Annotated in this window: 113 protein-coding genes and 2 riboswitches (2 of these 115 only partly in view); of the genes, 43 read left to right on the forward strand and 70 right to left on the reverse strand. The window is 66.7% G+C overall.

Annotated elements, in window-relative coordinates; genetic code table 11:
- Positions 1-200 carry the final stretch of an NAD(P)/FAD-dependent oxidoreductase gene (locus ACWW36_RS25145; protein WP_456138658.1) on the forward strand. 1,174 nt of this gene lie to the left of the window's left edge, so the window shows 200 of its 1,374 coding nt (coding positions 1,175-1,374); its start codon lies off the left edge, out of view; the stop codon is at positions 198-200.
- On the opposite strand, the gene ACWW36_RS25150 is transcribed toward ACWW36_RS25145, so the two are convergent.
- The 8 genes from ACWW36_RS25150 to ACWW36_RS25185 all read right to left on the reverse strand — a co-directional run bounded on the left by ACWW36_RS25150 (position 197) and on the right by ACWW36_RS25185 (position 5,866).
- Complete coding sequence (locus ACWW36_RS25150) at positions 197-823, reverse strand: urease accessory protein UreD (protein WP_456138659.1); 627 nt, start codon at positions 821-823, stop codon at positions 197-199. The genes ACWW36_RS25145 and ACWW36_RS25150 overlap by 4 nt on opposite strands.
- The gene (ureG, locus tag ACWW36_RS25155) at positions 805-1,482 is read right to left on the reverse strand and encodes an urease accessory protein UreG (RefSeq protein WP_456138660.1); all 678 of its coding nucleotides are present in this window, start codon (positions 1,480-1,482) and stop codon (positions 805-807) included. Before ureG ends, ACWW36_RS25150 begins: the two co-directional genes overlap by 19 nt.
- Positions 1,483-1,492: 10 nt before the next feature.
- A complete protein-coding gene (locus tag ACWW36_RS25160; protein ID WP_456138661.1) occupies positions 1,493-2,128 on the reverse strand; it encodes an urease accessory protein UreF in 636 nt (211 codons plus the stop codon).
- Entirely contained in the window at positions 2,128-3,849 is a 1,722-nt protein-coding gene (locus ACWW36_RS25165; RefSeq protein ID WP_456138662.1) for an urease subunit alpha, read from the reverse strand. The genes ACWW36_RS25160 and ACWW36_RS25165 overlap by 1 nt, the downstream gene beginning before the upstream one ends.
- On the reverse strand, positions 3,846-4,157 hold the full coding sequence (locus tag ACWW36_RS25170) for an urease subunit beta (RefSeq protein WP_456142617.1): 312 nt from the start codon (positions 4,155-4,157) through the stop codon (positions 3,846-3,848). Before ACWW36_RS25170 ends, ACWW36_RS25165 begins: the two co-directional genes overlap by 4 nt.
- Entirely contained in the window at positions 4,157-4,459 is a 303-nt protein-coding gene (locus ACWW36_RS25175) for an urease subunit gamma (protein ID WP_456138663.1), read from the reverse strand. The genes ACWW36_RS25170 and ACWW36_RS25175 overlap by 1 nt, the downstream gene beginning before the upstream one ends.
- 55 nt (positions 4,460-4,514) lie before the next feature.
- On the reverse strand, positions 4,515-4,907 hold the full coding sequence (locus tag ACWW36_RS25180) for a PaaI family thioesterase (protein WP_456142618.1): 393 nt from the start codon (positions 4,905-4,907) through the stop codon (positions 4,515-4,517).
- Positions 4,908-5,104: 197 nt separating this feature from the next.
- On the reverse strand, positions 5,105-5,866 hold the full coding sequence (locus tag ACWW36_RS25185; protein WP_456138664.1) for an iron reductase: 762 nt from the start codon (positions 5,864-5,866) through the stop codon (positions 5,105-5,107).
- 218 nt (positions 5,867-6,084) lie between these two features.
- Between ACWW36_RS25185 and ACWW36_RS25190 the strand changes: the two genes are divergently transcribed.
- The 9 genes from ACWW36_RS25190 (at position 6,085) to ACWW36_RS25230 (ending at position 18,317) form a co-directional block, all read left to right on the forward strand.
- Entirely contained in the window at positions 6,085-6,501 is a 417-nt protein-coding gene (locus ACWW36_RS25190) for a BlaI/MecI/CopY family transcriptional regulator (RefSeq protein WP_456138665.1), read from the forward strand.
- Positions 6,502-6,515: 14 nt separating this feature from the next.
- Positions 6,516-7,436: a M56 family metallopeptidase gene (locus ACWW36_RS25195; RefSeq protein ID WP_456138666.1), complete on the forward strand. Its 921-nt coding sequence runs from the start codon at positions 6,516-6,518 to the stop codon at positions 7,434-7,436.
- Between the two features lie 55 nt (positions 7,437-7,491).
- Positions 7,492-8,955, forward strand: coding sequence for an NADP-dependent phosphogluconate dehydrogenase (gene gndA / locus ACWW36_RS25200; protein ID WP_456138667.1), 1,464 nt, complete (start codon positions 7,492-7,494; stop codon positions 8,953-8,955).
- 9 nt (positions 8,956-8,964) lie between these two features.
- Positions 8,965-10,401 (forward strand): GuaB1 family IMP dehydrogenase-related protein, encoded by a 1,437-nt coding sequence (locus tag ACWW36_RS25205; RefSeq protein WP_456138668.1) that lies wholly within the window; start codon positions 8,965-8,967, stop codon positions 10,399-10,401.
- Positions 10,402-10,626: 225 nt separating this feature from the next.
- Entirely contained in the window at positions 10,627-11,988 is a 1,362-nt protein-coding gene (locus tag ACWW36_RS25210) for a hemolysin family protein (protein WP_456138669.1), read from the forward strand.
- Entirely contained in the window at positions 11,988-13,034 is a 1,047-nt protein-coding gene (locus ACWW36_RS25215) for a hemolysin family protein (RefSeq protein WP_456138670.1), read from the forward strand. The genes ACWW36_RS25210 and ACWW36_RS25215 overlap by 1 nt, the downstream gene beginning before the upstream one ends.
- Entirely contained in the window at positions 13,031-13,906 is an 876-nt protein-coding gene (locus ACWW36_RS25220; protein WP_456138671.1) for a 3-methyladenine DNA glycosylase, read from the forward strand. Before ACWW36_RS25215 ends, ACWW36_RS25220 begins: the two co-directional genes overlap by 4 nt.
- Before the next feature lie 50 nt (positions 13,907-13,956).
- A complete protein-coding gene (locus ACWW36_RS25225; RefSeq protein ID WP_456138672.1) occupies positions 13,957-16,167 on the forward strand; it encodes a malate synthase G in 2,211 nt (736 codons plus the stop codon).
- 32 nt (positions 16,168-16,199) lie between these two features.
- Positions 16,200-18,317, forward strand: coding sequence for a substrate-binding domain-containing protein (locus ACWW36_RS25230; RefSeq protein ID WP_456138673.1), 2,118 nt, complete (start codon positions 16,200-16,202; stop codon positions 18,315-18,317).
- Between the two features lie 76 nt (positions 18,318-18,393).
- Here the strand turns inward: ACWW36_RS25230 and ACWW36_RS25235 are convergent, their stop codons facing one another.
- The 14 genes from ACWW36_RS25235 to ACWW36_RS25300 all read right to left on the reverse strand — a co-directional run bounded on the left by ACWW36_RS25235 (position 18,394) and on the right by ACWW36_RS25300 (position 33,278).
- Positions 18,394-19,266 (reverse strand): alpha/beta fold hydrolase, encoded by an 873-nt coding sequence (locus tag ACWW36_RS25235; protein ID WP_456138674.1) that lies wholly within the window; start codon positions 19,264-19,266, stop codon positions 18,394-18,396.
- Between the two features lie 9 nt (positions 19,267-19,275).
- Positions 19,276-22,107: an aminomethyl-transferring glycine dehydrogenase gene (gene gcvP / locus ACWW36_RS25240; protein ID WP_456138675.1), complete on the reverse strand. Its 2,832-nt coding sequence runs from the start codon at positions 22,105-22,107 to the stop codon at positions 19,276-19,278.
- 41 nt (positions 22,108-22,148) lie between these two features.
- Positions 22,149-22,271, reverse strand: a riboswitch (glycine riboswitch).
- A riboswitch (glycine riboswitch) is annotated at positions 22,272-22,370 on the reverse strand. It abuts the riboswitch before it with no gap.
- Between the two features lie 42 nt (positions 22,371-22,412).
- Positions 22,413-23,036, reverse strand: coding sequence for a MerR family transcriptional regulator (locus tag ACWW36_RS25245; RefSeq protein ID WP_456138676.1), 624 nt, complete (start codon positions 23,034-23,036; stop codon positions 22,413-22,415).
- A gap of 215 nt (positions 23,037-23,251) precedes the next feature.
- Positions 23,252-23,746 (reverse strand): bifunctional nuclease family protein, encoded by a 495-nt coding sequence (locus ACWW36_RS25250; protein ID WP_456138677.1) that lies wholly within the window; start codon positions 23,744-23,746, stop codon positions 23,252-23,254.
- 48 nt (positions 23,747-23,794) lie between these two features.
- The gene (ftsR, locus tag ACWW36_RS25255; protein WP_456138678.1) at positions 23,795-24,529 is read right to left on the reverse strand and encodes a transcriptional regulator FtsR; all 735 of its coding nucleotides are present in this window, start codon (positions 24,527-24,529) and stop codon (positions 23,795-23,797) included.
- A gap of 2 nt (positions 24,530-24,531) precedes the next feature.
- Positions 24,532-25,002: a glycogen accumulation regulator GarA gene (gene garA / locus ACWW36_RS25260; protein ID WP_456138679.1), complete on the reverse strand. Its 471-nt coding sequence runs from the start codon at positions 25,000-25,002 to the stop codon at positions 24,532-24,534.
- A 159-nt stretch (positions 25,003-25,161) separates the two neighbouring features.
- Positions 25,162-25,557: a glycine cleavage system protein GcvH gene (gcvH, locus tag ACWW36_RS25265; RefSeq protein WP_456138680.1), complete on the reverse strand. Its 396-nt coding sequence runs from the start codon at positions 25,555-25,557 to the stop codon at positions 25,162-25,164.
- Positions 25,558-25,593: 36 nt separating this feature from the next.
- On the reverse strand, positions 25,594-26,412 hold the full coding sequence (locus tag ACWW36_RS25270) for a DUF881 domain-containing protein (RefSeq protein ID WP_456138681.1): 819 nt from the start codon (positions 26,410-26,412) through the stop codon (positions 25,594-25,596).
- A 3-nt stretch (positions 26,413-26,415) separates the two neighbouring features.
- Positions 26,416-26,748, reverse strand: coding sequence for a small basic family protein (locus ACWW36_RS25275; RefSeq protein ID WP_067800834.1), 333 nt, complete (start codon positions 26,746-26,748; stop codon positions 26,416-26,418).
- A gap of 13 nt (positions 26,749-26,761) precedes the next feature.
- Positions 26,762-27,655 (reverse strand): DUF881 domain-containing protein, encoded by an 894-nt coding sequence (locus ACWW36_RS25280; protein ID WP_456142619.1) that lies wholly within the window; start codon positions 27,653-27,655, stop codon positions 26,762-26,764.
- 32 nt (positions 27,656-27,687) lie between these two features.
- Positions 27,688-28,311, reverse strand: a complete 624-nt coding sequence (locus tag ACWW36_RS25285) for a CDP-alcohol phosphatidyltransferase family protein (protein ID WP_456138682.1) — start codon at positions 28,309-28,311, stop codon at positions 27,688-27,690.
- 9 nt (positions 28,312-28,320) lie between these two features.
- A complete protein-coding gene (gene secA2, locus ACWW36_RS25290; protein WP_456138683.1) occupies positions 28,321-30,645 on the reverse strand; it encodes an accessory Sec system translocase SecA2 in 2,325 nt (774 codons plus the stop codon).
- A gap of 90 nt (positions 30,646-30,735) precedes the next feature.
- On the reverse strand, positions 30,736-31,575 hold the full coding sequence (locus ACWW36_RS25295; RefSeq protein ID WP_456138684.1) for a GNAT family N-acetyltransferase: 840 nt from the start codon (positions 31,573-31,575) through the stop codon (positions 30,736-30,738).
- 65 nt (positions 31,576-31,640) lie between these two features.
- Positions 31,641-33,278 (reverse strand): acetolactate synthase, encoded by a 1,638-nt coding sequence (locus ACWW36_RS25300; protein WP_456138685.1) that lies wholly within the window; start codon positions 33,276-33,278, stop codon positions 31,641-31,643.
- Positions 33,279-33,298: 20 nt separating this feature from the next.
- On the opposite strand from ACWW36_RS25300, the gene ACWW36_RS25305 reads away from it, so the two are divergent.
- The 3 genes from ACWW36_RS25305 to ACWW36_RS25315 are packed head-to-tail and all read left to right on the forward strand — an operon-like array spanning position 33,299 to position 38,701.
- On the forward strand, positions 33,299-34,861 hold the full coding sequence (locus ACWW36_RS25305) for an FAD-dependent monooxygenase (RefSeq protein WP_456138686.1): 1,563 nt from the start codon (positions 33,299-33,301) through the stop codon (positions 34,859-34,861).
- Positions 34,858-36,747, forward strand: a complete 1,890-nt coding sequence (locus ACWW36_RS25310) for an ABC transporter ATP-binding protein/permease (RefSeq protein WP_456138687.1) — start codon at positions 34,858-34,860, stop codon at positions 36,745-36,747. The genes ACWW36_RS25305 and ACWW36_RS25310 overlap by 4 nt, the downstream gene beginning before the upstream one ends.
- A 46-nt stretch (positions 36,748-36,793) precedes the next feature.
- Positions 36,794-38,701, forward strand: coding sequence for an ABC transporter ATP-binding protein/permease (locus ACWW36_RS25315; protein WP_456138688.1), 1,908 nt, complete (start codon positions 36,794-36,796; stop codon positions 38,699-38,701).
- Here the strand turns inward: ACWW36_RS25315 and ACWW36_RS25320 are convergent.
- Genes ACWW36_RS25320 through ACWW36_RS25340 form a run of 5 tightly spaced genes read right to left on the reverse strand, consistent with a single transcriptional unit; the run spans position 38,698 to position 42,409 of the window.
- Positions 38,698-40,149 carry an FAD-binding protein gene (locus ACWW36_RS25320; RefSeq protein ID WP_456138689.1) on the reverse strand — a complete coding sequence of 484 codons (1,452 nt, stop codon included), beginning with the start codon at positions 40,147-40,149 and terminating at the stop codon, positions 38,698-38,700. The genes ACWW36_RS25315 and ACWW36_RS25320 overlap by 4 nt on opposite strands.
- Positions 40,150-40,180: 31 nt before the next feature.
- Complete coding sequence (locus ACWW36_RS25325) at positions 40,181-40,657, reverse strand: VOC family protein (RefSeq protein ID WP_456138690.1); 477 nt, start codon at positions 40,655-40,657, stop codon at positions 40,181-40,183.
- A gap of 45 nt (positions 40,658-40,702) precedes the next feature.
- The gene (locus tag ACWW36_RS25330) at positions 40,703-41,350 is read right to left on the reverse strand and encodes an SRPBCC family protein (protein WP_456138691.1); all 648 of its coding nucleotides are present in this window, start codon (positions 41,348-41,350) and stop codon (positions 40,703-40,705) included.
- Positions 41,343-41,690: an ArsR/SmtB family transcription factor gene (locus ACWW36_RS25335; RefSeq protein WP_456138692.1), complete on the reverse strand. Its 348-nt coding sequence runs from the start codon at positions 41,688-41,690 to the stop codon at positions 41,343-41,345. The genes ACWW36_RS25330 and ACWW36_RS25335 overlap by 8 nt, the downstream gene beginning before the upstream one ends.
- 38 nt (positions 41,691-41,728) lie before the next feature.
- Positions 41,729-42,409, reverse strand: coding sequence for a TetR/AcrR family transcriptional regulator (locus ACWW36_RS25340; protein WP_456138693.1), 681 nt, complete (start codon positions 42,407-42,409; stop codon positions 41,729-41,731).
- 112 nt (positions 42,410-42,521) lie between these two features.
- Here ACWW36_RS25340 and ACWW36_RS25345 point away from each other — a divergent pair, with 112 nt between their 5' ends.
- The gene (locus ACWW36_RS25345; RefSeq protein ID WP_456138694.1) at positions 42,522-42,962 is read left to right on the forward strand and encodes a nitroreductase/quinone reductase family protein; all 441 of its coding nucleotides are present in this window, start codon (positions 42,522-42,524) and stop codon (positions 42,960-42,962) included.
- Here ACWW36_RS25345 and ACWW36_RS25350 read toward each other — a convergent pair.
- From ACWW36_RS25350 to ACWW36_RS25375, 6 genes are all read right to left on the reverse strand, one after another.
- Positions 42,959-43,657 carry an Rv1815 family serine proteinase gene (locus ACWW36_RS25350; protein WP_456138695.1) on the reverse strand — a complete coding sequence of 233 codons (699 nt, stop codon included), beginning with the start codon at positions 43,655-43,657 and terminating at the stop codon, positions 42,959-42,961. The genes ACWW36_RS25345 and ACWW36_RS25350 overlap by 4 nt on opposite strands.
- 188 nt (positions 43,658-43,845) lie before the next feature.
- Entirely contained in the window at positions 43,846-45,252 is a 1,407-nt protein-coding gene (locus ACWW36_RS25355; protein WP_456138696.1) for an NAD(P)/FAD-dependent oxidoreductase, read from the reverse strand.
- Between the two features lie 23 nt (positions 45,253-45,275).
- Positions 45,276-46,421, reverse strand: a complete 1,146-nt coding sequence (locus tag ACWW36_RS25360) for a cation:proton antiporter (protein WP_456138697.1) — start codon at positions 46,419-46,421, stop codon at positions 45,276-45,278.
- Between the two features lie 3 nt (positions 46,422-46,424).
- Positions 46,425-46,907: a cation:proton antiporter regulatory subunit gene (locus ACWW36_RS25365; protein WP_456138698.1), complete on the reverse strand. Its 483-nt coding sequence runs from the start codon at positions 46,905-46,907 to the stop codon at positions 46,425-46,427.
- 30 nt (positions 46,908-46,937) lie between these two features.
- On the reverse strand, positions 46,938-47,840 hold the full coding sequence (locus ACWW36_RS25370; RefSeq protein ID WP_456142620.1) for a sterol desaturase family protein: 903 nt from the start codon (positions 47,838-47,840) through the stop codon (positions 46,938-46,940).
- A gap of 82 nt (positions 47,841-47,922) precedes the next feature.
- Positions 47,923-49,470 carry a carboxylesterase/lipase family protein gene (locus ACWW36_RS25375; RefSeq protein WP_456138699.1) on the reverse strand — a complete coding sequence of 516 codons (1,548 nt, stop codon included), beginning with the start codon at positions 49,468-49,470 and terminating at the stop codon, positions 47,923-47,925.
- 98 nt (positions 49,471-49,568) lie between these two features.
- Here ACWW36_RS25375 and ACWW36_RS25380 point away from each other — a divergent pair, with 98 nt between their 5' ends.
- Positions 49,569-49,907 carry a DMT family transporter gene (locus ACWW36_RS25380; protein WP_456138700.1) on the forward strand — a complete coding sequence of 113 codons (339 nt, stop codon included), beginning with the start codon at positions 49,569-49,571 and terminating at the stop codon, positions 49,905-49,907.
- On the forward strand, positions 49,907-50,230 hold the full coding sequence (locus ACWW36_RS25385) for a DMT family transporter (protein WP_456138701.1): 324 nt from the start codon (positions 49,907-49,909) through the stop codon (positions 50,228-50,230). The genes ACWW36_RS25380 and ACWW36_RS25385 overlap by 1 nt, the downstream gene beginning before the upstream one ends.
- Here the strand turns inward: ACWW36_RS25385 and ACWW36_RS25390 are convergent.
- From ACWW36_RS25390 to ACWW36_RS25400, 3 genes are read right to left on the reverse strand one after another with little or no spacing between them, the layout of a single operon-like run.
- On the reverse strand, positions 50,199-51,368 hold the full coding sequence (locus ACWW36_RS25390; RefSeq protein ID WP_456138702.1) for an MFS transporter: 1,170 nt from the start codon (positions 51,366-51,368) through the stop codon (positions 50,199-50,201). The genes ACWW36_RS25385 and ACWW36_RS25390 overlap by 32 nt on opposite strands.
- A 10-nt stretch (positions 51,369-51,378) precedes the next feature.
- Complete coding sequence (locus ACWW36_RS25395; protein ID WP_456138703.1) at positions 51,379-52,281, reverse strand: SDR family NAD(P)-dependent oxidoreductase; 903 nt, start codon at positions 52,279-52,281, stop codon at positions 51,379-51,381.
- A complete protein-coding gene (locus ACWW36_RS25400; RefSeq protein WP_456138704.1) occupies positions 52,278-52,895 on the reverse strand; it encodes a TetR/AcrR family transcriptional regulator in 618 nt (205 codons plus the stop codon). The genes ACWW36_RS25395 and ACWW36_RS25400 overlap by 4 nt, the downstream gene beginning before the upstream one ends.
- Before the next feature lie 53 nt (positions 52,896-52,948).
- On the opposite strand from ACWW36_RS25400, the gene lysA reads away from it, so the two are divergent.
- The 3 genes from lysA to ACWW36_RS25415 all read left to right on the forward strand — a co-directional run bounded on the left by lysA (position 52,949) and on the right by ACWW36_RS25415 (position 56,877).
- Positions 52,949-54,226, forward strand: coding sequence for a diaminopimelate decarboxylase (gene lysA, locus ACWW36_RS25405; protein ID WP_456138705.1), 1,278 nt, complete (start codon positions 52,949-52,951; stop codon positions 54,224-54,226).
- Positions 54,227-54,246: 20 nt separating this feature from the next.
- Positions 54,247-56,391 carry a 4-alpha-glucanotransferase gene (gene malQ / locus ACWW36_RS25410; RefSeq protein WP_456138706.1) on the forward strand — a complete coding sequence of 715 codons (2,145 nt, stop codon included), beginning with the start codon at positions 54,247-54,249 and terminating at the stop codon, positions 56,389-56,391.
- A gap of 78 nt (positions 56,392-56,469) precedes the next feature.
- On the forward strand, positions 56,470-56,877 hold the full coding sequence (locus ACWW36_RS25415) for a hypothetical protein (protein ID WP_456138707.1): 408 nt from the start codon (positions 56,470-56,472) through the stop codon (positions 56,875-56,877).
- Here the strand turns inward: ACWW36_RS25415 and ACWW36_RS25420 are convergent.
- Positions 56,874-57,308 (reverse strand): SRPBCC family protein, encoded by a 435-nt coding sequence (locus ACWW36_RS25420; RefSeq protein WP_456138708.1) that lies wholly within the window; start codon positions 57,306-57,308, stop codon positions 56,874-56,876. The genes ACWW36_RS25415 and ACWW36_RS25420 overlap by 4 nt on opposite strands.
- The gene (locus tag ACWW36_RS25425; protein ID WP_456138709.1) at positions 57,308-58,141 is read right to left on the reverse strand and encodes a lysophospholipid acyltransferase family protein; all 834 of its coding nucleotides are present in this window, start codon (positions 58,139-58,141) and stop codon (positions 57,308-57,310) included. Before ACWW36_RS25425 ends, ACWW36_RS25420 begins: the two co-directional genes overlap by 1 nt.
- Positions 58,142-58,211: 70 nt before the next feature.
- Here ACWW36_RS25425 and ACWW36_RS25430 point away from each other — a divergent pair, with 70 nt between their 5' ends.
- From ACWW36_RS25430 to ACWW36_RS25450, 5 genes are read left to right on the forward strand one after another with little or no spacing between them, the layout of a single operon-like run.
- Complete coding sequence (locus tag ACWW36_RS25430) at positions 58,212-59,111, forward strand: metal-dependent hydrolase (RefSeq protein WP_456138710.1); 900 nt, start codon at positions 58,212-58,214, stop codon at positions 59,109-59,111.
- Complete coding sequence (locus ACWW36_RS25435; protein ID WP_456138711.1) at positions 59,111-60,214, forward strand: PDR/VanB family oxidoreductase; 1,104 nt, start codon at positions 59,111-59,113, stop codon at positions 60,212-60,214. The genes ACWW36_RS25430 and ACWW36_RS25435 overlap by 1 nt, the downstream gene beginning before the upstream one ends.
- A gap of 22 nt (positions 60,215-60,236) precedes the next feature.
- On the forward strand, positions 60,237-61,619 hold the full coding sequence (locus ACWW36_RS25440; RefSeq protein WP_456138712.1) for a serine/threonine-protein kinase: 1,383 nt from the start codon (positions 60,237-60,239) through the stop codon (positions 61,617-61,619).
- Positions 61,616-62,491, forward strand: a complete 876-nt coding sequence (locus tag ACWW36_RS25445) for an LLM class F420-dependent oxidoreductase (protein ID WP_456138713.1) — start codon at positions 61,616-61,618, stop codon at positions 62,489-62,491. The genes ACWW36_RS25440 and ACWW36_RS25445 overlap by 4 nt, the downstream gene beginning before the upstream one ends.
- Positions 62,488-62,952, forward strand: a complete 465-nt coding sequence (locus tag ACWW36_RS25450; protein ID WP_456138714.1) for a nuclear transport factor 2 family protein — start codon at positions 62,488-62,490, stop codon at positions 62,950-62,952. The genes ACWW36_RS25445 and ACWW36_RS25450 overlap by 4 nt, the downstream gene beginning before the upstream one ends.
- Here the strand turns inward: ACWW36_RS25450 and ACWW36_RS25455 are convergent.
- The 5 genes from ACWW36_RS25455 to ACWW36_RS25475 form a co-directional block, all read right to left on the reverse strand.
- The gene (locus tag ACWW36_RS25455; RefSeq protein WP_456138715.1) at positions 62,909-63,394 is read right to left on the reverse strand and encodes an NUDIX domain-containing protein; all 486 of its coding nucleotides are present in this window, start codon (positions 63,392-63,394) and stop codon (positions 62,909-62,911) included. The two genes, ACWW36_RS25450 and ACWW36_RS25455, sit on opposite strands and share 44 nt — an antisense overlap.
- A gap of 82 nt (positions 63,395-63,476) precedes the next feature.
- Positions 63,477-64,766 (reverse strand): HNH endonuclease signature motif containing protein, encoded by a 1,290-nt coding sequence (locus tag ACWW36_RS25460; protein WP_456138716.1) that lies wholly within the window; start codon positions 64,764-64,766, stop codon positions 63,477-63,479.
- 198 nt (positions 64,767-64,964) lie between these two features.
- The gene (locus ACWW36_RS25465; RefSeq protein WP_456138717.1) at positions 64,965-65,156 is read right to left on the reverse strand and encodes a hypothetical protein; all 192 of its coding nucleotides are present in this window, start codon (positions 65,154-65,156) and stop codon (positions 64,965-64,967) included.
- Between the two features lie 32 nt (positions 65,157-65,188).
- On the reverse strand, positions 65,189-66,532 hold the full coding sequence (locus tag ACWW36_RS25470; protein WP_456138718.1) for an NAD(P)/FAD-dependent oxidoreductase: 1,344 nt from the start codon (positions 66,530-66,532) through the stop codon (positions 65,189-65,191).
- Positions 66,533-66,550: 18 nt separating this feature from the next.
- Positions 66,551-67,408 (reverse strand): hypothetical protein, encoded by an 858-nt coding sequence (locus ACWW36_RS25475; RefSeq protein ID WP_456138719.1) that lies wholly within the window; start codon positions 67,406-67,408, stop codon positions 66,551-66,553.
- 70 nt (positions 67,409-67,478) lie between these two features.
- Between ACWW36_RS25475 and ACWW36_RS25480 the strand changes: the two genes are divergently transcribed.
- Positions 67,479-68,099 carry a TetR/AcrR family transcriptional regulator gene (locus ACWW36_RS25480; RefSeq protein WP_456138720.1) on the forward strand — a complete coding sequence of 207 codons (621 nt, stop codon included), beginning with the start codon at positions 67,479-67,481 and terminating at the stop codon, positions 68,097-68,099.
- Between the two features lie 15 nt (positions 68,100-68,114).
- Complete coding sequence (locus ACWW36_RS25485; protein WP_456138721.1) at positions 68,115-68,927, forward strand: hypothetical protein; 813 nt, start codon at positions 68,115-68,117, stop codon at positions 68,925-68,927.
- A gap of 58 nt (positions 68,928-68,985) precedes the next feature.
- Here the strand turns inward: ACWW36_RS25485 and ACWW36_RS25490 are convergent, their stop codons facing one another.
- The 3 genes from ACWW36_RS25490 to cobN are packed head-to-tail and all read right to left on the reverse strand — an operon-like array spanning position 68,986 to position 73,315.
- Positions 68,986-69,366 carry a PPOX class F420-dependent oxidoreductase gene (locus tag ACWW36_RS25490; RefSeq protein ID WP_456138722.1) on the reverse strand — a complete coding sequence of 127 codons (381 nt, stop codon included), beginning with the start codon at positions 69,364-69,366 and terminating at the stop codon, positions 68,986-68,988.
- A gap of 1 nt (position 69,367) precedes the next feature.
- Positions 69,368-69,748, reverse strand: a complete 381-nt coding sequence (locus tag ACWW36_RS25495) for a PPOX class F420-dependent oxidoreductase (protein WP_456138723.1) — start codon at positions 69,746-69,748, stop codon at positions 69,368-69,370.
- A gap of 9 nt (positions 69,749-69,757) precedes the next feature.
- On the reverse strand, positions 69,758-73,315 hold the full coding sequence (gene cobN / locus ACWW36_RS25500; RefSeq protein WP_456138724.1) for a cobaltochelatase subunit CobN: 3,558 nt from the start codon (positions 73,313-73,315) through the stop codon (positions 69,758-69,760).
- 350 nt (positions 73,316-73,665) lie between these two features.
- Between cobN and ACWW36_RS25505 the strand changes: the two genes are divergently transcribed.
- A complete protein-coding gene (locus tag ACWW36_RS25505; RefSeq protein ID WP_456142621.1) occupies positions 73,666-74,568 on the forward strand; it encodes a TauD/TfdA dioxygenase family protein in 903 nt (300 codons plus the stop codon).
- Between the two features lies 1 nt (position 74,569).
- Here ACWW36_RS25505 and ACWW36_RS25510 read toward each other — a convergent pair whose 3' ends face one another.
- A complete protein-coding gene (locus ACWW36_RS25510; protein WP_456138725.1) occupies positions 74,570-74,893 on the reverse strand; it encodes a hypothetical protein in 324 nt (107 codons plus the stop codon).
- A 331-nt stretch (positions 74,894-75,224) separates the two neighbouring features.
- On the opposite strand from ACWW36_RS25510, the gene cobG reads away from it, so the two are divergent.
- On the forward strand, positions 75,225-76,334 hold the full coding sequence (cobG, locus tag ACWW36_RS25515; RefSeq protein ID WP_456138726.1) for a precorrin-3B synthase: 1,110 nt from the start codon (positions 75,225-75,227) through the stop codon (positions 76,332-76,334).
- Here the strand turns inward: cobG and ACWW36_RS25520 are convergent.
- On the reverse strand, positions 76,313-76,888 hold the full coding sequence (locus ACWW36_RS25520; protein ID WP_456138727.1) for a CGNR zinc finger domain-containing protein: 576 nt from the start codon (positions 76,886-76,888) through the stop codon (positions 76,313-76,315). The genes cobG and ACWW36_RS25520 overlap by 22 nt on opposite strands.
- Positions 76,889-76,952: 64 nt before the next feature.
- On the opposite strand from ACWW36_RS25520, the gene ACWW36_RS25525 reads away from it, so the two are divergent.
- The 4 genes from ACWW36_RS25525 (at position 76,953) to ACWW36_RS25540 (ending at position 81,128) form a co-directional block, all read left to right on the forward strand.
- A complete protein-coding gene (locus ACWW36_RS25525; RefSeq protein WP_456138728.1) occupies positions 76,953-77,831 on the forward strand; it encodes a DMT family transporter in 879 nt (292 codons plus the stop codon).
- Between the two features lie 9 nt (positions 77,832-77,840).
- Positions 77,841-78,467 carry a precorrin-8X methylmutase gene (locus ACWW36_RS25530; RefSeq protein WP_456138729.1) on the forward strand — a complete coding sequence of 209 codons (627 nt, stop codon included), beginning with the start codon at positions 77,841-77,843 and terminating at the stop codon, positions 78,465-78,467.
- The gene (locus ACWW36_RS25535) at positions 78,464-79,921 is read left to right on the forward strand and encodes a precorrin-2 C(20)-methyltransferase (RefSeq protein ID WP_456138730.1); all 1,458 of its coding nucleotides are present in this window, start codon (positions 78,464-78,466) and stop codon (positions 79,919-79,921) included. The genes ACWW36_RS25530 and ACWW36_RS25535 overlap by 4 nt, the downstream gene beginning before the upstream one ends.
- 130 nt (positions 79,922-80,051) lie before the next feature.
- Positions 80,052-81,128 carry a phosphotransferase family protein gene (locus tag ACWW36_RS25540; protein WP_456138731.1) on the forward strand — a complete coding sequence of 359 codons (1,077 nt, stop codon included), beginning with the start codon at positions 80,052-80,054 and terminating at the stop codon, positions 81,126-81,128.
- Here the strand turns inward: ACWW36_RS25540 and ACWW36_RS25545 are convergent.
- Genes ACWW36_RS25545 through ACWW36_RS25560 form a run of 4 tightly spaced genes read right to left on the reverse strand, consistent with a single transcriptional unit; the run spans position 81,106 to position 84,513 of the window.
- Complete coding sequence (locus tag ACWW36_RS25545) at positions 81,106-81,837, reverse strand: cobalt-precorrin-6A reductase (protein WP_456138732.1); 732 nt, start codon at positions 81,835-81,837, stop codon at positions 81,106-81,108. The genes ACWW36_RS25540 and ACWW36_RS25545 overlap by 23 nt on opposite strands.
- Complete coding sequence (gene cobM / locus ACWW36_RS25550) at positions 81,837-82,592, reverse strand: precorrin-4 C(11)-methyltransferase (RefSeq protein ID WP_456138733.1); 756 nt, start codon at positions 82,590-82,592, stop codon at positions 81,837-81,839. Before cobM ends, ACWW36_RS25545 begins: the two co-directional genes overlap by 1 nt.
- A complete protein-coding gene (gene cbiE / locus ACWW36_RS25555) occupies positions 82,589-83,767 on the reverse strand; it encodes a precorrin-6y C5,15-methyltransferase (decarboxylating) subunit CbiE (protein ID WP_456138734.1) in 1,179 nt (392 codons plus the stop codon). Before cbiE ends, cobM begins: the two co-directional genes overlap by 4 nt.
- Positions 83,764-84,513 (reverse strand): SDR family NAD(P)-dependent oxidoreductase, encoded by a 750-nt coding sequence (locus ACWW36_RS25560; RefSeq protein ID WP_456138735.1) that lies wholly within the window; start codon positions 84,511-84,513, stop codon positions 83,764-83,766. Before ACWW36_RS25560 ends, cbiE begins: the two co-directional genes overlap by 4 nt.
- Before the next feature lie 35 nt (positions 84,514-84,548).
- Between ACWW36_RS25560 and ACWW36_RS25565 the strand changes: the two genes are divergently transcribed.
- Positions 84,549-84,962, forward strand: a complete 414-nt coding sequence (locus ACWW36_RS25565; RefSeq protein WP_456138736.1) for a F420-dependent biliverdin reductase — start codon at positions 84,549-84,551, stop codon at positions 84,960-84,962.
- Here ACWW36_RS25565 and ACWW36_RS25570 read toward each other — a convergent pair.
- Genes ACWW36_RS25570 through ACWW36_RS25580 form a run of 3 tightly spaced genes read right to left on the reverse strand, consistent with a single transcriptional unit; the run spans position 84,959 to position 86,982 of the window.
- Complete coding sequence (locus ACWW36_RS25570; protein WP_456138737.1) at positions 84,959-86,086, reverse strand: M24 family metallopeptidase; 1,128 nt, start codon at positions 86,084-86,086, stop codon at positions 84,959-84,961. The two genes, ACWW36_RS25565 and ACWW36_RS25570, sit on opposite strands and share 4 nt — an antisense overlap.
- A gap of 10 nt (positions 86,087-86,096) precedes the next feature.
- Positions 86,097-86,492 (reverse strand): VOC family protein, encoded by a 396-nt coding sequence (locus ACWW36_RS25575; RefSeq protein WP_456138738.1) that lies wholly within the window; start codon positions 86,490-86,492, stop codon positions 86,097-86,099.
- A gap of 25 nt (positions 86,493-86,517) precedes the next feature.
- Positions 86,518-86,982 carry an SRPBCC family protein gene (locus tag ACWW36_RS25580; protein ID WP_456138739.1) on the reverse strand — a complete coding sequence of 155 codons (465 nt, stop codon included), beginning with the start codon at positions 86,980-86,982 and terminating at the stop codon, positions 86,518-86,520.
- A gap of 177 nt (positions 86,983-87,159) precedes the next feature.
- Here ACWW36_RS25580 and ACWW36_RS25585 point away from each other — a divergent pair, with 177 nt between their 5' ends.
- Positions 87,160-88,809 (forward strand): GAF domain-containing protein, encoded by a 1,650-nt coding sequence (locus tag ACWW36_RS25585; protein ID WP_456142622.1) that lies wholly within the window; start codon positions 87,160-87,162, stop codon positions 88,807-88,809.
- A 55-nt stretch (positions 88,810-88,864) separates the two neighbouring features.
- Here ACWW36_RS25585 and ACWW36_RS25590 read toward each other — a convergent pair whose 3' ends face one another.
- On the reverse strand, positions 88,865-89,233 hold the full coding sequence (locus tag ACWW36_RS25590) for an STAS/SEC14 domain-containing protein (RefSeq protein WP_456138740.1): 369 nt from the start codon (positions 89,231-89,233) through the stop codon (positions 88,865-88,867).
- A gap of 86 nt (positions 89,234-89,319) precedes the next feature.
- On the opposite strand from ACWW36_RS25590, the gene ACWW36_RS25595 reads away from it, so the two are divergent.
- Positions 89,320-90,276, forward strand: coding sequence for a 5'-3' exonuclease (locus ACWW36_RS25595; protein ID WP_456138741.1), 957 nt, complete (start codon positions 89,320-89,322; stop codon positions 90,274-90,276).
- On the opposite strand, the gene ACWW36_RS25600 is transcribed toward ACWW36_RS25595, so the two are convergent.
- The 8 genes from ACWW36_RS25600 to pafA form a co-directional block, all read right to left on the reverse strand.
- The gene (locus ACWW36_RS25600) at positions 90,269-91,066 is read right to left on the reverse strand and encodes a DUF4333 domain-containing protein (protein ID WP_456138742.1); all 798 of its coding nucleotides are present in this window, start codon (positions 91,064-91,066) and stop codon (positions 90,269-90,271) included. The genes ACWW36_RS25595 and ACWW36_RS25600 overlap by 8 nt on opposite strands.
- 39 nt (positions 91,067-91,105) lie before the next feature.
- On the reverse strand, positions 91,106-93,853 hold the full coding sequence (locus tag ACWW36_RS25605) for a DEAD/DEAH box helicase (RefSeq protein WP_456138743.1): 2,748 nt from the start codon (positions 93,851-93,853) through the stop codon (positions 91,106-91,108).
- A complete protein-coding gene (tatC, locus tag ACWW36_RS25610; protein WP_456138744.1) occupies positions 93,837-94,787 on the reverse strand; it encodes a twin-arginine translocase subunit TatC in 951 nt (316 codons plus the stop codon). The genes ACWW36_RS25605 and tatC overlap by 17 nt, the downstream gene beginning before the upstream one ends.
- A 46-nt stretch (positions 94,788-94,833) precedes the next feature.
- The gene (tatA, locus tag ACWW36_RS25615; protein ID WP_456142623.1) at positions 94,834-95,112 is read right to left on the reverse strand and encodes a Sec-independent protein translocase subunit TatA; all 279 of its coding nucleotides are present in this window, start codon (positions 95,110-95,112) and stop codon (positions 94,834-94,836) included.
- 38 nt (positions 95,113-95,150) lie between these two features.
- The gene (locus ACWW36_RS25620; protein ID WP_456138745.1) at positions 95,151-96,119 is read right to left on the reverse strand and encodes a helix-turn-helix transcriptional regulator; all 969 of its coding nucleotides are present in this window, start codon (positions 96,117-96,119) and stop codon (positions 95,151-95,153) included.
- On the reverse strand, positions 96,116-97,120 hold the full coding sequence (locus ACWW36_RS25625; RefSeq protein ID WP_456138746.1) for a helix-turn-helix transcriptional regulator: 1,005 nt from the start codon (positions 97,118-97,120) through the stop codon (positions 96,116-96,118). The genes ACWW36_RS25620 and ACWW36_RS25625 overlap by 4 nt, the downstream gene beginning before the upstream one ends.
- Before the next feature lie 84 nt (positions 97,121-97,204).
- Complete coding sequence (locus tag ACWW36_RS25630) at positions 97,205-98,092, reverse strand: DUF559 domain-containing protein (RefSeq protein ID WP_456138747.1); 888 nt, start codon at positions 98,090-98,092, stop codon at positions 97,205-97,207.
- Positions 98,093-98,217: 125 nt separating this feature from the next.
- Positions 98,218-99,576: a Pup--protein ligase gene (pafA, locus tag ACWW36_RS25635; protein WP_456138748.1), complete on the reverse strand. Its 1,359-nt coding sequence runs from the start codon at positions 99,574-99,576 to the stop codon at positions 98,218-98,220.
- A 125-nt stretch (positions 99,577-99,701) separates the two neighbouring features.
- Between pafA and ACWW36_RS25640 the strand changes: the two genes are divergently transcribed.
- Genes ACWW36_RS25640 through ACWW36_RS25655 form a run of 4 tightly spaced genes read left to right on the forward strand, consistent with a single transcriptional unit; the run spans position 99,702 to position 103,500 of the window.
- Positions 99,702-100,694, forward strand: a complete 993-nt coding sequence (locus ACWW36_RS25640; RefSeq protein ID WP_456138749.1) for a cupin domain-containing protein — start codon at positions 99,702-99,704, stop codon at positions 100,692-100,694.
- Between the two features lie 51 nt (positions 100,695-100,745).
- Entirely contained in the window at positions 100,746-101,021 is a 276-nt protein-coding gene (locus ACWW36_RS25645) for a DUF7162 family protein (RefSeq protein WP_456138750.1), read from the forward strand.
- Positions 101,018-102,595 carry an alpha/beta hydrolase gene (locus ACWW36_RS25650; protein ID WP_456138751.1) on the forward strand — a complete coding sequence of 526 codons (1,578 nt, stop codon included), beginning with the start codon at positions 101,018-101,020 and terminating at the stop codon, positions 102,593-102,595. The genes ACWW36_RS25645 and ACWW36_RS25650 overlap by 4 nt, the downstream gene beginning before the upstream one ends.
- Before the next feature lie 20 nt (positions 102,596-102,615).
- The gene (locus tag ACWW36_RS25655) at positions 102,616-103,500 is read left to right on the forward strand and encodes an alpha/beta fold hydrolase (RefSeq protein WP_456138752.1); all 885 of its coding nucleotides are present in this window, start codon (positions 102,616-102,618) and stop codon (positions 103,498-103,500) included.
- Between the two features lie 61 nt (positions 103,501-103,561).
- On the opposite strand, the gene ACWW36_RS25660 is transcribed toward ACWW36_RS25655, so the two are convergent.
- The 4 genes from ACWW36_RS25660 to ACWW36_RS25675 are packed head-to-tail and all read right to left on the reverse strand — an operon-like array spanning position 103,562 to position 106,139.
- Positions 103,562-104,290, reverse strand: coding sequence for a YqjF family protein (locus tag ACWW36_RS25660; protein ID WP_456138753.1), 729 nt, complete (start codon positions 104,288-104,290; stop codon positions 103,562-103,564).
- Positions 104,291-104,299: 9 nt separating this feature from the next.
- Complete coding sequence (gene prcA, locus ACWW36_RS25665; protein ID WP_456138754.1) at positions 104,300-105,046, reverse strand: proteasome subunit alpha; 747 nt, start codon at positions 105,044-105,046, stop codon at positions 104,300-104,302.
- Positions 105,043-105,924, reverse strand: a complete 882-nt coding sequence (prcB, locus tag ACWW36_RS25670) for a proteasome subunit beta (protein WP_456142624.1) — start codon at positions 105,922-105,924, stop codon at positions 105,043-105,045. The genes prcA and prcB overlap by 4 nt, the downstream gene beginning before the upstream one ends.
- A gap of 20 nt (positions 105,925-105,944) precedes the next feature.
- Positions 105,945-106,139, reverse strand: coding sequence for a ubiquitin-like protein Pup (locus ACWW36_RS25675; protein ID WP_003887572.1), 195 nt, complete (start codon positions 106,137-106,139; stop codon positions 105,945-105,947).
- 275 nt (positions 106,140-106,414) lie between these two features.
- Here ACWW36_RS25675 and ACWW36_RS25680 point away from each other — a divergent pair, with 275 nt between their 5' ends.
- On the forward strand, positions 106,415-106,570 hold the full coding sequence (locus tag ACWW36_RS25680; protein WP_456138755.1) for a hypothetical protein: 156 nt from the start codon (positions 106,415-106,417) through the stop codon (positions 106,568-106,570).
- 54 nt (positions 106,571-106,624) lie between these two features.
- Here ACWW36_RS25680 and dop read toward each other — a convergent pair whose 3' ends face one another.
- A complete protein-coding gene (dop, locus tag ACWW36_RS25685; protein ID WP_456138756.1) occupies positions 106,625-108,121 on the reverse strand; it encodes a pup deamidase/depupylase in 1,497 nt (498 codons plus the stop codon).
- A 72-nt stretch (positions 108,122-108,193) separates the two neighbouring features.
- Between dop and ACWW36_RS25690 the strand changes: the two genes are divergently transcribed.
- The 3 genes from ACWW36_RS25690 to ACWW36_RS25700 all read left to right on the forward strand — a co-directional run bounded on the left by ACWW36_RS25690 (position 108,194) and on the right by ACWW36_RS25700 (position 111,267).
- Positions 108,194-109,336 (forward strand): hypothetical protein, encoded by a 1,143-nt coding sequence (locus ACWW36_RS25690; RefSeq protein ID WP_456138757.1) that lies wholly within the window; start codon positions 108,194-108,196, stop codon positions 109,334-109,336.
- Positions 109,337-109,364: 28 nt separating this feature from the next.
- A complete protein-coding gene (locus ACWW36_RS25695; RefSeq protein WP_456138758.1) occupies positions 109,365-110,528 on the forward strand; it encodes a hypothetical protein in 1,164 nt (387 codons plus the stop codon).
- A gap of 112 nt (positions 110,529-110,640) precedes the next feature.
- A complete protein-coding gene (locus ACWW36_RS25700; RefSeq protein WP_456138759.1) occupies positions 110,641-111,267 on the forward strand; it encodes a hypothetical protein in 627 nt (208 codons plus the stop codon).
- 6 nt (positions 111,268-111,273) lie between these two features.
- Here the strand turns inward: ACWW36_RS25700 and arc are convergent, their stop codons facing one another.
- Positions 111,274-112,745: the 3' portion of a proteasome ATPase gene (gene arc, locus ACWW36_RS25705; protein WP_456138760.1), read on the reverse strand. Its footprint extends 361 nt past the window's final position; only the last 1,472 of its 1,833 coding nucleotides appear in the window; its start codon lies beyond the right edge, outside the window; the stop codon is at positions 111,274-111,276.

Here is a 112,745-nt window from a genome sequence, read left to right on the forward strand (position 1 = left end):
CCTGGCTGGTGCTGCACTTGGTGTATCTCGTCGGCTTCAAGACGAAGGTCACCACGTTGCTGTCCTGGACGGTGACGTTCCTGTCGAGGGCGCGCGGAAATCTGACGATCACCGAGCAGCAGGCGTACGCGAGAACCCGCATCGAAGAACTGCAGGAAATCGCTGCGTCCGTGCAGGACACGGAGAAGGCGGCGAGTTAGAGCCTCTCGCCCTGCCAGGTCGCCAGGCAGCCGCCGCCCGCCAATGTCAATGGGAGGCCGGCAGTCTTGACGTCGCTTTCGGGATAGTGCAATTCGCTGATGCACGCCATCGGCACGCCGAGTTCGTCGTCGGTCACCGATCCGTTGCCGAGTTCGATGCGATGACGCAGCAGCGGCGACCCGTCCACGTCGGCATACAGAGATCCAGACCAAAACCCTTGCCGCTCACCGGATCTGCCGATCTGAATTCGCTCCCGTAACCGGATACGGCCGGATTCGGTCAGGTTGAGCCGGGTCGAGCTGAAATGTCGCGAGGTCGCGGCGACCACGGTCGGTTGGGGGTCGACGTCCAGATCACCGGCGACCTCGAGCGTCCAGAACGCGTGCGATTCGGTGGTGGTCGCCCCAGGCAGCGTCACACTCGCCGCGGCGGTGCGTACCCGCAGCCTCGCACCCGGTTCGACGACGACCCGCACATGGATCGCGTCGCCGCCGAGCGGGATGGCCGCCGACGACACCAGATGCACCGTGTCGGTTTCGGTGCGCCGCGCGGCCAGCCCGCCCGTGCATTCGATGCGGGGCGGCCGGCCGGGGCACGCGACGATCAGGACGTCAGAACGCACAGTTGCTCTCGTACCCAGGCAAGCACCGGCGTCGCGGCAGGGTCGTCGGTCAGTGAGATCAGCACCGCAGGTGTGCCGTCCCGTACCTTGGCCGCGTCGCGGCGCATCACGTCGAGGTCGGCCCCGACGAGCGGCGCCAGGTCGGTCTTGTTGATTACCAACAGATCCGAGTACGCCACCCCGGGCCCGCCCTTGCGGGGCACCTTGTCGCCGCCTGCCACATCGATCACGAAGATCTGGACGTCGACCAGGCCCGACGAGAACGTGGCCGTCAGGTTGTCACCACCGGACTCGACCAGGATCAGGTCCAGTCGATCGTTGGAGGCGACGAGGTCGTCGATCGCATCGAGGTTGGCCGTGATGTCGTCGCGTATCGCGGTGTGCGGACATCCTCCGGTCTGCACCGCGGCAATCCGCTCGTCGGGCAACACGGCGTGGCGGCGCAGGAAGTCGGCGTCTTCGGTCGTGTAGATGTCGTTCGTCAGCACTGCCAGCGAGATGTCGTCGCGCAGTTGTCGGCACAACGCCGCCACCAGCGCGGTCTTGCCTGAGCCGACGGGTCCACCGATGCCGATTCGCAGCGGCTCCCCCGGTTCGCGCTGACGCCTTGGCCGCTCGGAGTGACTATGCGGCTCGCCGTCAAGGAAATGTGGTGGCATGCTTGGCCTTTCAGGAGACGAACAGCGGTCGCTCGCGTTGGCTGTGCCGCTGGGCAAGCACGTCGAGCAGCGGATCGGACAGGTCGGCAAGCTCTTTGCCCGCGTCGGCGGCGGTCGCCTCGCACAGCGGCGCAAGTGCGATGGTGAGTGCGGCGACGTCACCGGGGTCGAGCGCCAGAAGTCGCTGAGCGGCGGTCGCGGATCCGGTCATGGTGGTGTAAACGACCGACAGCGCGGTCTGTTCTGGCGTGAGGCCACTGGCCCTGCCCACCGCGCCCGCCGCAACGGCCAGATGCGGCGTCGGGCCCAGCGCTTGCCAGTCGTTGTCTGGCCACACCCGCTTGGCGAGCCGAAGCAGACCACGCCCCTGGGCACGGGATGACTGGCGCGCTGCGGGTGCCGGTGTGCGGGCGTCGGTTTCGCGGTCGGCGTCCGTCACCGACAGGGTTCCGGCGTGTACGGCGAACGCCAGTGATGCCGTCACCAGCCCCTGCGTGCGGATCCGGCGGCGCAGGTACGCACGCAGTGTCGCGAGGTCGACGACACGTCCACTGGTCACCGCCTCTTCGACACCGCCGGAGTGGACATGTCCCCCTGTCGGCAGTCGCGAGTCGGCCAGCGCCAGCAGCGTCGCGAGGTTCGTCATCAGAACAGGAAATATCTTTGCGCCATGGGCAATTCGGCGGCGGGCTGTTCCTGCCACACGTCGCCGTCGATGCGGACGGTGAACGTGTCCGGATCGACCACGATCCGCGGCAGTGCGTCGTTCAGCGGCATGTCGGCCTTGCCGACCTTGCGGACGTCCTTGACGGCGACCAGCTTCCGGTTCACCGCCAGCCGTTCTGCAAGGCCATCGTCGACAGCCTGCGGCGACACGAAGTGCACCGACGTGGCGGCGGCAGCGGCCGGCGCGGCGCCGAACATCGGGCGGGGCAGCACGGGCTGCGGTGTCGGTATCGACGCGTTCGCGTCTCCCATTGCGGCCCAGGCGATCATGCCGCCCTTGAGCACCGCGTGGGGGCGCACCCCGAAGAACGCCGGCTCCCACAGCACCAGGTCGGCGAGCTTGCCGACTTCGACCGATCCGATCTCAGCATCGAGTCCGTGCGCAATGGCCGGGCAGATGGTGTATTTCGCGACGTAGCGGCGCACGCGGTTGTTGTCGGCCTTGTCGTCGCCGGGCAGCGCGCCGCGGCGGCGTTTCATGACGTGCGCGGTCTGCCATGTCCGGATGACCACCTCGCCGATGCGGCCCATCGCCTGGGCGTCGCTGCCGATCATCGAGATCGCGCCGATGTCGTGCAGCAGGTCCTCGGCCGCGATCGTCGACGGCCGGATCCGGCTCTCGGCGAACGCGAGATCCTCTGGGACGCTCGGGTTCAGGTGATGACACACCATCAGCATGTCCAGATGCTCGTCGAGGGTGTTGACGGTGTGCGGGCGGGTCGGATTGGTGGAGCTCGGCAGCACGTACGGCTCGGCGGCGATGGTGATGATGTCGGGGGCGTGGCCGCCGCCGGCGCCTTCGGTGTGATACGCGTGGATGGATCGCCCCGCGATGGCGCCGACGGTGTCCTCGACGAAACCGGCCTCGTTGAGTGTGTCGGAGTGAAGCGCGACCTGCACACCGGATGCGTCGGCCACGCGCAGGCAGGCGTCGATCGCCGCAGGCGTCGAACCCCAGTCCTCGTGCAGCTTGAATCCGGAAGCGCCACCGCGCAATTGCTCCCACATCGAGTCGGTGCTGACGGTGTTACCCTTGCCCAGCAGCGCGACATTCATCGGCCAGGAATCCAGCGACTCGAGCATCCGGGCCAGATGCCAGGCGCCCGGCGTCACCGTGGTGGCCTTGCTGCCCTCGGCGGGTCCGGTGCCGCCGGCGATGATCGTGGTGATACCGCCGCCAAGCGCCTCGTCCATGATCTGCGGGCAGATCAGATGCACGTGGCAGTCGATGCCTCCTGCGGTGACGATGCGGCCGTTGCCCGCGATGATCTCCGTCGACGGGCCGACCACCAGATCGGGGTGAACCCCGCTCATGATGTCGGGGTTGCCCGCCTTGCCGATCGCGGCGATTCGACCGTCACGAATACCGATGTCGGCCTTGATGATTCCCCAGTGGTCGATGATGACCACGCCGGTGATGACCGTGTCGGGCGCGCCGTCGGCGCGCGTCGCTCGTCCCTGGCCCATCGACTCCCGCAACACCTTGCCGCCACCGAACACCGCCTCGTCGCCTGCCAGGCCGGGGCCGCCGCTGCGGTCTTCGGTGATCTCGACGAACAGATCTGTGTCGGCCAGCCTGATCCGGTCACCGGTGGTCGGCCCGAACAGCGCGGCGTACCGCGCCCGCGACAGCTCGGTCATGCGTCGAGCCTCCCTGGCGCATTCAGGCTCAGCCCGTAGACCTCACGCGACCCGCTCAACGGCACCAACGAAACCTGCTGGGCTACACCGGGTTCGAAGCGCACCGCCGTTCCCGCCGGGATGTCGAGCCGGTGGCCGTATGCGGCAGAGCGATCGAAGTCCAGCGCGGCGTTGGCCTGAGGCAGGTGCACATGGCTGCCGACTTGAACCGGACGGTCACCGGTGTTGACCACATCGAGCGTCAGACGGGCCGCGCCTGCGTTGATTTCGATGTCGCCGTCGCCGTAGACGATCTCGCCTGGGATCATCACGGAATCGGATGGTGGACGGTAACGAGCTTGGTGCCGTCGGGGAAGGTGGCCTCCACCTGGACGTCGTAGAGCATCTCCGGAACACCCTCCATGACATCGTCGCGGGACAGCACGTCGCGGCCGCTGACCATCAGCTCCGCGACCGTGCGGCCGTCGCGGGCGCCTTCGAGCAAGTGGTCGGTGATCACCGCGACGGCCTCGGGGTGATTGAGTTTGAGGCCGCGGGCCTGCCGGCGCCTGGCGAGTTCGGCAGCATACGAAATGAGCAGCCGGTCCTGTTCATGCGGGGTCAAGCGCATAGTGCGCGATATTGCCACGGCGCGCCGCAGTCAGCAGCGCAGGCGAAGCCGGCGGCTATTCGGCCGGCATGTTCTGCAAGCGCACCTGGCCGCGGGCAACGACACGGTCGTTCTCGTCGGTGATGGTGATCAACCACAGCTGCTGGCGGCGGCCCCGGTGGATCGGCGTCGACACCGCGGTGACGATGCCCGAGGAGATCGACCGCAGGAAGTCGGTGTTGTTGTTGACGCCGACGACGTGTCCACCGCCGTTCTGCATCAGCCACACCTGTGCACTGATGCTGGCCAGGCTTTCGACGATCGAGCAGTACACGCCGCCGTGCACGATGCCCCACGGTTGAAGCAGCTTGTCGCTGATCTTCAAGCGCGCCCGTCCACCGTCGGGCGTCATCTCGAGATATTCGAGTCCGAGCTCCTGGTCGAATCCCTTGCCGACCTCTGCGGGCATCTCCGTCGTCACGCGATTGTGTCTACACGGCGGCGCCCACGGAGTTCGCCGCGGGTCGGGCCGAAATCGGGACGGACCCCGCGCCATAGGCGCGAGGTCCGTCCCTCGAATGGACCGGGAGTCTCTGCAGCCCTCAGGACTCCGGCGCGGTCCGGTGGTTCACGTGTGATCGTGTAACTAGAATAGGCAAGGCTGCCCTAATTGAACAAGACCTTCCCTGCACCCGCGCGGGTGGTGCCACGCACGGGGAGCCCGAATCCGACGAGCGCGTCGAGCACCGCTTGTCCGCGGCGCATGCTCGTCGCTTCGCTCGAATGGGCCAGCAGCGGGACCTGTGTCGCCGCGCTCACCACCGCTGAGCCGACGAGATGCCACATCGATGCGACCGACATCGCCCCGCCCGATACCTCGGCCAGCCTTACAAAGAGCGGCGCCAAAGCGCGATGGCTGCGGTGCGCGACCCACGTCGTCAAGGCCGCCTCGCTGGGCAGCGCAACGATGCCGTCGCCCGTCGAACGACCGATATGCAACGACGGGTCGCCCGGCAGCGCACGCAGCGTCGGATCGACGACGCCGACCCAGTCGATTACGCCCTCGGAGTCGACGTGCACCCACAGGTTCTCCAAGCCGGTATCCCAGGCCCGCCCCTCGAGCGCCAGCAGCGGAACGACGCGGCCCACGACGACATGCGCCAGCGTGGCGGCGAGCTGCTGCGCCACCGCGCCGCCGCTGTCGGTCTCCTCTGCGGCGAGCGCGAACATCGATTGCAGGCGGTCGGTCGTGAGCGCCTCGGCCAGCGGCCACCACCGCCGGCGCGACAAATCACCCATCACCGCGACGCCGTAGACACGCGGACATTCGGGATAGAGCGCGCGTAGCCGGCCGCTCGACTCGTGAAGCGGCAGCATCCGCGTGATCGCCATGCCCGCGATGAGCGGGTCGTCGACTGCAACCGTCATGGGAACCTCCCGAACGTGATTTAGGTTAGCCTTACTATAGTCACGTGCATCGAGCAGGCCAGGCCCTGTGACTGGGTTCACAAGGGAGAACGACCTGCGGGTAACCACTGCCGGAACATTGGGAGCCCGGCCGAAAGTTGTTCGGAAGTGTTAGATACGACGCACGGTAGTAACCGCGTAGTACCCTTGATCTACAGGCTGATGGAGATGAACGGAACATGGCCAAGTTGACGCGTCTCGGGGATCTGGAACGCGCCGTGATGGACCACCTCTGGTCCTCCGGTGAGCCCCAAACCGTGCGCCAGGTCCATGAGGCGCTCGCGGCCGAACGGGACCTCGCCTACACCACGATCATGACCGTGTTGCAGCGGTTGGCGAAGAAGAACCTCGTCGTGCAGCATCGCGACGACCGGGCGCACCGATATGCGCCCATGCACGGACGCGACGAGCTGGTGGCCGGCTTGATGGTCGACGCGCTCGACCAGGTCTCCGACACCGGGAGTCGGCAGGCCGCGCTGGTGCATTTCGTCGAGCGAGTCGGTGCAGACGAAGCCGCCGCACTGCGCCGCGCGCTGGCCGAGTTGGAAGGCAAGCACCAGCACGACCCGCCCGCTGGCGGTCCGGGCACCGGCTGAGAGAGACTTACAGCGTGTCCGCGCTGGCCTTCACACTCGTCGCCCTGCTGCTGTCGGGGCCGGTGCCGGCCATGCTCGCGCGGGCGACGTGGCCGATGCGTGCACCGCGGGCATCAATAGTGCTGTGGCAGGCGATCGCACTGGCCGCCGTCCTCTCGGCGTTTTCGGCAGGCATCGCGATCGCCAGCCGGTTGTTCGCACCCGGCCTGGATGGCCGCCCCACCGCGACCATCACGAGCGAGGTCGAAGTGCTTGGCTGGCCGCTATGGCTGGCGTACGTCGTGGTCTTCGCGCTCACGCTGGTAATCGGCGCACGGCTGACCTACGCCGTCGTACAGGTGGCCGTCGCCACGCGGCGTCGGCGCGCCCATCACCGCATGGTCGTCGACCTGGTCGGCAAGTCGCAGGGAAGTCACCTGCGAATCCTTGACGTGGCCCAACCCCTCGCCTACTGCCTGCCGGGCGTCCGCAGCCGCGTGGTTGTCAGCGAGGGCGCGCTGAATACGTTGGCCGACAACGAGATGGCCGCGATCCTCACCCACGAACGCGCCCACCTGCGGGCGCGCCATGACCTGGTGCTCGAGATGTTCACCGCGGTGCACGCCGCCTTCCCCCGATTCGTCCGCAGCGCCAACGCCCTGGACGCGGTGCGCCTGCTCATCGAACTGCTCGCCGACGACGCCGCGGTCCGCACTGCGGGCCCGAAACCCCTTGCGCGGGCTTTGGTCGCGTGCGCGTCGGGACGCGCGCCGTTGGGCGCCTTGGCCGCGGGCGGGCCGACAACGGTGCTGCGGGTGCGCCGCCTCGGCGGCCGACCGAACAGTCTGGCGCTCGCGGGGACGGCCTATCTGGCCGCCGCCGCCGTGCTCGTCGTGCCGACGGTCGCGCTCGCGGTGCCGTGGCTGACGGAATTACATCGGCTCTTCATGGCGTAGTCACTCATAGCCGATAAACACAACCGCGACAACAAAAAAATGAAAGGCCCCCCGTATGAGCGACTCTGTTAACTCCGACACCACCGGCACCGCTCAGATCGGGGTTACCGGCCTGGCCGTGATGGGTTCGAATATCGCGCGCAATTTCGCCAGGCACGGATACACCGTCGCCCTGCACAACCGCTCGATCGCCAAGACCGATGCGCTGCTTTCCGAGCACGGCTCGGAAGGCAAGTTCGTCCGCAGCGAGACCATCGCTGAATTCCTTGCCGCCCTTGAGAAACCGCGCCGGGTGCTGATCATGGTCAAGGCCGGTGATCCGACCGATGCCGTCATCAACGAGCTCGCCGACGCGATGGAGGAAGGCGACATCATCATCGACGGCGGCAACGCGCTCTACACCGACACCATCCGCCGTGAAAAGGCGATGCGCGAACGCGGTCTGCACTTCGTCGGCGCCGGCATCTCCGGCGGCGAGGAGGGCGCGCTGAACGGGCCGTCGATCATGCCAGGAGGGCCGGCAGAGTCGTACAAGTCTCTGGGCCCGCTGCTGGAAGAGATTTCCGCACACGTCGACGGGGTTCCGTGCTGCACGCACATAGGTCCCGACGGCGCAGGGCATTTCGTCAAGATGGTGCACAACGGCATCGAATACTCCGACATGCAGCTGATCGGCGAGGCGTACCAGCTGCTGCGCGACGGGCTCGGCAAGACGGCACCCGAGATCGCCGACGTGTTCGACGAGTGGAACAAGGGCGACCTGGACAGCTTCCTGGTGGAGATCACCGCACAGGTACTGCGGCAGACCGATGCGAAAACCGGTAAGCCGCTGGTCGACGTCATCGTCGACGAAGCCGAGCAAAAGGGCACCGGCCGGTGGACGGTGAAGTCGGCGCTCGACCTTGGCGTGCCCGTCACCGGTATCGCCGAGGCGGTGTTCGCCCGCGCATTGTCGGGTTCGGTCGCCCAGCGCAAGGCCACCACTGGCCTCGCATCCGGAGATCTCGGCGAAAAGCCAAGTGACGCAGACAAGTTCATCGAAGACGTGCGCCAGGCGCTTTACGCGTCGAAGATCATCGCCTACGCGCAGGGCTTCAACCAGATCCAGGCGGGCAGCGAGGAATACGACTGGGGTATCACGCCCGGCGACCTGGCCACGATCTGGCGCGGCGGCTGCATCATCCGCGCGAAGTTCCTCAACAGGATCAAGGAAGCCTTCGACGAGGACCCGAACCTGCCGACGTTGATCAGCGCGCCGTACTTCCGCAGTGCGGTGGAGAACGCGATCGACAGCTGGCGCCGCGTCGTCACCACGGCCACCACACTCGGTATCCCGATTCCCGGCTTCGCGTCGGCGTTGTCCTACTACGACGCGCTGCGCACCGAGCGGCTGCCCGCGGCGTTGATTCAGGGCCTGCGCGACTTCTTCGGCGCGCACACCTACGCCCGCATCGACTCCGATCGCGAGCAGAAGTTCCACACGCTGTGGAGCGGCGACCACAGCGAGGTCGAAGCCTAGGCTGGTCGTATGCGGTTCCTGGAAGGCCACCCGCCGCCCTACGACCTGACCTACAACGACGTCTTCATCGTCCCGGGACGCTCGGACGTGCAGTCGCGGTTCGATGTCGACCTGTCGACGTCGGACGGGTCGGGCACCACTATCCCCGTGGTGGTGGCCAACATGACGGCGGTGGCCGGCCGCAGGATGGCCGAGACCGTGGCCCGCCGCGGCGGCATTGTCGTTCTGCCGCAGGACCTTCCGATCTCGGTGGTCAAGGGCACGGTCGACTTCGTCAAGAGCCGCGACCACGTCGTCGACACCCCGGTCGTGCTCTCCCCCGACGACTCCGTGTCCGACGCCATGGCGCTGATCCACAAGCGGGCGCACGGCGCGGCGGTCGTCGTGTTCGAGGGCCGCCCGATCGGCCTCGTCACCGAGGCCAACTGCGTCGGGGTGGACCGGTTCACGCGGGTGCGCGACGTCGCACTGTCCGATTTCGTCACCGCACCCGTCGGCACTGATCCGCGCCAAGTGTTCGACCTTCTCGAACACGCGCCCATCGACATCGCCGTGCTCACCGAGCCCGACGGCACGCTGGCCGGCGTGCTCACCCGGACCGGCGCCATCCGCGCCGGCATCTACACCCCGAACGTCGACGCCATGGGACGACTGCGCATCGCCGCCGCGGTCGGCATCAACGGGGACGTCGGCGCCAAGGCCCGCAGCCTCGCCGAGGCCGGCGTCGACCTTCTGGTCGTCGACACCGCGCACGGCCACCAGCTCAAGATGCTCGACGCGATCAAGTCGGTGTCCTCGCTCGACCTCGGTGTACCGATCGCCGCGGGCAACGTCGTCTCCGCGGAAGGCACCCGTGACCTGATCAGCGCGGGCGCGACGATCGTCAAGGTCGGCGTGGGCCCTGGCGCGATGTGCACCACCAGGATGATGACCGGCGTCGGCAGGCCCCAATTCTCGGCCGTGGTCGAATGTGCCTCGGCGGCAAGACAACTCGGCGGCCACGTGTGGGCCGACGGCGGCGTCCGCCATCCCCGCGACGTGGCGCTGGCGCTGGCGGCCGGGGCGTCCAACGTGATGATCGGCTCGTGGTTCGCCGGCACCTACGAATCGCCGGGCGACCTGATGCGCGACCGCGAGGATCAGCCGTACAAAGAGAGCTACGGGATGGCGTCCAAGCGCGCGGTGGCCGCGCGGACAGCGGCCGACAGCCAGTTCGACCGGGCCCGCAAGGCGTTGTTCGAGGAGGGCATCTCCACCTCGCGGATGGGCCTTGACCCGTCCCGCGGCGGCGTGGAGGACCTGCTCGACCACATCACGTCCGGCCTGCGCAGCACATGCACGTACGTGGGCGCCGCCAACATCGCCGAACTCCACGAGAAGGTCGTGCTCGGCGTTCAGTCGGGAGCCGGCTTCGCCGAAGGCCACCCGTTGCCCACCGGTTGGTAGGGCCGGCGACGAGCACCGACCGCTAACATGGGGCATTCATAGCCGACCAAGCGAAAGGGATGCCGTGCCGCAGGCACCCGTCGAGGCCCCGGATTCGGGTCGGGCCTTCCGGGCCGAGCAGCCGTCCCACGAGCCGACCGCCGCGACCGGCGAAGAATCCGCAGACGCAGAGCCCTCCTCTAGTCGGCCGGGCACACGGCCCGGCGCAGTTTCGCTGAGGTCGCGATGAACATCGTCATCAGCCTGCTCGCGGTGCTGGGCTTCCTGGTGCTCACCGCCGGCACCGCGGTGTTCGTCTCCGCAGAATTCTCGCTGACGGCGTTGGAGCGCAGCACCGTCGACGCCAACGCCCGCACCGGCGGCCGTCGCGACAAGATGGTGCAGCGGGCACATCGCACGCTGTCGTTTCAGCTGTCCGGCGCCCAGGTGGGCATCTCGATCACCACGCTGATCACCGGATACCTCGCCGAACCGCTGGTCGCTCGGCTCCTTCGGCCCGCGTTTCTCGCGATGTCGCTGCCCCCGCACGTGGCCGACGGCGTCGCGCTGGCGCTGTCCTTGTTGATCGCCACGTCGGTGTCGATGGTGTTCGGCGAATTGGTGGCGCAGTACCTCGCGGTCGCCAAACCGCTGCCCACCGCCCGGGTGGTCGCCGGGCCCCAGGTGCTGTTCTCGACGTTGTTCACGCCGCTCATCCACCTGACGAACGGCAGCGCGAACTGGATACTGCGCCGGCTGGGCATCGAACCCGCCGAAGAACTGCGCTCGGCCCGGTCCCCGCAGGAGCTGGGCTCGCTGGTCCGCAATTCCGCTCGCCGCGGCTCACTGGATCCGGTGACCGCAACACTCGTCGACCGCTCGCTACAGTTCGGCGCGCGCACCGCCGAAGAGCTGATGACGCCGCGGTCGAAGATCGAGGTCCTGCAGGCCGACGACACCGTCGCGGAGCTGGTGGTCAAGGCCATGGAGACCGGCTACTCCCGCTTCCCGATCGTCGAGGGCGACCTTGACGAGACCATCGGCCTCGTCCACGTCAAACAAGTCTTCGAGATCCCGCACGGCGAGCGGGCCCGAACGCGGTTGGCAGGCTTGGCCCAGCGTGTTTCCGTCGTGCCGTCGACTCTCGACGGGGACGCGGTGATGGCCCAGATCCGCGGCGACGACATGCAGACCGCGCTGGTCGCCGACGAGTACGGCGGCACGGCGGGCATGGTCACCGTCGAGGATCTGATCGAGGAGATCGTTGGCGACGTCCGCGACGAGCACGACGAGAAGACCCCCGATGTGATGCCCGCCGGCCGCGGCTGGCACGTGTCCGGTCTGCTGCGCATCGACGAAGTGGCGGCCGAAACGGGCTTCCGGGCACCCGAGGGCGAATACGAAACCATCGGCGGTCTGGTGCTGCAGCACCTCGGCCACATCCCCGAGCCCGGTGAGACCGTCGAGCTGACGGCGTTCGACCCCGACGGTCCGATCGAAGACCCGGTCCGCTGGCTGGCGACGGTCGTCCAGATGGACGGCCGCCGCATCGATCTGCTCGAACTCACCGAGCTCGGCCGTCACGGCGATTCCGGCGAGGGGCGCTGATGGGCGACGTTCTCGGCGTGGTGCTCACCATGCTGCTGCTCGCGGCCAACGCGTTCTTCGTCGGCGCGGAGTTCGCGTTGATCTCGGCCCGCCGCGACCGGCTCGAAGCGCTCGCAGAACAGGGCAAGCGCAGCGCCGTGACGGTCATCCGGGCCGGCGAGAACCTGTCGGTGATGCTGGCCGGCGCGCAACTCGGGATCACGGTGTGCTCGATCCTGTTGGGCCGCATCGGTGAACCGGCGGTGGCCCACCTGCTGGAAAAGCCGTTCGACTTGTTCGGTGTGCCCGACGCGGTGCTGCACACGGTGTCGTTCGTCGTCGCGATCACGATCGTCGTGGTGCTGCACGTGCTGCTCGGAGAGATGGTGCCGAAGAACATCGCGATCGCCGGACCGGAGTCGGCGGCGATGCTTCTGGTGCCGCCCTATCTGTTGTGGGTGCGAGCGGCCCGCCCCGTCATCGCGTTCTACGACTGGTGCGCGATCAAGTCGCTTCGGCTGGTGGGTGTGGAGGCCAAGACCGAGCTCGAGAACACCGTCTCCCTTGTCGAGCTGTCGGAGATGATCGCCGAATCACGCTCGGAAGGCCTGCTCGACCCCGAAGAGCACAACCGGCTGTCACGGGCCCTGCAGATCCGCAACCGCGTCGTTTCCGACGTGGCGGTGCCGCTGCGCGATATTCACGCCGTCTCGGTGGCGGCCGAGGGTGAGGGCCCGACGGTGCGGGCCATCGAGCGGGCCCTGGCCGAGACCGGCTACTCCCGCTTCCCGGTGGTCGACGGTGCGGACCGGTTCGTCGGCTATGTCCACATCAAGGACGTGCTGTCGCTTGTCGACGATCCCGACGCCGTCGTCGACCCGGCGATGGTGCGCCGGCTGCCGGAGGTGCCGGAGTCGTTGCCGCTGCCCGATGCGTTGAGCCGCCTGCGCCGCAACAACAGCCACCTGGCTCTCGTCACGGCGGCCGATGGCAGCGTCGCCGCGATGGTGGCGCTGGAAGACCTGGTGGAGGACCTCGTCGGCACCATGCGACGGGATACGGCGTGACCGAGCACGTGCTCGACGAGGCCGACTGGATCGAACGGGCGCACGACTACCGGCAGCGGGCAGACGCGGTCGTCGAGCCGCACCTGCGGCGTATGCGGACGGGCGAGACGCATCCCGTGTGGGACTTCCTGTTCACGTATTACAGCCTTCGGCCGCGCCAGCTACGGATCTGGCACCCGGGGTTCGGTGTGGTGCTCGGCGGCGACTCCGCGCGCCGATACCTCGGCCGCGGCGGCTACGGTCCGCACCACGCAGGCGTCACCGTCACCCGTTCGCACCTGGTCGCCCGCGCCGAAACTGTGCGGTACATCGCCGGGCTGTTCCGCGCCACGGCCGCGCGCCCTGGCCGGCTGAACTGCTTCGGTCTGCATGAATGGGCCATGGTGTACCGGGCGCCCGCAGTGCGGCATGCGCGCGTCCCGTTGCGGCTCGGCGCGGCGGGTACCGACACGGTGGTCGAGTCAATGCCGTTGCGCTGCAGCCACTTTGACGCCTACCGCTTCTTCACCGAACCCGCGGCGCGCCGCAACGCAGGACAGCCGACGCGTGCCGATCAGATCGCCTTCGAGCAGCCGGCCTGCCTGCACGCAAATATGGATCTGTACAAGTTCGCGTACAAGCTGGGGCCGCTGGTGGAATCGGAACTGGTCCTGGACTGCCTGCAGTTGGCCATGGATGCCCGCGAACTGGACATGCGGGCCAGCCCCTATGATCTCCGCGACTACGGATTCGAACCGATCGCCATTGAAACGCCGGGCGGTCGCGCCGAATATGTTCGGACCCAGCAGACCATTGCTGAGCGGGCCGCGCCGCTGCGGGCCACGCTGACCGACAGGTGTGACCTGCTGCTCAGCGCGGTGGACGGCGGTTAGCCCGCCGTTACCCGTGGGTAAGCTGTGTCGACAGCTCGAGGGAGGAAATGATGACGGATCGCGTGACGGTCGGGAACTTGCGCGTCGCCCAGGTGTTGTACGACTTCATCAACAACGAGGCGCTGCCCGGTACCGACGTCGACCCCGACAGCTTCTGGGCGGGTGTCGACAAGGTCGTCACCGATCTCAGCCCGCAGAACCAAGACCTGCTTGCACGCCGGGATGAGCTGCAGGCCCAGATCGACAAGTACCACCGCCAGCACGTCATCGAGCCGATCGACCCCGATGGCTACCGGCAGTTCCTCACCGACATCGGCTACCTGCAGGCAGAACCCGCCGACTTCACCATCACCACCGCGAACGTCGACCCGGAGATCACCACGACCGCGGGACCCCAGTTGGTGGTGCCCGTCACCAACGCCCGCTTCGCGCTGAACGCCGCCAACGCGCGTTGGGGGTCGCTGTACGACGCGCTCTACGGCACCGACGTGATCCCGGAAACCGACGGTGCCGAGCAGGGCACCAGCTACAACAAGGTGCGCGGCGACAAGGTCATCGCGTACGCCCGCAATTTCCTCGACGAGGCGGCGCCGCTGGCGTCCGGTTCCTGGAGCGAGGCAACCGGCGTCAAGATCGACGAGGGCCAGCTCCTGATCACCCTCGGTGACGGCTTGTCGACGGGCCTGGCCACGCCGGAGCAGTTCGTCGGCTACACCGGCGACCTCGGCTCGCCCCAGTGGTCCGTGCTGCTGCGCAACCACGGCCTGCACATCGAGGTCCTGATCGACCCCGACTCGCCCGTCGGCTCCACCGACGCAGCCGGCATCAAGGATGTCGTTCTCGAGTCGGCCGTGACGACGATCATCGACTTCGAGGACGCGGTGGCCGCCGTCGACGCCGACGACAAGACTGCCGCCTACCGCAACTGGCTCGGCTTGATGAAGGGCGATCTGTCGGCCGAGGTCGACAAGGACGGCAAGACGTTCACGCGCGTCCTCAACGAGGACCGCACCTACACCACTCCGGACACCGGCTCTGGGACTGGCGAGCTGACCCTGCCCGGCCGCAGCCTGCTGTTCGTGCGCAACGTCGGTCACTTGATGACCAACGACGCGATCGTCGACGCGGACGGAAACGAGGTGTTCGAGGGAATCCAGGACGCGCTGTTCACCAGCCTCGCCGCGATCCACGGCCTGCGCTCGGGCGACGGGAACGGCCCGCTGCTGAACAGCCGCACCGGCTCGATCTACATCGTGAAGCCCAAGATGCACGGGCCCGACGAGGTCGCCTACACCGTCGAGCTGTTCAGCCGCGTCGAGGATGTGCTCGGCCTGCCGCAGAACACACTCAAGGTCGGCATCATGGACGAGGAGCGGCGCACCACCGTGAACCTCAAGGCGTGCATCAAGGCCGCCGCCGAGCGAGTGGTGTTCATCAACACCGGCTTCCTTGACCGCACGGGCGACGAGATCCACACCTCGATGGAGGCAGGCCCGATGATCCGCAAGGGCCAGATGAAGACCCAGCCGTGGATCCTGGCCTACGAGGACAACAACGTCGACGCCGGGTTGGCCGCCGGGTTCGTCGGGCATGCCCAGATCGGCAAGGGCATGTGGGCGATGACCGATCTGATGGCCGACATGGTCGAGCAGAAGATCGGTCAGCCAAAGGCCGGGGCCACCACGGCGTGGGTGCCGTCGCCCACGGCCGCCACCCTGCACGCGATGCACTACCACCATGTCGACGTGTTCGAGGTGCAGAAGGATCTCGCCGGCAAGCGGCGCGCGAAGCTCGAGGACCTGCTGACCATCCCGCTGGCCAAGGAATTGGCATGGGCGCCAGAGGAGATCCGCGAGGAGGTCGACAACAACTGCCAGTCGATCCTCGGTTACGTGGTGCGCTGGATCGACCAGGGCGTCGGCTCGTCGAAGGTTCCCGACATCCACAACGTCGCGCTGATGGAGGACCGCGCCACGCTGCGCATCTCCAGCCAGCTGCTGGCGAACTGGCTGCGCCACGGCGTGATCACCGAGGAAGACGTGAAGGCAAGCCTTCGGCGGATGGCCGCGGTGGTCGACGAGCAGAACAAGAACGATTCCAAGTACCGACCGATGGCACCCGACCCTGACGCCAGCATCGCGTTCCTGGCCGCGGAGGAGTTGATCCTGGCCGGTACCAAGCAGCCCAACGGCTACACCGAGCCGATCCTGCACCGGCGTCGACGAGAGTTGAAGGAGAAGGTTGCCGGCAACGGTGGCTGAAACCACCCGACACGACGAGCACAAGGTCCGCAATGGGTAGGCACAGCATTCCCGATCCCGACGATTCGGCCGGCGAAGAGCAGGCCTCCGAGGCTCACGAGGCCCACGAGTCTTCAGAGCCGCAGACCGAGCGGTTCGGCTCCGTCGACGACGATCGTCCGGAATACGGACCAGGTTTCGGCGAGACCGACCATGGCCAATCCGATTACGGCAGGCCTGGTTACCGCCAGCCCGAGTACGGGCGGGCTGACTACCGTCGGCCCGAATACGATGCCGAGTTCGACGAATCCCGTTACGAAGACACCGATTACGGCGACAACTCCGATTACGACGGACCCGCGTACGAACCGGAGCCGCGCCAGCGTGCCTCGACTCCCCCGCCGCGGCGGCACAGCGGTGAGTGGGAAGGCGGTGAGTGGACCGGTAGCCACCGGGCGGTTACCACCGGTCGGCGCGGCGTCAGCTTCGGTGTCATCGCGGCACTGGTGACCGTCGTCGTCGTGGTCGGCGGGATCATCCTGTGGCGCTTCTTCGGTGATGTTCTCTCACACCGCACCGACGCCGCCGCCGCGCGATGCGTAGCTGGCGAACTCTCCGTCGCCGTCGTCGCCGATCCGTCCATTGCCGACCGGATCCAGACGCTGGCCAACAACTACAACCAGACAGCCGCTCCCGTTGCCGACCGGTGCGTGAAGGTCGGCGTCAAACCCTCCGACCCGGATCAGGTCGTCAACGGGTTCATCGGCAAGTGGCCGGCGGAACTCGGCGAACAGCCGGCGCTTTGGATCCCGGCGAGTTCGGTGTCGGAGGCGCGGCTGGAGGCGGCGGCCGGTGCGCAGACCGTCAGCGACAGCCGGTCGCTGGTCACCTCCCCGGTGCTGCTGGCCGTTCGGCCGCAACTCAAAGATGCTCTTTCCCAACAAAATTGGGGAAGCCTGCCGTCATTGCAGACCAATCCTGCGGCGCTGGACGGCTTGAATCTTCCCGGCTGGGGATCGCTACGGCTGTCCATGCCGCTCAGCGGTGACGCCGACGCGTCCTACCTTGCCGCCGAAGCCGTCGCCGCGGCGTCGGCGCCGGCCGGCGCTCCCCCCAGCGCGGGAACGGGCGCGGTCAATACGTTGGTCGGTGGTCAACCGAAGCTGGCCGACAACAAGGCATCCACCGCTATGGATGCGCTGCTCAAAGCCGCCGATCCCTCGACCGCACCGGTCCACGCCGTGGTGACGACCGAACAGCAGCTGTTCCAGCGCGGGGCGTCGCTGCCGGATGCCAAGAACGTCGTCGCATCGTGGCTTCCCCCTGGCCCGACGGCCATGGCCGACTACCCGACCGTTTTGCTGTCCGGCAGTTGGCTGTCTCAAGAACAGGTCAGTGCGGCAAGCGAATTCGCCCGTTTCATGCGTAAACCGGAGCAGCTGGCCGAGCTGGCCAAGGCCGGCTTCCGCACCGAAGGTGGCACGCCGCCCAAGAGTGATGTCACCAACTTCTCGCCGGTGTCGGCGCCGTTGTCGGTGGGAGACAACGCGATGCGGGCGACGCTAGCCAATGCGTTGACCGCGCCGGCCGAAAGCCCAGCGGTGACAATCATGCTCGACCAGTCGATGCCGGCCGAGGAGGGCGGCAAGTCGCGATTGGCCAACGTGGTGGCCGCGCTCAATGCCCGGCTGCAGGCGTTGCCTGCGACGTCGAACGTTGGGTTGTGGACGTTTGACGGCAAAGAGGGTCGGTCGGAGGTCAGCACCGGCCTGCTCTCGGATCCGGTCAACGGTCAGCCACGTTCGGCGGCGCTGACGTCTGCCCTGAATTCGCAGTCGCCCTCGGCTGGCGGCGCGGTATCGTTCACCACGCTGCGGCTGATCTACACCGACATGATGGCCAATTATCGCCAGGGCCAAAATAATTCGATCTTGGTGATCACGACAGGGCCGCATACTGACCAATCACTGGACGGTCCGGGTCTGCAGCAGTACATCCGTGGCGCCTTCGACTCGGCCCGGCCGGTCGCCGTCAACGTGATCGACTTCGGTAACGACTCCGACCGCGCGACGTGGGAGGCGGTCGCCCAGGCCAGCGGCGGCAATTACCAGAACCTGTCGACGTCGGCGGGTCCGGAGCTGACGTCGGCGATCGCGACGATGCTGGGCTAGAGGTGGCGCGAAGTCGCAGTTATCGTGGTTGTTACTCGGACTTCTTCTCGATAACTGCGGTCTCGGTGCGCGGTGCCTAGGACGCCATTGACAGCAGGCTGAGCGCGGCGCGGGTGAACACCTCTGGCACCTCCACCTGCGGGTAATGGCCGACGCCGGGAAGCTCGACAACGTCTGCGGCGGGCCGTAATTCGCGAAGGCCGTCGAGCACATTGGTGGTGGCCACCGGATCGTCGAGCGCCCACAGGAAGCTCAGCGGTTTCGGCCAGTCGCGCACCGCGCCGTGCCAGCGGTCTGCATAGCGCACCCGTTCGTGGAGGTAATAGATCAGCAGGTGGGCGATGCGGCTCCCGTCATCGTTGGACCACAGCGCCCACTGCGCTTCGGCCTCCTCGTCCGACAACGGGTGGTTGGGGCTGAACAGCCGACCGAATTCCTTTACGAACGTGGCGCGGTTCGAGAATCGGGCGACGATCGGGCCGAATCGGCTACGAAGTATCTTCTGCGCGGGTCTCAGGCTGGCGCGGTGCAGGATCACACTGCCGTTCGCGAGCACAACGCGTTGCAGCTCAAACGGCAAGCGGCCCTGCAGGTCTCGTGCCAGCAGCTCGGTGGTCACCGACGTGCCCATGTCGTGGGCGACGATCACGACCGGCCCCGACGTCTGTGACGTGACGACACTCTGCACGATGTCGGCCTGCTCCAGCAGGCTGTATCGGTGGGGCCTAGGTTTGTCCGACAGCCCGAAGCCGAGGAAGTCCAACGTCAGCCACGACTGGTCATGTAGGTGCGGGACCACCCCGCGGTAGTCGAACGAACTGGACGGGTAGCCGTGCAGCAGCAGGATCGTCGGGCCGTCGCCGGGCGCCGAGCGGACGAACACCGACCCCGGTCCGGTCGACATCCGCCGGCCGCCGTCGCGCCACTCGCAGACACTCGACGGCAACATGTCGTCAGGCTAGGCGAATGCCTCTACCGGCGGGCACGAACACACCAGGTTCCGGTCGCCGTAGGCGCCGTCGATCCGGCGCACCGGCGGCCACACCTTCGGCCGGAAACCCTTGCCCAGCGGATACGCCGCCTGTTCGCGGGTATACGGGTGATCCCAGTCGGCCACCAACAGGCACTCCGCCGTGTGCGGCGCACCGCGCAGCGGGTTGTCGTCGACGCTCCACGTCCCTGCGCCCACCTGGTCGATCTCGCCGCGAATCGCGATCATCGCGTCGCAGAACGCGTCCACCTCGGCCAGGCTCTCGCTCTCGGTCGGCTCCACCATCAGCGTGCCCGCGACGGGGAAGCTCATCGTCGGTGCGTGAAAACCGTAGTCCGCCAAGCGCTTTGCCACATCGTCGACGGTGACGCCGGTGGCCTTCGTGATGCCGCGCAGGTCCAGGATGCACTCGTGCGCGACCATGCCGTTCTCACCCGTGTACAGCACCGGATAGTACTCATCCAGCCGCCGGGCGATGTAGTTCGCCGACGCGATCGCCGTCAACGACGCCGCCCGCAGACCGCCCGCGCCCATCATCCTGATGTAGGCCCAGGTGATCGGCAGAATCGACGCCGACCCGTACGGCGCCGACGACACCGTGTAGCGCTCCGGCAGTTCCTCGGCCAGCGGATGACCGGGCAGGTACTTCGCCAAGTGCTCGCGCACCGCCACCGGGCCCACGCCGGGGCCGCCGCCACCGTGCGGAATGCAGAACGTCTTGTGCAGATTGAGATGGCTGACGTCGCCGCCGAACCGCCCTGGCCGCGCCAGGCCCACCAACGCGTTGAGGTTCGCGCCGTCGACGTACACCTGCCCGCCGACGTCGTGCACAGCCGCGCCGATGTCTGCGATGTCGTGCTCGAACACGCCATGGGTCGACGGATAGGTAATCATCAACGCGGACAGGCGATCCGCGTTCTCTGCCACCTTCGCCCGCAGGTCGTCGAGGTCGACGTCACCATTGGCGCGGCAGGCCACCACCACGACCCGCATTCCGGCCAGCGCCGCCGACGCCGCATTGGTGCCGTGCGCACTCGACGGGATCAGGCACACGTCGCGGCCGGGCTCGCCGCGCTCGGCGTGATACGCCTGAATCGCCAGCAGACCCGCGTACTCCCCCTGAGAACCGGCGTTGGGCTGCAGCGACACCGCGTCGTAACCGGTGAGCCCAGTCAGCCACGTCTCCAGATCCGCGATCAGCTTGCGCAACCCGGGCGTGTCCGATGCCGGCGCGAACGGATGTTGGCGGGCGAACTCCGGCCAGGTGATGGGCTCCATCTCGGCCGCCGCGTTCAGCTTCATCGTGCACGAGCCCAGCGGAATCATGCTGCGGTCCAAGGCAATATCCTTGTCGGCCAGCGACCGTAGGTACCGCATCATTTCGGTTTCCGTGCGGTATTTCGTGAACGCCGGATGCGTCAAGTACTCCGAAGTCCGCGTAGCGATGTCAGCGCGCATGGGTTCAGCGGCACTCGCCCCGAAGGCTTCCAGAACCGCAGCGACATGCTCGTCCGTCGTCGCCTCGTCGCACGACACCGACACGTGATCGCCGTCGACACGCCACAGGTTGACACCCTTGGCCTTGGCCGCCGCGATCACGTCGTCGGCCCGGCCAGGCACGCGAGCCAGCACGGTGTCGAAGAACGCGTCATGCACCACTGCATCGCCAAGCCCGCCAGCGATCGCCTCGGCGTGGGCATGCACCCGGCGGGCGATTCCCGCCAGGCCGTCGGCGCCGTGATAGCTCGCGTACATCGCCGCGATCACCGCAAGCAGCACCTGCGCGGTGCAGATATTGCTTGTCGCTTTGTCGCGGCGGATGTGCTGCTCGCGAGTCTGCAGCGCCAGCCGGTACGCCGGCGCGCCGTCGGCGTCGAGTGACACCCCCACCAGACGGCCGGGCAGCTGACGAGCATGCTTGGAGTGCACCGCCAGGTAGCCGGCGTGTGGGCCACCGAATCCCATTGGCACACCGAATCTTTGCGTGCTGCCGAATGCGACGTCGGCCCCGATCTCCCCTGGCGGGGTGATCAGCGTCAGCGCCAGCAGGTCGGCCCCGACCGCCACCAGCGCACCCCGTTCGTGCGCCGACGCGATCAGCGCGGACCAGTCGACCACCGCGCCGCTGGCGCCGGGCAACTGCGTGATGACGCCGAAGAAGTCGCCGTCGGGCAGGCCGTTACGCAGGTCGGCGGTGACGATCTCGATGCCAAGCGGTTCGGCGCGGGTGGCCAGCACCGCGGCGGTCTGCCGGTAGACGTCGGCGTCGACTGCCAACCGGTGCGACGAGCCGCGCACCGCCCGGTGCATCAACGTCATCGCCTCGGCGGCGGCCGTGCCCTCGTCGAGCATCGACGCGTTGGCGACCTCGAGGCCGGTCAGGTCGGACACCATGGTCTGGAAGTTCAGCAGCGCCTCCAGCCGGCCTTGGCTGATCTCCGGCTGGTACGGCGTGTAGGCGGTGTACCACGCAGGGTTCTCAAGTATGTTGCGGCGCAACACCGGTGGGGTAAGCGTGTCGAAGTAGCCCTGACCGATCATCGACACCGCGACGGTGTTCGCGTCGGCCAGCGCGCGCAGCTCGGCGAGCGCCTCGGCCTCACTCGCGGCCGGCGGCAACACCTCGAGGCCTGGCGCGATGCCGTCGGTGGACAGCGCGTCGAGGATGCCGGCAGGCAGGGCCTTGTCGGCGAGTTCGTCGAGTGAGCCCACGCCGATGGTCTTGAGCATGGTCCCGACGGCGTCCGCGTCCGGGCCGATGTGTCGGTCGGCGAAGCTGGGCTGGTTGTGATCGAACACTGGTGAGGACTCCCGACGCGTCAGGGCGCGAACCGCTTGGTCCCTCCCCCTCTGTCGTCAACCCGTTCCGGGCGCCTGAGAGATTCGGCGCGCGACGGCACCTTTCCCCATGGGCGGGTAGGCCGCCCCCAAAGAGGTGGGCTTACCACTTTCCAGAGGCATCGTGACCCTGCGCGGTCCTGGGTGCCTGAGAGGTTGACGGAGAGGTGTTGCTCCTTCGGCGTCCGTGGCTGGCGGTCACGGAACTCTCCCGCACAAGGGCGATGCGCGGACGATTCTACCGTCCGCGCATCGAAACGGGCTTATCAGCCGATCTTGCGGTCGCGGTGCTTGCGCCGCGAGGCCAGCTCGTCCTCGGGTGCGGCGATCGACTCGCCGCCGTCGGCACGCTCACCGGGGAAATCGGCGATCGCGCCGGTCAGTTCCCGCATCGCGCCGGAAACGGCGATCCCGAACACGCCCTGGCCACCCTGCAGCAGGTCGACGACTTCCTCGGCGGAGGTGCACTCGTAAACCGTGGTGCCGTCGGAGAACAGCGTGATGTTGGCGAGGTCGCGCACCCCGCGCTGACGGAGATGGTCAACGGCGACGCGGATGTTGTGCAGCGAGATGCCGGTGTCCAGCAGCCGTTTGACGATCTTGAGGACCAGGATGTCCTTGAACGAATAGAGCCGCTGGCTGCCCGAACCGGCAGCGCTGCGGATCGACGGGACGACCAGCGAGGTGCGCGCCCAGTAGTCCAGCTGGCGGTACGTGATGCCGGCGATCTGGCAGGCGCTGGGCCCGCGGTAGCCGACAAGCTCGTCGGGAACCGAGTTATCGGGGAACAGACCGGCCTGCACGGGTTCGCTGGGCGCTTCGGCCGGCGACTCTGAGGGCCGACCGTCGGTGGACAGCTCCAGCTGCTCTTGACGTGGTGTGTCTCCCACTCTCGAATCCTCTCGCCGATCGAACCGGCATCTCTCGACCTGCACAGCAGCGCGTTTGCCAAAGCTCGAATGTGTCGAGCATACGCTTTCCGCCGAGCCGTGACTGCTCGTCGCACTCAAAGTATGGCTGCCCGATTCACTGTTGACGGAAACGCGCGCCGCGTGTCGAGGGCGACGAGACGTATCCGTGACAAACGGCCCTAGCGAAAACCGCTCTAGGTGGCCTTGAAATCGTCGGGCGACACACTGTCGAGAAACTCTTTGAACTTCTCCACTTCGTCCTCGCGGACGGCGCCCGCGGGCTCATCGTCACTCTCGTCGGGGATCAGCAGACCGGCCTCGGCCAGCACGGCTTCCTCGACGTAGATCGGCACACCGACCCGCAGCGCGATGGCCACCGAGTCCGACGGCCGCGCCGACACCTTGATGTCGCGGTCGAAAATCAGATCCGCGTAGAAGGTGCCCTCCTGGAGGTCGACGATGCGAACTTCTTTGAGCGAATGGCCAAGCGCCGCAATCAGATCTCGGATCAGATCGTGCGTCAGTGGCCGCGGGGTCTCGACGCCCTGCTGCTCGAGCGCGATTGCAGCCGCCTCCGACTGGCCGATCCAGATCGGTAGGTAGCGGTCGCCATTTGCCTCTCGGAGCAACAAAACCGGCTGGTTCTGAGGCTGTTCCACGCGAATGCCGACCACACGAACTTCACCCATCTGTGTCTGCCCTCCGCACCAAGAAGCCGTCAACCGCGAGTCTAATCCTCAGCGATCAAGAACGTCGCGCACGGCCGACTTGATCAAGGACGTGTGCAGCGTGATCGCAAGGGCAGCCACCTCGCGCGCGAGATCGTCGGCACGGTCACGCGCTCCGGCCTTGCCCGCCTTGACCACCGGACCCGCGATCTGGGCGATCAGGTCGGACTGGCGGTCGGCCGCAGAGCGGAATGCCCGCAGGTGTCGCGGTTCCACACCGTATTCCGACAGCGCCCGCGCGCACTGCGCGATAACAACCGAATGCTCGTCGAAGAACCCGGCGGGACCGGTGGTGATCACTCCGGCCTTGATCAGCTCCGTCAGCAGTGCGTCGTCGACGCCCGATCTCGACCGCAAATCTTCGCGTCGCAACCGCACCTGGGTGGGCGCGACGGCGGAAGGGCCGTCGTCGTCCGACACGGCATCGACCGGCACCAAACGCGGTACGCCGTAAGCGGATCCAGTCTGCGGCAGTTCACCGTCGGGCTGGGCGTCCAGTTGGGCCTTGATGACCTTCAACGGCAGATATTGGTCGCGCTGCGCGGTCAGAATGAACCGCAGGCGCGCACAGTCGTAGGCGGTGAATCGTCGATATCCCGACGGTGTGCGCTCAGGTGTGACCAGTCCCTCGGCCTCCAGGAAACGAATCTTGGAGATGGTCACATCCGGGAAGTCGCCTCGCAGCAGATCGAGGACCGCTCCGATCGACATCCCGGTGAGCGCGGAGGTGTCGGGGGCGGTCATCGCTAGCTGCCCGGACCGCTGTCGTCGTCGCCCTTGGGCCCGGTGAGAAACACCAGGCGGAACTTGCCGATTTGTACTTCGTCGCCGTTAGCCAGCACCGCCGAGTCGACGGGTTCACGGTTGACGTAGGTGCCGTTGAGGCTGCCGACGTCGACCACCTGAAACTCGCCGCCCTCGAGGCGGAACTCGGCGTGGCGGCGGCTGACGGTGACGTCGTCCAGGAAGATGTCGCTGTCGGGATGTCGGCCCGCCGAGGTGGTGGGCTGATCGAGCAGGAATCGCGAGCCTGCGTTGGGCCCACGCTTGACGACGAGCAGGGCTGACCCGACGGGCAGCCCCTCCACCCCGGAGACCGCGCCTTCGGTACCCGCGGCGGCCGGGGCATCCAGCTCGTTGAGGAAGTCGGCGCGGAAAACCGATGTCGTCTCCACAGTGACTTCGTCAGACGTCTGGTCGTTGTCCTTATCCGTCACCCGCTGCTCCTCACTGGCTGCTTGTGGCGATATCAGGCCGGGCCCCCCAGCCGTCATTTCGTCTGGTGTCGACCGTACCGCGCAGTGGACGTGATTGTGTCCACCACCGCCGGATCAGCCCTACGTTGATGTCCGGTCGGGTGAAACCCTAACAATTCGTCATTCGGTCACCGTGGTGCGGTAGCCGTCCGCATCAAGCAACCCGCGTAATCCGTCCTCCAAGGCGGCGGCGTCGATTTGCAGGTCGACGAGCCAGCCTTCCCCGTAGGGATCCGAGTTGACCAACTGCGGGTTGCCTTCCAGATCACCGTTGACCGCAACGACTTTCGCACTGACGGGCGCGTAAAGGTCCGACACCGATTTGGTCGATTCCACTTCGCCGAAGGATTCGCCTGCGGTCACGTCGGCGCCGACATCGGGTAGCTGGACGAACACCACATCGCCGAGGGCCGACTGGGCGTAATCGGTGATGCCGACCCGTACGGTGTCGTCGCCGGTGCGCTGCACCCACTCGTGTTCTTCGGTGTAGTACAGGTCGGCTGGGATTTCGCTCACGGCGCTCCTAGTTCTGTCGCTCGATGTGCCACAGGTTCATTTGACTGGCTGAGCGTATTGGCGGGGTTTCGGTTGCCGCAAGGAGGTTATGTCCACGCGGTCGGACTGTTGTACCACCATCGTGCCGCCCACGCGCTTGATGCTGTCCGTCGCCCCGCCCGGGATGTTCATCGCCGCAGCCAGCGTCGGTGGATCACCAATGGCCGCAACGGTATACGGGGGGTTCAGCGTCGCGTTGTCGACAACCAGGGCGCCGGGGTTGCCGACCACCCAGGTGTCCACCCCGACGCGCACGGCGGTTTGCCCGCCCCGGATTTCCATCGCCTCGGCGCCCGCGGCGCGTAGCTCGTTGATCACGTCGAGCATGGTCTCCGGCGGGATGCCCGGCGCCCTGTCCTCGATTGTCAGCGTCACGCCGGGACCCGTCGCGGCGACCGTGCCGATCAGGATCGACAGCGCCGCAAGGCGAGCCTGCGCGTTCTCGATGGCGGCCTGGTCGCTATTGCCGGAGGCCTGCAGCTGGGCCAGGGTTCGCTGCAGATCGGTCACTTCGGTGTTGAGCGCGGCCTCACGCTGTTGCAGCGAATCCAGCAACACCAGCAGATCGGCCGGCCGCGCGGTTTCCAGTGAGTCGCCGGATTCGTTCTGCCGCACCTGCGTGACGATCGCGACCCCGAGCAGCACACACAGCAACACCGCCAGCGCCCCGAAGGCGATCTGCGAGCGGCCCCGTCGCACCACACCTTTCACGCCGCCCGGTTGCAACTCGCCGATCTGAGGTGACGGCTCGTCGGGCGGCAACTCGTGGCGGCCGTGGTGGTCCGCCGCTTCGTGCTGCCCGTGGCCCTCACTCATGTGTCATGCACCGAACAGCCTGCGCCGCAGGGCGGCTGCGTTACCGAAGATGCGGATACCGAGCACGACGATGATCGCCGTCGACAGCTGCGTGCCGACGCCGAGCTGGTCGCCGACATAGACGATCAGCGCGGCGACAAGCACGTTGAACACGAAGGAGATCACGAACACCTTCGAGTCGAAGATGCGTTCCAGATACGCACGCAATCCGCCGAACACGGCGTCGAGCGCAGCAACGACGGCGATCGGCAGGTATGGCTGGATGACCTCGGGAACGCTCGGGTGAAACACCAGACCAAGGACGATCCCGACGACAAGTGCAGCAATTCCGATCATCTACGTCCGATCATTAGGGCCCAATCTGCTTGGCGAAGTGGACATCTCGTATCGAACCGGCGGGCAGCGTGAGACCGTCACCCGCACTTACGCTCACCCCGACACCGTAGGAGGCCTCCAGCAGCCTGAGCCGATGAAGGCCGGGGCTTCGGTCGAACACATCGGCCATCCCATGTGGGGGTCCGACCGCGAGGATGACGTACGGGCTGCTGATCGGTTGATTGTCGACCAGGATGCCGCCGCCCGCCTGACGGATCGTCACGTTGGGGCCGATGCGCACACCGCCCACCGAGATCGCCTCGGCGCCGCTGACCCACAGAGAGTTGACCACGAGCTGAAGGTCGCGGTCCAGGATCACCTGCTGGCTGCCCTCGACGCGCTGCTTGGACACGTCGGACAGATCCTTGGACATGCCTGGATCGGTGATCGTCAACGTCAGCCCCGGCCCGATCACGGCCGTGGCCGCCGCCGCGAAGTTCGCCTCGTCGAGATCGCCGAGCAGTTGCTGACCGCGTTCGTCGCCTTCGAGCCGGGTGCGCCGCTCGGTGTCGACCTCGGCGGCCAGCGCGTCCCGGCGGCCGTTGAGGTCGCCGGTCCTGGCTTCCAACGAACGCACACTGCCGGCCAGCACATGCTGCGATTCCTGCACACCGGGCGCCGTCGACCTCGCCTGAGCGACGGCGGCGGCGATCACGACCGCGATCACGAAGGCGCCGGCGAGCTGCCATGCCCACGCCTGCCACCACGTCCGGCTCTTTCCGGCGGCCTTCGCCTCGGCCGCGGCGGCGTAACCGGGATCCAGATGGTCGGAAAGCAGCGACCGCAGCAACGAGGGCACCGGGATCAGCGTCGGCTTGTCGGCGTCGTGACTGTTGCGGCCGGCCTCGGGGTCGTAGCCGCCGAGCATGCTCGACGGCCCGTGCTCTTCGCGTGAGCCGCTCACGATCGGACTTTCGGCATCCGGCGCATCACCATCACCACCTGCGCGAGGTAGAGCACCCCCGACCACAGATACATCGCCATCCCCCAGATCAAAAACGCCCAACCGCACGCGAGGACGACGCGGCTCCACAGTGCGTCCCACTGGCCGAGCAGGATCAGCGGGAAGGCCGACATCAGGGCGAAGGTGGCGGCCTTGCCGATGTAGGTGACCGGCAGGGCGGTCAGCCCGCGGCCGCGGAGCAGCGGCAGCGTCGCGGCGAGCACGGCGTCGCGCCCGATCAGCGTGAGCACGATCCACCACGGCACCGCGCCGTGAATCGCGAGTGCCAACGGGACGGTCACCATGTAGATGCGGTCGACCGCGGGGTCGAGAAGTTCGCCCAGACGCGACGACTGGTTGGCAACCAGCCGTGCGATTTTTCCGTCGGCCCAGTCGGAGAATCCGCTGAACATCAGGATCGCGACGGCCCAGCCGTACGCGTGCACGGCCAACAGGAGGTAGAGGAAGACCGGGATCAGCGCCAGACGCAGCACGGATAGCGCGTTGGGCACCGTCAGCACCCGGGATTCTGAGGTCGGCGCCGCCGCTGTCTGATGTCGCCGGCCCAGCGGCTCCTCCATGGGCTAAACCTATCGGAACACGCCTGGCAGGCTCAGCGCTGACAACGTGTCATCGTTCAGCGGGTTGTCGTGAACCATGTACGTCCACGTCGAGGTCGGCCGTGCGAGCTTGGACAGATCGACGCCCGGCTCGTCTTCGATCGATGGGGCGGTGTCGAACGTCTGCTGAGCGGCCTCGATCGCGTCGGCGGCCAGTGATGCGAACGCATCGACGGCCATGCGATGGAACTCGTCGAGCGGGTTCTGGCGGCCGAGCGCGCGCAGGTGGATGCTCTCCCGAATATCGGCCAGATACGCCAGGTGGTCGGCCCAGCCACGGTCCAGGTGATACAGCATGATCAGCCTGCAGATTTTCTCCAGCTTCTCCTCACCGAGATCGTCGACGAGCTCCTCGTAGCGCTTGGGCGACAGCTCCGCGAGCTCCTGGCGCGCCGTCGGGGTGCGCAGCAGCGTGTCGCGGCGCTCCACCAAAATCGCGCGCTGCTGGGCGATCAGCTGGTTGTAGCGCCAGGTGTTGGCGTGCACGTCGAGCAGCCTGCCCTCGGCGACGCGCTGGGCGTGGTCGAGCAGGCTCGCCGCCTTGGGACTGACGATGCGGCCGTCGTCATCGGTCTGGGTCGGCAGCTTGTTCGGCTCGAGGTGAGCGACGACCACGTCGTCTTCCCAGCTGGAGAAGAACACCGACGAGCCGGGGTCACCCTGTCGTCCGGCGCGGCCACGCAGCTGATTGTCGAGGCGCTCGGTGTTGTGACGGCCGGTGCCGATGACGTGCAACCCGCCCAGCTCCGCAACCTCGTCATGGTCGGATTCGTCCGAGCCGCCCAGCCGGATGTCGGTGCCGCGGCCTGCCATCTGAGTGGACACCGTGACGGAGCCGAGCGTGCCGGCCTCGGCGATGACGGCGGCCTCCTCGGCGTCGTTCTTCGCGTTGAGCACGACGGCGGGGATGCCGTGTTTGAGCAGCCGCTCGTGCAGCTCCTCTGATTCGGCGACGTCGCGGGTACCGACGAGCACGGGCTGCCGGGTCTCGTGGATTTCTCGGATGTGTTCGACGATCGCGTCGTTCTTGGCCGCCGCGGTGATGTACACCCGATCGGCCTCGTCTTCGCGAATGTTGGGAGTATTCGGCGGAATTGGCGAAACGCCGAGTTTGTAGAACTGGCGCAGCTGTTCACCTGCGGCCAGCGCGGTGCCGGTCATCCCGCACACGGTCGGGTACCGGTTGATCAGCGCCTGCACCGTGATGGTGTCGAGCACCTCGCCGGTCTCGGTGGTTTCGATGCCTTCCTTGGCCTCGACCGCCGCCTGCAGGCCGTCGGGCCAGCGCTGCAGTTGAGCGATGCGCCCGCGGGAGGCGTTGATCAGGTGGACGGCGTCGTCGCGGACGATGTAGTGGACGTCGCGCTGCAGCAGCACGTGCGCGTGCAGCGCGACATTGACCTCGGTGAGTGTGGTGCCGACGTGTTCTTCCGAGTACAGGTCGATGCCGCCGAGTTTGGCTTCCAATTTCTGCGCGCCGGTCTCGGTCAGGTGCACGTTGCGGCCGTCGGCGTCGGTGTCGTAGTCCTTGCCGGCGACCAGCTCGCCGACCAGCCGGATGATCTCCACCTTCGGTGTCTCGCGATGCGATGTACCGGCCAACACCAGCGGCACCAGAGCCTCGTCGACGAGCACCGAGTCGGCCTCGTCGATCAGCGCCACGTCGGGGTTCGGCGAGACGAGGTCTTCTACGTCGGTGACCAGCTGGTCGCGCAGCACGTCGAACCCGATCTCGTTGACCGAGGCGTAGGTGACGTTGCACGTGTACGCCTTGCGTCGCTCCTCGGCGGTCGAGTCGGCGGTGATCCAGCCGACGGTCAGGCCGAGAGCCTCGATGAGTGGAGCCATCCATTCGGCATCGCGGCGGGCCAAGTAGTCGTTGATCGTGATGACGTGCACGCTGCGGCCGCCGAGCGCATAGCCGGCCGCGGCGATCGCGCCTGAGAGCGTCTTGCCTTCTCCGGTCGCCATTTCGATCACGTCGCCGGCCAGCATCCGCAGTGCGCCTTGCAGCTGGACGTCGAACGGGCGCAGCGTGGTGGTCCGTTCGGAGGCTTCGCGCGCGATCGCCAAGAACTGTGGGATGTCGGCGGATTCGGCCAGGTCCTCCAGTTCGAGCAGGCTGGCGGCCTTGCGCAGCTGCTCGTCGTCGAGTTCGGCGGCCTTGTCGTCGAACTCCGCTGAGGTGCGCACCTCGGCCATCGAGTGCGCCTGATCCCTGTCGGTGCTGGCGCCGAGCAGCTTCCAGAACCGATTGCCGACACGACCTGAGGTGCGGGTCTTCGTCTTCGCCACACCGTCACGGTACGCGGCCGCCAACAACGGCGACCGTGCGTGTCTGCGGACGACACGCCGACATCGGTCGCGAGTTCGCGCACGCTCAAGTCAGCCGAGCGTGACGAAGTCGATCCGAACTTGGTCGACGACAGGCTCAAAGCCGATGCGTTGATAAATGGCGTTCGACGTCGGGTTGGCCAGGTCGGCGAAGAGCACGACGTCTCGCGTGCCGCTTTGGCGCGCCAGCTCGCAGGCCGCCGCGGTGACAGCCGAGCCGTACCCGTGGGCCCTGCGGTCCTGCGGCGTGAAGACCGGGCCGATGCGGGAAACGCCCGCCGCCGGCGCACGCAGCATCGCCATGCTGACCTCGTCACCGTCGACGTCCCACAACACAAACCGGTCGCCGACTTGGTTCGCCTTGTCGATGAACCGCTCGCCCGCCGCCTCGTCGCGAATCTGGCTGAACGTCTCCTCGAAGAACAGTTCCACCCAATCCAACAATCGGGCCCGGTCATCACCGGTGGCGAGTCGCGCTGCGCCTGCCGCACCGTTCGGCTTGCGCAGAGTCCCCAACCGATAGAGCCGCTCTTCGGTGCTCATCGTGGCGGCCCGCCCCGTGACACCGCGCCACGAGTCGGCAAACGCGACGGCAGTGTTCCTGACACCGCGCACGCCGTCGAGATTCGGCAACAGCGCGGCCAGGTCCGTGACGACGGCACCCATCGCGGTGAGAGGGATTCCATTGCACGCCAACGGATATGGCGGTGTTTGCAGTGCGGCTCCGACGGCGGTGCCATCGTCCCACACCGTCATCAGAAACGAATCGTCGGGAAACTTGTTCGCGCCGAGCAGCGTCAACTCGACGGTGTGTGCGATCGGGTCACGTCGGTACACCGGCTCCGCGATTGCGCGGAACTCGTCTACCGACGCATGTCGTCGCACCTCCACCCCACCAGCATGGGCCCCAATGCCGAACGGGTCCAGCGAATTTCGCGGCGCGCGCGGGAAATGCGCTAGGCGAGGTTGGAGCGCCGAGGGTAGGCCACCGTCGGGTCGGTCAGCGCATTCACCACCGCGGGCAGGCCCGACGAAAAAGCACGCTCCAGCGCGGGACGCACCTCGGCAGGCGTCGACACCAGCTCGCCGTGCCCGCCGAGCGCGCTCACCACTCCGTCGTAGCGCGTCCCTGGCCGCAACTCGGCCACCACCGAATAGCCGTACAGCATCTCCATCGGATGCTTTTCCAACGCCCAGATTCCGTTGTTGCCGATCACCGACACGACCTGAACCCCGTGGCGCACCAGCGTGTCCCACTCCATCCCGGAGAACCCGAACGCGCCGTCGCCCTGCAACAGCACGACCTGGCGGTCCGGGCGGGCCAGCTTGGCGGCCAACGCATATCCCGGTCCGGATCCCAGGCAGCCGAACGGCCCGCTGTCCAGCCACGCCCCCGGCACGTAGCTGTCGATCACGCGCCCGGCATACGAGCCGAAGTCGCCCGCGTCGATGACGACGATGGCGTCGCGGTCAAGCAGCGGCGCCAGCTCGGCATAGAGCCGCATCGGATGCAGCGGCGTACGGTCGTCGGTCAGCTCCGCCTGTTCGGCCGCCCGCGCGGCACTTTCCACCGCCCGCAGTTCACCGATCCACGTCTCGTGGTCGGCGGACTTCGCGGCGGACAACGCCAACAGTATCGCCGTCAGGTCGCCATAGAGACCCGCGGCAACCTCACGGGGATGGGGCCTTTCGGGTGCGACGCGGTCGGCTGCGATCAGCGTGGTGTCCTTGCCGAACACGCCGCCGAAGCCGAGCCGGAAGTCCATCGGTACACCGATGACGAGCGCAACATCGGCCTCCCCCAGCGCTTTTGAACGCGCCCGCGAGAACGCGAGTTCGTGATCGGCCGGCACGGTTCCGCGCGCCATGCCATTCATCAGCACCGGGATACGCAGGGACTCAGCTAGATTCAGCAGTGCCTTCTCCCCGTGTCCCCACCACACGTTGGTGCCCGCCATGATCACGGGACGCTTCGCCTCGGCCAGCAGTCGGGCGGCCATATCCAGTTCGTTGCCATCGGCCGCGACGGGTTCGGGCATCTCAGAAAGTGCGCCGGGCCCTCCTGCGTCGTGTGCGTCGCCGAACACGTGGTCCATCGGGAAGTCGACGAAGGCCACCCCCGACGGCGCACCGACCGCAGCCTTCAGCGCCTCGTCGATCAGCGGACCGACCGCGTCGGCCGACTGCGCCGTCGCGGCGAACCGGGTCAGCGGCGCCACGAACGGCACATGGTCGATCTCCTGCAACGACCCCTGACCCCAGCGCAGCGCTGGCGCGCGCCCACCAAGCACGACCAGAGGAGACTGGTTCTGCTGGGCGGCCCCCATCGCACTCATGCCATTGGTCACCCCCGGTCCGGCGGTCAGTGCGGCGACCCCTGGCACACGAGTGACTTTCGACCAGCCTTCGGCGGCGAACGCGGCGGTCTGTTCGTGGCGGGTGTCGATCAGCCGGATGTTCTCCGCGCGACAGCCGTCGTAAATCGAGAACAGATGCCCACCGGAGAGGGTGAAGATCGTGTCGATGCCGCTGGCCTTGAGCCGGCGAGCGACCAAATGACCGGCGTTTACCGTAACCGGAGCGTCGATGCTCATGGCCGCAGCATAATCACGCGGTGTCCAACTCCGATGTCCTCATTGCCGGCGCGGGGCCAATCGGGCTGACCACAGCCATCGAACTCGCCCGCCGGGGCATCGGCTGCCGCATCGTCGACCCGCTGCTCGAACCGCGCCAATACGCGAAAGCCGTTGGTGTGCAACCTCGTACGCTGGAAGTGTTCGAAGGCATGGGCGTGCTGCGCCGCATCCTGGACGAGGCCGTCCAGATGCGCGGCCAGATCGTGTACGTCAACGGAGCCAAGGCCGCGCAACTCGACCTGACGTTGCCGGGCGATATTCCGTTCGGCTTCATCGCGATCCCGCAGTACGCCACCGAGCGGATCCTGCGCGACGAACTCGCCCTGCGCGGCGTGCACGTCGAGCGAGGACTTCGGCTGACCGGGTTCACCCAGGACGACGACGGCGTGACCGCCACACTGGACGGCGGCCAGCGCCCGCAGACGGTGCGAGCCGCGTACCTGGTCGGCGCCGACGGCGCACACAGCACCGTGCGCAAGACGCTCGGCCTGACGTTCGAGGGCGCCGCGTTCGAGGAGCAGTACATGCTCGGCGACGTCGAGGTGGACTGGTCCATGCCCGCGGGCTACGGCATCCGGGCGATGCATCAGACCGACGGCAAGACCGACGACCTGCTCGTCTGCATCCCGCTGCCGGGCCGCGGCCGCTATCGCATGTCGATGCTCGTCCCCGACGGGTTGAGCGAAGGCGACACTCCGCAGCTGCGCCACATCCAAGCCGTCCTCGACCGGCTGTCCCCCGAACCGACGACCGCGCGCAACATGCGGTGGTCGTCGGTGTTCCGGATCAGCCACCGCATCGTCGACTCTTACGGCCGCGGCCGGGTATTCGTCGCAGGCGACGCCGCGCATATCCACCCGCCGACCGGTGCGCAGGGCATGAACACCGGCATTCAGGACGCGCACAACCTCGCGTGGAAGTTGGCGCTCGCGGTGTCGCGACAGGCTGCTCCCGGACTGTTGGACAGCTATGACGCCGAACGCCGGCCTGTCGGCGAGGAGGTCGTCGGCCGCACGGTGCGCAGTGCTCGCGAGGGCATCGGCGCCGACTCGTCCGATCCCGGCTTCGTCATCCGCCGCGAAGGCCAATTGCTCATCGACTACGCGGGCAGCCCGATCGTCGCCAACGGCGCGGGTGGCAGGGCCCCGGATGCGACGGGCCTGACCCGCGACGCTGTCACCGGTCCGGTGCGGCTGTTCGATCTGCTGGGCCGCCGCGAGCACACGTTGTTGCTCTATGCGCCCGAGGGCGCCGTCGACGTCGAGCGGTTCGAGCGGGCCGCGGCCGCCGCAGTCGAGGCGAGCCACGGCCGGATGGACGTGTACCTGATCGCCGCACGGGATGCGCACGTCGCCGCCACCGAACTGCCGTTGATTCGCGATACCGCAGGCGAGTTCGCGAAGGCATACGAGGTTTGCGGCCCGTCGGCCTATGTCGTGCGCCCGGACGGCTATCTGGGTTTTGCCGGCGGAAACGTCGACCCAGCCGAGCTGGTGTCACACCTGGGCGCGACCTTCAGGCGGGGAGGTGTCGTCGGGTGACCACGTTCAGGCCGTCGATCGACTGGGGCAACGAATTCGCCAACTCGAGCGTGTGGGTGCTCGAGGTGTTCGCGCTCACCGCGGTGTGCCTGCTTGTGGTGCTCGTCATGATCGGACGGTTCACCGAATGGGGGCGCCAGTTCTGGCGCGTGAGCGGTGAGTACTTCAAGGGCACGCAGAGCTGGCCGGTATGGGCGCTGCTGGCTGTGCTGCTGGTGTCCTGCATCGTGTCCGTGCGCATCAGCGTGCTGCTCAGCTATCAGGTCAACGATCTGTTCACGGCGCTTCAGGTCGCGTTCCAAGGCGAGTCCTCGAGAATGACCGGCATACATGGGTTTTGGGTGACGATGGGGGTGTTCGCCATCCTGGCCACCTGCTATGTCGTGCGACTGCTGGCGGACCTGTATGTGACGCAGCGGTTCATCATGCGGTGGCGAATCTGGTTGAGCCGTCGCTTCATCGACGACTGGCTCGGCGATTTCGCGTACTTCCGCAGTCAGTTTTCGCGTCAGCCGATCGACAACCCCGACCAACGCATCCAGCAAGACATCGACATCTTCACCGCGAATGTGGGCGGCCAGCCCAACAACCCTGCGAACCACTCGGGTAATACGTTGCTGTTCGGCGCCGTCGAAGCTGTGCTGTCGGTGTTTTCATTCGGCGTGATCCTGTGGCGGCTCTCCGGCCCACTGACGTTCGCAGGCATCACGATCCCTAAGGCGCTGTTCTGGATCGTCATCGCGTACGTCGTCGTGGTCACCATCGTCGCGTTCGTCATCGGCCGACCGCTGATCCGGCTGAGCTTCTTGAACGAACTTCGCAACGCCACCTTCCGGTACGCCCTGGTGCGGGTCAGGGATGCGAGCGCTGCCATCGGCCTGTATCGGGGCGAGAACGTCGAACGCAGCCTTCTGACCGGACGGCTGTTGTCGGTGATGGACAACTACCGCCACTGGCTGAACCGCGTCGTGCTGTTCACGGGCTGGAACCTGTCGGTGGGTCAGGCGATCAATCCGCTGCCCTGGCTGGTTCAGGCGCAACGGCTTTTCGCCAACCAGATTTCGTTCGGTGACGTCTGGCAATCGTCCACCGCGTTCGGCTCGATCCACGATTCGCTGTCGTTCTTCCGCAATGCATACGACCAATTCGCGAGCTATCGCGCGGCGATCATCCGCCTGGACGGACTGGTCGACGAGAACTCGCGTGCCCGCGCGTTCACCGCCGTCACCACCGCCGTCTCCGAGGACGGCGGCCTCGAGGTCGACGGTGTCGAAGTCCGCACTCCCGACGGCGAGCCGCTTGTCCGGTCGCTCGATTTCTCCCTCGACGCCGGTGAGACGTTGTTGATCAGCGGTCCGTCGGGTGTCGGCAAGACAGTTCTGTTGCAGAGCCTCGCCGGACTGTGGCCGTTCGTGTCCGGCCGGGTACAGCTGCCGGCCCGCAGAGAGGACACGATGTTCGTCCCCCAGCTGCCCTACATCCCCCTTGGGGACCTGCGCGCCATCGTGTCGTATCCGCACACCGCGGGCGAGCTCGGCGATCGGCAGATCCAGCAGGCCATGGTGCAGGTCGCACTGTCACACCTCGTCATCCGTCTCAACGAAGCCCGGGACTGGGGCAAAGTGCTTTCCGTGGGCGAACAGCAGCGGATCGCGTTCGCGCGCATCCTGCTGAGCCGGCCGAGGGCGGTGTTCCTCGACGAATCGACCTCAGCGATGGACGAGGGCCTGGAGATGATGCTCTACGAACTGATCCGCGCCGAGCTGCCGGACACCATTCTGGTCAGCGTGAGTCACCGCTCCACCCTCGAGCGGTTCCACGGCCGTCATCTGGAGCTGGTCGGCGACGGAGACTGGCGGCTCGGCCGACTCACCACCGCTGGTTGACGCCTCCCAGCACGCTGGCTGCTGCGAGTAGAGGTACCTTGCCGGAATGGACATGTTCACCCCGACGCTGGACTGGGGCAACGAGCTGACTACATCGCTGTGGTGGATCGCCAAGGCGTGGGCCATCGCGGCGGTCGCGACCATGGTGATCCTGGTGCTTATCGCCCGGTTCGCCCCCTGGGGCAGGCAGTTCTGGCGCATCACCGGCGATTACTTCAAGGGCCCCGAGAGCATCAAGGTGTGGATCTGGCTCGCGGTTCTGCTGCTATCAGTGGTCGCAGGTGTCCGCTTGGACGTCCTCCTGAGCTATCAGGGCAACGACATGATGACCAGCTTCCAGGTGATCGCCACGGGTGTCGGGGACAGCAACGACGCGGTCAAGAACTCCGGTAGAGACGGCTTTTGGCTGTCGATCCTCGTCTTCTGCGTCCTTGTCACCTTCCACGTCGCGCGGGTCATGCTGGATCTGTTCCTGATGCAGCGGTTCATGCTGAGGTGGCGCGCCTGGCTGACCCACCGGCTCACCGACGACTGGCTCGACGGTAAGGCCTACTACCGCGCCCGCTTCATCGACGACACGATCGACAACCCCGACCAGCGCATCCAAACCGACATCGACATCTTCACCGCCGGTGTCGGGCCACTGCCCAACACCCCCAACAACACGTCTGCCGCCACGCTGCTTTTCGGCGCGATTTCCGCGGTTACCTCGATGATCTCCTTCACCGCGATCCTGTGGAATCTCTCGGGCACGTTGAACCTGTTCGGATTCAACATTCCCAGGGCGATGTTCTGGATGCTGCTGGCCTACGTGCTCTTTGCGTCCGTCATCGCGTTCTGGATCGGCAGGCCGATCATCTGGTTGTCGTTCAACAACGAGAAGTTCAACGCCGCGTTCCGGTACGCGCTGGTGCGGTTGCGCGACGCCTCGGAGGCGGTCGCGTTCTATCGCGGCGAGGCGGCAGAGCGCACGGGGCTGCGGCGGCTCTTCGCCCCCGTCGTCTCCAACTACAAGCGATACCTGAACCGGATGGTGGGCTTCTACGGCTGGAACCTGTCGATGAGCCAGATCATCGTGCTGCCGCCGTACCTGTTGCAGTTCGGGCGCTTCTTCAACGGGGAGATCACGCTGGGCGCGATGACCCAATCGGCTTCGGCGTTCGGCAGCATCCAGGAAGGGCTGTCGTTCTTCCGCAACGCCTACGACCAGTTCGCCGGGTACCGGGCGGCGATCATCCGTCTGCATGGCCTGGTGATCGCCAACGAGGAGGGCCGCGCGCTACCCGAGGTGACGACCAAGCCCTGTGTCGACGGCACGGTCCAGCTCGACGACATCGAGGTCCGCACACCCGACGGAAACCAGCTGATCAATCCGCTGGACATGCACCTGGAAGTCGGCGACGCGTTGGTGATCACCGGCCCGTCGGGCAGTGGGAAGACCACGTTGCTGCGAAGCCTCGCGGAGTTGTGGCCGTTCACATCCGGCACACTCACGCGGCCGTGTGGACCCAACGAAACGATGTTCCTGTCGCAGATGCCGTACGTGCCACTGGGCAACCTGCGGGCCGTCGTCTCCTACCCGAACGAGGCAGGGGAGATCGACGACAGCCTTCTGCGGGCAGTGCTCGTCAAAGTCGCGCTCCCACATCTGGGCAATCGCCTCGACGAGGTACAGGACTGGGCCAAGGTGCTCTCACCGGGTGAGCAGCAGCGCATCGCGTTCGCCCGGGTGCTGCTGACCAAACCCAAGGCCGTCTTCCTCGACGAGTCGACGTCGGCGTTGGACGAAGGCCTGGAATTGACGCTGTACCAGCTCGTCCGCAATGAACTTCCCGACACCATCCTTGTCAGCGTCAGCCACCGCAAATCCGTTGAGCAGCATCACAACAAGCAACTGCGTCTGCTCGGCGAGGGCGAGTGGCGGCTGGACCCTGTGGAGACCGTGCCGGTCTAGCGCAACGACGCCGCGTGTGTGCCGGCGCGGCGGCCGAAGAACGAGCCTTCGCCCAGCTGCGTTCCGCTGGCGTAGCCCTTGCCGTCTTGCGCGATGTTCGACGCGCACGCGCCGGCCGCATACAGGCCGGCAATGACGCTGCCGTCCTCGCGTAGCACCTGACCGTCGACGCTGGTGGCCAACCCGCCAACGGTGAACCCCGAGTACATCGCATGCCCCAGCGACAGATCGAATGCACCCCACGGTCCTTTGTCTTGCGGCGCAAGGAATTCGGGCTGCTTGTGAAAGTCCGGATCCTCACCACGAGCGGCATACTCGTTGTACCGGTTGAGGGTGGCCACCAGCTTTCCCTGCGGAATGCCAAGTGCCGCTTCCATTTCCGCCACCGTCTCCCAGCCGTCGATGAACGTGATCAGTGGTATCTCCGGACGCTGCATGTGCGCCTCGTCGACGATCAGATACGCCGCGCTGTCGGGCTGGTCCATCACGAAACCCGAAGTCCGCGAATGGTAGGAGTCTTCGGTGACGAACCGCTCGCCCAGCTTGTTGACGATGATCCCCGTCAGCAGGATCGACGGCGGGTAGACAGGAGCCGTAATGAACGCCTGGTCCATGTGTTTGGTCGCGCCGCCCGCGGCCACCCCGAGCCTGATGCCGAGACCGTCGTCGTACGTGTTGCCGAGCACGAACGGCTTCTCGGCCAGCTTCGGTGTGTATTCGGCCACCATCTCCGGATTCATCACAAAGCCGCCGGCGGCGATCACCACCGCCTTGGCCCGGATCGCTCCGGTCTCGTTGAAGTGTTTCCATGTCACGCCGGCGACGGCGCCATTCTCACTCTGGACGATGCTTGTCGCCCCCGTCTCATAGCGGATCTGCACACCGAGCTCATCGGCCCGTTTGAGCAACAGGTCGATCACCATGCTGGCGCCTCCCGTGTCGCCTGGCACCGGCACCTTGTGCCCGCGCGGCGCGGGAACGGCCTGATTCTTGAATGGCCAGACCTTCTCGTTGCCGGTGAACATCAGGCCTTCGGTGTTGGGCTGGATGACCGCCTTTTCGGGGTAATAGCTGCGCTCGAACTGAAAACCCAAGTCCTCCAACCAGTTGAAGTGCTCGACGCTGCCGTCGCAGTAGGCGCGAATCTTGTCGTGCTCGGGTTCGCGTGACACTGCAACGAGGTACTTGTACATCTCCTCGGCGCTGTCGGTGTGCCCGGTGGCCTGCTGCACCGCGGTTCCACCGCCGAGATAGAAGTGTCCGCCCGCCATGGCGGTCGTGCCGCCGGCTGCCGCCGCACGTTCCAGCACCAGCACCCGCGCCCCCGCCGCGGCGGCACTCACCGCGGCGCAGCCACCGCCGATACCAAACCCGATGACCACGACGTCGACATCGTCGGACCACGACGTCACGTCGGCGACACGGACGGTTTCGGGAATCTGCTTCATCTATGGCTCCTCACGCAAGCGTTCGTCGGTGTCACGCTTGCTCCTGTTTCACGTAGTCGAAGAACGCCCGGATCTCGGGCGAGATATGCGCGATTTCGATGTAGGGCACGCCGGCCGCTTCGGCCGACACGTAGGCGAACTCCATCCCACCTGGCATCACGCCGCGCTGCACCACCTCGGCGTTGCGCGCGTCGATCGCGGCTTGCACATCGTCGGCTTCGATGCAGATGTGGTGCAAGCCGGGTCCGCACCGGCCGAGGAACTCGGTGTAGATGCTCTCCCCGCTTACCGGCGCGATGAGTTCGAGTTGCGTGTCACCGGCGTAGCTCAATGAGATGTCTGCGACGAAGTCCGCGGGGTCGCCGCGGTATGTGCACGACTCCGGGCCGAAGTGCACGCCGGCCATCCTGACCCACTTCTTGGCGCCCAACAATGCGGTCAGCGTCGTTTCGGTGGCATCGAGGTCCTGCGTCACCCAGGCAATCTGGACAGGTGTCTGGTCGGGCATCGCCTCGAGAATATCCCCGGCGTGCCGTCAAAGCTAGAACGTGTTCTAGTTCAGCTCTTGGCCCAGGTATGCCTTGAGGCATCGATCGGCCATCGCCCGCGCGGTCGCGGGGTCGACACCGAAGCCGACGTTCGCGGAGTACCACTCTTCGCCCGACAAAGTCAGGAAGCGGCGACCCTCATCCGTGCCCGTCCACTGCTGTCCAAACGACGGGTCGATGGATTCGCCGGTGCTCAGATGAAGGGCCAGCCCGAGCACCATCGAATCCCAGCCGATACCCACGGCGCCGGGACCGAACTCACGCCAGATCTGGTCGTCGCCAACGGGGATGATGTGCTCGAGCAGCAATCGCGCCCGGTCTGCGCCGTCGCCCGTGATGCTGACGTCGATCCAGCTGACATTGCCGCTGTACTCCCAGGTGGCGGTGAAGTTCTTCGGCGGATCGCACGTCAGGACGGTTCCACCTGCTTGGCCCTCCAACTGGTAGGAGCCACCGACCGTCAGGTCGCCGGATATGGGCAGGAACCACCTTGGAATGCGGTCGATATTGGTGACCGCGTCCCAGAGGTCTGCCGGGTCGGTGTCGTAGGACTGGCTGACCGTGATGACGTGCGCCTCCCCCGCGTCGATTGTGCGCTTCCCGAGGTTGCGCGCAACCCCCTTGATCTGGTGGTCGACGTCGATCTCAACCATGTTGCCTCCCTTGATTTCTACGCTGCCGTTTGCCGCGCGCGACCTCGGTGGCCAACGCGTCCAGACGCGGAGTCCAGAACCGGCGAAATGCGCTAAGCCATTCGTCGACGTCACGCAGCGCGCTGCCGTTGACCGCATACAGCCGCCGCTGCCCATCTGGTCGAACCGAAGTAAACCCGTTGTCTCGCAACACTTTCAAATGTTGCGAGACGGCGGGCTGGCTGATGGTGAACTCGCCCTGGACGATGGCGCCGATGGCGCCCGCCGTCATCTCGCCGTCGGCGAGCAGTTCGAGGATCCGGCGCCGCACCGGATCGCCGAGGACGTCGAACGCGTGCACTATTCGAAGCTAAAGTACTGACTTATATAAGTCAATCCTTAACCAGTCAGCAGTCCGACGAGCAGCCGCACGTGGGTGTCGAATATGGCCGCGGGTTCGGTGAGCGTGTCGGTGCCGTACTGGCCGAATACCTCCAGGCTGATCGCTCCGACCAAAGCGGCCCACAGCACAAAACACTTCGCGACCGCCGAGTCGTCGCCGGCGAAGTCGAACTCGGCGCGCAACTTATCGAAATCCGACGACAGAGATTGTGGCACAGCGATTTTCGTCGTCGCTATGTCACCGCAGGCGATGCCGGCCGCGATCGCATCGAACAGCGCACCCACCACCCGCGTGCCGGGGCCTACCGTGCGCTCCCTCGGAGCGTGATACCCGGGCACCGGGCTGCCATAGAGCAGCGCCCAGCTGGCGGGCTGCTCGTTGGCCCAATGGCGCGCCGCGTGCGCGATGGCCATCACGTCGTCACGCCACGACCCGTCGGCCGCACCACGTGCACGGTCGACCGCGTCAGCCAATTCTGAATAGGCGTCCACCAGAAGCAGCGTCAGCAGGTCGTCGCGGTTGGCGACGTAGCGGTACACCGCGGAGGACACCATGCCGAGATCGCGCGCGATCGCCCGCAAGGAGAGCCCGGCGGCGCCGTCGGTGACCAGGTGGCGTCGGCCCAGCTCGATGATCTGCTTTTCAGTGCGCTCGCGGGTCTCCTGCCGTTTACCCATGGGCTCAGTGTGACACAAAACGAGATCACTGCTCTTGAATTTTCATGTGCGGCGTGCCACTCTCGACAGAGAGCACCGCTCTCGTTTGGTACATCGACTGAAAGGACCCCTGATGACCACGCGCTACGACGCACCGAACCTCGCCGCCCGCGTCGGCAACCAGCTGATCCGCCTGCTCGCCGAGGCCGGCATCAGCCTTGCCGGCACCCGGGCACTGCGGGTCCGCGGACGCAAGACCGGCAAGCGCCGCGGTGTGGTGATCAACCTGTTGACCGTCGACGGCCGCGATTACGTCGTATCGCCGAGGGGCAACACCCAGTGGGCACGCAACGCGCGCGCGGCGGGGGTTGTCGAGATCGGGCCGCGCTGGCGCAGCCGCGACATCCGCATTGCCGAGGTCCCCGACGGCGCGAAGCCGCAACTGCTCAGGCGCTATCTCGATCGCTGGTACTGGGAGGTCAAGGGCCACGTAGGCGGACTCACACCGGAGTCGACCGACGGGGAATTGCGTGCCACCGCCCCGTCGATCCCTGTGTTCGAGCTACTCCGTTAACGCAAAGGCGGTGGGGCGTCCAAGGTTCCGGACGCGGCGGTGATGACGTCTTCGTGGGCCTGCTGAGTAGCGGCCTGCCACGAGACGGCCGCCGGGTACTGGCCCCAGGTGCTGTTGAACATTCCGATGATCGCGGCACGGCCGTCCGGCAGGACGGTATAGACCGGCCCGCCCGAATCGCCCTTCTGGCTCACCACGCCGTTGGCCATCGTGAACCAGCCGTTGTAGACCGCCTGAACCGTGCCGCAGCTCTCCGCCGTGATCACACCGAAGTGGCACACCGACATTCCGGCCGTCGGCACGACGCCCGGGTCGGCAATCAACACGTGTCCGCTCGGCAGGACGTTGTTGATTTGGACGTCGGGGGCCAGCGTGATGGCTTCCCAATCGGCGATCTGGTGATTGGTGTCGATGGTGGCGCCGTCAGGAGTGTTGTCGCGGAACAACCCTTGCGTGCCGACGAAGTTGCCGTCCCTGTCGCCGACCTGACCGCCGCCCCGGCAATGCCCTGCCGTGAACGCGACCCGCGCCTGTGGATCGACGTAACCGAGTGTGCACACGTTGGTGCCCTGGCGAATTTCCATGCCCGGGAAGACGACGGTTCCAGGATTGGCTTGCGAGGCCCCCGACGGAAGCAGCAGCGCGACGATCGGGGCAACCGTTGCCGCTAGTAGGCGCAACCACCCTCGGCGCATGTCGCCCCCGATCTTCAAGTGAAAGTGTCAAGCGTACCGGTGCATTGCGGACCGCTATACCCAAGCGACCGAATCCACAATCACGCTCGGCCCCCCGGAAAACCGGTTCACATGATTGCTCATCGTGGCCGCCGGCGAGGGTGTTACAGCACCGCCGCATTGCTACCGACGACGCATCGAACACCCGGTCAGGAATCGAAGCCCAGTCCGAGAGCGTCGAGTGTGCGAAGCAGAACGTTTCGGCGTCCCGCCGCATGGTCGGCACGATTCAGCGACCACCGCGTCGCCCCAATTCCGATGCTGGCCAGCGGTTCGGGCGGGAACGGCGGCGGTCGTTTGCAGACCATCTCCAATTCAGTGCGTGACGTTGGCTCGCCGTCGAGCAGATCCAGGCAGACGTCCGCGGCGAACCTGGCGGCGGCCACGCCGAGCCCGGTGAACCCGTTGACGTAGGCGACCCGCCCGTCGCGGGCGAGCCCCCAGTGCGCACAGAAGCGTGTGTTCGTGTCGATCGCACCTGCCCAGCGGTGACTGAACGAAATGTCGTCCAGCGCAGGGAAGGTGATGAAGAAGTGTGCCGCCAGCCGCCGATAGGTGGCGGCCCTGTCCTCGTAACCGGTGTCGACCTTGCGGCCGAAATGGTAGACCGCGTCGTAGCCGCCCCATACGATCCGGTTGTCCACGGTCAGCCGGTAGTAGTGAAACTGATTGGCGCAGTCGCCGATTCCCTGTCTGCCGCGCCAGCCGATGCGGTCCAGCTGCGCGTCGGTGAGGGGCTCAGTGGCCAGCACGTAGTCGTACACCGGCACGGTGTAGAGCCGGTTGCGGCGCAACAGACTGCGGAAGACGTTCGTCGCGAGCACGATCTGCCGGCAGGTGATGGGCCCATCGGCGGTCTGCACCCGCAGGGCGGCCACGCCGGAGTCCAGCCGCGTAGCGTTGGTGTGCTCGTAGATGTGCACGCCGGCATCGGCGGCGGCGCGTGCGAGTTCCAACGCCAGCTTGGCGGGGTGGACGATGGCACACGTATCCGGGCTGTACAGGCCGGCGAGGTACGTCGGCGAATGCACTTCGTCGCGGACTTGCCGGGTGTCGAGCAGCCGGCCCTCCCCCTGCGCCGCCGCATCGGACAGCCAGTCGACCTGATACGGCTCGGTGGCCACCGAGAGCATGCCGGTGCGTTGCCATTCCACGTCGAGGCCGAGTCGTTCGATCTCCTCCTGCATGCCGTCGAGGTTTTGCAGCCCCATCGCTTCGAGTTTGTCGATTTCGTTGGGCCAGCGAGCTTTTCCGTTGTGGTAGCCGTGGGTCAGGCTGGCGTCGACGAATCCGCCGTTGCGGCCGGACGCAGCCCATCCGATGCGGTCGGCCTCGATCAAAACGATTCGCCGATCCGGATTGCGCTGTGCGGCATGCAATGCAGTCCACAGCCCGGTGTAGCCGCCGCCGACGATCAACAGGTCACAGCTGATGGGCCCCGTCAGCGTCGGGTATTGCGGACGCGGCATGTCGAGCCACATCGAGCCGAAGGTGCTTGCTGCAAGCGAGCGTTCGACGATGCCGGGATCGACGTCGGCATCGAAGACCGTTTCCACACCGCGGACACTACGCGATGCGATCAGCGGGCGACCGCCGGTCTTCCGCCGGTGAACCGGGCCAGCACCGGCCCGACCATGGCGAGGATGAACACGTAGGGTGTGGCCACTGCTTCGACGGCTTCGATCGACGTGCCGACCAGCCCGATGATCACCAACGAGAACTCTCCGCGGGCGATCAGCGCCGTGCCCGCGCGCAGCTGACCGGGGCGGCCCACTCCCTCACGGCGAGCGGCGAATTGACCGGTCAGCACCTTCGTTACGGCCGTCACGACGGCCAGTGCGACGGCCGCCGGCAGCATCGGCACCAGATCCATCGGATCGACCGACAGCCCGATCGCGAGGAAGAAGATCGCGGCGAACAGGTCCCGCAACGGGCTGAGCACCGTCCGGGCCCGGTCCGCGGACTCACCGGTCAGCGTCAGGCCGACGAGGAATGCGCCGACTGCCGCGGACGCGTGCACGAATTCGGCCAGCGCGGCCACGATCAATGTAAGCCCAAGGATGCGCAGCAATAGCTGCTCGTTATCCGGGTGCGCCACCAGCCGGCCGACGTGATGACCCCAGCGATAAGAGGCGACAAAGGCGACCATCAGCGCACAGATGGCGATCGCCATCCCGAACAGCGCCTGCAGCCAGGTGCCGCCGGCGGCCAGCACCGCCAGCAGCGGTAGATAGGCCGCCATCGCGAAGTCCTCGAGCACCAAGATCGACAGCACTGCCGGCGTCTCGCGGTTACCGAGCCGGCGCAGGTCGCTCAGCAGCCGCGAGATCACGCCGGACGAAGAGATGTAGGTGACGCCGGCCAGCGCGATGATGCCGAGTGCGCTCAGGCCGAGAAGCCAACCGGCAATGGCGCCTGGCAGTGCGTTGAGGACGAGGTCGACCCATGCCGAGGGCAGGTGGCGGCGCAGGCTGCTGGCGAACTCGGCGATGGAGAATTCCAGTCCGAGCGTGAGCAACAACAACACCACGCCGATGGAAGCCCCGGTGCGGACGAATTCCCCGGCGGCGGGGATCGGAGCGATGCCGCCTTCGCCGAGGGCCAGACCGGCGATCAGGTAGAGCGGGATCGGCGACAGCGCGTATCGGCGCGCGACGGTGCCCAGCACGGTGAGCACCGCGAGGATGACGCCGAGCTCGAGCAGCAGCGTCGCCGATACCTGCATCGGTCAGCCTTGGCTAACAATGTTTTCGACGCCGCCGATGCCTTCCTCGGTGCCGATGACGACCAGCACGTCGCCGGCCCGCAGCATTTCGCCGGGACCTGGTGAGGCAAGGACTTCTTCGTCGCGCACGATCGCAACGATGGATGCCCCTGTACGGGTCCGGGCGCGGGTATCGCCGAGCGGACGGTCCACGAACGGTCCGCCGGGCCGGATCGACACCTGCCCGGCGCGCAGTCCCGGTACTTCGCGGGTCAGATCGGCGAAGCGCTCGGCGATGCGCGGGGCACCCAGAATCTGGGCCAGCGCCTCGGCCTCCTCGTCGGTCAGCCGGAACACCTGCTGGGCCTGGTCGGGATCGTCTTTGGGGTACACGACGACCTCGAAGTCACCGGTGCGTCTGGCCACAACGCCGATGCGGTCGCCGTCGCGGTTCTCGAACTCGAAACGCAGACCCACACCGGGCAGCAGGACCTCTTTGACATCCATGAGTCCAATACTGCTGTGTCGAGCGTCGGCTTAGGTGCGAACTCTGGCCGATTCGTCGGCGGCTGAACCGCGATCGACATCGAGTCGACGTTGCGCCGGTTGCCAGCCGGGCGGCCCGAAGATGTAGCCGAGCTTGTCGCGCCAGCGCGCCGCGTGCCGCACATCGCGGGCGATCGCCACATATTCGTACGTCTGCAGTTTCCAGACGTTGAACGTGTCAACCTGTTTGGTGAGGCCGTAGTGAGGGCGCGTGGTCTCCGCCTGAAAGCTGCCGAACAACCGGTCCCACAGGATGAAGATGCCGCCGTAGTTGCGGTCCAGATACTGCTGGTCCATGCCATGGTGCACCCGATGATGTGACGGCGTGTTGAAGATGAATTCGATTGGCCGCCAAAGCTTGTCGATGCGCTCGGTGTGAATCCAGAATTGGTAGATCAGATTGATCGAGAAGGAAAGGAACACCAGCCACGGCGGAACACCGAAGAGCGGCAACAGCGCCCGCAGGACAACGTCGCCGCTGATGTTCCACTTCTGCCGCAGCGCGGTGGCGAAGTTGAAGTACTGGCTGGAGTGATGAGCTTGGTGGGTCGCCCAGATCAGCCTTATCCGGTGGGCCATCCGGTGATAGACGTAGTAGAGAAGGTCCACGCCGACGATGGCGATCACCCACGTGTACCACTGCGTGGCCGGCAAGTGCCACGGCGCGACGTAGACGTAGAGAGCCGCATATCCCAGCAGCGCCAGGCCGTTGAGCAGCCCGCTGGTCCCCACCGATACCAGGCCCATCCGGATGCTGGCCCAGGCGTCTTGCTTCAGGTATGCACCGGCAGGCGCGCGCTCCGCCTCGGTGTGCGCGAGCTTGCGGGCGGCGGTCCACTCGATGATCAAGAAGAGCAGGAAGAAGGGGACCGCATACATCACCGGGTCGTGCATCAGCGGCGGCAGCACATCCGAGAATGCGTTTGCCAGGTCCACGGTGACACCTCCCGGGCCAGTCTAACGACCCGGCGGTGAGCTACCGAAAGTTGAGTACCGCGCTGCCCCACGTGGCGCGGATGTGCAGATCGATGTCGTTGACGACCGCGTCCCGCTTGTCGATGATCAGGCATGCGCGGTCGGCTTCGTGGTAGGGCGGCCACTCCGGTTCGCCAGGCAAGCCGTTGGGCTTGGCCTCGACGGCGAAGTTCACCCAGCGAGCCCGCATCCGCGCCGATACCGCTGCGCCCGTCTTCATGCCTCCCAGTTTGAAGGTGAAGTCCTTGGGTCCCGCAATGAGATTGCCCCAGACGTAAGGCAATTCGGTGGCGTGGGTGGCGCCGATTCCCATCGCTTTCAGCATGGGCGTTGCCCAGTCGAATCGGTAGAGGTAGACGGGCGCGACAGTGCTGTGTCCCTCGGCCAGCCATACGGACGGCATCCGGAATCCGACGTCGCGCGCGACGCCCATCCCCCTGGTCTTGGTGCGCCTGCTGCGGTAGACGGCCCCGATCGCCTCTTCCGTCGGCAGTTGCACGTCGGGTTGTTCGGCGGCCATCTCGGCGAACATCCGCCGGATCTCATGCGGCGTGATCGGCATCAGCGGCGACTTCATCCACTTGAACAGCGCGGCCTCGTGCTTGTTGGTGCCGATGACCAACGGCACCGGATGGGAACGGCCTTCGCGTGCCAACTTGACCGGATAGTCGGGCACGAGGTCGCCGTCGACGATCGGCGCGAAGGCCAGCAGTCCAGGGCTGCGCAGTGGCACGTCGTTGAACAGTGCCCGCGAGGCCGCCACGATCGCTTCGGCCGGCACCTCACTCAACCGATCGACGCCGTCGGGCGCCACGCCCAGAGTGTCGAGGAACTCTTCGGCGACCCGCCGGCCACGGACGGTGTCGTACACCGACGTGGCGGGTGAGCTTTGGGCGATCGCGGCGCTGAACAGCCCGGCCGCGACCGGGGTGGTCAGCAGTGTGGTGACGATGCCCGCGCCCGCCGATTCGCCGAATAGTGTCACCCGGTCGGGGTCCCCGCCGAATGCGGCGATGTTGTCGCGCACCCACTGCAAGGCCAGGATCACGTCCCGCAAGCCTGGGTTGGAGTCAAAGCGTCGTTGGGGCGTCGAAAACGTCGACAAGTCAAGGAATCCGAATGCCCCGACGCGATAGTTGATCGTTACGACCACTACCTCGCCGTCAGCACTCAAGACCGTGCCGTCGTAAAGCGGTTGGCTCGCCGAACCGAAGATGTAGGCGCCGCCGTGAATCCACACCATCACCGGCTTGCGGTCGCCCGCGGCGGTGTCCGAGGATGCCCAAACGTTGAGGGTCAGGCTGTTCTCACCTTGTGGCGCCCCAAGGTCGATGGGAATCCGCGGCTCGACCGGTTGCGGGCAGACCGGTCCGAACCGGGTCGCATTGGCGACCTCGCGCCAGGGCTTCGGAGGTTCGGGCGCCCGCCACCTCCGGTCGCCGGTCGGGGCGGCGGCATACGGCACGCCTTTCCACACCTTTACGCGGCCGTCGTCGCTTCCACGGATCGGCCCGTAACCGGTGTCGACCACCGCGCCTGCGTTTGCCATCGGGACGATCGTACGGGCTGCCAGCGCTAAACTGCGCCACCTGCGACCCCGGTGCCGCGGAAGACTGCTCCACCGCGACGGTCGGCTACTCTCGCCCGGTGCGCAAGTGGGCGCTGCTGGCCGCAGCCATCTTGATCGAAGTTGCGGCGACTTTGTCTTTGCGGGCTTCCCAAGACCAATCGGCCTGGCTCGTCGTGGTTGTCGCGGGATATGTCGGCGCCTTTGTCTTGCTCACGATGGTGTTGCGTACCGGAATGGCCGTCGGTGTTGCGTACGGCATCTGGGGTGCGTTGGGCACGGCGGGAACCGCCGTTCTGGCCGCACTGCTGTTCGGGGACCGCTTCACATGGCCGATCGCGGCGGGCATCGGGTTGATCATCGCCGGTGTGTTGCTCGTCGAATTCGGTTCGCAGCCCGCCGAAGCCGACGAATCGTGATGTGGTGGGCGCTGACCGGCGCGATTCTGATCGAGGTCGTCGCGACGCTGTCACTGCGCGCCTCTGACGGCTTCCGCAGGAAGGCCTGGCTGGTACCCGTCATCGCCGGCTACGCCGCGTCGTTCTATCTGCTGTGGGTGTCGCTGGGGCTGGGTATGCCGGTCGGCATCGCCTACGGCGTGTGGACGGCGTGCGGCGTCGCGCTGGTCGCGATCCTGGCCCGTTTCCTGTTCGCTGAGCCGCTGACCTGGACGATGGCCGCCGGTATCGCGCTCATCATCGCGGGCGTACTCACGATCGAGATGGCAGGCGCCGTGCGCTGAGCGCGCCCGATAGCGCGATCACCAGCAAGCCGGCCACCGGGACGGAGAGCAGGCCGACGCGCAGGCTGGTCGCGTCGGCGATGACCCCGACGATCAGCGGTGCGCCGAAGAATCCGACCCGCATCAGCCACGTCACCGCGGTCAGCCCCGTGCCAGGACGCATGCCGGGCAGTTGATCCGCGCCGTGCATCGCGGCCGGTATCAGCGTCGCGACACCGAAGCCGGCCGCGGCGAAGCCCGCGATGGTCCCGGGCACGGTCGGAAACGCCAGCGCGGCGCCCATTCCCGCGGCGGCGATGAACCCGCCGGCGCGTGCCACCGAGCGCTCGCCGAACCGGTCGACGAGCCGGTCACCGATCATCCTGCCGATGAACATGAATCCGACCAACGCGACATATCCGAATGCCGCCACCGGGCCCGGCGCGCCGAGGCTGTCGCGCAAATACAATGTGGCCCAGGAACTTCCGGCGTCTTCGACGGTAGCCCCTGCGATCGCGATGACCACCAGCGCGACGAGGGTCGCATACACGGCGACGCCGGCGCCTCCCCCGTCCGCGGCCCGCGCCGACGCGTGCTCGTCGTGGTCAGGACCGCGCAGCAGATACGGGTATGCGACGGCGACCACCGCGCTGAACACGACCGCCGCGACCGTCAGATGCGTTGCGCGAGAGATGTGCAACGCGATCGCACCCGCGCCCATCAACCCGCCGACGATCGCGCCGACCGCCCATACGGCATGCAACGAGTTGATGATCGACCGGCCGTAATTGCGCTGCACCCGCAGCCCGTGTGCGTTCTGCGCGACGTCGGTGATCGCGTCGGACGCGCCGGCGACGAACAACGCCGCAGCCAGGACGAGGGGCGTCGTGGCCAGGCCCGCGACGACAACAAACACGGCGATGCCGACGGTTCCGACGACCGCGACCCGCGACGAGTAGTAGCGCCGGATCAACGTCGCCGCCGCCAGACCGGCCACGAGCGCCCCGCCAGAGAACGCGGCAATCGCCGCGCCGTAGACCGAGTTGGACAGATGCAGGTCCGCTTTGATCTCCGGGTAGCGCGGCAACAGGTTGGCGAACAGCGCGCCGTTGGTCAGAAACAGCGCCGCGGTCGCGATCCGGGCCTGCCGCAGCGCCATTCACGCAACACTACTTGGTCACATGCGCCAGCAATCGCTCGCTGGTCTCCCACAGATCGAGCGCCTTGCCGCGGTCATAGGAGTCGGCCGAAGACTTGATTGCGGTGCGGCCGGAGAAGTATTCGCCGGTGACGCCGTCGAATCGGTCATCGGCCGCCAGCGCGGCGAGGAGGCGGCCCGACGCTCGGGTGCTGCGCACACCCGGCAGCACGCGAAGGGCCGGTAACAGATAGCGCCACGCCAGCCGCTGCAGCGGCGGATAGTCACGTGCCAGGCCCGATCCGGGCATCAGGCCCGGATCGAACGCGTTGACGGTGATTCCCTGTCCGCCGTGACCGAGGCGGCGGTCCAGCTCGTACGTGTAGAGCGCATTGCACAGTTTCGAGGTGGTGTAGCGGCGCCTGCCGTCCTCAGCGGTGGGCGCCCCGGCGGGCAGCGCGAGATCGGCGGCCGAGGTGTAGCGCGGATGGGGCATGCCGGTGCGCTTGGCCGGATCGTGCGTGCCGCTGCTGACCACGACGATGCGCGCGGGCCGGGCCAGGTCGTCGAGAATGCCTTGCACCAGCGCGAAATGGCCGAGGTGGTTCACGCCGAACGTCATCTCGACGCCGTCTTCGGTGGTCTCGGTGCCCGACACCACCTGCACGCCCGCGTTGCACACCACCGCGTGGATGGGCGGCAAGCCGGCTCCCCGCACGTTTCGGATGAACTCGCGCACCGAGCGCAGCGATGCGAGGTCCATCTCGAGGACCGTGCAGCGATCCGGCTCGCCCAGTTGGCCAACCGCGTCGGCGCCGCGGTTGACGTCGCGGACCGCGAGAACGACGTGCCAGCCCTTGGCCAGCAGCTCGCGGGCGCATTCCAATCCGAGGCCCCTGCTGGCCCCTGTGACGATGGCGGTTCGTGTGTTCACTTGTCCTCCAAGGCAATCGGTACGAGCGTTGCGAGCGCTTGCCACAGCCGCCGATACATCCGTTCGACGTCGGTCGAGTCTGGCTCGAGGTGCTCGGCGAAGAACACACCGTCCGACAGCGCGACCGCGAAAGCGGTGAGTTCGGCGATGACTCGCTTCGCCTTGGCCGCCGGTGTGCCTGGGGGCAGCATCGCGGTGATGCCGTCGCGGAACCGCTCGATCGCGGTGTCGCGCACCCGGCGCACCACCTCGGCGACGGCCGGATCGCCGCTGCGTTCCAGCGACAGCATGTAGAACAGCCGCAGGAAGTCGGGATGCTGCGACTGCAGGTGCGCCAGCACGTCGAGCCGCCGTTCGGCGCTGCCATCGGTCGGGATCTCCGCGAAGAATCGTTCGGCGCCGCGTTCCATGACCGCGGCCAGCACGCCCTCCTTGGACCCGAAGTGCCAGTAGATCGAGCTCGGCGGCAGCCCGCACGCCTTGCGGATATCGCTGATCGACGTGGCGGCGTAGCCGCGGGTGGCCATCAGCCGCTCGGTGGCGTCGAGGATCAGCTCGCGGGATTGTTCGCCCTGCTGCTGCTTCTTCGTCGGCCGCGTCTCTGTAGGGATCATTACAGACAGACTATGGCCGTGAGTTCATGCTCGTCAAGTGGCACGCTGGGGCCGTGCATTCCCTACCCACGAGCGAGACCGAGGAGTTGATCGGCCTCTTCCCGCCAGGGACGAGGCTCGACGGCGACGGCACGCTGGTGGTCGGCGGGTGCCGGCTCGACGACGTCGCCGAGCAGTTCGGCACGCCAGCGATCGTGGTGGCCGAAGACGCCTTACGGCAGCGGGCGCGCGACTATCTGTCTACGTTCCGCAGCCGATGGCCACGATGCGACGTGGCGTTCGCGTCAAAGTCGTTCCCGTGCACGGCCGTTCAGCGGGTCATGGTCCAGGAAGGGCTTCACCTCGACGTCGCGGGCGGCGGCGAGATACTGACCGCGCTCAAAGCCGGCGCCAACCCTGATCGGCTGGTGCTGCACGGCAACGCCAAGTCCGACGAAGAACTGGTGATGGCCATCGCGAACGGCGTCGGCCTGATCGTGGTCGACAACTTCGACGACATCGACCGGCTCGAGCGCCTAGTGCCCCGCGGCCACGTCCAGCCGTGCCTCGTGCGCGTCATCCCCGGCGTCGAAGCCGCCACGCATGCGTCGCAGGCGACCGGCCATGCCGGATCCAAGTTCGGGCTGTCGCCTGACGATGCGCGTCAAGCGATCGCGCGGATCGAACGCAGCGCCAAACTGCGCCTCGACGGCGTCCACACCCACGTCGGCTCCCAGCTGCTCAACGTCGAACAACTCGCCGCCGCCGTCGAACCCATCGCCAAGCTGGGCACCTTCGAGGTCTACGACCTCGGCGGCGGACTCGGCGTGCGCTACACCTACGACGAGCATCCACCGAGCCTCGACGACTACGTCGACGCGATGATCGCTCAGGCCAAGGCGCTGCTGCCCGAAGGCGCCCGCATCATCGTCGAGCCCGGCCGCAGCATGGTGGCCAACAGTGCATGCACCATCTACCGCGTGACCACCGTCAAGCGCGGTGTCGTCGTCCACGTCGCGGTCGACGGCGGCATGGGCGACAACCTCGAGGTGTCGCTGACCGGTCAGCGCTTCGAGGCGACGATCGTCAACCGGGTCGGCGGTGGCGAGATGGTCAGCGTGGTGGGCCGCCATTGCGAATCCGGCGATCAGCTCGTCGACGGAGTCCCGCTGCGTGACCCCAACGTCGGCGACCTACTGGCGGTGCCCGTCACCGGCGCGTACTGCTACACGATGTCCAACCAGTACAACGGAGCCAGGCGCGTGCCGGTTATCTTCGCGCGCAATGGGTATCCGCGGCTCGTGGTGCGACGCGATACCTGGGACGACTTGTTGATCCGCGATGTGGACTGAGAACGTGCAAGATTGCTCCCATGACTGACCTGCCCGCATCGCTGGTCGAGCTGGCCCGCCGCTACGGCGTCGCAACGGAATTCGAAGACTGGACGGGCCGGCGCACGCCGGTCGCGGACTCCACGCTGATCGCGGTGCTCGACGCACTCGGCGTGGCCGCCGCGACCGAGGGCGAGCGGGCAGCCGCCCTTACCGGACACGATCGCGACTACTGGGCCCGGCCACTGCCGCCCACAGTGGTGGCGCGCCACGGCATCGCGTCGTCGTTCTGGGTGCACGTCACCCACGGCGATCCCGTCGGACTGTGGATCCGGCTGGAGGACGGCAGCGTTCGGACCGGCCTGCGGCAGCTCGAAAACAACAGGGCGCCTTATGATCTGAACGGCCGGTTGATTGGTGAGGCCACCTTCGAACTGCCGAGTGACCTGCCGATCGGATATCACCAATTGCACCTTCAGGTCGGCTCTTCCGACACCAGCACGGTGGTCATCGTTTCCCCCGCTTCGCTGGAGCTGCCCGCCAGGCTCGGATCCAGCCGTTCATGGGGCCTGGCCACACAGCTATACAGCGTTCGGTCGCAAAGATCCTGGGGCACAGGCGATTTGACTGACCTGGCCGACCTCGCCGTGTGGTCAGCCTCGCAGCACGGCGCCGGCTTCGTGCTCGTCAACCCGTTGCACGCGGCCGCGCCGACTCCGCCGATGGAGCCTTCGCCGTACCTGCCGACGTCGCGACGGTTCGTCAACCCGCTGTATCTGCGCGTGGAGGCGATCCCCGAGTTCGCCTACGTCCGCCAGCGCGGGCGCATCCGTGACGCGCGTGCCAAGCTCCAGGCCCGCGCCGGCCGGCGGGACCGCATCGACCGCGACGCCGCATGGAAGGCCAAACGTGCCGCGCTGAAAAGCGTCTACCTCGTGCCGCGATCGGCAGGCCGCGAGCTCGCATACGCCGCTTACCGCGCCCGCGAAGGGTCGAGCCTCGACGACTTCGCCACCTGGTGCGCGCTGGCCGAGGAGTACGGCAACGACTGGCACCAATGGCCGGAGGAACTGCAGCACCCGGCCAACGCCGCCGTCAAGGAATTCGCCGCCGCGCACGCCGACACCGTCGACTTTCACCGCTGGCTGCAGTGGCAGCTCGACGACCAGCTCACCGCCACGCAGGCGACCGCTGTGCAGGCCGGCATGGACCTTGGCGTGATGCACGACCTCGCCGTCGGCGTGGATCCCAACGGCGCCGATGCCTGGGCTCTGCAGGATGTGCTGGCGCTCGGCGTCACGGCGGGCGCGCCGCCCGACGAGTTCAACCAGCTGGGCCAGGACTGGTCGCAGCCGCCGTGGCGGCCCGATCAGCTGGTCGACCAGGCATACGCGCCGTTTCGGGCGCTGGTCAACGCCGTGCTGAGGCATGCGGGCGGCGTGCGCATCGACCACATCATCGGGCTGTTCCGGCTGTGGTGGATCCCGAAGGGATCGCCGCCGACCGAGGGCACCTATGTGCGCTACGACCACGAGGCGATGATCGGCATCGTCGCGCTGGAGGCGCACCGCGCCGGGGCCGTCGTCGTCGGCGAGGACCTCGGCACGGTGGAGCCCTGGGTGCGGGACTACCTGCACGAACGCGGGCTGTTCGGCACGTCGATCCTGTGGTTCGAGGCCGACCGCGACGGAGACGGCGGTCCGCTGCCTGGTGAGCGGTGGCGCGAGTACTGCCTCTCGTCGGTCACCACCCACGACCTGCCGCCGACCGCCGGCTACCTCGCGGGCGAGCATGTGCGGCTGCGGGAGAAGCTGGGGCTGCTGACCCGACCCGCGACCGAGGAACTGGCCGCTGACCAGCAGCAACAGGCCGCGTGGCTGGCCGAGCTGCGCCGAGTCGGACTGCTCGGCGACGATGTAGACGGCACTGGCGTCGACTCCATCGTTCTCGCGCTGTACCGATATCTGGGCCGCACACCGTCCAAACTGCTCGCCCTGTCACTGGCCGACGTCGTCGGGGACCTGCGGACCCAGAACCAGCCGGGCACCACCGACGAATACCCGAATTGGCGGGTCCCGCTGAGCGGGCCCGATGGCAAGAAACTGCTGCTAGAGGATGTTTTCACCGACCCTCGAGCCGCCGCGCTGGCCGAAGCGATGAACCGGATCGTCCACCCGCCGGTGTAACGCCTGAGGCCTGATCTCCGGTTTCACATTTGTCACCGCTGCGATATGTTCGCACCGCACCGACCTAGGAGAGATCACGTGAAGAAGCTCGTAGTGCTCAGCGGTGGCCTCGTGGTCGCCGGCTCGGCCGCCGTGATCGGCGCAGGTGTTGCCCTCTCGCAGCCGGCGCCGGACATGAGCTCTTACAACGTCGTCGGGGAGCAGTACCAGAAGGCACTGCAGATCCTCAAGAGTGAGGGCGTCAAGGCGTACTTCGGCGGCTCGTTCGGCAGTGTGCTGCCGCAGTCGCAGTGCCTGGTCGATCAGCAGAAGATGACCTCGCAGGGCCGGATGCTGCTGATGCTGGACTGCAGCCAGAAGGCGGCCGACATGATCGCGAGCCAGACGCCTGCCGGCGGTCCGACCGTCGGCTCCAACGGCATCACGACGGTGACGCCTACCCCGGTGGTGCCGATTCAGGGCGCTCCTGGCGCGGGGGCCGGCTAAGCCTCGACCATTCGGCGCAGGTTCTTCAGCGTCTCGGTCATATTGCGGCCCACCTGCCGGGCCGCGACCCGATCGGCGATCAGGCCGAGCAAGCCACCCGCCGATTCGTAAGCCAGGCGGAAGGTCAGCTTGGTGCGGCCGTCGTCGCAATCTCGCAGCCTGAACCGCCCGCGCAGCGACACCCCCGTGATCCCGATCCACGCCAGCTCACGCGCAGGATCGAACTCGATGACCTCGACGACCCCGCCGATCGGGACCGAACCGACCTTCCAGTGCACGGTGTAGCGCGCGCCCAGCCGCGCGGGTCCCTCGGTCAGCGTCTCCCAGCGCTCCAGGCTGGCCATGAACTCCGGATAGCAGAGCGGGTCGCTGACGACCTTCCATACAGTGTCGCGGTCGGCGTCGATGACGCACTGCCGTTGGACACGCATCAGCCGATCACCGGGAATCGACGTTCGCCCGCCAGCCGGTCCACGCCAGCCTGCAGGCTCTCAACGACCTTCTTGTGCACCACGTCGTCGTCGCCATCGACGTCGATCGGGTCCTGCGCCTCGACGACGATCTTGGCCGGCAGCGGGATATGGCCGGTGAGGTCGCTGATCACCAGGCCCCACGGCGGGGCCAGCCCGATCGGCACGCTCTTCAGGCGCAACAGCTTGTCGACCATCAACAACTTCGCCAGCCACTGACCCCGGCTGAGGAACAGCACACTCTCCTGGCCGCCGACGCTTGCGATCGGCACGATCGGTACGCCGGCCTCCCGAGCAAGACGCACGTAGCCCTTGCGACCGCCGAAGTCGACTTTGTGCCGTTCCCAGAACGGGCGGAACACCTCGTAGTCGCCGCCGGGATAGACGAGCAGCGCGGCGCCGGATTCCAGTGCCAGCCGGGCGTTTTCGTGGTTAGCGGCAACGGTGCCGAACTTGCGCAGCGACGCGAGAGGCGGCGCGGAGACGACGAGGTTGTGGGCAAGTTGATAGAACGGCCGCTCGACTCCGAAGTACGAGCAGAACGCCAGCGTGAAGACGAACGTGTCGGGCGGGACGTTGCCGCCGCTGTGGTTGCCGACGAGCAACACAGGGCCCTCGGCGGGGATCCGGTCCAGCCCGCGCACGTCGGCGCGGAAGTACAGCGACGCCAGCAGCCACAATCCCGGCAGCTGGTCACGGATGTAGTCGGGGTCGCGCTGATCGAGATCGGCTTTCGGGACGCGGCTGGTGACCTGGTGTCTGGCCCACTGCACGACGTCGCCCATTCCCGCCATGCGGGTCGTATTGACGAACCGCCAAAACCTGAAACCTCCGTTCCCACGTACTTCGCTAGACTCCACAGGCATGTTGAGGCCGCACCGTTTCGACAACGAAGTCGATCCCGGGCCCGTGCAGATCCAGGCCCGCAAGGTCCATTTCGACGTCACCGACATCGGTTTGCACTGGATTCCCGGCCACCCGGTGGCCAGCAATGTCGTGAGCCTGCTCAACGTCGTGCTGCCCGCCGCGGAACGGTGGTTCGTCGACACCTTCAACGAGGCACTGCCGCTGGTGAAAGACCCGAAGCTGGCCGACGACATGCGGGGCTTCATCGGACAGGAAGCCACCCATGCCGACATCCACGAGCAGATGCTGCACTCCTACATGGAAGTCAACGGCATCGACCCCGCGCCGATACTCGACCAGATCGAGTACGTCTTCGAAAAGATGCTGGCCCCAACGACTTCCACCGATCCCAAGCGGAGGCTCAACCACCTGTGTGACCGGCTGTGGCTGATCGCGGCCATCGAGCACTACACCGCCGTCATGGGCGATTTCGCGCTGAACTGCGCATGGGACGACCACGGCGCCAACCCGACGTTGGTTGACCTGTTTCGCTGGCATGGCAGCGAAGAAGTCGAACACCACAACGTGGCCCACGACGTCGCCGTGTACTTCCACGACAGCTACGTCGACCGGATTCGGGCGATGATGATGGCGGTGGTGATGATCTTCGTGTTCTTCCAGCGCGCAGCCTGGTACCTGGTCAAGACCGATCCCAACACCGACATCGGTTGGTGGAAGTTCACCCGGCTGAGGATGGCCGACTCGAAGCTCGGGCTACTTCCTAAGTACCGCAAGCTGTTTGGCTCGAACACGCTGATGTACTTCCGGCCCGGCTTCACGCCGGAAGAGATGGGTTCGACGGCTCAGGCCGTCGCCTACCTCGCCACTTCTCCCGCAGCCCGCGCCGCGCATCTTTGATGGGATTGCTCGATCGGTACCGTCAGGCGCCCCCGAGCGCCTCGGGCCGCTCCCGTCACGACGTGCTGCTGGGTTTCGCCGATGCCGCGCTGACGGGGCTGTGGGCGATATCGGGTGCGATCCGTCGGATGTCGCCGCCGCCCGAACCCGATCGCACCATCGCGTTGACGGTGGCAGACCGTCAGATCGTCGCCCATGATCAGGACGTGATAGCGCTGCGTTTGCGGCGCTCCGACGGTGGACGGCTGCCGCGCTGGCATCCCGGTTCCCACATCGACATTCATCTGCCCAGCGGCCTGCAGCGGCAGTACTCGCTGTGCGGAGACCCGGACAGTCAGGATGCGTATCGCATCGCAGTGCGGCGCATCCCCGACGGCGGCGGCGGTTCGATCGAGATGCACGACCTGAGCGTCGGGGCGACGGTGACGACGCACGGCCCGCGTAACGCGTTTCCCCTGACCGTTCCTGGTTTCGGCTCGCCGGCGCGGCGCTTCCGGTTCATCGCGGGCGGAATCGGGATCACGCCGATCCTGCCGATGCTGGGTCTGGCTTCGCGCCTCGGCGTCGACTGGACGATGGTCTACGCCGGGCGCAGCCTTTCGAGTCTGCCGTTCGTCGACGAGGTCGCTCGATACGGCGAGCAGGTGCAGATCCGCACCGACGACGTCGACGGTCTGCCGACCGCATCGGAGCTGCTTGGCGATTGTCCCGACGGCACCGCGGTGTATGCGTGTGGGCCTGCGCCGATGCTGACCGGCATCAGGTCAGCGCTGGCCGGCCGGGGCAACGTCGAGCTGCATTTCGAGCGGTTCGCCGCACCGCCGGTGATCGACGGCAAGCCATTCACGGTGTCGGTGGCGTCGACGGGCCAGACCGTGGCGGTTGGGGCTGACGAGACGCTGCTGTCGGCACTGGGCCGGGCCGGGGTGCACGCGCCGTACTCCTGCCGGCAGGGCTTCTGCGGAACATGCCGCACTCGCGTGCTCAGCGGAGCCGTGGATCATCGCGACACGCTGCTCACCGACCCCGAACGCGAGGACGGCATGATGCTGGTCTGCATCTCGCGGGCCGCAGAGGGCTCGCAACTCACGCTCGACTTGTAGCCGGGTCTCGTACTATTCGCCCATGCCGTTGGCCGATGGTGCGACGTTCGCCGGTTACACCGTCCTGCGGCTGCTCGGCTCCGGCGGCATGGGCGAGGTCTACCTGGCGCAGCATCCGCGGCTGCCCCGTCGGGATGCGCTAAAGGTCCTGCCCGCTTCGGTGTCGGCGGACAAGGAATACCGCGAACGGTTCAACCGCGAAGCCGACATCGCGGCCACGCTGTGGCATCCGCACATCGTCGGCGTGCACGACCGCGGCGAGTTCGAGGGCCAGCTGTGGATCTCGATGGACTACGTGGAAGGCACCGACGCGGCGCGCCTGCTGCGGGAGCGCTATCCGAACGGGATGCCGCAGCAAGACGTCGCCGAGATCATCAGCGCGATGGCCGATGCGCTGGACTACGCTCACCAGCGCAACCTGCTGCACCGCGACGTCAAACCGGCCAACATCCTGGTTGCCAATCCCGAATCGGTCGACCGGCGAATCCTGTTGGCTGACTTCGGCATTGCCCGCTGGGTCAACGACATCAGCGGGCTGACGGCGACCAACATGACCGTCGGCACCGTGTCATACGCCGCGCCAGAGCAGCTGATGGGTCAACAGCTCGACGGCCGAGCCGATCAATATGCGTTGGCGGCCACCGCGTTTCACCTGCTGACCGGCTCGCCGCCTTTCCAGAATTCGAATCCCGCCGTGGTGATCAGCCAGCACCTGTCCGCGTCGCCGCCGGCGATCGGTGACCGCCGTCCGGAGCTTTCCGCGCTCGACCCGGTGCTGGCCAAGGCGCTGTCGAAGGACCCGAAGGATCGGTTCGAGCGGTGCGCCGACTTCGCCCGCGCGCTCGGCCACCGGCTTGGCGCGGCGCCCTCGGCGGATGAAGGTGGCACGACGTTCGCGCCCGCACTGGGCGCGCCCAAGCGATCCTTGTTGCGGGCCGGCGTCATAGTGCCCGCGGTCTTGGCGGTGCTTCTCGTCGCGGCGGTTGCGGTGGCGCTCATGGAGTTTCGTCGCGCCGACCGTCCAGAATCGGCGACCCCGACCGCCCAGCCGACCACTGCGACCTCGCGGGTGGTGACGTCACCACCCTTCACGCCATTGCCTCCGCCGCCGGAGCCAGTGCAGCCACCCGTGGCGGTCATCGGTGCCAGGTGCTCGCCGGTGGGCAGCACCGCGACGACCGCCGACGGCGCCACCGCATATTGCTCGACGCTTCAGACCACCGGCGCCTCGATCTGGTCACTGAACCAGGGCGATGTTCCGAGCCCAACGGTCACGACCGAGCCGACCGAAGAGCCTGCGCCTATCGAAGAGGAGTCGCCCGTGCGCGTGTGCATGCAGCAGACCCACCAGACATGGCTGCGGTGCCGTGAACAAATCCGCCGCAGCAACCTTGGGCTGCCGTGAAATACGCTGTCATAGCTCCGGTCGCGGCCGGTGTCACCGCCGACCCGGAGTGGATGGTCGCGTTCGCGCGCCATGTCGAGGCATGCGGTTTCGAATCACTGGTCGTCGTCGAGCACACAGTGCTGATGACGGAGTACAGCAGCGTATACCCCTATGACGCCTCCGGGCGCGTGGAGTTGTCCGCGGACTGTCCGGTACCGGATCCCCTTGACCTGCTGGCATTTCTGGCCGGCGTCACGTCGCGGCTCGAACTGGCGACGGGCGTGCTTGTCTTGCCCAACCACCATCCCGTGGTGTTGGCCAAGCGGGTGGCGACGGTGGATGCGTTGTCGGGAGGACGGCTTCGGCTGTGCGTGGGCATGGGATGGCTGAAGGAGGAGATCGAGGCGTGCGGTACACCTTTCGCCAGTCGCGGGCGGCGCGCAGACGAACAACTCGAGGTGATGCGGCTGCTGTGGGATGAGCACCCGGAAGGGGCAACGTTTCACGGTGAGTTCTTCGACTTCTCGAATGCTGCGTGCTATCCCAAACCTGTGCGGCGCGTGCCGATTCACATCGGCGGCCACAGCCGCGCGGCGGCGCGCAGGGCAGGCAGACTCGGTGACGGCTTTCAGCCGCTCGGCGTCGGCGGATCCGAGCTCACGGACTTGATCGCGTTAATGCGCGAGGAGGCAAGGCGAGCCGGCCGTGACCCGGACAGCCTGGAGCTGTCGTTGGGACATCTGGTGACGAAGATCGACGCCGACCGCGCTGATAAGCTCGCGGCGCTGGGTGCTGACCGCGTGGTGTTGGCGATGCCGATGATCGGTGACATCGGGGAAGCTTGCGATCGCGTTTCGGCGTGTGCACAGAGGCTGGGACTGACGTCATGAGTCTGAACGCGTTCGACCGGTTGGCGTTGAGCGACCTTGTCCACGTGTATGCGTCGGCTGTGGACGACCGTCGATTCGATGACGTGGTGGAATTGTTCACTGAGACAGCAGAATTGCGGCTGCCTGATCCGCCGCGGGCGTTGGAGCCCGTGCGTCATGAGCACGGACGAGACGGTGTGCGCGCCGCCATGGGAGCGCTTGCGGCGGTGGCGCGGACCGAGCATGCGATTGTCGGCGAGGTATACGCGCCGGGCGACAACGCGGATTACGCGTTGGGGCGCATCACCTGCATCGCACATCATTGGACCGTCACCGACGGGCAAGCGAGTGACCTGGTGTGGCATCTGCGCTATGACGACGAGTACCAGCGCACCCGCGGCGGCTGGCGTATCCATGGCCGGGCGCTCACCATCAACGCTATCGAGACGCGTCCGGTTCGCCGCCTTCGAGAGCATCCATGAGGCGGTCGAGCAGCGGGCGCTGACCCTTGAGCAGTTTCTCGTGCGCTTGGTCGACGGGAAACCAACCGACGAGGTCGATTTCGGGATACTCCTTGATGTTCCCGGATCCCTTCGGCCATTCGAGCGTGAAGGTGTTGCTAAACGTTCCGTCGAGGTCGAGGTCGCCGCGGACGGCGAAGGCGGTGATGAGCTTTCCGCTGGGTTGTTTGAGTGGTGCGAAGTCAATGCGGGGCCCGTCGGGCGGAGTCTTGCCGAGTTCCTCTTCGAATTCCCGCTGCGCGACGGTCCACGGGTCTTCGCCTTCGAGGTACTCCCCCTTCGGGATCGACCACGCGCCGTCGTCTTTGCGTGCCCAGAACGGGCCGCCGGGATGCCCGATCAGCACTTCGACAACGCCGTCGACGACTCGGTAAAGCAGCAGACCTGCGCTGAGCTTGGGCACGTCGGCCAGCCTACCGGTCCGGTGAATTCGCTTGCGTCACTGTAGGTTCAGGGAATGGTGGCGACGGACCGCGGTGAGCTGCTTAGTTGGTGGTGGGTGGTGGTTGGGGTTGGAAGGGTTGGTACCACCACCAGTCGGCGCGTTCGCCGGTGGGCCCGGGGCACGGTGCGACCGCGGGCGGGGGTTTCGTCGGTGGCCGGGCCAGCGAGGCGGCGCTGAGCCGTCGACCGGAGCTGTCGGTGACGCATAGGGCGTCTGCGGGTCCGGTGATGGTGATGACACCGCGATGGTGTAGCCGGTGGTGATATGGGCATAGCAGCACCAGGTTGAACAACTCGGTGACCCCGCCGTCTTCCCAGTGCCGGATGTGGTGAGCATGCAAACCCCGCGTGGCACCACAACCGGGGACCGCACACGTGCGGTGGCGGTGCTCCAGGGCGCGGCGCAGCCGCCGATTAATCAACCGGGTCGCCCGCCCGGCACCGATTACCTGCCCGTCGCGTTCAAACCACACTTCACAAGTGGCATCACACGTCAAATACCGGCGGTGGGCATCGGACAGTAGTGGACCCAGATGCAGCGCGGCGATGCGCTGTTCCACGTCGACGTGGGCCACCACCGTGGTGTGCTGCCCGTGCGGGCGGCGCGCCACCTCGGCATCCCACCCCGCCTCCACCAGGCACATAAACGCCGCACCGGTGCCCGGAAACGGCGGTCTCTGGTCCGATGCGCTGTCGCCGTGGCCGCGTTTGTACTCGGCGATCAGCGCATCACGATGCGACGCCAACGCCGCATCAAACTTCGCGGACTCCAGGTGCGGCAAGGTGATCCGCCAATAGGTGAACCGTTCATCGCAGGTTTTGGTGATCGAGACCTGCGGTTCAGACCCACACTCCGGCTCGGCTTCGACTTCGGCTTCGGCTTCGGCTTCGGGTTTGGGTTCGGGTTCGGGTCGCGGTTCCAGCTTGACCGCCGTCCGCAGCTGGTTGACCGTGGCCACCGCAGCCAACTCGGCGTAATGCTCATCAGAACCATCGGCGGCGTGCGCGGCGATCACCCCGACCTGATCCAGCGACAACCGACCCTCACGCATACCCGCCGCGCAGCGGGGAAACTCCTCGATACGGTGCGCCACCGTGGCGATCGTGGCCGCACTGGCCGATGACAAGCCCAGTTTCCAGGCCACCAACGCCGCCACCGACCGCGCCCCCGTCATACCGCACAACCCGTCGCGATCGATCTCGGCGACGATCTCGACAATGCGCCCATCAATCGCATTACGTTGCCCGGCCAGCTCCGCCAGCTCGTCAAACAACCCATCAAGACGCTCAGCAGGACTCACCACCACAGCAGCCGATGCGATCAAGGACATACCGTCATCATCGCGGCCGGGTAGGACGAGTTCGGCTCCGATCAAACCAACGACCCGAAACCTGTGGACGACATCGCGACTGGGGATAACCGGAAGAAGTGGCGCCAAACTGTCAGTGAGTTCTGCTAGTGGCCTGAGCAAACGGGCCGACGGACAAGAATCCGACGGCGTTCTGAAGACGGACGGTCCTCGTGTCCCCTAGTACTTGCGGTCGCTCTCGCTGTCATCGAAGAACGCCCAATGGCCGTCGTCGGCCTTGACTTCCATGCGCCAGCCCAGTTCCGGGTCGGCTTTTTGGTCGACGAACCAGGCGTGCGCGTCGTCGGCGCTCTCGATGTCCTTCGTGTCGACGACATCGCCCTTCGGGTTCAACACGCGATATGTAGCCATGCGCGTAGCTTTCCCGGTCTGCGGGATTTGAATCAGTCCGGTTTGGGCATCGGGATGCCCTCGCTGGCCGCGAACTGCGCGTCCTCCTCCGACGCCAGCCCCATCGAGACCACCGATCGGTCGAAGAACACATCGGTCAGATACGCCAGTGCCACGGCCCAGCGATTGACGAACCGCGGGATCGCGTACAGGTGGTATGCGCGGGTCACTGCCTTGGCGGCGTACCCCGACAACTGGATGTTCATAGGGTTCGCGACGGCGTAGCGCGGACCGAGGTCGACCACCAGGCCCATGTTGCGGTGCTTGTACTGCTTCGGGCTGCCATAGCCAAGGCTGGCAGCGACGTTGCGCGCCAACACTTTTCCTTGCCGCGTCGCATGTTGCGCGGTCGGTGGAGTGATCTTGCCCGGCTGCGTCACGTCGGGCACCGCGGCCGCATCGCCGGCGGCGAACACATCCGGATGCCCGGGCACCTGCAGGTCCGTCTGCACCTTCAGCCGACCCTTTTCAGTCGGCAACCCCAGCTTTTCGATCAGCGGAGCGCCGGTCACACCCGTGACCCAGGCGACCGTGTGCGTGCGAATCAGCGAATCATCGCTCAGCACAACATGTTCGGCGTGCACTTCCTTCAGCGTCACGCCGAGCCGGACATCGATGCCACGCGCCTTGAGCACCCGCATCGCCGCGGCTCCGAGCTTCTCCCCCACCTCGGGCATGACCTGCTCGGCCAGATCCAGCAGCACGAACTTCACGGCGGCCGGATCGAAGTTCATCTGCTTGGCCGCCGAATCGGCCAGCGCCCGCAACTGAACCGCCAATTCGGTCCCCGAGTACGACGCGCCGACCACCACGATCGTCCGGCGCGCCGCGGCCCGGCCGGCATCGTCGTCGACGTCGGCCAGCTCGAGCTGCTCGAGCACGTGATCACGCAGGAACAGCGCTTCGGCCGTCGACTTCAGCCCGCGCGCATGCTCTGCAAGCCCCGGCACGTCGAACAGTTTGGTCACCGATCCCGGCGTCAGGACCAGGCGATCCCACGGCAATGCGCGTGAACGCTCTTCGGGATCGGTGAACATCACCGTGCGCCCGTCGAAGTCGACGGTGTCGACCCTGCCGCGAATCATCTGCACACCCCGAAGCGCATTGGCAAGCGGAATCGCGACGAAACGCGCGTCGACCACGCCACCGGCGACGTCAGGCAATAGCGGTGTGTACAGCATGTAGTCGACCGGCGAGATGATCGAGATGTCGACCGTTGCGTTGTGCTTGCGGAGTCTTCGGGCCAGATGGCGGGCGCACTCGAATCCTGTGAATCCGCTGCCGACGATTACCACGGAGGTTCGCTCCTCGCGCAAGCGCTCGTCGGTGGAGGTCATCGACCCCCACAATACGTGCTACGGACGGTGCAGCAGCGTGCCGAATTTCATCGCCAGCCAGGGCTTGCGGCCGCCCGGACGCAGCTGTCCGCGCAGCACCGGAGACCACTGCGGTATGCGCCCGTAGCCCAGCAGCAGGAACGCCACCGGCTCCGCGGAGATGACACAGTCGGCCTTCTCTCCCGCCGCGGTGACGATCGCCGTGCCGTCGTGGACGGCCAGCCGGTAGCCCGCTCCGCCGCGCATGCGCAGCTCGAAGGACACGTGCACCCCGGCCGCCTTCTTCGGCCGCAGGTATTGCGGCGCGACGGTCAGCACGCCGGGAATCACCAACAACGCATCGGTAGGCGCGACCGCCCACTCCCTTCCAGCGGCGCGCGACACGTCGAGGCCGTGCACGAGTTGCTCGCCCAGCAGCAGCGCGGCCATCGTCGACGGGCCGATCACAAGACCGTTCGGCGTCGGAATCCGGGCACGGGTGTCCGCCGACGCCGCGACGTCCAGATAGGTGGCGGCCGCCTGCTCGAGCATGTCGGCGAGCCGATGCAGATCCCGCTCGGGGATCTCTTCCAGGTGTCTGGCGTTGACCTTGGCACTCAGCCGCGACGGTGACTCCATCGGCCGATTGGCATGGGTCATATAGCCGTTCGCATGACGTGTCAGTGCCTGGGTGTAGTCACGAAGGTCACCGACGACGTGCGCAGCGGTCTCGGCAGCGGTCCAGATCAGACCTGGCGCTAGAGCGTCGGGCCGGTCGATGTTGCGCCACAGGTCGGCGGTCCTGGATACCGCGTCCCGCAGGGCGTTGAGCGTTGGGCCGTACTCGCGGCGAGTGTCCTCGGCCGGCCCGTGGAGATCGACGGGTGCTGATGTCATAGAGCGACTATTTCACATATTATCACTATGTCAATAGGGTATGCTCGGTCTCAATGCATAGGAGCCTCAGATGTCGGACCCGGCGGCCGAACAGCCCGCCTCGCTGCGCGCAGAGCAGGTCGCGCAGACCCGGGCGGCCTTGATCGCTGCCGGTCGGCGCTTGTTCGGCGAACATGGCTTTCGGACCACGTCGGTCGAAGACCTGGCCAGGGAGGCGCGCGTCACGACGGGCGCGCTGTATCACCACTTCCCCACCAAGACAGCGCTTTTCGAGGCTGTGTTCGTGCAGGCGCACACCGACTTGATGAAGGCGTCGAAGCAGGCGGCGCAGGGCGCGTCAGACGGCGTCGACGAACTCGCCCGCGGCTTCGAGGCATTTCTCGACGGCGTGCTGCAGCCGGATATGCAGCGCATCCTGATCGTCGACGGGCCGGCCGTGCTTGGGCTGGCGCGCTACACCGAGCTCGACGAGCGCTATGCCCACGCCGTGATCGTGCACGCGCTCACGGCGGCCGCGAAAGCTGGCACGATCACAGTGGAGGACCCCGAAACCGCCACTCGGCTGCTGCTCGGGGCCCTGACCCGCGGCGCAATGCTGATCGCGAACTCCCCCGATCCCGTCGAGACCCGCCACGCCGTCGCCAAGTCCATGCGCGCGCTGCTGGGCAGCTTCACTCCGCACGGCGGATGACGGATGCTGGACCCTATGACGCGTCCGCGCCCGCTGCGCCGCTTCGACCCGTTCCGGCCGATCGACATGCTGTCGTCGCTGTGGTCGACGGCGGCGGTCGCGCCGGTGAGCAGCGGCGCCGCCGCGGCCTACCGGACGCTGTTCATGACCGTGCGGCGGTTGGTGGTGGGACGGCGACTTGCCGTTCGGCTCGACGAGGGCGACCTCACGCTGACGGTCACGGAGTTCGACTCGCGGCTTGACGTGCGCGGGTTGTCCGTCGGCCAGCTCAACGACGTGCGGCTCGCCGCGCGTGAGATTCGCTGGGGCGACAACGTGTTCGACCGGGCCACCGTCGTGTTGCACAACGTGCACATGAAGCCCACCGCGCCCCCGGTGCTGGTGGCCGCGCCGGTGGAGCTGACGCTGGAGATACCCGCGCCCGTGCTCGACGATCTGTTTTCCTGGGCCGCCCCGCGACTGTCCGGCGAGGTGGGCCCGGATGGCATTGCGCGGCTCCGACTGGCACGCCGGCCCATGCTCGGCAACCTGGAGGTGGACGCCGAGCTCGACGGCACCACGCTCTGGCTCAAACCGCGCGCCATGGCCTTCCGCGACTCACGGTGGAGACTGCCTGCGCGCACTCCGGCCTACCCAGTGCGGCTTCCCGAACTTCCGCACGAGCTGATGCTCACGAGCGTCAGCTTTGCACCCGGCGTGGTGTGCCTGTCGGGCTTGTTACCCGAATGGCGGATGGATGTCCCGCGAAAACGCTTGGAGGACATCATCAATCAACTCAGCGTGGTGGGCGTGCCGCTGAATGTGTACCGGTTGGGCCGCCTCTTCTAGCGAGTCGCCCCCACCACGACGCCGTACTTCGAATTGGCCACGTCAGCGAAGGTCACGGTCACGCGGCCTTGATCTCCACGCCGACGCTCTTCTTGTCCAGTCCACGCACCTTGACGTAGACGCCGAACAACCAGCCGAGCACGCCATATCGCTTGTTGATCGCGCGTTGCACGTCACCGGCTTCGGACTTGTCGAGAACGCGCGCGACGGCTTCGATCGACTCGCTCTTCGGGTTGCCGCGCGGGTCGCATACCGCCACCGTGACCCGCGGAGTGTTCCGGATCCGCCTGACCTTCCACGAGTCCTGCTCGGTGATCACGAGTAGTCGATCGCCGTCGGGTGCGGCCCAGATCGCGGTCGGCTTCGGCGTGCCGTCCTTAGTGAACGTGGTCAGCAGAATGTATTTCGCCTTGGCGATGTCGTCGAATGTCGGAGCCATGTCATGCCGCCTTCAGTTCGAGCCCGACGTTGTTCTTCATACCGCCGCGCAGCTTGGAAAACAGGTTAAACGTCTTGCCCACGAGCCCGTAGCGATTACCGATCGCGTCGTACACGGCGCCGTTCTGCGACTTGTCGAGGATCGTGGCGGTCGCCTCGATGGTCTCGCTCTTGGGATTGCCGCGCATATCGCAGGCCGCAAGGGTGACCCGCGGCGTGTTGCGGATGCGCTTGACCTTCCACGACTTCTCTTGGGTGATCACCAGCAGTCGTTCTCCGTCGGGCGCCGCCCAGATCGGCGTCGGCTTGGCGCGGCCGTCCTTGGTGAACGTGGTCAGCAGGATGTATTCGGATTTCGCGATGTCGGCAAAGGTGACGGGCACCCGCCCAACCTAGCCTTCGAGTTCGCCTTCCGTCTCGAGTAGCACTTGGCGCAGCCCATCGAGAGTGGCTTGCTCGGGCTGCGCCCACATGCCGCGGCCGGCGGCCTCCAGCAATCGCTCCGCCATGCCGTGCAGCGCCCAGGGGTTGGACTCCTCCATGAACTTACGATTCTCGTCGTCGAGCACGTACTCCGCCGACAGCCGCTCATACATCCAGTCGGCCATCACATGCGCCGTCGCGTCGTAGCCGAACAGGTAGTCGACGGTCGCGGCCATCTCGAACGCGCCCTTGTAGCCGTGCCTGCGCATCGCGTTGATCCAGCGCGGGTTGACGACACGCGCGCGGAACACCCGCGTGGTCTCCTCCGACAGCGTGCGCGTGCGCACGGCGTCGGGCCGGGTGTTGTCGCCGATGTAGGCCGCGGGCGCCTGTCCCGTCAGCGCACGCACGGTGGCGACCATGCCGCCGTGGTACTGGAAGTAGTCGTCGGAATCGGCGATGTCGTGTTCGCGAGTGTCGGTGTTCTTGGCGGCCACGGCGATCCGGCGGTACTGCCGATTCATATCGTCCGCTGCGGGCGCACCGTCCAGCCCGCGACCATAGGCGAAGCCGCCCCATGCGGTGTAGACCTGCGCGAGGTCGGCGTCGTCACGCCAGTTGCGGCTGTCGATCAGTTGCAACAGGCCCGCCCCATAGGTGCCCGGCTTTGATCCGAAAATGCGTGTGGTGGAACGCCGTTGGTCGCCGTGGTCGGCGACATCAGCCTGGGCGTGCGCACGTACGTAGTTGTCCTCCGCCGGCTCGTCGAGACCGGCGACGAGCTGAACCGCGTCGTCGAGCATCGTGACCACGTGCGGGAACGCGTCGCGGAAGAAGCCGGAGATGCGCACGGTGACGTCGATGCGTGGTCGTCCCAATTCGGTCAGCGAGATCGGCTCCAGGTCGATGACGCGCCGGGATGCGTCGTCCCAGACGGGCCGAACACCCAGCAGCGCAAGCACTTCGGCGATATCGTCGCCTGAAGTGCGCATCGCGGAGGTGCCCCACACCGACAGCCCGACCGAGCTCGGCCATCGGCCGTAGTCGTCGCGATAGCGGTCCAGCAGCGAATCCGCCATCGCGACACCGGTTTCCCACGCCAGCCGTGACGGCACCGCCTTCGGGTCGACGGAGTAGAAGTTGCGTCCCGTCGGCAGCACGTTGACCAGGCCGCGTAGCGGCGACCCCGACGGTCCCGCCTCGATGAACCGCCCGTCCAGGGCCCGCAGTATCTGGTCGATCTCTCGCGACGTGCCGACCAGTCGCGGAACCACCTCCGTGGCGGCGAATTTCAATATGCGGGCCACGCCGGCATCGTCGGTGAGCGTGTCGACGGTGTCGGGATCCCAGCCGGACTTCTGTAGCGCAGCGACCAGTTCACGTGCCCGCGATTCTGCCGCGTCGACGTCGGCACGATCGTCGCTGCCGTCCTCCGCCAGGCCGAGCGCCTGCCGCAGGCCGGGAACCGTCTGCTCACCGCCGAACAGCTGGCGTGCCCGCAAGATGGCCAGCACCAGATCGACTTCGCCTTCACCCGTTGGCTTTTCACCCAAGATGTGCAGGCCGTCGCGGATCTGGACGTCTTTGATTTCGCACAGCCAGCCGTCGACGTGCAACAGCATGTCGTCGAACGAGTCGTCCTCGGGCCGCTCGTCGAGGCCGAGGTCGTGGTCCATCTTCGCCGCACGCATCAGCGTCCAGATCTGCTGCCGGATGGCCGGCAGCTTGCCGGGGTCGAGCGCGGCGACGTTGGCGTGTTCGTCGAGCAGTTGCTCCAAACGGGCGATATCGCCGTATGTTTCGGCCCTCGCCATCGGCGGGATCAGGTGGTCGACGAGCGTCGCGTGGGCACGGCGTTTGGCTTGTGTGCCCTCCCCCGGGTCGTTGACGAGGAACGGGTAGATCAGCGGCAGGTTGCCCAGCGCCGCGTCGGCCCCGCACGCCGCCGACATCCCAAGCGTCTTGCCCGGCAACCACTCCAGGTTTCCGTGCTTGCCGAGATGCACGACGGCATCCGCGCCGAACCCGACGTCGATCCAGCGGTAGGCGGCCAGATAATGGTGGCTCGGCGGCAGATCGGGGTCGTGGTAGATGGCCACCGGGTTCTCGCCGAAACCGCGCGGCGGCTGAACCATCAGCACGAGGTTGTCGGCCTGCATCGCCGCGATGACGATATCGCCGTTGTCGACGAACAGTCCGCCGGGCGGCGGACCCCAATGCTTGACGACCGCGTCGGTGAACTCGGAAGGCAACGTGGCGAACCAATCCTGGTAATCCTTGGCGGACATGCGAATTGGATTGCCGACCAATTGAGCATCGGTGAGCCAGTCGGGGTCCTGACCACCTCGCGCGATGAGCTCGTGGATGAGCGCATCACCGTCCTCCGCATCCACACCGGGTATCTCGCCGACCGCGTACCCGGCAGAGCGCATCGCCCGCAGCAACGCGACCGCACTCGCCGGCGTATCCAGCCCAACGGCGTTTCCGATGCGGGCGTGCTTGGTCGGATATGCGGAGAACACGAGCGCCACCCGCTTGTCCTCGGGCGCGATCGCGCGCAGCTTCGCGTGACGCACCGCCAGACCTGCGACGCGCGCGCATCGCTCAGGGTCGGCGACGTAGGAAATCAGTCCTTCGTCGTCAATCTCCTTGAACGAGAACGGAACCGTGATGATGCGGCCGTCGAATTCCGGCACAGCCACCTGTGTCGCCACGTCGAGCGGCGACAGGCCGTCGTCGTTGTTTGCCCACTGCGAGCGCGAGCTTGTCAGGCAGAGGCCTTGAAGAATCGGGACATCGAGCGCGGCCAGATGCGCGACGTTCCAGCTGTCATCGTTGCCGCCCGCGCCGACGCTTGCCGGGGTGGCGCCACCGGCGGCCAGCACGGTGGTGATCATCGCGTCGGCCGATCCGAGCAGGTCGAGCAGCCCGGCGTCGGCGGTGCGCAGCGACGCGCAGAACACCGGCAGCGGACGCCCACCGGCATCCTCGATTGCCCGGCACAGGGCCTCGATGTACGCGGTGTTGCCTGCCAGATGTTGCGCGCGGTAGTAGAGGACGGCGATGGTCGGCCCGTCAGCATGTGTTGACGGCCGCTCGAGCACCCCCCAGTTCGGCGCCGTCACCGGCGGCCCGAATCCGTAGCCGGTCATCAGCAGGGTGTCGGACAGGAACGCGTGCAGCTGCCGAAGGTTTTCCGTGCCGCCGTGCGCGAGGTAGACGTGTGACTGCAGCGCCACTCCCGCAGGTGTCGTGGACTGGCCCATCAGCTCGGCGTCCGGTGACTGCTCGCCGCTGACGACGACGGTGGGAACGCCACTTGCGACTACCGCGTCGATGCCGTCCTGCCAGGCTCGATAGCCGCCCAGGATGCGGACGACGGCGATATCGGCACCGTCGAGGAGTTCATCCAGCTCGCCATCGACGAGCCTCGACGGGTTTGCCCACCGGTAGGCCGCCCCGCTGGCACGCGCCGTGATCAGGTCGGTGTCGGACGTCGACAGCAGCAGGACGGTCGGATCTAGCACCCACCATTCGTACCGCACCGCACGTCGTGGCGGTGCGGTCGGTGGTCAGCGGTCGTACTTGCCCCAACGGCCGTGCCACGTCTGCGGGTAGGGCATGCGGAGCGCCGCGACGAGAACCAGCAGGAGCATGCCGAAAAGAATGAGTGCGAACATCGTCGTTCCTTTCCCTGACCACTCGTTGTTGTACACGAGTGCAGTTAGCAAGAAAGTACGACGAAACGCCTCGAAAAAGGCCGACTTGTGTGGGACGGATCACTAGAACCCATAGTGTGGCGGCGGTCACAATCGCCCTTTCGATCGCGGTCATTCAAACGGTGTTGCGTGGCACCTCGATCGCCGACGATGCGTGGGTGAGTCATTCGATCGACGTGGTGAAACTCGGCGCCAACATCGGCGCCCGAATTGACGGCGTACAGCTGGCGGCCGATCTCGACGCCGAAACCGTTGCGGCCATCAACGCAGCCCTGCTCGAGCACAAGGTGATCTTCTTCCGCGGCCAGCATGACCTCGACGACGACGGACAACTCGCGTTCGCCAGCAGGCTGGGCACCCCGACCACGGCGCACCCGACGCTGTCGCGGGGCAAGTCAGTGCTGCCGATCGACTCCCGATACGACAAGGCCAACAGCTGGCACACCGACGTCACCTTCGTCGACAGAATCCCGAAAACTTCTCTACTGCGGGCAGTTTCGCTGCCCAGCTACGGCGGCACCACGACGTGGGCATCGACGGAGACGGCCTACGAGCAGTTGCCCGCACCGCTTCGCGCACTGACCGAAAACCTCTGGGCGGTGCACACCAATCAATACGACTACGCCGCCGACCACGACGGCCGGCACGAGGAACTGGCGGGCACGGTGCGCGAATACCGCCAAGATTTCGTGTCGGATTATTACGAGACTGAACATCCCGTTGTTCGGGTACACCCCGAAACCGGTAAGCGTGTGCTGTTGCTCGGCCATTTCATCAAGCAGTTCGTCGGCCTCGGGCCCACCGAATCGGCCACGCTGTTCGGGCTGCTGCAGGCTCGAGTCACCAAGCTGGAGAACACTATTCGTTGGAGTTGGGAACCGGGTGATGTGGCCATCTGGGACAACCGTGCCACTCAGCACTATGCCGTCGCGGACTACGACGACCAGTACCGGCGGCTCAACCGCGTCACGCTGGCCGGAGACATCCCGGTCGACATCTACGGCCAGCGCAGCCGCGTGGTTGTTGGCGATGCGTCGCAATACTCGGCATTGGCGAGTTGAGCTACAGCCGGTGCATCTCTCGCGCCATCCGCGCATCCTCGAGAAAGTCGTGGCGCGGCGGGTAGTGACGCGGCTTCACCCTGCCCTCGTCGTCGGACGCCACAGACCCCGACGCCACGATCGAGCCGACGAGTCGTGAGAACCATCCACGAGTCTTCGTCGGCTGCAACGGCACTGCCGCGGCGGTGGCGAACAGAACCTGCTGTTCGGTGATCACGACAGGTTCGTGAGTCACCCCAGCCGGTGCGACGGTAGCCGGCGCGGTGGCGTCCGGTTCCTCGACAACTTCAGGCGGAGCGCCGAATGGCGCTAACAGTTCAGACATTTCAGTTTCTCCCCTCGTTTGTTGGTCGGGCGGCTGGCCCGGCCGGTGTGGATGAGAGAAACTTTCCGCCGATCATTAGCGATACTCACGAGTGGTCAACTACCTGAATCCGCTGGCGAATCCCGCACTTTTTGACGCGCGCGCTCAATTTCCGCCCGATTCCCTTGACTTGCAAAGGAGCGCCCCGTCGCTGAGCTGGGCAAGCACCGCGACCAAGTAGTGCTGGTGATGTGCGGGTCGGTCACTGGAAATTGCACAGGAGAAGCGAATCCAGCAACGACGCAGTCGCACCCGTTCGCCTCGCCCGAACATCGCGCCGTACGGTGTTCGGGTGGCCAGGATGCGCGATCAGGACGCCTGTCCCGGCGCGCTGCAGCTGCACCAGGCGGCCGACGGAGCGCTGGCTCGCGTGCGCTTGCCGGGAGGCATGATCTCGCCCAGCCAGCTGCAGGCACTCGCGCATGCCGCCGGCCAATTCGGCTCGCCCGCCATGGAGATCACGTCACGCGGCAGCATTCAAATCCGGGCGATCACCGATACGGCAGCCGTCGCCGAGGCGGTCGCCGCGGCCGGGCTGCTGCCCTCGCCCACGCACGAACGAGTCCGCAACCTCATCGCGTCACCGCTGTCCGGCCGTCTCGGCGGATCGACCGATATCCGTGGGCTGGTCACCGATCTGGACGAAGCGATACAGGCCGAGCCACTGCTCGCCGACCTGCCGGGGCGGTTCCTGTTCGGGATCGACGACGGCCACGCCGACGTATCAGGGCTCGGCGCCGACGCCGGCGTGCACTTCATCGACCCGACAACCGCTGCGCTGCTACTGGCCGGCCGCGACACCGGCGTCCGGCTTCGGTTACCCGACGTGGTGCCGACACTGATTGGGGTCGCAGCACGCTTCACGCAGATTCGCGGAAAGGATTGGCGGGTAGCCGAACTCGACGACATGACGTCGCTGCTGACGACCCCCACCGCAGAGCCTGGTCCGAGGTGGCCACCGGTCACCCGGCCGCCGGTGGGCTGGCTGCGGCAGGACGACGGCCGGATCGCCCTTGGCGCCGCCGTACCGCTCGGCGTGCTGCAAGCCAGGGTGGCGGAGTATCTCGCGGCCATCGACGCCCCGATGGTCATCACCCCATGGCGCTCGGTGCTGGTCTTCGACCTCGACGAAGCCGTCGCCGATGTGGCACTGCGCGTGTTGGCACCGATGGGGCTGGTGTTCGACGAGAACTCGGCGTGGCTGTCGATCAGCGCCTGCACCGGAAGCCCGGGCTGCGAGCACTCGGTGACCGACGTCCGCGCCGACGCGGCGGCCGCTGTCGACGAGCCGACCGCAGCTCATCGGCACTTCGTCGGCTGCGAACGCGCGTGTGGAAGCCCGCCGGCCGGCGAGGTTCTGATCGCGACCCCGAACGGCTATCAGCGGCGGCTGCGTTCGTAGTGTCTGCGGGCGCGGTCCCTGTTGCCACAGTCGGCTGCGCTGCACCATCGGCGATTCTGCCGGTGGCTGGTGTCGAGGAACAGCCAACCGCACGCGTCGTCGTCACATCGTTTGATGCGCGCCAGCGGAGCCTCAGTCATCAGAGCGACGGCCTGTATCGCGATCCGGTCGAGGGGTGTTCGCACCGTCAACCCTGGCTCTGTCCACGTCACGACATCGCCCTCCAATCCAAGCTGCCTGCGCCGCATCGCGGCGATGTATGTCTGGCCGATCACCGGGTCGACGTGTGTGCCCACGGTCCACAGCGCATGCAGCGCTTCGCGTAATCGCTTGGCGTGCGTGAGGACGCGATGCGCCGTCGCGTCATCGACAGGCACGTCCCGCGCCTCCGTCGTCGTCAGCAAGCCGGCATGTCGGCACCACGCCGTCAGGTCGGCGTAGTCGTCGAGATGGTCGATGCGACGCGACGAATCTCCGCGCCATGCAACGGTATTGACGAAGTCGATCGCCGGGTGGCCGCCGCGCAGCGCGAGTTGACCCGCCGCTGAAGTCATACAACTCAGACTAACAGGTAAATTCGTGTTTAGCTGTTAGGTAAACCGGGCACTCGACCTTCACATGAAGGCAATCGTCCGCAATGACGTCCGTTGGCATCTCGGCGTGGCGGTCGGCGCATTGTGTGTATCCGCATCGGCTGTTCTGCTCGGGCTCGCTGCCACCACGCCCGCGACGGCCACCGTCGCCCGATGCCTGTTCGCCCTACCCGTGGTCGTGACGCTCGCGTTGCGCGAGAAGCGACGCTGTAGCGCGCTTGACCGCCGCGGATGCCTTGCCGCGACCGGATGCGGCGTGCTGTTCGCAGGCGACATGCTCTGGTGGACCCAGTCCATTCCCGAGGTCGGAGCCGGCCTGTCGACGGTGCTGGTCAACACGCAGGTGGCCGTCGTGCCCCTGCTGGCTTGGCTGGTCGACCGCGAACGCGTCGGACCGCGCTTCGTGTGGTCGCTTCCGGTCATCCTGGCGGGTGCGCTGCTGGCAGGCGGGATATTCGAGCGCGGCATCGGTGGCACCAACCCGGCCTGGGGCACAGTGCACGCTGTCGCCGCCGCACTCTGCTATTCGGGGTTTCTGTTCTTGCTGCGCCGCGGCGGCCAGGGCGGGCAGCCGCTGCAGACCTACGCCGTGGTGCTGGCATCGGCAGCGGCCGTGTCGGTCGTCGTCGGCCTGTGGTGGCATGGCATCGACGTCACACCAGGCTGGCCGACGATCGGGTGGCTGGTCCTGGTCGCGATCAGCGGGCAACTTCTCGGCTGGCTGCTCGTCGCGTTCAGTTCGCCGCGGCTGCCAAGCGATGTCAGCTCGACCCTGCTGCTACTCACTGGAATCGGCGCGATCGCGCTGGGCGCGCTGGTGTTGGCCGAGCGCCCGTCGGCGCTGCAGCTCGCGGGTTGCGCGCTCGTGCTGGTCGCGAGCTACACGGGAACCACCCGCCGTTAGGGTGAGCGGGTGCTCGACTACATCCGCGACGCGGCCGAGATCTACCGGCAGTCGTTCGCGACGATCCGCGCAGAGGCGGACTTGTCGCGGTTTCCCGACGACGTCGCGCGCGTGGTGGTCCGCCTGATCCATACGTGCGGTCAGGTCGACGTGGCCGAGCACGTCGCCTTCAGCGACGACGTGGTCGCCAAGACCCACGCGGCGCTGGTTGCGGGCGCGCCGATCCTGTGCGATTCCTCGATGGTGGCCGCGGGGATCACCAAGTCGCGGCTCCCCGCCGGCAACGAGGTCGTATCGCTGGTCGCCGACCCACGAGCGGCCGATGTGGCTGCCCGCCTCGGCAGCACCAGATCGGCGGCCGCGGTGGACCTGTGGGCCGACCGGCTCGGTGGCGCGGTGCTGGCCATCGGCAATGCGCCGACCGCGTTGTTCCGGCTGCTCGAGCTGATCGACGACGGCGCCCCCACGCCGGCCGCGGTTCTCGGCGGACCGGTCGGTTTCGTCGGCTCGGCGCAGTCCAAGCAGGAGCTCATCGACCGCCCACGCGGCATGTCCTATCTGGTGGTGCAGGGTCGGCGCGGTGGCAGCGCGATGGCGGCCGCGGCCGTCAATGCGATCGCAAGTGAGCGCGAATGAGCAGGGGCACGTTGTGGGGTGTCGGCCTCGGACCGGGTGACCCCGAACTCGTCACCGTGAAGGCTGCGCGCCTGATCGCCGAGGCGGACGTCGTGGCCTACCACAGCGCCCGCCATGGCCGCAGCATCGCGCGCGGCATCGCCGAGCCGTATCTGCGGCCGGGCCAGATCGAGGAGCACCTCGTCTACCCGGTGACCACCGAGACCACCGACCATCCCGGCGGCTACGCCGGCGCGATCGAGGACTTCTATCGCGAATCCGCCGACCGCATCGCCGCGCACCTCGACGCGGGACGCAACGTCGCCCTTCTCGCCGAGGGCGATCCGCTGTTCTACAGCTCGTACATGCACATGCACACGCGGCTCACCCAACGGTTCGACGCCGTCATCGTCCCCGGCGTCACGTCGGTCAGCGCCGCGTCGGCGGCGACCGCGACGCCGCTGGTCGAGGGTGACGAGGTCCTGACGATCCTTCCCGGCACGCTGCCCGTCGACGAGCTGAAGCGGCGCCTTGCCGACACCGACGCCGCCGTGGTGCTCAAGTTGGGACGTTCGTATCCCGCTGTGCGGGAAGCGCTTTCGTCGACCGGACGGCTCGATGAGACGTTCTACGTGGAACGGGCGAGCACATCGCTCGAGCGGGTGCTTCCTGCCGGCGAGGTCGACGCCGACAGCGTGCCGTACTTCTCATTGGCGATGCTGCCTGGCACGTCGCGGCGGCAGGAGCCGACCGGCAGCGTCGCTGTCGTGGGACTCGGCCCCGGCGACAGCGACTGGATGACCCCGCAGAGCCGACGCGAGCTGGCGGGCGCCAGCGACCTGATCGGCTACGGCCCGTATCTGGACCGCGTCGGCAGCCGCGACGGCCAGCGCCGCCATCCCAGCGACAACACCGACGAACCGGCGCGCGCCCGGTTGGCCTGCACACTGGCGCAGCAGGGCCGTGCCGTAGCGGTGGTGTCGTCGGGTGATCCCGGTGTGTTCGCGATGGCGACCGCGGTGCTGGAAGAGGCCAAGCAGTGGCCCGGCGTTCAGGTGCGGGTGATCCCGGCGATGACCGCCGCTCAGGCCGTCGCCAGCCGGGTGGGCGCGCCGCTCGGACACGACTACGCCGTCATCTCGCTGTCCGACAGACTCAAGCCCTGGGAGATCATCGCCGAGCGGCTGACCGCCGCAGCGCGCGCCGACCTGGTGCTCGCGATCTACAACCCCGCGTCCAAGAGCCGCACATGGCAGGTCGCCGCCATGCGGGACCTGCTCCTCGAGTACCGGGATGCCAGCACGCCCGTGGTGATCGGCCGCGACGTCTCCGGCCCACGTGAAGACGTCAAGGTCGTCCGGCTTGCCGACCTTGATCCAGCCGACGTCGACATGCGCTGCCTGCTGATCGTCGGCTCGTCGCAGACGCAGTGGTACGACGACCGCGTGTTCACCCCGCGCCACTACCCGACGTGATAACTCGTCGAAACTGCGGGCAGATCGCGTTTTGACCCGAGATTGCGATCTGTCAGCAGTTTCGAGACGACAGGCGACGCGCGACGTGACATTCTTGACTGCTTTTGTCACGGCGGATTAGGGTCCGCGGATGGCCAACGCCGCGCCGATACCGCGTCATCCCGCCGACGTGACCGCCGGGTGGTTGTCCGCGGTTCTCGCCGCCGACGTTGAACACGTCGACGTCACCCCGATCGGCACCGGGCAGACCGGCGCGACGTACCGGGTGGCGGCGACCTACCGCACCGATCGGGGTCTCCCGCAATCTTTTGCGATCAAACTGCCCGCCCAGGACGACACCGTTCGCGAGCGGGTTGCACTCGGCTACCTATCGGAGGTCGAGTTCTACACCGACGTCGCCGCCAGGGTGAGCATCCCGGTACCGGGCTGCTTCTACAGCGATATCGCCACCGACGGTACGGATTTCGTCTTGGTGCTCGCCGACATGGCACCGGCCGTGCAGGGTGATCAGATCGCCGGCTGCACACCTGCGGAAGCCGAGTTGGCCGCGGAGGCGCTGGCCGGGCTGCACGGCCCGAGCTGGTGTGACCCGGTGTGGCTGGAATTGTCCGCAATCTCGATGCCCAAACCGGGTGACGAGGCGGCCGCGAAAGGCCTCGGCGACGTGTCGGTGATGGCCGCCGACATCACGATCGACAAGCTCGGCGATCGTATGACTGTCGAGGACCGGGAAACACTGCGCGCCGCAATGGGATTGGTGACACCGTGGCTGCTGGCGGAGCCCAAACGGTTCGCGCTGATGCACGGCGACTACCGGCTGGACAACATGCTTTTCGACCCGGACCGCACCCGCGTCACGGTCGTCGACTGGCAGACGATGGGCGTCGGCCTGCCGGGACGTGATCTTGCGTACTTCACCGCGACCAGCCTGACGCCCGAAGTGCGGTCAGAGATCGAGGCCGACCTCGTCGGCCGCTACCACGACGCCCTGTTGAGTTACGGCGTAACGGATTACGACGCCGACGCCTGCTGGCGGGACTATCGTCTCGGTGTGGTGCAGGCGCCGCTGATCACCGGCCTCGGCTTTGCCTTCGCCGCGTCGACCGAACGCGGTGACGAGATGATCCTGGCGATGCTGCACCGGGGGTGCCGGGCGATCCGAGAACTCGAAACACTCGACCTGATCAAGAGTTACCAGTCGATCTGACCCACGCTTGCGCGGCGTCGACACTGTCCACCGTCTCCACTCCGGGCGGCAGTAAAGGCCGGGCCACCATCACGACGGCAACGCCAAGTGCGGCGGCCGCATCGAGTTTCGGCCGCGTCATCGCTCCCCCGCTGTTCTTGGTCACCAGCGCGTCGATGCGGTGCTCCCGCAGGAGTTCCAACTCGTCGTCGTAGTGGTACGGCCCTCGCGACAACACGACGTCGTGATGCCGCGGGAGGGTGTCGGCGTCCGGTGGGGTGACCGCACGGATCAGAAACCAGGCATCGACATCCCTGAATGCCCCGACGCCGGTGCGTCCGGTGGTTAGGAAGACGCGCGAGTACCCTTCGTCGGCAACTGTTTTCGCGGCCTCGATATCCGAGGCGACGACGATCGCGTCGCCTGGCGGCCACGCTGGGCGCGCCAGCACCAGATGCGGTAGGCCCAGCTCGTCGCAGACCATCGCGGCGTGCGCGGTGATGGTCGCGGCGTAGGGATGCGTGGCGTCGACGACGGCGTCGACCCCGCAATCGACCAGCCATCGGCGCATTCCGTCGACGCCGCCGAAACCGCCGATGCGCACCTCACCGACCGGTAGCGCCGGGTCGGGTACGCGACCCGCCAGCGAGCTGATCACGTCGACGCCAGGATGCAGTCGCCCGGCGAGCGCGCGCGCCTCCGACGTGCCTCCGAGCAGCAGGACACGCATCAGTGCCTGCCCCGCCGCACGCGTCCCGACGAATACAGGTAGCTGTCGGAAAACCCTTCGGCGGCAAGGACATCGCCGACGACGATGACGGCGGTGCGGGTCACGCCCGCCTCCTTCGTCTGGTCGGCGAGCCCGGCCAGAGTGCACCGCAGGACGGTCTCCTGCGGCCAGCTCGCGAAAGCCACCACCGCGCATGGAGTGTCCGGCCGGTAGCCGCCCTCCAGCAGCTGCGGCACGATCGCGTCGATCTGGGCGGCGGCCAAGTGCAACACCAGCGTGGACCCCGACGCGGACAACGTCTTCAGATCCTCCCCCGGCGGCATCGCGGTCGACAACGTCGCCACCCGCGTCAGCGTGACCGTCTGCGCCACGCCTGGCACCGTCAGTTCGCGGCCCAACACTGCGGCGGCGGCGGCGAATGCCGGTACGCCAGGCACGATTTCGTAATCGATACCGAGGTCGTCGAGACGACGGCTTTGTTCGGCCAGCGCGCTGTACAGCGACGGGTCGCCGGAATGCAGGCGCGCGACGTCCAGGCCTGCCGCATGGGCGTCGGCCAATTCGGTGATGATCTGGTCCAGCGTCAACGGGCCGGTGTCGACGACGCGGGCGTCGGGCGGACACACGGCGAGCAGATCCTCCGGCATGATCGAGCCGGCGTACAGGCAGACCGGGCAGCGGCTCAACAGCCGCTGCCCGCGCACCGTGATCAGATCCGCTGCGCCGGGTCCGGCGCCGATGAAGTAGACCGTCACGGCTTGGTCACCGCCCACTGGGTGACGGGCATCGCGGGCCGCCACCCCGTGAACTCGCCGAGCGGTTCTCCGCGATAGTGCTGGAAGCGTTGCAGTTCCCCGCCAACCCGCGAATACCATTGGACCAGAACGGCTTCGGATTCTGCGGTGACGGCGTTGGCGACGAGCCGGCCGCCTGCCGGCAGCCGGTCCCAGCATGCCTGCAGCAATCCGGGCTGGGTCACGCCGCCGCCGATGAAAATCGCCGACGGCGGTGGCACAAAGTCGAACGCTTCCGGCGCGTCGAAGTGCACTTCGATCTTGGCGCCGAAAGCCACCGCGTTGTCGGTGATCCGTTGCCGACGTGGCTCGTCGCGTTCGAACGCGACGGCGCGGCAACCCGTTGCGCTGCGGCACCATTCGATCGAGATGCTGCCCGATCCCGCGCCGACGTCCCACAGCAGCTGACCGGGCCTCGGCGCCAGCGCCGCCAGCGTGACCGCCCGCATCGACTGTTTGGTGATCTGCCCGTCATGGGCGAGCACGTCGTCCGGCAGCGCACCGCCCTGCCGTTCGTCGGGCAGGTAACGCACGGCGACCACGTTCAGGTCGTCAACGTCGCCGGGCGGGTGGGCCGCCCAGTCGCGGGCGGTGGCGTCGCGGCGGCGCTCGGCCTGCCCGCCGAGCTGTTCGAGCACAGCCAATTCGGAGTCGCCGCGGCCGGTATCGGTGAGCAGCTTGGCCAGTGCGGCGGGTCCGGCGCCGTCGCGGCACAACACCACCGCCTGGCCGCCCCTTCGCACCGCCGTATGCGGTTCGGCGGTCACCAGGCTGATCACCTCGGTGTCCTGCACCGCCCAGCCCAGGCGCGCGCACGCCAGCGTCACCGACGACACATGTGGCAGCACTGTCACCCGATCCGAACCGAACAGCCTGGTCAAGATGTAGCCGACGCCGTGCAGCATCGGATCACCGCTGGCCACCACGTGCACGTCTCCGACGACATCGTCGAACAGCGTCCGCAACGCAGTAAGCATCGGCGATGGCCATTGGTGCCGCTCTGCGGTGACGGTGTCGTCCAGCAGGTCCAGCTGACGCCGCGAGCCGTAAACAACTGTGGCTCTTTGCAATTCATCGCGTGACGTCGGTGACAGGCCGGACATTCCGTCGGCCCCGATGCCGACCACCACGATCATCTCGGCATCCTTCGCCAAATGGACTGCGGCAGCAACCGCATCCCCATGAACAACGGCCTCAGGACCGGTGGCACCCACACCGTGCGGCGGCCCTTGGCCAGTGCACGTGCGGTGGCGGTCGCGACCTGGGCCGGCGTGCTCGAAAACGGCGCCGGCTCCATGCCCTCTGTCATGCGGCCGATCACGAACCCCGGCCGCACCATCAGCAGCCGTACGCCCGACCCGTGCAACGCGTCGGCCAGCCCGCTGGCGAAGCCGTCGAGGCCCGCCTTTGCCGAGCCGTATACATAGTTGGCGCGTCGCACCCGCACGCCTGCCACCGATGAGAACACGACGATCGCACCCGAACCGGCGGAGCGCATGGTGTTGGCCAGCACGGTCAGCAAGCCGGCCTGCGCGACGAAGTCGGTGTGCAGGATCGCCGCGGCGTGGGCCGCGTCCTTCTCCGCGCGGGCCTGATCGCCGAGGATGCCGAAGGCCAGCACCGCAGTGCCGATCGGCCCGTGCTCGGACACGATGGCGTCGACCAGAGGGTCGTGTGAGGCGAGGTCGTCGGCGTCGAATTCGACGGCATGCACCGCCGACGCGCCGGCTTCCTTGACCACGGCAACCTGCTCGTCGAGGTCTTCGGCACGGCGGCCCGCCAGCACAACGGTCGCGCCGCGTGCCAACCTGGTGGCCAGCTCGACCCCGATCTCGCTGCGGCCGCCGAAAATCACGATCAGCCCGCCGCTCGTGTCCTTCACGGCTGTGATTATTGCCTGCGCTACCGTGGGGCCTGATGGCGAAGGCAACCACCCGGCTCACCAACGACGCGTTGGCGTTTCTCACCGAACGGCATTTGGCCATGTTGACGACGCTTCGCTCGGACAATTCGCCGCATGTGGTGGCCGTGGGTTTCACCTTCGACCCCAAGACACACATCGCCCGCGTGATCACCACGGGCGGTTCGCAGAAGGCCGTCAACGCCGACGAACGCGGCGTCGCGGTGCTCAGCCAGGTCGACGGTGCGCGTTGGCTGTCGCTGGAGGGCAAGGCCAGCGTCAACACCGACGCCGATGCGGTCCGCGACGCCGAACTGCGCTACGCCCAGCGCTACCGCACACCCCGGGTCAACCCCAAGCGCGTGGTGATCGAGGTCCGCGTCGAGCGGGTGCTGGGTTCGTCTGACCTGCTGGACCGCGCGGAGAACTAGGCGGTCGGGACGACGACCAGGTCGTGCGGGCGGTTGTTGACCGACAGCGCACCCTCTGAGGTCACGATGACGATGTCTTCGATGCGCGCACCCCACTGGCCGGGAAAGTAGATGCCCGGCTCGACGGAAAATGCCATGCCGGGCTCGAGTGCAAGGTCGTTGCCCGCCACGATGTAGGGCTCCTCGTGGACGGACAGGCCGATGCCGTGCCCGGTGCGGTGCACGAACGCCTCGGCGAGTCCCTCCGCCGCCAGCACCTCGCGCGCGGCGGCGTCGACCTGCTCGGCCGTCACGCCAGGCCGGACCGCCTCGACGGCGGCCCGCTGGGCCCGCTGCAGCACCGCGTAGCGCCTGGCCACCTCGGGATCGGGTTCACCGATGCTGTAGGTGCGGGTCGAGTCGGAGTTGTACCCGGGTTCGTACGGACCGCCGATGTCGACGACGACGATGTCACCGACCCGCAGTTCGCGGTCCGAACATTCGTGGTGAGGGTCGGCGCCGTGCGGGCCTGACCCGACGATGATGAACGCCACCTCCGAATGCCCTTCGCCGACAATGGCTTCCGCGATATCGGCGGCCACGTCGGCCTCGGTTCGGCCGGGCACCAGGAATTCGGGCACGCGCGCGTGGACGCGGTCGATCGCCGCACCGGCCTTGCGCAGCGCGTCGATCTCCGCGACATCCTTGATCATCCGCATCCGCCGCAGCACATCGGTGGCCAGCACCGGCACCGCACCCAGCACGTCGGCAAGGGGCAGCAGATGCAGCGCGGGCATGGAATCGGTGACTGCGGTGGCGACGGGCGCGCCGCCGAGCGCGTCCGCCACCAGGCGGTACGGGTCCTCGCCGTCGACCCAGTCACGCACCGCCAGTCCGAGCTCGGTGACCGCGGATTCCTTGAGCGAGGCCAATTCCAGCCGCGGTACCACGACCGTCGCGTCCCCGCTGGCCGAAAGCACCAGCGCGGTCAGCCTTTCGAAGGTCTGCGCACGGGAGCCGACGAGATAGCACAGGTCATATCCCGGGGTGATCACCAGACCGGCGAGGTCGGCGTCGGCTGCGGCGCGTGCAGCCGATTCCAGGCGCTGCGCGTACACATCGGTGCCGAATCGGCTCGCACTCATGGCAGTCAGGCTAATCGGGGGCCGAATAGCTGGCGACCTCGATCAGGTTGCCGTCGGGGTCGCGGCAGTAGTGCGACGTCATCGGTCCCAGTGCGCCGGTCTTGGTCACCGGCCCTTCGGTGATGTCCACGCCGCAGGAACGCAAGTGCTCACCGATCGCATCGGGCGTGGCGTCGGCGATGAAGCAGAGGTCGAGCGAACCGGGAGCGTCGATGACGCCGGTCTCCCAGTTCGCGGCACCGGTGGGCCGCAGGTTGACCTTCTGGTTTCCGAAGAGCAGCGCTACGCGGCCGTCGCCGAATACTTCACGTCTCACGCCGAGCACGCGCACATACCAGTCGGCTGTGGTGTCGACGTCGCGGCAATTCAGCACCACATGGTCGATGCGGGCAACGGCGAATCCCATGCCAACACGCTACTGCGCCAACGTGTTAGCGAAGGCGCAACAGCTTTCTCATATTCCTGGCGCGCGGCGCGCGGACGGCATAGCGATCTTCGATGCTGCGTGCCCCGGCGCGGAAGAACCTGCGCACCGCGTCGCTGGCCTCCTTGTCACCGCCCTCGGTCACCGAGAACTGTGCCGTCCATACGACGGTGCACTTGTCCGCACCGCCGTCGCGCACCCGGAACTCGCCGACGAAGTCCGCGATTGGCAGATCACTGGAGGCCACCTCGTATCGGTACAGGCGCTGCACGGGGTCGACTTCGGTCAGCCGCTCCTCCCACCGCCGGCCGTCCACAGTCTCCAGCGTTCGCGTCGCACCCGGCTCCTCACCGTCGCCGTGCGCGTCCGTCAGCATCGGATGCCACCGCGCGATGCATTGAAACGAGCCGATCTCCTGCCACATCGACTCCGCACTGCGACGCACATCGGCAAATACCTGAATGTGTGGCATGCGACGGGATACCCGTCGCCGCCGTCGGCCACTCCTGCCAACACAGCGTTTTGGCGGTTTAGCAGGTCTGTTGGGTTAGCCTTGGGCTAGATGCTCCGGGGATCTGGGGGAAGCGTGGCGGGTGACGGGCGTGACTCAGCATTTTCCGGTTTGGGTCGCCGGGATCTGGTCAGCAACATGCACCAGCAGCTCGACGAGTTGCTGGCAGCACGCGATCAGATGGAGCTGTTGCTGCGCGTAATCGTCCAGATCGGATCGGATCTAGACCTCGACGCCACACTGGACCGGATCGTCACAGCAGCCAGAGAGTTGACCGGGGCACGTTATGGCGCGGTGGCGGTCCGCACTCCCGAGGGCACTCTGACGTCGTTCGTAAACGAGGGCATGGACGTCGACACCGTGCGGCTGATCGGCCATCTGCCGGTCGGCAAGGGACTTCTCGGTGTGAAGCTGGATTCGTCAGACGTATTGCGCCTTGACGACCTCACCGCGCATCCCGCCGCTGGCGGTTTTCCCGAACACCACCCGAAGATGCGGGCGTTCCTCGGTGTGCCAATCACCATTCGGAACACGGTGTTCGGCTCTCTGTACGTCGCCGACGATCGTGAATCGAAGTCGTTCACGCCATCCGACGAGATCGGTGCGCGTGCACTGGCAACCGCGGCGGCGGTGGCGATCGACAATGCGCAGCTGTACGAGCGCATGCGAGCGTCGGCGAAGTGGACGAATGCCAGTCGAGAGATCACTACCGCTCTGCTGTCAGGCGCTGACCCGCAGCTGCGCCCCTTGAAGCTGATCGCCGAGAGGGCGCGGGAGCTCACCGAGGCGGAGCAGGCGATCGTCCTCGTCCCTGCCGACGCCGACGAGCCGGCCGCCGAGGTTGACACGCTGGTGGTTTCCACGGCTGTGGGTCTCTATGCCGAGGAGGTGACCGGGCAGCGTGTCCCGGTCGACGACTCGACGTCCGGCGAGGTGTTTCGTTCCGGCACACCGCTGATCACCGAATCCTTCAGGTATCCCATCCAGGCGTTCACCGATGTGGGCGAGAGGCCGGCGATCGTCATGCCGCTGCGCGCCAACGACACCGTCGTCGGGGTAATCGCGGTGGCGCGCAACACGCAACAGCCACCGTTCGAGCCGATGTATTTGGATCTGGTCAGCGACTTCGCCAGTCACGCCGCGCTGGCGCTGACGCTGGCGCAAAGCCGGGAAACCGCCCGCGAGCTCACGATCCTCGCCGACCGTGAACGCATCGCCCACGACCTGCACGACCACGTCATCCAACGGCTGTTCGCCGCCGGCCTTGACCTTCAAGGGACGGCGGCACGGGCGCGCTCACCCGAGGTGACCAACCGGCTCAACCGCACCATCGACGAGCTCCAAAGCACGATCGAAGACATCCGCTCTGCGATTTTCGGACTTCAGAATCCGCCGGGCGTCGGCGACGATTTGGGCCGGCGTATCCGCGACCTCGTCGCTGACCTGACCGAGAATCGCGACATCTCCACCACTTTGCACATGTCGGGCCCCACGAGCGCCGTCGCGTCCGACATAGCCGAGCACGCCGAAGCCGTCACCACGGAAGCGATCAGCAATGCCGTGCGGCACTCGGGCGCCTCACGCTTGATCGTCGAGCTGGCGGTCGGCGATCAGTTGGTCATCGACATCACCGACAACGGTTGCGGCATCCCCGCCGACAACATGCGCCACAGCGGCCTGGCCAACCTGCACCGCCGCGCCGAGGCGGTCGGCGGCACGTGCCAGATCACCACACCGCCACAGGGCGGCACTCGAATCCGTTGGGCCGCACCAGTAATCGAGCCATAAACCTCGGGCCGATCGAATTATGATGCAGCCCAGGTAATTTGACGTAGGCGCCAGGTCAGCCGGCGGCCCATTCGATAGCCCGGTCAAGCTCGTCGAGCCGAAACAGGGCGAGCTCGCCGGGCACCATCCAGGCGAAGGCGTGCAGCGCGTGGGCGACCCAGTCCATATCGGAGACAACCGCAATTCGCTTGAACGCCGAGTGATGGTGAATCAGGGCACCGAACCCCAACTTCAGGTCCTCGATCAGGCCGCCTGGCCCGAAGCCCTCGTAGTCGGGCGCGATCACCTCGACGATTCTGATTTGGCCGTTTTTCAGAAGGTCCTCCATCGCGGGCTTGAACTCGCGAAGGTCGTCGCCGCGCACGCGGCCCGACACGCGAATCCCCGTCACTCCCTCTGGCATGGCAGGCAGTAGTTCGATCATGGGCCCAATGTCTCACAGTGGCGTGAATCGAGGACTCGAACGCGGCGACGGCCGACCGCGCGCCTTCCCCTGGCAGGATGGCCCGCATGTCCCTGTTGCTGCTCGACGGCGCCAGCATGTGGTTTCGCTCGTATTTCGGCGTGCCATCGTCGATCACGACGCCCGACGGCCGGCCCGTCAACGCGCTGCGCGGCTTTCTCGATGCCGTCGCGACGGTCATCACCCGCGAGCGGCCGACACGTCTGGTGGTGTGCCGCGACGATGACTGGCGGCCACAATGGCGTGTCGACCTGATTCCGTCGTACAAGGCGCACCGCGTCGCCGTCGAAGAGCCGGGCGACGAGCCCGACATCGAAGAGGTGCCCGACGAGCTGATTCCGCAGATCGAATGGATCCTGGAAATCCTGGACGCGTTCGGCATACCGACGGCGGGGGCGCCTGAATCCGAGGCCGACGACGTGCTGGGCACGCTGGTCGCCCGCGAGCGCAAGGACCCGGTGGTCGTGGTCAGTGGTGACCGCGACCTGCTGCAGCTGGTCCGCGACGAACCCGTCGAAGTCCGGGTGCTCTACCTGGGCCGGGGGCTGGCCAAGGCGACGAAATGGGGACCGGCGGAAGTGGCCGACCACTACGGCGTGCCCGTCGACCGCGCTGGCCCGGCCTACGCCGAACTCGCGTTGCTGCGGGGTGACCCGTCTGACGGGCTGCCAGGTGTCCCCGGCGTCGGCGAGAAGACCGCGGCCACGCTGCTGGCCCAGCACGGCTCGTTGGCGGCAATCCTGGAATCCGCCCATGACCCGAAATCGAGGATGTCCAAGGCGTATCGGACCAAGCTGCTCGCGGCGACCGACTACATCGAGGCCGCCGGACCCGTGGTGCAGGTCGCGAGTGACTGCAAGGTCAAGCTGTCGACTTCGTCGGACACGCTGCCGCTGGCCGCCGAACATCCACGCAAGGTCGCCGAACTGGCCGAGCGCTACGGCGTGACGTCGTCGGTCGGGCGGCTACAAGCCGCGCTCGACGGCCTCCCCGGGGCTACTTAGGCCGACCGACCTCGTAGGTGCCCTTGTCGTCCTGGAACGTCACAGTCACCTGACGCTTGGTGCCGTCGACGCTGACCTCGCAGTTGAAGGTTCCGCCCTTCTTCACCGTCGGGCTTTCGCCTTGGTTGCACTTGACGTCCTTGACGTTCTTGGCGCCGTAGCCGTTGGCCTCGTCGGTCAGGATCTGCTGCACGCCGGTCTGCGCGGCGTTGATGTCCAGCTTGGTGGTGACGAAGAAGCCCGGCTTCCAGAACCCGAGCACGAGCACGACGGCGACGATGATCGCGGCCAACAGGCCGATCACGCCGCCGATGACCGCCAATGAACGCTTGGAGCCTTCTTCAGCCCCCGGCGCCTGGTACGGCGGATATTGGCCGTACTGGCCCGGCTGCTGACCGTACTGTCCAGGCTGCTGGCCGTACTGGGCGCCCGGCTGCCCGTATTGCTGGCCGTACTGGGGCTGCCCGTATTGACCGGCGTACTGCTGCGGGTTGTACTCACCCGGCTGCTGGCCGAACTGCTCGGTCGGCGGGTACTGCTGCGGCGGCTGGTATGCCGGCTGCTGGACCCCTTGGCCTGGCTGCTGGTACTGCGGGTACTGCTGCTGTTGCGGGTCGTAGGCGGGCGGCTGCCACGCCGGCGCGGCCTGGGTGGGCTGCTGCTCGGCTCCGGAGGTCGGCGGCTGCCACGCCTGGTTGCCCGACGGCTCGCTTGACGGCTGGTCCTTGCCGGGCTCGGGCTGTTGACCGGGCCACGGCTGCGTCGGATCAGATCCTTGCGGTCCGCTCATGTCTCTCCTCGCTCATGGATCGCGCTGCTGGCGAACACACTACCCGGCATCAACAGCCACGACGCCGCGTCGAACGTCGGCGATTGCGCGTTTCGCGGTGGCGCGCATCGCCGGTGTCGGCGCGGCGTTGCGGACCTGGTCCAGCAGGTCGAGGACTTGGCGGCACCACCGCACGAAATCGCCTGCTGATAGCGGTGACCCACTGCCGGCGGCATCGGATGCGGCGAGCGCGCTGGTCAGGTCGCCGGTCGTGGCCCAGCGGTAGACGGCGGGCACGAAACCGTCGTCCGGCTCCCGGCTTTGGGTGATGCGATGCCGCTGCTCGTCGGCGCGCAGTTCCGTCCACAGCCTGCGCGTCTGGTTCAGGGCACGTCGCAGCTTGCCCGTCGGCACGTTGATGCCATCCGGCGCGCCGGGCGCGTCGCCGCGAGATTCGTAGAGAACCGACGACAGCACGGCCGCAAGCTCGGCCGCGTCCAGGCCTTCCCAGGTGCCACTGCGCAGGCATTCGGCGACCAATAGGTCGCTCTCGCTGTAGATCCGGGCGAGCAGCCGCCCGTCGTCGGTGACCTTCGGGTCACCATCACCGGACTCGATGAATCCGCGTTCGGTCAGCAGCACGACGATTCGGTCGAAGGTGCGGGCAAGCGAGTTGGTTGCCGCGGCGACCTTCTGGCGGATTTGTTCGTTGTCACGTTCGATGCGCAGATACCGTTCTGCCAGCCGGACATTGGCTTCGCGGTCGGGCAGCTGGTGTGCGCGATGGCGGCGCAATTGTTCTCGCAGCACGGCCAATTCGGGATCGATGTCGCGCTCGGTCGGCGGGCCGCTGCGCTTGGCCTTGACCGATGGCGCATCCAGCCCGGCGGCCGCGGAGCGCAGCGCCGACGCGAGATCGCGTCGCGCCCGCGGGTTGCGATGTTCGACGCGCTTCGGCAGCTGCATCGACCCCAACGGCTCGGACGCCCCCGAGTAGTCGGCCGACGAAATCCTTCCCGCCCAACGGTGTTCGGTCAGCACGAGCGGCCGCGGGTCGTCGCTGTCGCGGTCGGCGTCGAGCACGACGGCCAGCCCGCCGCGGCGGCCGTGGGTGATGGTGATGATGTCGCCGCGGCGCAGCGCGGCCAGTGCGTCGTTGGCGGCTTTGCGACGTTGCAGTCGCGATGCCCGCGACTGGGCGCGTTCACGTTCCGAGATCTGAGCCCGCAGCCGCGCGTAGTCGAGGATCGACGAGTCGTGACCACCGAGTTCGCCTGCGATCTCGTCGAGAATCGCTTCACCGCGCTCGATGGCGCGCACCTGCCCGACCACGGAGCGGTCGGCCTGGTATTGCGCGAACGACGCCTCCAGCAGTTTGTGCGCCTGCGTCGGCCCCATGTGGTTCACCAGGTTGATGGTCATGTTGTACGACGGCGCAAACGAACTGCGCAGCGGGAAGGTGCGGGTGGACGCGAGCCCAGCCACCTCGGCAGGGTCGGCGGTGCTGTCGTTGGGGTTCCACAGCACGACCGCGTGGCCTTCGACGTCGATGCCGCGCCGGCCGGCGCGACCCGTCAGCTGCGTGTACTCCCCCGGTGTCAGCGGCACATGTTGCTCGCCGTTGTACTTGACCAGCCGCTCGAGTACCACCGTGCGTGCCGGCATATTGATACCCAAAGCCAATGTCTCCGTGGCGAATACGGCCTTCACCAGCCCGGCGGTAAACAGTTCTTCCACGGTGTGGCGGAACGTCGGCAGCATCCCGGCGTGGTGGGCGGCCAGTCCGCGCAGCAGACCCTCGCGCCATTCGTGGTAGTCGAGCACGATGAGGTCGGCCTCGTTGAGGTCGGCGGTCCGACGGTCGACCACCTCGGCGATGCGAGCGCGCTCCTCGTCGGTGGTCAGCCGCAGCGAGGACCGCAGGCATTGCTTGACGGCGGCGTCGCAGCCGGCGCGGGAGAACACGAATGTGATGGCTGGCAGCAATTCCTCACGGCCGAGCGTGGCGATGACATCGGGCCGCGGCGGCGGCCGGTACATCGTCGGGCGTCCGCGGCCGCGGCCACGCGGATTCCAGTCGGTGAGCCGGTCCGCCTCGCGGCGATGGGCGATGTGGCGCAACAGCTCCGGGTCGACGAGCAGCTCTCGGCCCGATTTCGCCGACGCGCGGTAGTCGAAAAGGTCGAACAGCCGCTTGCCCACCAACACGTGCTGCCACAACGGAACCGGACGGTGTTCGTCGACCACCACGGTCGTGTCGCCGCGCACGGTCTGAATCCAGCCGCCGAACTCCTCGGCATTGCTGACCGTCGCCGACAGGCTGACCAGCCGCACGTCGTCGGGCAGGTGCAGGATCACCTCCTCCCACACCGCACCGCGCATCCGATCGGCCAGGAAGTGCACTTCGTCCATCACGACATACGAAAGGCCGTACAACGCAGGCGAATTCGCATACAACATATTGCGAAGCACTTCGGTGGTCATCACCACGACGTCGGCATCGCCGTTGATGGACTGGTCACCGGTGAGCAGACCGATCTTCTCAGGGCCGTATCGGGCCACCAGGTCGTTGTGTTTCTGGTTGCTCAGCGCCTTGATTGGCGTGGTGTAGAAGCACTTTCGGCCCGCTGCCAGCGCCAGGTGCACAGCGAACTCGCCGACCACGGTCTTGCCTGCGCCGGTCGGTGCGCAGACCAGGACGCCGTGCCCGTTCTCCAATGCCTGACACGACCGGAGCTGAAAGTCGTCGAGCGCAAAGGGCAACTGCTCGACGAAGCCAGCCAGCTGGCCGTCAGGTGGCGTCGTCATCGACCACAAGTCGCGCCGGCGTCGGCACGGCGGTCGGCGGTTCGATCGGCTCGACGGTGCCGATCGGCGAGGCCTGGTCCTCTGGCACGTCTGCGAGGGCCTCACGGCGGGCCTTGCGCTTGTCGTGCACCCGGGCGAACTGGATCGCAATCTCGAGCAGTAGGGACAACGCCATCGCGAGCGCCAGCATCGAGAACGGATCCGAGCCGGGTGTGGCGAACGCGGCAAACACGAACAGTCCGAAGATCATTCCGCGACGCCACGATTTGAGCCGCGCATAGGTCAGCACCCCGACCAAGTTGAGCATGATGATCAGAAGCGGGAACTCGAAGCTGATGCCGAACACCAGCAGCAAGTTGATCAGGAAGCCGAAGTACTGTTCGCCGGACAACGCGGTGACTTGCACGTCGCTGCCGACGGTCAACAGGAAGCCCAGAGCCTTCGACAGAACGACGTAGGCCAGCACCGCCCCGCAGATGAACAGCGTCGCGCCGACGCCGACGAACGCGATCGCGAACCGACGCTCCTTGCGGTACAGCCCGGGCGTGATGAACGCCCACAGCTGATACAGCCACACCGGGCAGGCCATCACGATGCCGGCCGTGAGGCCCACTTTGAGGCGGAGCATGAACTGGTCGAACGGGGCGGTGGCAAGGAGCCGGCATTCACCGTTGGGGGCGATGGTCGCGCGCGACGACGCGGGCAAGCGACAGTACGGCCCGCGCAGCCAGTCCCCGAGACTGGGCAGCCCGAAGACGCCGTGGCTGTACCAGAAGAACCCGACGATCGTCGTCACCACGATCGCGGCCACGGCGATCAGCAACCTTGTGCGCAGCTCATGGAGATGCTCGACGAGCGACATCGTGCCGTCGGGATTCACGCGCGACCGACGTCGGCGAGGATCGAGTTTCTTGAAAAGTCCGGGGGTGCGCACGGGTTATCGACGCCGCGTCATGCTGCGGCCATGGAGTCGGCGGAGGTCAGGCCGTGTGTTTGTCCGACGGCTGCTGCGGGGTTTGGGGAGCCGCTTGGCCGGCGACGTCGGGCCCCGCTGCGGGGGTGTCGGCGCGTTCCGACGCGATGGGCGTAGCCGGCGGCGTCTCCGGCTTGGCATCCGTTCGCATCTCCTTGACCTCGGACTTGAAGATCCGCATCGATTGTCCGAGCGAACGCGCTGCGTCCGGGAGCTTCTTGGCACCGAAGAGCAGCACGAATATCGCGATCACGATCACCCAGTGCCAGGGTTGTAGACCGCCCAATTTGGTCACCTCCAGACGTCAAGGCCCGAGTCTACTCGTCAGACCCCGCCGGCTCCGACTTCGTAGGCGCTCAGCGCGGCCGCCGCCGATTCGCGGACCCGAGCCGCCAGCGTCTCGGGTTCGAGCACGCGGACCGCGGATCCGAAGCCCAGCACGAAACGGGCCATCCAGTCTTCGGAGGCGTAGGTCATCGCCGCTTCGCAGGCTCCGTCGGGGAGCTCGCGGATCACCCGAAGCGGGTAATAGTCGAACATCCACGACGCCGACTTCTCGATCGAGAGCTTCGCCGACGGCAGCGACGGATCCGCGTCGAAGAGCGACGTGTCGGGGCCGGCCTGGACAGCCGGCGGCGGCGGTGCCGACGGCTCGTCGAGCACACGTGCGTCCACAATGCGGTCGAACCGGAACAGCCGCACTCCCTCAGCCGATCGGCACCATGCCTCCAGGTAACTGTGGTCGGCGACCAGCACCACCCGGATCGGGTCGACGACCCGGCTCGTCAGTACGTCATGGGAGGCCGAGTAGTACTCGATCGTCAGGGCGCGACCGTTTCGCACGGCAGCGCGGACGGCGGCGGCCGCCTCGCTTTCCACCGGCGCGCGTTCGTCGACCGCGGCCTCGGCGCCCTGGCCGACTGTGCCCGCGGCGGATTCGATCTTGGCGATCGCGCTGCGCGCGGCCTCGGGGTCGACCATGCCCGGCACATCGACGAGTGCCCGCAGCGCCACCAGCACCCCGGTCGCTTCCGGCGATGTCAGCCGCAGCGGATGATCGATGCCCGCGGTGAACGTGACTTCGATTGTGTCGCCGGAGAATTCGAAGTCGATCAAGTCGCCAGGGCCGTAGCCGGGCAACCCGCACATCCACAGCTGGTTGAGGTCGTCGCGCAGCTGTTTGATGGTCACGCCAAGCTCGGAGGCCGCTTCGGCATAGGTGATCCTCGGGTTGGCCTGAAAATACGGAACCATGTTCAGCAGCCGCACCAAGCGTGTCGACACGGCTGTCATGTTCTCACCTCGTCCGCCTGGCCGGCCTGGGCGCGAAGGCGCGCCAGCACGTCGTCGCGCAACGACTGCGGTTCGAGCGCGACGGCGTCGGCACCGTAGCTGGCGATTTCGCGGGCCAGCCGGTCCAACATCCCCATGTCGAGCGTGATCTCCTCGCCCGCACGGCCACCGAGCGTCCTGGGGCCGACCACCGTTGCCTGACGGCGCAGCGCGGTGGCCCGCCCTTCGGCGACCCAGACCCGCGCCTGCCCGCCGGTCGGCCACTCGGCCACCGCGCGGTCGACGATCTCTCGCAGGTTGACCCCTTCGGGGCGCTTGACCGCGCCGGACGGGCCGATCGGGGTGACGTCGGCGCCAATGCGGGACAGCCGGAAGGTCCGGGTGGCGTCGCGGTCGCGGTCGTGGCCCACGAGGTACCAACGGCCCCTATGGGTGACGACACCCCAGGGCTCCACGGTGCGCGTCGTATAAGGCTCGCTGCGGGACGACCGGTGCGGGAACTGCACGGCCTGACCGGAATCGATGGCGGACAACAGGATTCCGAGAACTTCCTCGGAACCGCGCAGCCCCGGCAGGGCCGCGGCCGAGGTGATCGCGACGCCCGCGTCGGCGGCCTCGACGTCCACGCCGGCCGCGCGCAGCTTGAGCAGTGCGCCCTGGGTGGCGGTGATCAGTTCCGGTGACTCCCAGAGCTGCGTGGCCACGGCGACCGCGGCGGCCTCGTCCGCGGTGAGTTCGACGGCCGGAAGCGCGTAGGCCTTGCGATTGATGCGGTAGCCCTCGGTCGGGTCGAACTGCGACACCCGCCCTGTTTCCAGCGGAATGCCCAGGTCCCGCAGTTCGTTCTTGTCGCGCTCGAACATGCGGGAGAACGCTTCGTCGGTGGCGTCGTCCGAGTAGCCGTACACGGTCTCGCGGATCCGTTCGGCGGTGATGAAGGTGTGGGTCGACAGCAGCGCGATGACAAGGTTCATCAGCCGTTCGACTTTGGAGATCGCCACTTGGCACAGCCTAGTGTGGGTGGGCCGTGGCGAGCGCTCAGCCTGGTACGGAATTTCGCGTCCGAACCGTACGCACACTAGCGCTCACGCAGCATCAATCCGCGCAAGTTGGGCATCGATGCGGCGCACCATCACATCGGGCTGCCTTCGCACGTCGTCGCTGACGATGGACAACACCCGCCAGCCGATCTCTTCGAGGGCAGCCCTCTTCTGGCGATCCTTTCGTAGCGCTTCTCGCGAACTGTGCCAATCGAATCCGTCGAATTCAACCGCGACCCGGCGATCCGGCCAGGCAAAGTCGACTCGCCACAGTCTCCCGTCCCGGTCCACAATCTCGTACTGCAGAAGGGGTTCTGGCAGTCCTCCGTCGAGCATGACAAGACGGGCCTCGCTTTCCATCGGTGACTCGGCCTCCGGCCGGGCCAGCGGTATGAGTTCGCGGACCACGACTATTCCGCGCCGGCCTGCCTGGGCCTTCGCGGCTCCTACGAGGTCGCGGCGATCGCAGTATTGGCTGCGCAAGGCTGCGTCGAGCGTCGCCAACGCACGCGGCCGGCGCAAGCTCCGCGCGACCTCGACGGCCGTCCAGCTTGGCGTGGTGAGCGGACGGCAGCGGTGGCTGGTGAGTGGTGCGCCTTCCCGCCGGTGCACTTTGAGCCCGGCGTACTCACGCAACAGATGGCCCTGCGGGTTGAGGACGTGCAATTCGGTGACGTCCTCCGTGTCGAATCCGAAGATTGCCGCTGCGGTGCCTAAACACACCGCGACCTGTTCACCGCAGCGGACGTCTATTCCGCTTAGCCGAGTGAAAACGTCCGGTGCACCAATGCTGTAGATGCCCGGAAAGATCCTGACCAGATCGGAGCTGCGGAGCCGACGCTGCATACCGCGGCGGGTCAGATGGTCGAGGATCTGCGAATAGGTGGCGACTCCGCCCTGCGCGGCGAACACGGCGCTGAGTTCCGGCGGCATTCCGGCATTGTGGGATGCGCCGGGGTGTGGCCGCCAATGCGGCTTGTGCATAACCGGCGAGCGCTCACTTATGTACGGAGTTCAGCCCGAAAACCGTACGTAGCTGAGCGCTCGCGGGTGGTTGGCTACATCGAAGCGATCAGCCGCTTGACCCGCTCGTCGACCGAGCGGAACGGGTCCTTGCACAGCACGGTCCGCTGCGCCTGGTCGTTGAGCTTGAGGTGCACCCAGTCGACGGTGAAGTCCCGGCCCGCTTCCTGTGCGGCGCTGATGAACTCGCCGCGCAGCTTGGCCCTCGTGGTCTGCGGCGGGGTGTTGACCGCGGCCTCGATGTCCTCGTCGGTGGTGACGCGGGCCGCCAGGCCCTTGCGCTGCAACAGGTCGAACACGCCGCGACCACGCTTGATGTCGTGGTACGCCAGATCCAGCTGGCTGATCTTCGGATCGGACAGCTCCATGTTGTAGCGGTCCTGATAGCGCTGGAACAGCTTGCGCTTGATCACCCAGTCGATCTCGGTATCGACCTTGGCGAAGTCCTGGCTCTCCACCGCGTCGAGCTGGCGACCCCACAGGTCGACGACCTGCTCGATCTGCGAATTGGGCTCGCGAGTCTGCAGGTACTCGACGGCGCGCTGGTAGTACTCGCGCTGAATGTCGAGCGCGCTGGCCTGCCTGCCGCCCGCCAACCGCACCGGGCGCCTGCCGGTGAGGTCGTGGCTGACCTCGCGGATCGCGCGGATGGGGTTGTCCAGCGAGAAGTCGCGGAACGCCACACCGGCCTCGATCATCTCCAGCACCAGCGAGGCCGTACCGACCTTGAGCATCGTCGTGGACTCGCACATGTTCGAGTCGCCCACTATTACGTGCAGCCGCCGGTACTTCTCGGCATCGGCGTGCGGCTCGTCGCGTGTGTTGATTATCGGCCGCGACCGCGTCGTCGCCGAGGACACGCCCTCCCAGATGTGCTCGGCACGCTGGGACAAGCAGAACGTCGCGGCCTTGGGGGTCTGCAGCACCTTGCCCGCACCGCAGATGAGCTGGCGGGTGACCAGGAACGGCAACAGTACATCGGAGATGCGGGAGAACTCGCCTGCCCGCACGATCAGGTAGTTCTCGTGGCAGCCGTAGGAGTTCCCGGCCGAGTCGGTGTTGTTCTTGAACAAATAGATGTCGCCGCCGATGCCCTCGTCGGCCAGCCGCTGCTCGGCGTCGATCAGCAGGTCTTCCAGCACCCGCTCGCCGGCGCGATCGTGGGTCACCAACTGGGTCAGGCTGTCGCACTCAGCGGTGGCGTACTCGGGGTGGCTGCCCACATCGAGATACAACCGCGCGCCGTTGCGTAAGAAAACATTGGAACTGCGGCCCCACGACACCACCCGCCGGAATAGGTAGCGGGCAACCTCGTCGGGACTGAGCCGGCGATGGCCATGGAACGTGCAGGTGACACCGAATTCGGTCTCGATGCCCATGATTCGTCGCTGCACGTCATCGAGACTACTGGTTGCTCGCCCGGCGCGGCGCGCAAGCCGCGCCGAAGCCGCCATGGGGCCCCGCGAATTCTCACAGATTCGTCAATTTGCGGTTCAACAGATTCCTAGACTCGTTTGCCATGCAGCTTCCCGCTCGCTACAGCGACCCGTACCGCGCGCGTCACCGAACTGGCGCCCAGATCCGCGCGAACGGTGCGATCGGTTCACTCAACGACGGCGTGGAGACCGAAATCCACGGCGTCAGTACACGGTTGATCGCCTGGCCGGGGACCGGTTTTCAAACGCAGGCCGTGCACGTGCTGACGCTCGCCGCGGGGCAGCAGACCGAGATGCACAGCTACGGGTTGGCAGAGGAGGCCGTGCTGGCCGTGCAGGGCGACGGCGAAGCCTACGTCCGCGGCGAGTGGGTTCGGTTCCGCCCTGGCGATATGGCGTTCTTCCCGCCTCCGGTTGAGCACGCGATCAGAGCGACGCCCGACGGCCCAGGACTCGTCGCGGTCGCGTCGATCTCGCCGCCCGAATTCGAGCTGTACGAGGGTGCGGGTCTGTACAACCGCCAGTACGGGGTCATCAACAGTGAGGCCGCATGGTTCGCGCGCAGCAACGCCGCCTCTGGGAACCTGAGCGGGCCGTCGCAGCTGGCATTCCATGACTCCGATGCCGCGGTCCGCGCGGAGAACCTGACGGTCGACGAAATTCGCAGTGGTGGAGCGCTTTTCAACGTCTTCAGCGGAGCGAAGATCGATGTCATCGAGGCGCCGATGGTGTTCGTGCTGTGGCCGGGCTACGGACCGCGCTCAACGGGATTCCATTTCGCCAACGGCGACGAGGGGTTGACCACCGCCGTGCATACACATCCGGCGTCCGACGAATGCGTGGTGCTGTGGGATGGGAACGCCAAGGCCTGGGCGCAGGGAGCGTGGCACGACATGGAGCAGTTCGACGTGGTATTCGCCCCATGCGGAGTGGAACACGGCATCAGCATGGTTCTCGGCGAAGCGCTGTGGGGTGGCTTCGCGGCACCACCTCAACTCGACCTCTACGCCCGCACGCCGTATTACAAGGGCACCGGCACATTCGACTACGTGCCGTTCGGCCGCCTCGACGCCTGAGGCCTGTGGATAACTTCTGCGAGCGCAGCCTCAGATCTGCCAGCATGAGGCATGGGGGGACGAACGGAAGTCGATCTGACACAGCTGCGAAGTGTGGCCAACCGCGTAATGCAGGCCGCCGACTCCATCGCCGAGATGCGTTGGCCCGAACTGGATCCCGACGACCTGCAGGGGTCGGCAGTCGGAAACGTCGCCGCGCCTGACCTCGTCGCAGCCCGGCTCACGGATGTGGTCGCCAATATGCGGGGCTGGGCGGTGGCCGCGCACATGTCGGCCGATGCCATGGAGCGGGCCGACCGCCGCAACGGCGACCGCTTCGGGCGGTGAGACCGAAAGTCTCGCAGGCCGAGGCGTGGCGGCCTGACGCACTGAGCCGACTGGCCGACGGCTGGGACGAGGCGACGCGCCAGCTGTCGGCCCATGTCGATGCCGTCATGGCCGACATCGGTCGCAGCCGTGACTACTGGACCGGTGCCGCCGCCGACGCGGCGAGACGCGACGCAGACAGCATCGCCGCGGCCGGTGACGCCGCGGCTCGGTCGTTGGTCGTGGCGTCGGTCGCCGCGCGCGACGGCGCCGAGCAGATCACGAAGGCCCGCGACGACGTGAAGGCGCAGACCGCCAAGGCGCGCGACGACGGGTACGCAATCGGCGACGACGGAACAGTGACGATCCGGGCCGGCCCGGTGCCCGTTCTCGTCGCACTGTCGGGCGGCGACGTCCACGTGGCTCACGACATGCTCGCGTTGCGCGCCGCCGCACTGACTGACCAGGTGGTCGACGCGCTGAACCGGCTGGGCGCCGCCGATGCCGATGCCGCGCACGACATCAGGGAGGCCCTCGCATCGTCGCCGCTCCCCCGGCCCGCCGCTACCGTCCCCGCCAGCGCCTGGCCGACGATGAGCCAGGACAGGATCGCCGATCAGGTCGCCACGATGACCGTCGAGCAGCGCGACCGGCTCGTGGCCGAATTCCCGCATCAGGTCGGCAACACCGACGGCGTGCCGTGGGACATGCGCATCGCGGCGAATCGCCTCAACATCGCACAGGCGATCCTCGACGAGCCCGGTGACAACCCGGATTCGTTGCGGCGCAAGGACTTCTATCGCAGCCTGCTCGGCGAGGTCGACGACCCGGCCGGCACGGGCCGTCGAATCGGCCGGCAGATTCTGGCGTTCGATCCCAACCGCGCCGAACTGGTGGAGCTCAACGGAAATTTGTCGGCGGCCAGAAGCGTCGCCGTCCTGGTCCCCGGGCTGAACACTTCGATCGAAGGCTCAGCCGCCAATACCCAGACTGCCAGGCGATTCGTCTCGGCGACACGCGGCGACGTTGCGGTCATCACGTATCTGGGTGGCCCTTTCCCGCAGGGGAGCAATGTGGCGACGGCGCTCGTCGACGCCGCAGACCCGCGGTACGCGCTGAACATGGCGCCGCGGCTGGTGGCGTTTTCCGAAGACGTCGACCGGACCGTCGATGCGACGGGTCGGCCGGTACCCGTGACCTACATCGGCCATTCGTACGGCGGGTCCATCGTCGGCACCGCGGAGGCGTTGGGCCTCACTTCGGACCGGACACTGTTCGTCGCGGCCGCCGGTGCGGGTGTCGGCGTCGACGACCCCGGCGACTGGCACAACCGCAACCCAGATGTGCTGCGTTTCTCGATGACCGCGCCCGGTGACTTCATCGAGGCCGTGCAGGGCATTCCCGGCGGCCCACACGGCGCGGATCCCGACGAGATGCCCGGCGTAATCCGTTTGGCCACAGGACATTATGACGACGGCCGGCTGATGGCCGGCCCGCAGGCCCATTCCGATGTGCTGAATTGGCCGTCGGATGCGTGGCGAAACATCCTGGCGGTCATCACCGGTGATCGCGAAACCTTGCACAAAGCCGGGTGATTGATGACAAGAATGGGCGGATGTGGTCGCGCAGCGCCCCAGTGGACGGGTTCCGGCTGGCCTTCGACCGATTCGGGCGCACCGGCGCTCCACCCGTGGTGTTGCTGCACGGATGGCCGGGCAACCGCCACGACTACCGCCGGGTGGTTCCGTTACTCGGCGACATCGCCGATGTCGTCGTCCCCGATCTCCGCGGCTTCGGCGGTTCAGACAAGCACGAGGTCGCGGTGCGCCACTTCTACAGCGCGACCGCCCAAGCCAGCAGCGTGATCGGGCTGATCAAGGAGCTCGGCCTGACCGATGTCGTGCTGGCGGGCTACGACGTGGGCAGCCGTGTGGCACAGAGTGTGGCCCGGATGCAACCCGACCTCGTGTCATCGCTTGTGTTGTCACCCCCGTTGCCCGGTGCCGGCGACCGTGTCTTGACCGCACAGGCGCAGGGCGAGTTCTGGTATCAGGCCTTCCACCAGCTGCCGCTGGCCGCGCAGCTGATCGACGGCAATCCCGACGCCGTTCGCGAGTATCTGCGGCATTTCTGGAACCATTGGTCGGGGCCGAATTTCGTTCTCTCCGAGGACGAGCTGGACCGACTGACATCCGACTACGCCCTTCCTGGCTCATTCACCGCGTCGATCGCGTGGTACCGCACGGGCGCGGGGATGATCGCGCAGTCGCTCACCGAGCTGCCACCCGAGCGCGCCATCAAGATTCACGTGCCGACGGATGTGCTTTGGCCGCAACATGATCCGCTGTTCCCACGCGACTGGGCGGATCGCCTCGAGTACTACTTCACCGATGTGCGGCTGCACCTGGCCGACGGTGTCGGGCATTTCACCCCGTTGGAGGCGGCCGACCAGTTCGCGGAGCTCATCCTCATCCGTGCCCGACCCCGCGAAGTCGGCTAGCGAGCCCGCAGGCCGTCGAGCGGACGAAGCGATGACCTTCGACATCTCGCCGAAGCGGTCGTCAACGCGTTACCGGCTTGATCACCCGCGGCTTCGTCGACCGCACCGGCAGCCCGAATCGCGCGGCCACGCCGTCGCTGAAGATCACGTGGTCGGGCGGCCGATTGCCGAGATCGCCGAGACCGACGGATGCCAACAGACCCTCGTCGTCGAAACCGATCAGCTCGGCCCGGCGCAGCGCCCAAACCGGATGCTCGTTGGGCATGTACCAGGTGCGGCCGCCGCGCGCGACGTGCAGTCCCCAGCGGGCGGTGAGGAAATGCTCCAGCGGGCCGGCAACCAGTCCGTCGCCGACGCGCACCTCGACCCTGCTCGCCGCTGACGTTGCGGGCCACCGCACCGTCGAGGTGTAGGTGCGGCGGTCGGCGTCCTCGCGGTAACCCATGCGAGCCCACCGATAGGGCACACCGAAGATCCATCTGCCCCCTGCGACCACGTCCGGCCGGTTGGTGTCGAGTGAGAGGAAGACCACGCCGCGGCGGCCGGTGCGGTCCACCGAATACAGCCGGACGTTGGTCTCCAAGAAAAGGCCGAAGAACTTCATCTGAAACGGCACCACACCGACGAAGCTGCTGCCCTCGAAGGTGTCCGGCTCGGTTCCCGCCGGATAGAGGTGCTCGATGCTTTTCGGGTCGACCGCCCAATGCAGGAACGACAGGTTCACCCAGTGCTGCCGCAGCATCCGCGGCCAGGGCAGAATCGGCGCCTCGGCCGTCACCAGCTCGGGCATGACCGAAATCTAGTCGCCGTCGGCCTTCTTGTCCTTCGAATCCGAATCATCAACGGGCAGAAGAGCTTCAAGGGCCGAGCCGATGATCCGCCGGAACGCCCGGCGAGGCCTGTTCGCGTCGAGGATGGCGACCTCCAGCGTCGACGGCCCCAATGTCCGCGGTTCCGAGCCACCGTTGCCGGCGCCCGCCTTCAGCGCATCGACGGCGATCTTCACGGCGTCGGATAGGTCGAGATTCTCCGAGTAGGACTCGTTGAGCGCCGACGCGATCGGCTCGGTGGTGCCGCCCATCACCACGAAATGAGGTTCGTCGGCGATCGACCCGTCGTACGTAATGCGGTACAGCTCAGGCGGTTTGGTCTCGCCGTAGTGTGCGACCTCGGCCACGCACAGCTCGACCTCATACGGCTTGGCCTGTTCGGTGAAGATCGTGCCGAGCGTTTGCGCATACACGTTGGCGAGCTGGCGGCCGGTTACATCGCGACGGTCATAGGCATACCCGCGGGTGTCGGCGAATTGGATGCCGCCGCGGCGCAGGTTGTCGAACTCGTTGAACCGGCCGACGGCGGCGAACCCGACCCTGTCGTAGAGCTCGCTGACCTTCTGCAGCGACCGCGAGGGGTTTTCCGCGACGAACAGCACACCGCCGGAGTACGCCAACGCCACCACACTTCGGCCGCGGGCGATGCCTTTGCGCGCGAGCTCCGAGCGCTCGCGCATCGCCTGCTCGGGCGAGATGAAATATGGAAAGCTCACGAGTCTCCTCGCGCGTCATGCGATTGAGCAGCGCTGTCGGGGCCGAAGGTGTCACTGCGCGAACGGCTTTCGATGACTTCGCGCGCCAGCTCGGCGATCCGGCTTTCGGGAACCTCCTCGGCGCCCTCGGCGCGAAGGATCACCGCGGTCGGATAGATGCCGCGCACCAGGTCCGGTCCGCCCGTCGCCGAGTCGTCGTCGGCCGCGTCGTAGAGCGCTTCCACCGCGACCCGCAGCGCCGAATCCCCATCCGTCACCCGTGAATAGAGCTTCTTCATCGACGACTTCGCGAAGATGGAACCCGATCCCACCGACTGGTAGCCCTCTTCTTCCAGGTTCCACCCGCCGGCAGCGTCGAACGACACGATTCGCCCGGCCGCATCCGGGTTCGGGTCGTCAAGGTCGTAGGCGGCGAGCAGCGGCAGCGCGACAAACCCCTGCAGGGCCGCACCCAGATTGCCGCGCACCATCGTCGCCAGCCGGTTGACCTTGCCGCGGAACGTGAGCGGCACGCCCTCGGTCTTCTCGTAATGCTCCAATTCGACGGCGTACAGCCGGGCGAACTCCACCGCGATCGCTGCCGTGCCGGCTATCCCGGTCGCGGTGTAGTCGTCGGTGATGTAGACCTTCTGCACATCGCGGCCGGCGATCATGTTGCCCTGCGTCGAGCGGCGATCGCCCGCCATCACCACGCCGCCCGGATACTTCAGCGCGACGATAGTGGTGCCGTGCGGCAGCGCGTCTCCCGGGCTGACGGCAGGTCCGTCCGCCCGATTGACGGGCAAGAGTTCGGGCGCCTGGCGGCGCAGCAGTTCAGAAAAGGACGACAGGTCCACAGGGACAGAAGGTGCTCCGGGTAGGGGTGACGGGAAGGCCAGCTGTTCGCGATGCGGCCAGGTCACTGGCCACCCTTCTGGACGTACGCGCGCACGAAGTCTTCGGCGTTCTCCTCGAGAACATCGTCGATCTCATCGAGCAGGTCGTCAGTCTCCTCGGCCAGCTTCTCGCGACGCTCTTGCCCGGCGGCCGTGCTGCCGGTGAGGTCGTCGTCCTCGCCGCCGCCACCGCCACGCTTGGTCTGCTCCTGAGCCATCGCTGCCTCCTGATAGTCATCGGCGGGCTCACAGCCGCCCGCCGGTTACTCCACACTACCGGTCAGCGCCCGCTGTGTTGGCCTTGGCGAACTCGGTGTCGCCACCGAACGCTGTACGCAAATTCCCAGTTAGTTTAGCCATTATGTAGCTATAGCGCTCAGCTAACAGAAGGGCTATAACCCGCCGTGACCAGGCCCTACAACCCGCAACACCCCAAGTTGGCCGCGCTCGAGCCGGTCATGCGGCTCGATCCGTTCGGGCAACCGGAGAAAGAATGAACCCAAGCGACTGCGCCCGCCGCTGCGACTGCAGCCATCCAAGCGAGTGCCTTTTCAGGCAATACGCACCCGAAAAGCCCAGCTTCGCGGTGGTGTGGATAGTCGGCGCGATCGTGTTCGCGGCGGTCATCCTGCTGGTGGTGTTGCTGTGACTCGCCCCAGGGCGTTGCCCGCTTGCAACACCACGGCGTCGCTACGGCGTACACCTAGGTGGTGAGCTGTTCTACCAGTTCCACGGCGCTGTTGACGGAGTCCAGCAGGGCTCCGACGTGCGCCTTACTCCCCCGCAGCGGCTCGAGGGTTGGAATCCGGACGAGTGAATCACCGCCCAGATCGAAGATCACCGAGTCCCAGCTGGCCGCGGCGATGTCGGCGCCGAATCGGCGCAGGCATTCCCCCCGGAAATAGGCGCGGGTGTCCGTGGGCGGGTTCTCCACGGCGTCGATCACCTGCTGCTCGTTGACAAGGCGTTTCATCGAGCCGCGTGCCACCAGCCGGTTGTACAGCCCCTTGTCCAACCGGACGTCGGAGTACTGCAGGTCCACCAGGTGCAGGCGCGGCGCCGACCAGCTCAGGTTCTCCCGATTCCGGAAGCCCTCCAGTAGCCGAAGCTTGGCAGGCCAGTCGAGGATCTCGGCGCATTCCATCGGGTCACGCTCGAGCAAGTCCAAGACGTTGGCCCACGTCTGCACGATGTCGGCGGCGCGTGGATCGGGATCGCGGCTGTCCACCAGCTTGGCCACCCGATCCAAGTAGATCCGTTGCAGCGCAAGGCCTGTCAGCTCGCGGCCGTCGGCAAGCGCGACGGTCGCGCGCAGCGACGGGTCTCGACTGACCACATGAACGGCGTGCACCGGCCGGGCCAGCGCCAGGTCCGTCAGATCCATGCCCTCTTCGATGAGGTCCAGCACCAGCGCCGTGGCGCCGAGCTTGAGGTAGGTCGACGTCTCCGCGAGATTCGCGTCGCCGATGATCACGTGCAGTCGCCGGTACTTGTCGGCGTCGGCATGCGGCTCGTCGCGGGTGTTGATGATGCCGCGCTTGAGCGTCGTCTCCAGGCCGACCTCGACCTCGATGTAGTCCGAGCGCTGCGACAGCTGGAAACCCGGCTCATCGCCCGACGGCCCGATGCCGACCCGCCCTGATCCGGTGATCACCTGCCGGGACACCAGGAACGGGGTCAGCCCCTGGATCACCGCGGAGAACGGCGTCTGGCGGCTCATCAGATAGTTCTCGTGCGACCCGTAGGAGGCGCCCTTGCCGTCTACGTTGTTCTTGTAGAGCTGCAGCTTGGCGGCGCCGGGAACGCTGGCCACGTGGCGCGCGGCGGCCTCCATGACGCGCTCCCCTGCCTTGTCCCAGATCACCGCGTCCAGCGGGTCGGTGCACTCGGGAGCTGAATACTCGGGATGCGCGTGGTCGACGTAGAGCCTGGCGCCGTTGGTCAGGATCATGTTGGCCGCGCCGACCTCGTCGGCGTCCACCACCGGTGGCGGGCCGGCCGAGCGGCTCAGGTCGAATCCGCGGGCGTCGCGCAGCGGCGACTCCACCTCGTAATCCCAGCGGGTGCGCTTGGCGCGCTGGATGCCGGCGGCCGCCGCGTAGGCGAGCACCGCCTGCGTTGAGGTCAGGATCGGATTCGCGGTCGGATCGGACGGCGATGAAATGCCGTACTCGACCTCGGTTCCGATAATCCGTTGCATGTCGCCCAGCGTAAGGGACGGATCGCAGTAGCCTGCGACCGTGCCATCTCCAGAGGAACAGCGTGGCGCTCCATGATTGACGTGACGCAACGACGGGCCGCTGACGCCTGGTTCCTCGACCGGGGTCTACCCGCAGTGCTGAGGCCCGGAGCGTTGGTTCGTCGGCTGTGGCCACGATCGGCACCGGCGTTGGCGATATTCGCGGTGTTCATGGCGAACTCCGCGCTCGTCGTCCAGATCACCGGGAAACACACAATCGACATCGAGGGCCAGCCGACGCGGACGGAGTGGTTCGTCCTGGCGCTGTTGGTCTTCGTGCTGCCGATCGCGGCGACAGTGGGCTGGCTGGTGTCACGCATTCACACGCTGCGCGGGCGCACGATCGCATCCACCGTCGCGGTCACCATCGCAATCGCGGGTGGCGTCCTGGGTGGCCCGAGCCCACGCGTGCTGGTCGACCTCATCGTGGAGGCGATCGTGATCGTCGCCATCCTCGCGTTGACGGCATGCGGCGCAGGTTCGATCTTCGGCTGGGCGGTCCAGATGACCATGTCCAACCTCGCCGCGGCAGGCTCATTGGTGGTCCGCGCCCTGCCGGTGCTGCTGCTGACGTTTCTCGTCTTCTTCAATTCGCCGGTATGGCTGATGGCCGCGTCGATCCCGCGCAGTCGCTTGTGGGTGGCGCTGCTGTTTCTCATCGCGATCGCGGCGGCGTTCGTGGTTTCAATCACCACCGAACGGGTCAGGACGGTGATGGCTTCCCCGTCACCGGCCGTCGACCGTTCCGCTCAGCTGGCCGGCACGCCGTTCGAGACGATGCCGCCTCCGGAACAGGCTCGGCCGTTGAGCCGGGCCGAGCGGCTCAATGTCATGTTCGTCGTCGCCGCATCGCAAATCAGCCAGATCCTGATCATCGCCGCGATGATGGCGCTGCTCTTCTTGGTCCTGGGCCTCATCCTGTTGACGCCCGAAGTCCTTGCGGCATGGACGCGCAACGGCCGCAGCGACGGCACGGTGCTCGGCATGACGATCCCCGTCCCGGATTCGCTGATTCAGGTCACGTTCTTCCTCGGTGCGCTGACGTTCATGTACATGAGCGCGCGCACGGCCAGCGACACGGAGTATCGGACCCGCTTCTTCGATCCGGTCATCGACGATCTTCGACTGACGTTGGCCGCGCGTAATCGTTACCGCGCGGCCGTATCGGCGCGCTGACCAGCGAGCACCGCTGCGATCGCGCACAATGTTGCGCGTGTCGGACATGCGACAGGTGCACGAGTGGTTCCTGCATCGCGGGCTGCCGCTGGTGCTGACCCGCCGGGTCCGGTCTCGCTCGCTGATCGAACGGTCGGCGCCCATGGTCAGCGGCATCGGCGCCGCGATCGCACTGACGATGACGCTGGCCGAGCTCACCGACGGTGACCCGGACTTCGGCTACGCGACCCGGCTGGGCGTGCTGACACTATTTCTGATCGCGGGACCGTTTGCGCTGTACCTGCTGCATCGGGCAGGCACCACGCTCAGTGAGGCAGGCCGGCGCTCGGCGGCGCTTCTGGTGATGGCGCTGTTCGTCTTTGGACTTCCGTTCGCAGGAAGCGGTTTCTCGGGTCTGGCCGCCGCGGAGGTGATCGGTTTCGCGATCGTTGCAGTCATCGCCATCTGGTTGACGTATGTGGGCATCGGCTCGATTGTCTTGTGGGCGTTTCGCTTTGCCTGGGTTCAGGTCGGCGCTCTCGGCACACTGATGAGCAGGGCGCTGCCTCTGCTGATGCTGACCGTGTTGGTGTATTTCACCGGCGAGCTGTGGCAGCTGTCGGCCCGGATGTCCCGCGAAAGGCTTTGGCAGACAATTGGATTCCTAGCTGTGGTGGCGATCATCTTCATGGTAACGACGATTCGCGACGAGGTACGCGCGCTCAGGGAAGACCGCGCCGAGCGGACGGATGCGGCCACCCTGCTGGCGGGCACGCCGCTGGCGATCGGCGAAGGAACTCAACCGGTTCGCACCCCGCTGTCGCCGGCCGAGCAGATCGACGTCGTCGCAGTCATGGTGGTGGCCCAGGCCATCCAGGTGGTGTTGTTCACCGCGGGCCTGTTCGCTTTCTTCCTGGCGCTCGGCATCGTGTCCGTCCCCGACGACGTCGCCGTGCTGTGGTCGTCGGAGCAGAGCTGTCCGATCGGTGAACCGCCTTGTCCCGGAACGTGGTTCGGTATCCACGTGCCCGTACCGCAGACGATCGTGCACATGTCTCTGTTGGTCGCGGTACTATCGGGTCTCTACTTCACCGTCAGCACCAGCGTGGACCCGCTGTACCGTCAGCGATTCTTCGATCCGCTGATCGCCGACGTGGCCGTCAGCCTGGCCGGCCGTGACGCGTACCTGGAAATGGAGAACTCCCGGCCCTAACCACCGCGTGGGCCCACGCGCAAGCTGGGGACGTGCGTGTCTATCCGGCGACACGCCAGTAATTGTGTACGTTTCGCGCACGCTCGTGACGCGTGAGAGTTACGTTGCGGGCATGGCCGCCGACGACGTCACGATGATCGACGACGTGTTCGGGAAGCGCTACGGCGAGGTGCTCCTCGTCCGCGTCACCGAATCCGGACCCGAAGCAACCGTCTACAACACCTTTCCGCTCAATGACTGCCCCGCAGAATTGTGGGACAAGCTCGATGCGCAGGCCATCGCCGCCGAAAACGGCGCCGCAGCCGCACTACTCAACGGTCCTCGCTACTGGCTGATGAGCAGCATCGGAAAACTAGGCGCAGAAGCTCAGGAGCGCAAGAGCTTCGGTGCTATCGAGATGATCCGCCAGGCGACGGTCAAACTGACGTCGATGAATCCGGCGCCGTACAAAGTCAACCGGGTGGATCGCAAAGCGATCTTCGTCTTCGACGCGGGCCGCGAGATCTACGAACTCATCGACCCCGACGGTCGGCGTTGGGTCATGCAGACATGGAGCCAGACCGTGGATCACTCGCTGGCCCTCACGGATCTGCCTACGCTCGCAAGCCGGTTGTCGCTGCCCGAAGGGTGGCGTTACGAGCCGAGGACGCCGTCGACGCCGCTGCGCGTCGACACGACGAACGCTGAAGCATGCGTGACCCAGGACGACTTGGCCAACAGCTACTCGCTGCAGACGTAGGCCGCCTTACAGGTACTGCCCCAGGTTCGATTCGGTATCAATGGCACGGCTCGCACTCGACGACTTGCCGGTGACCAGCGTGCGGATGTAGACGATCCGCTCGCCCTTCTTGCCCGAAATCCGGGCCCAGTCATCGGGATTCGTCGTGTTGGGCAGGTCCTCGTTCTCGGCGAACTCGTCGACGATCGAGTCGAGCAGATGCTGGATACGCAGACCGGGTTGCCCGGTCTCCAGCACCGACTTGATCGCGTTCTTCTTCGCGCGGTCGACGACGTTCTGGATCATCGCGCCGGAGTTGAAGTCCTTGAAGTACATGACTTCCTTGTCACCGTTGGCGTAGGTGACCTCCAGGAACCGGTTGTCGTCGATCTCGGCGTACATCCGGTCGACGACCTTGACGATCATCGCCTCGATGCAGGCCGTGCGGTCCTGGCCGAATTCGGCCAAGTCGTCGGTGTGTATCGGCAGTTCCTCGGTGAGGTACTTGCTGAAGATGTCTTGTGCCGCTTCGGCGTCCGGCCGCTCGATCTTGATCTTGACGTCCAGGCGGCCGGGCCGCAGGATCGCCGGGTCGATCATGTCCTCGCGGTTGGAGGCGCCGATCACGATGACGTTCTCCAGGCCCTCGACGCCGTCGATCTCGCTGAGCAGCTGTGGCACGACCGTGGTTTCGACGTCCGAGGACACGCCCGTGCCGCGGGTGCGGAAGATCGAGTCCATCTCGTCGAAGAACACGATCACCGGGGTGCCTTCCGACGCCTTCTCACGGGCGCGCTGGAAGATCAGCCGGATGTGGCGCTCGGTCTCACCGACGAACTTGTTCAGCAGTTCCGGGCCCTTGATGTTGAGGAAGTAGCTCTTCGCCTCGCGGGCGTCATCACCACGCACCTCGGCCATCTTCTTGGCCAGCGAGTTGGCGACCGCCTTGGCGATCAGCGTCTTACCGCACCCGGGCGGACCGTAGAGCAGCACACCCTTGGGCGGGCGCAGCGAGTACTCGCGGTAGAGCTCCTTGTGCAGGAACGGCAGCTCGACGGCGTCGCGGATCTGCTCGATCTGCCTGCCGAGGCCGCCGATGTCGTTGTAGCTGACGTCGGGAACCTCTTCGAGGACCAGGTCCTCGACCTCGGCCTTGGGGATGCGCTCGAACGCGTAGCCGGCCTTGGTGTCCACGAGCAGCGAGTCGCCGGGGCGCAGCTTGCGCGGGCGCAGATCGTCGTCGCGTTCGTCGTCGTAGCCGTCGGGGAGATGCTCGGTGGCGACCAGCGGCTCGGCCAGCCAGACGATGCGCTCCTCGTCGGCGTGCCCGACCACCAGCGCGCGGTGGCCGTCGGCGAGGATCTCCCGCAGCGTGCTGATCTCACCGACCGCTTCGAAGTTGCCGGCCTCGACGACGGTCAGCGCCTCGTTGAGGCGAACCGTCTGTCCCTGCTTCAGCGTGTTGGTGTCGATGTTCGGGGAGCACGTGAGACGCATCT

This window comes from Mycobacterium sp. MMS18-G62, from assembly GCF_053877835.1.

Excerpts from the sequence above, each read along its gene's own strand:
- ACWW36_RS25340 (WP_456138693.1), bottom strand. The coding sequence starts at position 42,409 with ATGGGTAAACGGCAGGAGACCCGCGAGCGCACTGAAAAGCAGATCATC.
- ACWW36_RS25315 (WP_456138688.1), top strand. The coding sequence starts at position 36,794 with ATGGACATGTTCACCCCGACGCTGGACTGGGGCAACGAGCTGACTACA.
- ACWW36_RS25375 (WP_456138699.1), bottom strand. The coding sequence starts at position 49,470 with ATGGCAAACGCAGGCGCGGTGGTCGACACCGGTTACGGGCCGATCCGT.
- ACWW36_RS25170 (WP_456142617.1), bottom strand. The coding sequence starts at position 4,157 with ATGATCCCAGGCGAGATCGTCTACGGCGACGGCGACATCGAAATCAAC.
- ACWW36_RS25700 (WP_456138759.1), top strand. The coding sequence starts at position 110,641 with ATGGCCGCCGACGACGTCACGATGATCGACGACGTGTTCGGGAAGCGC.
- ACWW36_RS25540 (WP_456138731.1), top strand. The coding sequence starts at position 80,052 with ATGGCCAACGCCGCGCCGATACCGCGTCATCCCGCCGACGTGACCGCC.
- ACWW36_RS25440 (WP_456138712.1), top strand. The coding sequence starts at position 60,237 with ATGCCGTTGGCCGATGGTGCGACGTTCGCCGGTTACACCGTCCTGCGG.
- ACWW36_RS25250 (WP_456138677.1), bottom strand. The coding sequence starts at position 23,746 with ATGGGTGAAGTTCGTGTGGTCGGCATTCGCGTGGAACAGCCTCAGAAC.
- ACWW36_RS25300 (WP_456138685.1), bottom strand. The coding sequence starts at position 33,278 with ATGAGCATCGACGCTCCGGTTACGGTAAACGCCGGTCATTTGGTCGCT.
- ACWW36_RS25595 (WP_456138741.1), top strand. The coding sequence starts at position 89,320 with ATGTCCCTGTTGCTGCTCGACGGCGCCAGCATGTGGTTTCGCTCGTAT.
- ACWW36_RS25190 (WP_456138665.1), top strand. The coding sequence starts at position 6,085 with ATGGCCAAGTTGACGCGTCTCGGGGATCTGGAACGCGCCGTGATGGAC.
- ACWW36_RS25280 (WP_456142619.1), bottom strand. The coding sequence starts at position 27,655 with ATGCTCGGCGGCTACGACCCCGAGGCCGGCCGCAACAGTCACGACGCC.
- ACWW36_RS25350 (WP_456138695.1), bottom strand. The coding sequence starts at position 43,657 with ATGCGCCGAGGGTGGTTGCGCCTACTAGCGGCAACGGTTGCCCCGATC.
- ACWW36_RS25345 (WP_456138694.1), top strand. The coding sequence starts at position 42,522 with ATGACCACGCGCTACGACGCACCGAACCTCGCCGCCCGCGTCGGCAAC.
- ACWW36_RS25215 (WP_456138670.1), top strand. The coding sequence starts at position 11,988 with ATGGGCGACGTTCTCGGCGTGGTGCTCACCATGCTGCTGCTCGCGGCC.
- ACWW36_RS25225 (WP_456138672.1), top strand. The coding sequence starts at position 13,957 with ATGACGGATCGCGTGACGGTCGGGAACTTGCGCGTCGCCCAGGTGTTG.
- ureG (WP_456138660.1), bottom strand. The coding sequence starts at position 1,482 with ATGCCACCACATTTCCTTGACGGCGAGCCGCATAGTCACTCCGAGCGG.
- ACWW36_RS25675 (WP_003887572.1), bottom strand. The coding sequence starts at position 106,139 with ATGGCTCAGGAGCAGACCAAGCGTGGCGGTGGCGGCGGCGAGGACGAC.
- ACWW36_RS25160 (WP_456138661.1), bottom strand. The coding sequence starts at position 2,128 with ATGACGAACCTCGCGACGCTGCTGGCGCTGGCCGACTCGCGACTGCCG.
- malQ (WP_456138706.1), top strand. The coding sequence starts at position 54,247 with ATGACTGACCTGCCCGCATCGCTGGTCGAGCTGGCCCGCCGCTACGGC.
- dop (WP_456138756.1), bottom strand. The coding sequence starts at position 108,121 with ATGCAACGGATTATCGGAACCGAGGTCGAGTACGGCATTTCATCGCCG.
- ACWW36_RS25590 (WP_456138740.1), bottom strand. The coding sequence starts at position 89,233 with ATGATCGAACTACTGCCTGCCATGCCAGAGGGAGTGACGGGGATTCGC.
- cbiE (WP_456138734.1), bottom strand. The coding sequence starts at position 83,767 with ATGATCGTGGTGGTCGGCATCGGGGCCGACGGAATGTCCGGCCTGTCA.
- ACWW36_RS25660 (WP_456138753.1), bottom strand. The coding sequence starts at position 104,290 with ATGCCCGAGCTGGTGACGGCCGAGGCGCCGATTCTGCCCTGGCCGCGG.
- gndA (WP_456138667.1), top strand. The coding sequence starts at position 7,492 with ATGAGCGACTCTGTTAACTCCGACACCACCGGCACCGCTCAGATCGGG.
- ACWW36_RS25695 (WP_456138758.1), top strand. The coding sequence starts at position 109,365 with ATGTTGCGCGTGTCGGACATGCGACAGGTGCACGAGTGGTTCCTGCAT.
- ACWW36_RS25430 (WP_456138710.1), top strand. The coding sequence starts at position 58,212 with ATGTTGAGGCCGCACCGTTTCGACAACGAAGTCGATCCCGGGCCCGTG.
- ACWW36_RS25640 (WP_456138749.1), top strand. The coding sequence starts at position 99,702 with ATGCAGCTTCCCGCTCGCTACAGCGACCCGTACCGCGCGCGTCACCGA.
- ACWW36_RS25450 (WP_456138714.1), top strand. The coding sequence starts at position 62,488 with ATGAGTCTGAACGCGTTCGACCGGTTGGCGTTGAGCGACCTTGTCCAC.
- ACWW36_RS25365 (WP_456138698.1), bottom strand. The coding sequence starts at position 46,907 with ATGGATGTCAAAGAGGTCCTGCTGCCCGGTGTGGGTCTGCGTTTCGAG.
- ACWW36_RS25645 (WP_456138750.1), top strand. The coding sequence starts at position 100,746 with ATGGGGGGACGAACGGAAGTCGATCTGACACAGCTGCGAAGTGTGGCC.
- ftsR (WP_456138678.1), bottom strand. The coding sequence starts at position 24,529 with ATGACCGCCCCCGACACCTCCGCGCTCACCGGGATGTCGATCGGAGCG.
- ACWW36_RS25230 (WP_456138673.1), top strand. The coding sequence starts at position 16,200 with ATGGGTAGGCACAGCATTCCCGATCCCGACGATTCGGCCGGCGAAGAG.
- ACWW36_RS25485 (WP_456138721.1), top strand. The coding sequence starts at position 68,115 with ATGACGCGTCCGCGCCCGCTGCGCCGCTTCGACCCGTTCCGGCCGATC.
- ACWW36_RS25520 (WP_456138727.1), bottom strand. The coding sequence starts at position 76,888 with ATGACTTCAGCGGCGGGTCAACTCGCGCTGCGCGGCGGCCACCCGGCG.
- ACWW36_RS25585 (WP_456142622.1), top strand. The coding sequence starts at position 87,160 with ATGCACCAGCAGCTCGACGAGTTGCTGGCAGCACGCGATCAGATGGAG.
- ACWW36_RS25175 (WP_456138663.1), bottom strand. The coding sequence starts at position 4,459 with ATGCGCTTGACCCCGCATGAACAGGACCGGCTGCTCATTTCGTATGCT.
- ACWW36_RS25580 (WP_456138739.1), bottom strand. The coding sequence starts at position 86,982 with ATGCCACACATTCAGGTATTTGCCGATGTGCGTCGCAGTGCGGAGTCG.
- ACWW36_RS25490 (WP_456138722.1), bottom strand. The coding sequence starts at position 69,366 with ATGGCTCCGACATTCGACGACATCGCCAAGGCGAAATACATTCTGCTG.
- ACWW36_RS25470 (WP_456138718.1), bottom strand. The coding sequence starts at position 66,532 with ATGACCTCCACCGACGAGCGCTTGCGCGAGGAGCGAACCTCCGTGGTA.
- ACWW36_RS25525 (WP_456138728.1), top strand. The coding sequence starts at position 76,953 with ATGAAGGCAATCGTCCGCAATGACGTCCGTTGGCATCTCGGCGTGGCG.
- ACWW36_RS25510 (WP_456138725.1), bottom strand. The coding sequence starts at position 74,893 with ATGTCTGAACTGTTAGCGCCATTCGGCGCTCCGCCTGAAGTTGTCGAG.
- ACWW36_RS25465 (WP_456138717.1), bottom strand. The coding sequence starts at position 65,156 with ATGGCTACATATCGCGTGTTGAACCCGAAGGGCGATGTCGTCGACACG.
- ACWW36_RS25210 (WP_456138669.1), top strand. The coding sequence starts at position 10,627 with ATGAACATCGTCATCAGCCTGCTCGCGGTGCTGGGCTTCCTGGTGCTC.
- ACWW36_RS25620 (WP_456138745.1), bottom strand. The coding sequence starts at position 96,119 with ATGACAGCCGTGTCGACACGCTTGGTGCGGCTGCTGAACATGGTTCCG.
- ACWW36_RS25565 (WP_456138736.1), top strand. The coding sequence starts at position 84,549 with ATGGCGAAGGCAACCACCCGGCTCACCAACGACGCGTTGGCGTTTCTC.
- ACWW36_RS25390 (WP_456138702.1), bottom strand. The coding sequence starts at position 51,368 with ATGGCGCTGCGGCAGGCCCGGATCGCGACCGCGGCGCTGTTTCTGACC.
- ACWW36_RS25435 (WP_456138711.1), top strand. The coding sequence starts at position 59,111 with ATGGGATTGCTCGATCGGTACCGTCAGGCGCCCCCGAGCGCCTCGGGC.
- ACWW36_RS25385 (WP_456138701.1), top strand. The coding sequence starts at position 49,907 with ATGTGGTGGGCGCTGACCGGCGCGATTCTGATCGAGGTCGTCGCGACG.
- ACWW36_RS25205 (WP_456138668.1), top strand. The coding sequence starts at position 8,965 with ATGCGGTTCCTGGAAGGCCACCCGCCGCCCTACGACCTGACCTACAAC.
- ACWW36_RS25185 (WP_456138664.1), bottom strand. The coding sequence starts at position 5,866 with ATGACGGTTGCAGTCGACGACCCGCTCATCGCGGGCATGGCGATCACG.
- ACWW36_RS25420 (WP_456138708.1), bottom strand. The coding sequence starts at position 57,308 with ATGCGTGTCCAACGGCAGTGCGTCATCGACGCCGACCGCGACACTGTA.
- ACWW36_RS25475 (WP_456138719.1), bottom strand. The coding sequence starts at position 67,408 with ATGACATCAGCACCCGTCGATCTCCACGGGCCGGCCGAGGACACTCGC.
- ACWW36_RS25285 (WP_456138682.1), bottom strand. The coding sequence starts at position 28,311 with ATGGAGGAGCCGCTGGGCCGGCGACATCAGACAGCGGCGGCGCCGACC.
- ACWW36_RS25165 (WP_456138662.1), bottom strand. The coding sequence starts at position 3,849 with ATGACCGAGCTGTCGCGGGCGCGGTACGCCGCGCTGTTCGGGCCGACC.
- ACWW36_RS25320 (WP_456138689.1), bottom strand. The coding sequence starts at position 40,149 with ATGAAGCAGATTCCCGAAACCGTCCGTGTCGCCGACGTGACGTCGTGG.
- ACWW36_RS25690 (WP_456138757.1), top strand. The coding sequence starts at position 108,194 with ATGATTGACGTGACGCAACGACGGGCCGCTGACGCCTGGTTCCTCGAC.
- ACWW36_RS25400 (WP_456138704.1), bottom strand. The coding sequence starts at position 52,895 with ATGATCCCTACAGAGACGCGGCCGACGAAGAAGCAGCAGCAGGGCGAA.
- ACWW36_RS25535 (WP_456138730.1), top strand. The coding sequence starts at position 78,464 with ATGAGCAGGGGCACGTTGTGGGGTGTCGGCCTCGGACCGGGTGACCCC.
- ACWW36_RS25330 (WP_456138691.1), bottom strand. The coding sequence starts at position 41,350 with ATGGTTGAGATCGACGTCGACCACCAGATCAAGGGGGTTGCGCGCAAC.
- ACWW36_RS25180 (WP_456142618.1), bottom strand. The coding sequence starts at position 4,907 with ATGCCCGCAGAGGTCGGCAAGGGATTCGACCAGGAGCTCGGACTCGAA.
- ACWW36_RS25480 (WP_456138720.1), top strand. The coding sequence starts at position 67,479 with ATGTCGGACCCGGCGGCCGAACAGCCCGCCTCGCTGCGCGCAGAGCAG.
- ACWW36_RS25605 (WP_456138743.1), bottom strand. The coding sequence starts at position 93,853 with ATGACGACGCCACCTGACGGCCAGCTGGCTGGCTTCGTCGAGCAGTTG.
- ACWW36_RS25655 (WP_456138752.1), top strand. The coding sequence starts at position 102,616 with ATGTGGTCGCGCAGCGCCCCAGTGGACGGGTTCCGGCTGGCCTTCGAC.
- ACWW36_RS25630 (WP_456138747.1), bottom strand. The coding sequence starts at position 98,092 with ATGCCGCCGGAACTCAGCGCCGTGTTCGCCGCGCAGGGCGGAGTCGCC.
- ACWW36_RS25600 (WP_456138742.1), bottom strand. The coding sequence starts at position 91,066 with ATGAGCGGACCGCAAGGATCTGATCCGACGCAGCCGTGGCCCGGTCAA.
- ACWW36_RS25570 (WP_456138737.1), bottom strand. The coding sequence starts at position 86,086 with ATGAGTGCGAGCCGATTCGGCACCGATGTGTACGCGCAGCGCCTGGAA.
- ACWW36_RS25360 (WP_456138697.1), bottom strand. The coding sequence starts at position 46,421 with ATGCAGGTATCGGCGACGCTGCTGCTCGAGCTCGGCGTCATCCTCGCG.
- ACWW36_RS25575 (WP_456138738.1), bottom strand. The coding sequence starts at position 86,492 with ATGGGATTCGCCGTTGCCCGCATCGACCATGTGGTGCTGAATTGCCGC.
- ACWW36_RS25235 (WP_456138674.1), bottom strand. The coding sequence starts at position 19,266 with ATGTTGCCGTCGAGTGTCTGCGAGTGGCGCGACGGCGGCCGGCGGATG.
- ACWW36_RS25545 (WP_456138732.1), bottom strand. The coding sequence starts at position 81,837 with ATGCGTGTCCTGCTGCTCGGAGGCACGTCGGAGGCGCGCGCGCTCGCC.
- ACWW36_RS25325 (WP_456138690.1), bottom strand. The coding sequence starts at position 40,657 with ATGCCCGACCAGACACCTGTCCAGATTGCCTGGGTGACGCAGGACCTC.
- ACWW36_RS25270 (WP_456138681.1), bottom strand. The coding sequence starts at position 26,412 with ATGAGTGAGGGCCACGGGCAGCACGAAGCGGCGGACCACCACGGCCGC.
- ACWW36_RS25460 (WP_456138716.1), bottom strand. The coding sequence starts at position 64,766 with ATGTCCTTGATCGCATCGGCTGCTGTGGTGGTGAGTCCTGCTGAGCGT.
- ACWW36_RS25370 (WP_456142620.1), bottom strand. The coding sequence starts at position 47,840 with ATGCACGACCCGGTGATGTATGCGGTCCCCTTCTTCCTGCTCTTCTTG.
- ACWW36_RS25680 (WP_456138755.1), top strand. The coding sequence starts at position 106,415 with ATGAACCCAAGCGACTGCGCCCGCCGCTGCGACTGCAGCCATCCAAGC.
- ACWW36_RS25425 (WP_456138709.1), bottom strand. The coding sequence starts at position 58,141 with ATGGCGGGAATGGGCGACGTCGTGCAGTGGGCCAGACACCAGGTCACC.
- ACWW36_RS25275 (WP_067800834.1), bottom strand. The coding sequence starts at position 26,748 with ATGATCGGAATTGCTGCACTTGTCGTCGGGATCGTCCTTGGTCTGGTG.